At 65.5% G+C, this 112383-nt stretch carries 110 protein-coding genes and 1 tRNA gene (2 of these 111 cut by a window edge); 74 read left to right on the forward strand and 37 right to left on the reverse strand.

The genetic code is table 11. The features are described 5' to 3' along the window. The 4 genes in view from FIU94_RS12040 to FIU94_RS12055 are tightly spaced (at most 10 nt apart) and all read left to right on the forward strand, a layout consistent with a single transcriptional unit that may run on beyond the window. Positions 1–508: the 3' portion of a glutamine synthetase family protein gene (locus FIU94_RS12040; RefSeq protein WP_152466023.1), read on the forward strand. 785 nt of this gene lie to the left of the window's left edge; 508 of the gene's 1293 nt are visible here — the last part of the coding sequence; its start codon lies beyond the left edge, outside the window; it ends in the stop codon at positions 506–508. Position 509: 1 nt separating this feature from the next. Then, a complete protein-coding gene (locus tag FIU94_RS12045) occupies positions 510–1241 on the forward strand; it encodes a type 1 glutamine amidotransferase (protein ID WP_152466024.1) in 732 nt (243 codons plus the stop codon). Next, complete coding sequence (locus tag FIU94_RS12050; RefSeq protein ID WP_152466025.1) at positions 1241–2044, forward strand: IclR family transcriptional regulator; 804 nt, start codon at positions 1241–1243, stop codon at positions 2042–2044. The genes FIU94_RS12045 and FIU94_RS12050 overlap by 1 nt, the downstream gene beginning before the upstream one ends. A 10-nt stretch (positions 2045–2054) precedes the next feature. Further along, complete coding sequence (locus FIU94_RS12055; RefSeq protein ID WP_152466026.1) at positions 2055–3410, forward strand: aminotransferase class III-fold pyridoxal phosphate-dependent enzyme; 1356 nt, start codon at positions 2055–2057, stop codon at positions 3408–3410. A 5-nt stretch (positions 3411–3415) separates the two neighbouring features. Here FIU94_RS12055 and FIU94_RS12060 read toward each other — a convergent pair whose 3' ends face one another. Next, the gene (locus FIU94_RS12060; RefSeq protein WP_152466027.1) at positions 3416–3955 is read right to left on the reverse strand and encodes a histidine phosphatase family protein; all 540 of its coding nucleotides are present in this window, start codon (positions 3953–3955) and stop codon (positions 3416–3418) included. 52 nt (positions 3956–4007) lie between these two features. Beyond that, a complete protein-coding gene (locus FIU94_RS12065; protein ID WP_152466028.1) occupies positions 4008–4928 on the reverse strand; it encodes an SMP-30/gluconolactonase/LRE family protein in 921 nt (306 codons plus the stop codon). A gap of 120 nt (positions 4929–5048) precedes the next feature. Here FIU94_RS12065 and FIU94_RS12070 point away from each other — a divergent pair, with 120 nt between their 5' ends. From FIU94_RS12070 to FIU94_RS12090, 5 genes are all read left to right on the forward strand, one after another. Next, on the forward strand, positions 5049–5819 hold the full coding sequence (locus FIU94_RS12070) for an SDR family oxidoreductase (protein WP_152466029.1): 771 nt from the start codon (positions 5049–5051) through the stop codon (positions 5817–5819). A gap of 200 nt (positions 5820–6019) precedes the next feature. Further along, the gene (locus tag FIU94_RS12075) at positions 6020–7156 is read left to right on the forward strand and encodes a TAXI family TRAP transporter solute-binding subunit (RefSeq protein ID WP_152466030.1); all 1137 of its coding nucleotides are present in this window, start codon (positions 6020–6022) and stop codon (positions 7154–7156) included. Between the two features lie 82 nt (positions 7157–7238). Then, positions 7239–9230: a TRAP transporter fused permease subunit gene (locus tag FIU94_RS12080; RefSeq protein ID WP_152466031.1), complete on the forward strand. Its 1992-nt coding sequence runs from the start codon at positions 7239–7241 to the stop codon at positions 9228–9230. Further along, the gene (locus FIU94_RS12085; RefSeq protein ID WP_254702532.1) at positions 9194–10810 is read left to right on the forward strand and encodes a class I adenylate-forming enzyme family protein; all 1617 of its coding nucleotides are present in this window, start codon (positions 9194–9196) and stop codon (positions 10808–10810) included. The genes FIU94_RS12080 and FIU94_RS12085 overlap by 37 nt, the downstream gene beginning before the upstream one ends. Then, positions 10807–12366, forward strand: a complete 1560-nt coding sequence (locus tag FIU94_RS12090) for an acetolactate synthase large subunit (RefSeq protein WP_302848705.1) — start codon at positions 10807–10809, stop codon at positions 12364–12366. Before FIU94_RS12085 ends, FIU94_RS12090 begins: the two co-directional genes overlap by 4 nt. 174 nt (positions 12367–12540) lie before the next feature. Here the strand turns inward: FIU94_RS12090 and FIU94_RS12095 are convergent. Then, a tRNA-Thr gene (locus FIU94_RS12095) sits at positions 12541–12616 on the reverse strand. Between the two features lie 234 nt (positions 12617–12850). Here FIU94_RS12095 and FIU94_RS12100 point away from each other — a divergent pair. Beyond that, positions 12851–13726, forward strand: a complete 876-nt coding sequence (locus tag FIU94_RS12100; protein WP_152466032.1) for a hypothetical protein — start codon at positions 12851–12853, stop codon at positions 13724–13726. Here FIU94_RS12100 and FIU94_RS12105 read toward each other — a convergent pair. Then, positions 13723–15147 (reverse strand): pyridoxal-dependent decarboxylase, encoded by a 1425-nt coding sequence (locus FIU94_RS12105; protein WP_152466033.1) that lies wholly within the window; start codon positions 15145–15147, stop codon positions 13723–13725. The genes FIU94_RS12100 and FIU94_RS12105 overlap by 4 nt on opposite strands. A 69-nt stretch (positions 15148–15216) precedes the next feature. Beyond that, the gene (locus FIU94_RS12110) at positions 15217–16098 is read right to left on the reverse strand and encodes a 2-dehydro-3-deoxygalactonokinase (RefSeq protein ID WP_152466034.1); all 882 of its coding nucleotides are present in this window, start codon (positions 16096–16098) and stop codon (positions 15217–15219) included. A 153-nt stretch (positions 16099–16251) separates the two neighbouring features. On the opposite strand from FIU94_RS12110, the gene FIU94_RS12115 reads away from it, so the two are divergent. From FIU94_RS12115 to FIU94_RS12155, 9 genes are all read left to right on the forward strand, one after another. After that, complete coding sequence (locus FIU94_RS12115) at positions 16252–18543, forward strand: bifunctional salicylyl-CoA 5-hydroxylase/oxidoreductase (protein WP_152466035.1); 2292 nt, start codon at positions 16252–16254, stop codon at positions 18541–18543. Next, complete coding sequence (locus FIU94_RS12120; RefSeq protein WP_152466036.1) at positions 18540–19274, forward strand: SDR family NAD(P)-dependent oxidoreductase; 735 nt, start codon at positions 18540–18542, stop codon at positions 19272–19274. Before FIU94_RS12115 ends, FIU94_RS12120 begins: the two co-directional genes overlap by 4 nt. After that, positions 19271–19735 (forward strand): MarR family winged helix-turn-helix transcriptional regulator, encoded by a 465-nt coding sequence (locus tag FIU94_RS12125; protein ID WP_152466037.1) that lies wholly within the window; start codon positions 19271–19273, stop codon positions 19733–19735. The genes FIU94_RS12120 and FIU94_RS12125 overlap by 4 nt, the downstream gene beginning before the upstream one ends. Next, complete coding sequence (locus FIU94_RS12130; RefSeq protein ID WP_152466038.1) at positions 19725–20525, forward strand: enoyl-CoA hydratase family protein; 801 nt, start codon at positions 19725–19727, stop codon at positions 20523–20525. Before FIU94_RS12125 ends, FIU94_RS12130 begins: the two co-directional genes overlap by 11 nt. 58 nt (positions 20526–20583) lie before the next feature. Continuing rightward, the gene (locus FIU94_RS12135) at positions 20584–21732 is read left to right on the forward strand and encodes an acyl-CoA dehydrogenase family protein (protein WP_152466039.1); all 1149 of its coding nucleotides are present in this window, start codon (positions 20584–20586) and stop codon (positions 21730–21732) included. A 1-nt stretch (position 21733) separates the two neighbouring features. After that, complete coding sequence (locus FIU94_RS12140) at positions 21734–23353, forward strand: AMP-binding protein (protein WP_152466040.1); 1620 nt, start codon at positions 21734–21736, stop codon at positions 23351–23353. Continuing rightward, the gene (locus FIU94_RS12145; protein ID WP_152466041.1) at positions 23350–24177 is read left to right on the forward strand and encodes a tryptophan 2,3-dioxygenase; all 828 of its coding nucleotides are present in this window, start codon (positions 23350–23352) and stop codon (positions 24175–24177) included. Before FIU94_RS12140 ends, FIU94_RS12145 begins: the two co-directional genes overlap by 4 nt. Then, positions 24178–25368: a kynureninase gene (gene kynU, locus FIU94_RS12150; RefSeq protein WP_152466042.1), complete on the forward strand. Its 1191-nt coding sequence runs from the start codon at positions 24178–24180 to the stop codon at positions 25366–25368. A gap of 208 nt (positions 25369–25576) precedes the next feature. After that, entirely contained in the window at positions 25577–26806 is a 1230-nt protein-coding gene (locus tag FIU94_RS12155; RefSeq protein WP_152466043.1) for an aminopeptidase P family protein, read from the forward strand. 54 nt (positions 26807–26860) lie between these two features. Here the strand turns inward: FIU94_RS12155 and FIU94_RS12160 are convergent, their stop codons facing one another. Beyond that, positions 26861–28888: a PhoX family phosphatase gene (locus tag FIU94_RS12160; RefSeq protein ID WP_152466044.1), complete on the reverse strand. Its 2028-nt coding sequence runs from the start codon at positions 28886–28888 to the stop codon at positions 26861–26863. Positions 28889–29070: 182 nt separating this feature from the next. Here FIU94_RS12160 and FIU94_RS12165 point away from each other — a divergent pair, with 182 nt between their 5' ends. From FIU94_RS12165 to FIU94_RS12180, 4 genes are all read left to right on the forward strand, one after another. Beyond that, positions 29071–30561 carry a 5'-nucleotidase C-terminal domain-containing protein gene (locus FIU94_RS12165; protein WP_152466045.1) on the forward strand — a complete coding sequence of 497 codons (1491 nt, stop codon included), beginning with the start codon at positions 29071–29073 and terminating at the stop codon, positions 30559–30561. Positions 30562–30725: 164 nt separating this feature from the next. After that, on the forward strand, positions 30726–31370 hold the full coding sequence (locus tag FIU94_RS12170; protein ID WP_152466046.1) for an ATP-dependent Clp protease proteolytic subunit: 645 nt from the start codon (positions 30726–30728) through the stop codon (positions 31368–31370). Positions 31371–31502: 132 nt separating this feature from the next. Next, positions 31503–32768, forward strand: a complete 1266-nt coding sequence (gene clpX / locus FIU94_RS12175; RefSeq protein WP_152466047.1) for an ATP-dependent Clp protease ATP-binding subunit ClpX — start codon at positions 31503–31505, stop codon at positions 32766–32768. 98 nt (positions 32769–32866) lie between these two features. Further along, positions 32867–33223 carry a RidA family protein gene (locus FIU94_RS12180; RefSeq protein WP_152466048.1) on the forward strand — a complete coding sequence of 119 codons (357 nt, stop codon included), beginning with the start codon at positions 32867–32869 and terminating at the stop codon, positions 33221–33223. A gap of 3 nt (positions 33224–33226) precedes the next feature. Here FIU94_RS12180 and FIU94_RS12185 read toward each other — a convergent pair whose 3' ends face one another. Then, positions 33227–34993 (reverse strand): FkbM family methyltransferase, encoded by a 1767-nt coding sequence (locus FIU94_RS12185; protein ID WP_172975898.1) that lies wholly within the window; start codon positions 34991–34993, stop codon positions 33227–33229. Positions 34994–35157: 164 nt separating this feature from the next. Here FIU94_RS12185 and FIU94_RS12190 point away from each other — a divergent pair, with 164 nt between their 5' ends. Both FIU94_RS12190 and FIU94_RS12195 read left to right on the forward strand, forming a co-directional pair. After that, complete coding sequence (locus FIU94_RS12190) at positions 35158–35541, forward strand: NADH:ubiquinone oxidoreductase subunit NDUFA12 (protein WP_152466050.1); 384 nt, start codon at positions 35158–35160, stop codon at positions 35539–35541. Beyond that, the gene (locus tag FIU94_RS12195; RefSeq protein WP_368407129.1) at positions 35538–35927 is read left to right on the forward strand and encodes a DUF2155 domain-containing protein; all 390 of its coding nucleotides are present in this window, start codon (positions 35538–35540) and stop codon (positions 35925–35927) included. Before FIU94_RS12190 ends, FIU94_RS12195 begins: the two co-directional genes overlap by 4 nt. Here FIU94_RS12195 and aat read toward each other — a convergent pair. The 3 genes from aat to accB are packed head-to-tail and all read right to left on the reverse strand — an operon-like array spanning position 35891 to position 38413. Next, entirely contained in the window at positions 35891–36526 is a 636-nt protein-coding gene (gene aat / locus FIU94_RS12200; RefSeq protein WP_216643252.1) for a leucyl/phenylalanyl-tRNA--protein transferase, read from the reverse strand. The two genes, FIU94_RS12195 and aat, sit on opposite strands and share 37 nt — an antisense overlap. A 5-nt stretch (positions 36527–36531) precedes the next feature. Beyond that, positions 36532–37884, reverse strand: a complete 1353-nt coding sequence (gene accC, locus FIU94_RS12205) for an acetyl-CoA carboxylase biotin carboxylase subunit (protein WP_152466052.1) — start codon at positions 37882–37884, stop codon at positions 36532–36534. 10 nt (positions 37885–37894) lie between these two features. Further along, positions 37895–38413, reverse strand: a complete 519-nt coding sequence (gene accB, locus FIU94_RS12210; protein ID WP_152466053.1) for an acetyl-CoA carboxylase biotin carboxyl carrier protein — start codon at positions 38411–38413, stop codon at positions 37895–37897. Positions 38414–38553: 140 nt separating this feature from the next. Here accB and FIU94_RS12215 point away from each other — a divergent pair, with 140 nt between their 5' ends. Further along, positions 38554–40083, forward strand: a complete 1530-nt coding sequence (locus FIU94_RS12215) for a class I adenylate-forming enzyme family protein (protein ID WP_152466054.1) — start codon at positions 38554–38556, stop codon at positions 40081–40083. Between the two features lie 9 nt (positions 40084–40092). On the opposite strand, the gene FIU94_RS12220 is transcribed toward FIU94_RS12215, so the two are convergent. The 6 genes from FIU94_RS12220 to FIU94_RS12245 form a co-directional block, all read right to left on the reverse strand. Then, a complete protein-coding gene (locus tag FIU94_RS12220; RefSeq protein WP_152466055.1) occupies positions 40093–40638 on the reverse strand; it encodes a superoxide dismutase family protein in 546 nt (181 codons plus the stop codon). A gap of 94 nt (positions 40639–40732) precedes the next feature. Further along, positions 40733–41485, reverse strand: coding sequence for an ABC transporter ATP-binding protein (locus tag FIU94_RS12225; RefSeq protein ID WP_152466056.1), 753 nt, complete (start codon positions 41483–41485; stop codon positions 40733–40735). Between the two features lie 18 nt (positions 41486–41503). Further along, positions 41504–42268, reverse strand: a complete 765-nt coding sequence (locus FIU94_RS12230; RefSeq protein WP_152466057.1) for an ABC transporter ATP-binding protein — start codon at positions 42266–42268, stop codon at positions 41504–41506. Between the two features lie 11 nt (positions 42269–42279). Next, on the reverse strand, positions 42280–43488 hold the full coding sequence (locus tag FIU94_RS12235) for a branched-chain amino acid ABC transporter permease (protein WP_152466058.1): 1209 nt from the start codon (positions 43486–43488) through the stop codon (positions 42280–42282). Between the two features lie 4 nt (positions 43489–43492). Further along, the gene (locus FIU94_RS12240) at positions 43493–44521 is read right to left on the reverse strand and encodes a branched-chain amino acid ABC transporter permease (protein WP_152466059.1); all 1029 of its coding nucleotides are present in this window, start codon (positions 44519–44521) and stop codon (positions 43493–43495) included. Positions 44522–44611: 90 nt separating this feature from the next. Continuing rightward, entirely contained in the window at positions 44612–45955 is a 1344-nt protein-coding gene (locus tag FIU94_RS12245) for a substrate-binding protein (protein ID WP_152466060.1), read from the reverse strand. 226 nt (positions 45956–46181) lie between these two features. Between FIU94_RS12245 and FIU94_RS12250 the strand changes: the two genes are divergently transcribed. From FIU94_RS12250 to FIU94_RS12270, 5 genes are all read left to right on the forward strand, one after another. Beyond that, a complete protein-coding gene (locus tag FIU94_RS12250; protein WP_152466061.1) occupies positions 46182–47471 on the forward strand; it encodes a short-chain fatty acyl-CoA regulator family protein in 1290 nt (429 codons plus the stop codon). Between the two features lie 107 nt (positions 47472–47578). Then, positions 47579–47950, forward strand: a complete 372-nt coding sequence (locus FIU94_RS12255) for a response regulator transcription factor (RefSeq protein WP_152466062.1) — start codon at positions 47579–47581, stop codon at positions 47948–47950. A 10-nt stretch (positions 47951–47960) separates the two neighbouring features. Beyond that, positions 47961–48245 (forward strand): hypothetical protein, encoded by a 285-nt coding sequence (locus FIU94_RS12260; protein WP_152466063.1) that lies wholly within the window; start codon positions 47961–47963, stop codon positions 48243–48245. Between the two features lie 2 nt (positions 48246–48247). After that, complete coding sequence (locus tag FIU94_RS12265; RefSeq protein WP_254702533.1) at positions 48248–50956, forward strand: sensor histidine kinase; 2709 nt, start codon at positions 48248–48250, stop codon at positions 50954–50956. A gap of 151 nt (positions 50957–51107) precedes the next feature. After that, positions 51108–52175, forward strand: a complete 1068-nt coding sequence (locus FIU94_RS12270) for a FliM/FliN family flagellar motor C-terminal domain-containing protein (protein WP_172975899.1) — start codon at positions 51108–51110, stop codon at positions 52173–52175. An 18-nt stretch (positions 52176–52193) separates the two neighbouring features. On the opposite strand, the gene FIU94_RS12275 is transcribed toward FIU94_RS12270, so the two are convergent. Both FIU94_RS12275 and FIU94_RS12280 read right to left on the reverse strand, forming a co-directional pair. Beyond that, positions 52194–52616 (reverse strand): TIGR01244 family sulfur transferase, encoded by a 423-nt coding sequence (locus FIU94_RS12275; protein ID WP_152466065.1) that lies wholly within the window; start codon positions 52614–52616, stop codon positions 52194–52196. Positions 52617–52709: 93 nt separating this feature from the next. Next, positions 52710–52940, reverse strand: coding sequence for a hypothetical protein (locus FIU94_RS12280; RefSeq protein WP_152466066.1), 231 nt, complete (start codon positions 52938–52940; stop codon positions 52710–52712). 104 nt (positions 52941–53044) lie between these two features. Here FIU94_RS12280 and FIU94_RS12285 point away from each other — a divergent pair, with 104 nt between their 5' ends. From FIU94_RS12285 to FIU94_RS12300, 4 genes are all read left to right on the forward strand, one after another. Then, entirely contained in the window at positions 53045–53329 is a 285-nt protein-coding gene (locus FIU94_RS12285; protein WP_152466067.1) for a DUF2312 domain-containing protein, read from the forward strand. A gap of 81 nt (positions 53330–53410) precedes the next feature. After that, positions 53411–54340 carry a type IV pili methyl-accepting chemotaxis transducer N-terminal domain-containing protein gene (locus FIU94_RS12290; RefSeq protein ID WP_152466068.1) on the forward strand — a complete coding sequence of 310 codons (930 nt, stop codon included), beginning with the start codon at positions 53411–53413 and terminating at the stop codon, positions 54338–54340. Between the two features lie 101 nt (positions 54341–54441). Further along, positions 54442–55773, forward strand: a complete 1332-nt coding sequence (tig, locus tag FIU94_RS12295; RefSeq protein WP_152466069.1) for a trigger factor — start codon at positions 54442–54444, stop codon at positions 55771–55773. Positions 55774–55970: 197 nt separating this feature from the next. Then, the gene (locus FIU94_RS12300; RefSeq protein ID WP_152466070.1) at positions 55971–56648 is read left to right on the forward strand and encodes a nitroreductase; all 678 of its coding nucleotides are present in this window, start codon (positions 55971–55973) and stop codon (positions 56646–56648) included. Between the two features lie 3 nt (positions 56649–56651). On the opposite strand, the gene FIU94_RS12305 is transcribed toward FIU94_RS12300, so the two are convergent. Both FIU94_RS12305 and FIU94_RS12310 read right to left on the reverse strand, forming a co-directional pair. Next, positions 56652–57572 carry a calcium/sodium antiporter gene (locus tag FIU94_RS12305; protein ID WP_152466071.1) on the reverse strand — a complete coding sequence of 307 codons (921 nt, stop codon included), beginning with the start codon at positions 57570–57572 and terminating at the stop codon, positions 56652–56654. 127 nt (positions 57573–57699) lie between these two features. Further along, entirely contained in the window at positions 57700–58179 is a 480-nt protein-coding gene (locus tag FIU94_RS12310) for a transglycosylase SLT domain-containing protein (RefSeq protein WP_152466072.1), read from the reverse strand. 368 nt (positions 58180–58547) lie between these two features. On the opposite strand from FIU94_RS12310, the gene FIU94_RS12315 reads away from it, so the two are divergent. Continuing rightward, the gene (locus FIU94_RS12315) at positions 58548–60068 is read left to right on the forward strand and encodes an ABC-F family ATP-binding cassette domain-containing protein (protein WP_152466073.1); all 1521 of its coding nucleotides are present in this window, start codon (positions 58548–58550) and stop codon (positions 60066–60068) included. A 91-nt stretch (positions 60069–60159) separates the two neighbouring features. On the opposite strand, the gene rplI is transcribed toward FIU94_RS12315, so the two are convergent. The 4 genes from rplI to FIU94_RS12335 all read right to left on the reverse strand — a co-directional run bounded on the left by rplI (position 60160) and on the right by FIU94_RS12335 (position 63006). Further along, positions 60160–60834, reverse strand: coding sequence for a 50S ribosomal protein L9 (gene rplI / locus FIU94_RS12320; RefSeq protein ID WP_152466074.1), 675 nt, complete (start codon positions 60832–60834; stop codon positions 60160–60162). Positions 60835–60845: 11 nt separating this feature from the next. After that, on the reverse strand, positions 60846–61073 hold the full coding sequence (gene rpsR, locus FIU94_RS12325; RefSeq protein ID WP_005852865.1) for a 30S ribosomal protein S18: 228 nt from the start codon (positions 61071–61073) through the stop codon (positions 60846–60848). A gap of 29 nt (positions 61074–61102) precedes the next feature. Then, on the reverse strand, positions 61103–61456 hold the full coding sequence (gene rpsF / locus FIU94_RS12330) for a 30S ribosomal protein S6 (protein ID WP_152466075.1): 354 nt from the start codon (positions 61454–61456) through the stop codon (positions 61103–61105). Between the two features lie 155 nt (positions 61457–61611). Further along, positions 61612–63006 (reverse strand): MATE family efflux transporter, encoded by a 1395-nt coding sequence (locus FIU94_RS12335; RefSeq protein WP_152466076.1) that lies wholly within the window; start codon positions 63004–63006, stop codon positions 61612–61614. A gap of 309 nt (positions 63007–63315) precedes the next feature. On the opposite strand from FIU94_RS12335, the gene FIU94_RS12340 reads away from it, so the two are divergent. Together FIU94_RS12340 and FIU94_RS12345 are read left to right on the forward strand one after the other, a co-directional pair. Further along, positions 63316–63807 (forward strand): hypothetical protein, encoded by a 492-nt coding sequence (locus tag FIU94_RS12340; protein ID WP_152466077.1) that lies wholly within the window; start codon positions 63316–63318, stop codon positions 63805–63807. Between the two features lie 158 nt (positions 63808–63965). Further along, positions 63966–64544 carry a YceI family protein gene (locus tag FIU94_RS12345; RefSeq protein WP_152466078.1) on the forward strand — a complete coding sequence of 193 codons (579 nt, stop codon included), beginning with the start codon at positions 63966–63968 and terminating at the stop codon, positions 64542–64544. Positions 64545–64604: 60 nt separating this feature from the next. Here the strand turns inward: FIU94_RS12345 and FIU94_RS12350 are convergent, their stop codons facing one another. Continuing rightward, positions 64605–65816, reverse strand: a complete 1212-nt coding sequence (locus FIU94_RS12350; protein ID WP_152466079.1) for a cytochrome b/b6 domain-containing protein — start codon at positions 65814–65816, stop codon at positions 64605–64607. Positions 65817–65974: 158 nt separating this feature from the next. On the opposite strand from FIU94_RS12350, the gene fabD reads away from it, so the two are divergent. The 26 genes from fabD (at position 65975) to cysE (ending at position 87873) form a co-directional block, all read left to right on the forward strand. Beyond that, positions 65975–66907: an ACP S-malonyltransferase gene (fabD, locus tag FIU94_RS12355; protein ID WP_152466080.1), complete on the forward strand. Its 933-nt coding sequence runs from the start codon at positions 65975–65977 to the stop codon at positions 66905–66907. Beyond that, a complete protein-coding gene (locus FIU94_RS12360; protein ID WP_152466081.1) occupies positions 66907–67482 on the forward strand; it encodes an alpha/beta hydrolase in 576 nt (191 codons plus the stop codon). The genes fabD and FIU94_RS12360 overlap by 1 nt, the downstream gene beginning before the upstream one ends. A gap of 20 nt (positions 67483–67502) precedes the next feature. Then, positions 67503–68240, forward strand: a complete 738-nt coding sequence (gene fabG / locus FIU94_RS12365) for a 3-oxoacyl-[acyl-carrier-protein] reductase (RefSeq protein WP_152466082.1) — start codon at positions 67503–67505, stop codon at positions 68238–68240. Positions 68241–68450: 210 nt separating this feature from the next. Continuing rightward, positions 68451–68684, forward strand: a complete 234-nt coding sequence (locus FIU94_RS12370; protein ID WP_025048350.1) for an acyl carrier protein — start codon at positions 68451–68453, stop codon at positions 68682–68684. A gap of 165 nt (positions 68685–68849) precedes the next feature. Then, on the forward strand, positions 68850–69383 hold the full coding sequence (locus FIU94_RS12375) for a GNAT family N-acetyltransferase (RefSeq protein ID WP_152466083.1): 534 nt from the start codon (positions 68850–68852) through the stop codon (positions 69381–69383). A 100-nt stretch (positions 69384–69483) separates the two neighbouring features. Then, entirely contained in the window at positions 69484–69894 is a 411-nt protein-coding gene (locus FIU94_RS12380) for a hypothetical protein (protein ID WP_152466084.1), read from the forward strand. A gap of 106 nt (positions 69895–70000) precedes the next feature. Further along, a complete protein-coding gene (gene fabF, locus FIU94_RS12385; protein WP_152466085.1) occupies positions 70001–71257 on the forward strand; it encodes a beta-ketoacyl-ACP synthase II in 1257 nt (418 codons plus the stop codon). 3 nt (positions 71258–71260) lie between these two features. Beyond that, positions 71261–72445, forward strand: a complete 1185-nt coding sequence (gene mltG, locus FIU94_RS12390; protein WP_152466086.1) for an endolytic transglycosylase MltG — start codon at positions 71261–71263, stop codon at positions 72443–72445. 176 nt (positions 72446–72621) lie between these two features. Then, positions 72622–72963 (forward strand): hypothetical protein, encoded by a 342-nt coding sequence (locus FIU94_RS21045; RefSeq protein ID WP_152466087.1) that lies wholly within the window; start codon positions 72622–72624, stop codon positions 72961–72963. A gap of 55 nt (positions 72964–73018) precedes the next feature. After that, positions 73019–74245 carry a DNA-packaging protein gene (locus FIU94_RS12400; protein ID WP_152467041.1) on the forward strand — a complete coding sequence of 409 codons (1227 nt, stop codon included), beginning with the start codon at positions 73019–73021 and terminating at the stop codon, positions 74243–74245. 161 nt (positions 74246–74406) lie between these two features. Next, the gene (locus tag FIU94_RS12405; RefSeq protein ID WP_152466088.1) at positions 74407–75585 is read left to right on the forward strand and encodes a phage portal protein; all 1179 of its coding nucleotides are present in this window, start codon (positions 74407–74409) and stop codon (positions 75583–75585) included. Next, positions 75578–75799, forward strand: coding sequence for a hypothetical protein (locus FIU94_RS12410; RefSeq protein ID WP_152466089.1), 222 nt, complete (start codon positions 75578–75580; stop codon positions 75797–75799). Before FIU94_RS12405 ends, FIU94_RS12410 begins: the two co-directional genes overlap by 8 nt. A 76-nt stretch (positions 75800–75875) precedes the next feature. Next, the gene (locus FIU94_RS12415; protein ID WP_152467042.1) at positions 75876–76448 is read left to right on the forward strand and encodes an HK97 family phage prohead protease; all 573 of its coding nucleotides are present in this window, start codon (positions 75876–75878) and stop codon (positions 76446–76448) included. 18 nt (positions 76449–76466) lie between these two features. Beyond that, positions 76467–77630: a phage major capsid protein gene (locus tag FIU94_RS12420; protein WP_152466090.1), complete on the forward strand. Its 1164-nt coding sequence runs from the start codon at positions 76467–76469 to the stop codon at positions 77628–77630. Positions 77631–77799: 169 nt separating this feature from the next. Then, positions 77800–78393 carry a head-tail connector protein gene (locus FIU94_RS12425; RefSeq protein ID WP_152466091.1) on the forward strand — a complete coding sequence of 198 codons (594 nt, stop codon included), beginning with the start codon at positions 77800–77802 and terminating at the stop codon, positions 78391–78393. Beyond that, complete coding sequence (locus tag FIU94_RS12430) at positions 78390–78728, forward strand: head-tail adaptor protein (RefSeq protein WP_152466092.1); 339 nt, start codon at positions 78390–78392, stop codon at positions 78726–78728. Before FIU94_RS12425 ends, FIU94_RS12430 begins: the two co-directional genes overlap by 4 nt. Then, positions 78725–79135 carry a DUF3168 domain-containing protein gene (locus tag FIU94_RS12435; protein WP_152466093.1) on the forward strand — a complete coding sequence of 137 codons (411 nt, stop codon included), beginning with the start codon at positions 78725–78727 and terminating at the stop codon, positions 79133–79135. Before FIU94_RS12430 ends, FIU94_RS12435 begins: the two co-directional genes overlap by 4 nt. 34 nt (positions 79136–79169) lie before the next feature. Further along, entirely contained in the window at positions 79170–79595 is a 426-nt protein-coding gene (locus tag FIU94_RS12440) for a phage major tail protein, TP901-1 family (protein ID WP_152466094.1), read from the forward strand. A 2-nt stretch (positions 79596–79597) separates the two neighbouring features. Next, positions 79598–79912, forward strand: coding sequence for a gene transfer agent family protein (locus FIU94_RS12445; RefSeq protein ID WP_152466095.1), 315 nt, complete (start codon positions 79598–79600; stop codon positions 79910–79912). After that, the gene (locus tag FIU94_RS12450; RefSeq protein WP_254702534.1) at positions 79909–80121 is read left to right on the forward strand and encodes a rcc01693 family protein; all 213 of its coding nucleotides are present in this window, start codon (positions 79909–79911) and stop codon (positions 80119–80121) included. The genes FIU94_RS12445 and FIU94_RS12450 overlap by 4 nt, the downstream gene beginning before the upstream one ends. Then, positions 80114–80770: a phage tail tape measure protein gene (locus FIU94_RS12455; RefSeq protein ID WP_152466096.1), complete on the forward strand. Its 657-nt coding sequence runs from the start codon at positions 80114–80116 to the stop codon at positions 80768–80770. Before FIU94_RS12450 ends, FIU94_RS12455 begins: the two co-directional genes overlap by 8 nt. A 15-nt stretch (positions 80771–80785) precedes the next feature. Beyond that, on the forward strand, positions 80786–81418 hold the full coding sequence (locus FIU94_RS12460; protein WP_152466097.1) for a DUF2460 domain-containing protein: 633 nt from the start codon (positions 80786–80788) through the stop codon (positions 81416–81418). Further along, complete coding sequence (locus tag FIU94_RS12465) at positions 81418–82305, forward strand: DUF2163 domain-containing protein (RefSeq protein WP_152466098.1); 888 nt, start codon at positions 81418–81420, stop codon at positions 82303–82305. The genes FIU94_RS12460 and FIU94_RS12465 overlap by 1 nt, the downstream gene beginning before the upstream one ends. Continuing rightward, positions 82302–82736, forward strand: coding sequence for an NlpC/P60 family protein (locus FIU94_RS12470; RefSeq protein ID WP_152466099.1), 435 nt, complete (start codon positions 82302–82304; stop codon positions 82734–82736). The genes FIU94_RS12465 and FIU94_RS12470 overlap by 4 nt, the downstream gene beginning before the upstream one ends. After that, positions 82736–86665 carry a glycoside hydrolase/phage tail family protein gene (locus tag FIU94_RS12475; RefSeq protein WP_152466100.1) on the forward strand — a complete coding sequence of 1310 codons (3930 nt, stop codon included), beginning with the start codon at positions 82736–82738 and terminating at the stop codon, positions 86663–86665. Before FIU94_RS12470 ends, FIU94_RS12475 begins: the two co-directional genes overlap by 1 nt. 395 nt (positions 86666–87060) lie before the next feature. Further along, the gene (gene cysE / locus FIU94_RS12485) at positions 87061–87873 is read left to right on the forward strand and encodes a serine O-acetyltransferase (protein WP_152466102.1); all 813 of its coding nucleotides are present in this window, start codon (positions 87061–87063) and stop codon (positions 87871–87873) included. Between the two features lie 119 nt (positions 87874–87992). Here cysE and FIU94_RS12490 read toward each other — a convergent pair whose 3' ends face one another. The 8 genes from FIU94_RS12490 to pgk all read right to left on the reverse strand — a co-directional run bounded on the left by FIU94_RS12490 (position 87993) and on the right by pgk (position 97403). Beyond that, entirely contained in the window at positions 87993–88907 is a 915-nt protein-coding gene (locus FIU94_RS12490) for a LysR substrate-binding domain-containing protein (protein ID WP_152466103.1), read from the reverse strand. A gap of 601 nt (positions 88908–89508) precedes the next feature. Further along, positions 89509–90882 carry a pyruvate dehydrogenase complex dihydrolipoamide acetyltransferase gene (locus FIU94_RS12495; protein ID WP_152466104.1) on the reverse strand — a complete coding sequence of 458 codons (1374 nt, stop codon included), beginning with the start codon at positions 90880–90882 and terminating at the stop codon, positions 89509–89511. Beyond that, positions 90882–91139, reverse strand: a complete 258-nt coding sequence (locus FIU94_RS12500) for a hypothetical protein (RefSeq protein WP_152466105.1) — start codon at positions 91137–91139, stop codon at positions 90882–90884. The genes FIU94_RS12495 and FIU94_RS12500 overlap by 1 nt, the downstream gene beginning before the upstream one ends. 9 nt (positions 91140–91148) lie before the next feature. Next, positions 91149–92543, reverse strand: coding sequence for a pyruvate dehydrogenase complex E1 component subunit beta (locus FIU94_RS12505; RefSeq protein WP_152466106.1), 1395 nt, complete (start codon positions 92541–92543; stop codon positions 91149–91151). Between the two features lie 3 nt (positions 92544–92546). After that, positions 92547–93557, reverse strand: a complete 1011-nt coding sequence (pdhA, locus tag FIU94_RS12510) for a pyruvate dehydrogenase (acetyl-transferring) E1 component subunit alpha (RefSeq protein WP_152466107.1) — start codon at positions 93555–93557, stop codon at positions 92547–92549. Between the two features lie 151 nt (positions 93558–93708). Then, positions 93709–94008, reverse strand: a complete 300-nt coding sequence (locus FIU94_RS12515) for a septum formation initiator family protein (protein ID WP_152466108.1) — start codon at positions 94006–94008, stop codon at positions 93709–93711. A 148-nt stretch (positions 94009–94156) separates the two neighbouring features. After that, complete coding sequence (locus FIU94_RS12520) at positions 94157–95767, reverse strand: hypothetical protein (RefSeq protein ID WP_152466109.1); 1611 nt, start codon at positions 95765–95767, stop codon at positions 94157–94159. 445 nt (positions 95768–96212) lie between these two features. Beyond that, positions 96213–97403 (reverse strand): phosphoglycerate kinase, encoded by a 1191-nt coding sequence (gene pgk, locus FIU94_RS12525; RefSeq protein ID WP_152466110.1) that lies wholly within the window; start codon positions 97401–97403, stop codon positions 96213–96215. A gap of 129 nt (positions 97404–97532) precedes the next feature. Between pgk and FIU94_RS12530 the strand changes: the two genes are divergently transcribed. The 3 genes from FIU94_RS12530 (at position 97533) to FIU94_RS12540 (ending at position 99287) form a co-directional block, all read left to right on the forward strand. Continuing rightward, positions 97533–98039 carry a peptidylprolyl isomerase gene (locus tag FIU94_RS12530; RefSeq protein WP_152466111.1) on the forward strand — a complete coding sequence of 169 codons (507 nt, stop codon included), beginning with the start codon at positions 97533–97535 and terminating at the stop codon, positions 98037–98039. Beyond that, positions 98032–98583 (forward strand): peptidylprolyl isomerase, encoded by a 552-nt coding sequence (locus tag FIU94_RS12535; protein WP_152466112.1) that lies wholly within the window; start codon positions 98032–98034, stop codon positions 98581–98583. The genes FIU94_RS12530 and FIU94_RS12535 overlap by 8 nt, the downstream gene beginning before the upstream one ends. Before the next feature lie 248 nt (positions 98584–98831). Then, positions 98832–99287 carry an SRPBCC family protein gene (locus FIU94_RS12540; RefSeq protein ID WP_172975901.1) on the forward strand — a complete coding sequence of 152 codons (456 nt, stop codon included), beginning with the start codon at positions 98832–98834 and terminating at the stop codon, positions 99285–99287. 183 nt (positions 99288–99470) lie between these two features. On the opposite strand, the gene FIU94_RS12545 is transcribed toward FIU94_RS12540, so the two are convergent. From FIU94_RS12545 to FIU94_RS12560, 4 genes are all read right to left on the reverse strand, one after another. Next, positions 99471–99980 (reverse strand): polymer-forming cytoskeletal protein, encoded by a 510-nt coding sequence (locus FIU94_RS12545; RefSeq protein ID WP_152466114.1) that lies wholly within the window; start codon positions 99978–99980, stop codon positions 99471–99473. Further along, positions 99970–101298 carry a M23 family metallopeptidase gene (locus FIU94_RS12550; RefSeq protein WP_152466115.1) on the reverse strand — a complete coding sequence of 443 codons (1329 nt, stop codon included), beginning with the start codon at positions 101296–101298 and terminating at the stop codon, positions 99970–99972. The genes FIU94_RS12545 and FIU94_RS12550 overlap by 11 nt, the downstream gene beginning before the upstream one ends. 195 nt (positions 101299–101493) lie before the next feature. After that, positions 101494–102303, reverse strand: a complete 810-nt coding sequence (locus FIU94_RS12555; RefSeq protein WP_152466116.1) for a ferritin-like domain-containing protein — start codon at positions 102301–102303, stop codon at positions 101494–101496. Next, positions 102300–102761, reverse strand: coding sequence for a peroxiredoxin (locus tag FIU94_RS12560; RefSeq protein WP_152466117.1), 462 nt, complete (start codon positions 102759–102761; stop codon positions 102300–102302). Before FIU94_RS12560 ends, FIU94_RS12555 begins: the two co-directional genes overlap by 4 nt. Before the next feature lie 95 nt (positions 102762–102856). Here FIU94_RS12560 and FIU94_RS12565 point away from each other — a divergent pair, with 95 nt between their 5' ends. The 7 genes from FIU94_RS12565 to FIU94_RS12595 form a co-directional block, all read left to right on the forward strand. Continuing rightward, on the forward strand, positions 102857–106246 hold the full coding sequence (locus FIU94_RS12565; protein ID WP_152466118.1) for an AsmA-like C-terminal region-containing protein: 3390 nt from the start codon (positions 102857–102859) through the stop codon (positions 106244–106246). A 9-nt stretch (positions 106247–106255) separates the two neighbouring features. Beyond that, entirely contained in the window at positions 106256–107317 is a 1062-nt protein-coding gene (queA, locus tag FIU94_RS12570; RefSeq protein ID WP_152466119.1) for a tRNA preQ1(34) S-adenosylmethionine ribosyltransferase-isomerase QueA, read from the forward strand. Between the two features lie 78 nt (positions 107318–107395). Further along, a complete protein-coding gene (locus FIU94_RS12575; protein ID WP_152466120.1) occupies positions 107396–108655 on the forward strand; it encodes an MFS transporter in 1260 nt (419 codons plus the stop codon). 120 nt (positions 108656–108775) lie between these two features. Then, complete coding sequence (locus tag FIU94_RS12580) at positions 108776–109363, forward strand: DUF924 family protein (RefSeq protein WP_152466121.1); 588 nt, start codon at positions 108776–108778, stop codon at positions 109361–109363. 437 nt (positions 109364–109800) lie between these two features. After that, on the forward strand, positions 109801–111210 hold the full coding sequence (gene lpdA, locus FIU94_RS12585) for a dihydrolipoyl dehydrogenase (RefSeq protein ID WP_152466122.1): 1410 nt from the start codon (positions 109801–109803) through the stop codon (positions 111208–111210). A gap of 274 nt (positions 111211–111484) precedes the next feature. Continuing rightward, positions 111485–112045, forward strand: a complete 561-nt coding sequence (locus FIU94_RS12590) for a methyltransferase (protein ID WP_152466123.1) — start codon at positions 111485–111487, stop codon at positions 112043–112045. 9 nt (positions 112046–112054) lie between these two features. Beyond that, positions 112055–112383, forward strand: the start of a protein-coding gene (locus FIU94_RS12595) for an MFS transporter (RefSeq protein WP_152466124.1). 832 nt of this gene lie beyond the right edge of the window; the window shows 329 of its 1161 coding nt (coding positions 1–329); its start codon is at positions 112055–112057; the stop codon falls past the right edge of the window.

Genomic DNA, 112383 nt, shown 5'->3' on the forward strand with positions numbered 1-112383 from the left:
GTCGCGCGGGTGTCTCGCCGGGTTGGTCCACCACCACAGGGGGCTGGCGGGGCTGCTCGCCCCTACCGCGACATCCTATCTGCGGCTGCAACCGGGGTCCCTGTCGGGCTACTGGCAGAACTGGGGCGGCGACCACAGGGCCGTCACGACGCGTGTGTCCTGCGAGGGCGGGGCCAAGGCCCGGCTGGAGCACCGCATGGCCGACGCCAGCGCCAATCCGTATACCGCCACCGCCGCCGTGTTGCAGGCCGCGCGGCTGGGCTATGAAGGCAAGCTGGACCTGCCCCCGATCGAGACCGGCGACGGGTTCGACAAAACGGACGCGAAACAGGGTGTTGCCGCCAACCTCCGGCAGGCGGCGAAGGACCTACAGGCCGACACGGTTCTGGCAGAGGCGGTGGGCCCCGAACTGGTGGCGCATCAGGTCTTCATGAAAGAGCGCGAGTACCGCAAGACACGCGACATGGAACCCAACGCCGTTCTCGATTTCTATGTCTGGTTCATCTGATATGCGCATCGCAATCCTGGTCACGAATACCGACGACAGCACCTTTGCCCAGGCCTGGCCCGACGACGGCGAAAAATTCGCTGATCTCGTGCACCTCGCCCGCCCGGACTGGCACTGCGAGGCCTTCTGGGTCTGCCGCGACGCATTTCCGCAGGATATTCGGGCCTTTGACGGTGTGATGATCACCGGCAGCCCGGCGTCCGTGAACGACCGCGCGCCGTGGATGCTGCGCCTGCAGGACTTGATCCGTGGCATGATCGCCGCCCGCCAGCCGCTGTTCGGGGCCTGCTTTGGCCATCAGATCATCGCCGCGGCGCTGGGCGCGCCGATTGTCGGCAACCCCGAGGGCTGGGGCCACGGGCTGTTGAACGTCCGGCGCAGCGGGGCGTCGCCCTGGGCAGGGCCGGAAACCGGATTTTCGCTTTATGGCTCACATATGGAACAGGTGGGCGCGGTTCCCGAAGGCGCCGAGGTCGTGTTCGAGGGGCCGGGCTGCACCGTCGCGGGCTTTGCCTTGGGCGATCATCTGTTCACCATCCAGCATCACCCGGAAATGACCCACGATTTCATGACGGCCCTGGTGGAATTCTATGCCGATGAGGTTGGGCATGACGCGACCGAACGGGCGCGCGCCTCTCTTGCCGAGCGGGCCGACCAGCGCGCCTTTGCCGAAGAGATCGCGCGCTTCTTCGAACATGCCGCCCGTGGGGTCCTGGCGGCGGAGGCGGGCTGATGGGGACGATCACCAAGGCGCTCGAACTGCTTGACCATTTCACCAAGGCCCGGTCCGAGATCGGTCTGGGCGATTTCGTCCGGCTCACGGGCCGGGACAAGGCGACCGTGCATCGGCATCTGACCGAATTGGAACAGAACGGGTTTCTGGAACAGGACGCGATATCGCGCGCCTACCGGCTGGGGCCGGCGCTGCTGCGGCTTACCGCAGTGCGCGAGGCGGCGTTCCCGGTGCGCCGCCTGTTGCGGCCCATCGTGACCGAACTGGCAGAGGACATCGGCGAACTCGCCCATGCTTCCCTGCTGCAGGGGGACATGTTGTCTTCGGTCTTCCATTTCGACCCTCTTCGCCACGGGACGCAGGTGTCTTTCGATGCCGCCGAAATGCTGCCGCTTCATGCCACGTCCAGCGGGCTGGCCGTGCTGGCCTTTTCCGGCGCCGAGATGACGGACCGCGTGCTGGGCCAGACGCTGCCCGCGATGACGGACAAGACGATCACCGACCCCGATGTCTTGCGCGACCTGTTGGAGGAGGTGCGCGGGACCGGCATCAGCCAGCTTGACAGCGCCTTCGACACCGAAGTGACATCGCAGGGCGCGCCGCTTTTCGGGCTGCACGGGCGGGTGATCGGCGCGCTGTCCGTCGCGGTGCCACGGGTGCGCGCCACGCCGCGGATGATGGCGCATATCACCCCCCGCCTGCGCGCCGCCGCCCATGCCGCTACCCAAAGCCTTGGCGGACGCTATCCCGATTTCATCGCGACGAACGGCCCCGCGCGGGTGCCGTCCCGCGCCGAACAGTAAAGGACACCAGATGAAAGATTCGAACTTCCTGAAGGAACACAACGCCCGCAATGTCTGGCATCCGATGACGCATCCGGCCGACAGCCTTGCCAATCCGCCGCAGATCATCGTCGGCGGAGAAGGGGTGGAGATCACCGATGTGGACGGGCACCGCACGGTGGACGCCGTGGGCGGCCTGTGGAACGTGAACCTGGGCTATTCCTGCGCGCCCGTGAAGGAAGCGATCACCGCGCAGATGGACAAGCTGCCCTATTACTCGATCTTTCGCGGCACCTCCAACGACGCGGTGATCGAACTCAGCCAGATGCTCAAGGCGTTCTTCGCCCCCGACGGGCTGAGCCGGGCGTTCTTTACCTCCGGCGGGTCGGATTCGATGGAGATCGCGCTGCGCCTCGCGCGGCAGTACCACAAGATCCGGGGCGAAGCGGGGCGGGTCAAGTACCTGTCGCTGAAGAAGGGCTACCACGGCACCCATACGCTGGCCGCCAGCGTCAACGGCAACGCGAATTTCCGCACCCAGTATGAACCGCTGATGCCCGGCTGTTTCCACATCCCGGCCCCCTATACCTACCGCAACCCGTTCAACGAGACCGACCCAGAGAAGCTGGCGCAGCTCTGCCTCGCGGCGCTGGAGGACGAGATTGCCTTTCAGGGCGCGGAGACCATCGCCGCCTTCGTGATGGAGCCGGTCCTGGGCGCGGGCGGCGTGATCCCGCCGCACCACAGTTTCATGCCCGGCGTGCGCGAGATCTGCGACCGCCACGGAATCTTGCTGATTGCGGACGAGGTGATTACCGCCTTCGGCCGCACCGGCGACTGGACCGGATCGCGCCATTGGGGGGTGAAGCCCGACATGAGCTGTACCGCCAAGGCGATCACCAACGGCTATTTCCCCTTTGGTGCCGTCATGATCTCGGACGCCATCGGTGAGGTGTTCGAGAACGACAAGACCGGCAAGGGCGCCATCGCGTCGGGCTATACCTACTCCGGCCACCCGGTGGGGGCGGCGGCGGCCATCGCCTGCCTGCACGAAACCGAACGGCTTCAGGTCAAGGACAACGCCGCCGCGCGTGGCACCCAGATGTTCGAGGGGCTGACACGGCTGGCCGAAAAGTACCCGCTGATCGGCGACGTGCGTGGCGGTCACGGGCTGATGTCGGCGATCGAGCTGACCTCCGACCCCGCGACCAAGGCGGGTGTGGACAAGAAGCTGCTCGCCACCCTGCACCGGACGACCTACGAAAACGGGACGATGGTGCGGATCTCGGGGTCGAACATCATTCTGTCGCCGCCCTTGGTGGTGACGGAAGATCACGTGACCACCATCCTGAACGCGCTGGACGCGGGTCTTTCCGCCGTGTCCTGAGCGGCTCAGGGGTCGATCATGATGCTGCCTGTCACCCGGGGAGCGCCGTCGACCAGCCGAAACACCAGCACTTCGCCAGAGCGGGTGGACCGCCCGGCAAGCGCCGAGATGTTGACCTGATGCGTCACCAGCATCAGCGGGCCGTCGGCCTTTGCGACGATGTCCAGTGTCTCTTCGGTCTGGCGGTCGCGGCTGGCGCGGTCGCGAAAGAAGGAATTGAGCGGCGGTGCGTCCGAGACGGGGCCGAGGTCGAGCAGGCGGGCGGTCTCTCGGGTGCGGCACCACTGGCTGGTCAGCACCGCGTCAAAACCGATGCCACGGTCGCGAAAGGCCGCGCCGATCCGTTCGGCCTGCGCGCGGCCCCGGTCATCCAGATTGCGCTGCGTGCTGCAATCGTCCAGCGCGAAGCTGCCGGGATCGCCCACACCGGGGGCCAGCGCGTGCCGCATGATCGCCATCGCACCGGGCTGGCGCAGCGCGTCCCAGTCGTTCGCCTGCGCTGTCCCGGCAAACAGCAGACAGGCCAGTAATAATCTCTTGAACATGATGCACCTCACCGCGTCTTGGACAGAAGGTGGCCCGACAGGCGGGCGAGGCTCAGCCGTTGAAGTTCAGTCGCAACCCGGGCGTCGGCCAATGGGCGTGATAAAGGCACCCGGTTCCCGATGCCGTGATCCAGGCATCGCGCATATCCGGCCCGCCAAAACAGATGTTGGTGATGTAGGGATCGCCCGGCCCGGCGACATACCCCACCGCGCCCCCGTCGGGAGGTACGATGCTGATCCCGCCGCGCATCAGGGTGGCGACGCAGATCGCGCCATCCGCCTGCACGGCGAGACTGTCCAGCAGCTGGTAGTCGGGCAGGGTGGTCAGAAGCCGCCCCGGCATGGTGAAGGGCTGCGGCGCGATCCTGCCGGGTTCGACAAGATCGAAGCTCCACACCCGCCCGGTGCGGGTCTCGGCGACATGCACGGTCTTTTCGTCCGGTGACAGGCCGATCCCGTTGGGTGTGATCATCGGCGCATGGACCCGCGTGATCGCGCTGCCGTCCGGCTGGGCATAGTAGAAGGCGCCGTGGTGCATGTAGTCGCGCGTCGATTTCCCCAGATCGGTAAAGTAGAAGCCGCCCGACCGGTCGAAAACGATGTCGTTCGGCCCGCGCAGCGGCGTGCCGTCGCAGCTGTCATAGATCGTCTCGAAGGCGCCGGTCGCGGGATCGACGCGCTGGATCGACCCGCTGATGTAATCGCCCGGTGTGCCGATGGGGCGGGTGATCTGCTCCCCCTCGGTCCAGACGAAACCGCCGTTGTTGCAGACATAGATCATGCCGTCGGGACCTATGGCCGCGCCGTTCGGCCCCCCGCCCAGTTCCGCGATGACCTCGATCCTGCCGTCCGGTTGGACGCGCGACAGGCGCTGGCCGCGGATTTCCACCAGGATGACAGAGCCGTCCTCCATCGCGATGGGTCCTTCGGGAAAATCCAGCCCCTCACACACCTTGGTCAGTTTCACGTCCATCCGTCACCTTCTTTGTCATGTCGCTGCGCGCACAACAGCACAGGCGGTCCTGCCTGCGCAATGGACATGGGGCGGCATCTGTGCCTGTCTTGTCCCGAAACCGGAGCGAGGACGACGGACATGGGACAACTGGCAGGCAAGATCGCGTGGATCACCGGGGCAGGTGGCGGCATCGGAGAGGCCGCGGCCATGGCACTGGCGGAAAGCGGCGCCCACGTGGTGCTTTCGGGGCGGCGCAAGGCGGAACTGGACCGCGTCGCGGCGGCAATCTCGGCGGCGGGCGGCAGCGCCGAGGCGGCGGCGCTGGACGTGATGGATTCGGACGCGACCGTCGCGGTCTGTGCGGATGTCACCAAGCGGCACGGCAGCATAGACATCTTCATGGCAAACGCGGGCATCAACGTGCCCAACCGCGCGGTAGGGGCGATCACCCCTGAGGATTTCGCGCGGGTGGTCGATGTCAATCTGAACGGTGTCATGTACGGTGTGCTCGCCGTGCTGCCGCAGATGCGGGAGCGGGGGGAGGGGACGCTGATCCTGACGTCCTCCTGGGCGGGGCGGCACCCGTCGCGCGTGACCGGCCCGGCCTACAGCGCGTCAAAGCACGCGGTCGTGGCGCTAAGCCATTCGATCAACCAGGAGGAAGGGGCGAACGGGATAAGATGCACCGCCCTGATGCCGGGCGAGGTGGCCACCCCGATCATGCAAAACCGCCCGACGCCCCCGTCAGAAGAGGACATGGCCCGCATGCTTCGGTCCGAAGACCTGGGCGCGATGGTCCGCTACATCGCCGAAGCGCCGCCGCACGTCTGCATCAACGAGGTGCTGATCAGCCCGACCTGGAACCGCAGTTTTGTCGGTGTCGCGGAATTGGGTGGGGCGAAACTCTAGCTGCGGGACCTTGCGGGTCACATGCTTGTTACGCCGCGCCGCAACCGCGCTACGATGTGGTGTTGACTCCCCAAATACATGCTTCATATCTTGTTCCGTAGGGCGGAACTCGATTTCGCACTCGGGAGGAACCATCTACGAACAGGGCGTATTCGAGACCGAACAACACGCCGGACGCTATCACTTTTGGGGAGGAATACATGAACTATATCACATCAACCATTGCGGCGCTGGGCCTGACGGCCGGCATGGCCGCCGCGCAGGAGCTGGACCTGCCCAGCCAGATGAGCTGGACAGCCTACGATACCGGGTCTGCCGGGTACAACCAGGCCGTCGCCATCGGTGCCGCGTTGCAGGATGCCGCCGGGGTGAACCTGCGGGTCTTGCCGGGCAAGAACGACGTTTCGCGCACCGAACCGCTGCGTCAGGGACGGGTGGAATTCTCGGCGACTGGCGTGGGCGGCAGCTTCATGGCGCAGGAAGGTGTCTTTGACTTCGGTGCCGAAAACTGGGGCCCGCAGCCGATCCGCGTGCTGATGGCGAACAACGGTGGCGCGATCAACCTTGCCGTCGGCGTGGCCGGCGACCTGGGGATCGAGGAATTCTCCGACCTCAAGGGCAAGCGCGTGGCCTATATCGTCGGCGCGCCGGCGCTGAACGTGAATACCGAGGCCTACCTGGCCTACGGCGGGCTGACCTGGGACGATGTGGAGCGGGTCGATTTCGGCGGCTTCGGCGCCAGCTGGACCGGCCTGATCGAAGGGCAGGTGGATGCCGCCTTTGCCTCCACCAACTCGGGCAAGGCCTACGAGGCCGAAGCGGGCCCGCGCGGTCTGTTCTGGCCCCCCATCGACCCGGAAAACACCGAAGCTCTGGACCGCATGACCGCCATCGCGCCGTTCTTTACCCCCAACAAGGCCGTGGTGGGTGCGACGATTGACGGCACCGACGGGTATCAGGGCGCGGGCTATGCCTATCCGGTTCTGACCGCCATCGAATCGACCGATGCGGATCTGGTCTACAACATGACCAAGGCGATGGTGGAGCTGTTTCCGCAGTACGACGGCAAGGCCCCCGGCATCGGCGGCTGGGCGCTTGACAAGCAGGACATGGAATGGGTCGTTCCCTACCACGAAGGCGCCATCCGCTATTTCGAGGAGCAGGGCGTCTGGAACGAAGAAGCACAGGCGCACAACGATAACCTGATCGCGCGCCAGGAAGCTCTCGCCGCGGCCTGGGAAGAAACCAAGGCCGCCAGCCCCGACGACTGGGAAGCGGCATGGTCCGAAGCCCGCCGCAAGGCCCTGCAGGACGGCGGCTTCGACGTCGTCTTTTGATCCTCGCGATATCTGAAGGGACCGGCCGGCGTTTTCGTCGGCCGGTTTGCACTTTGTCGCCCTAATTGACACGAGCAGATCCATGACCCAGCAGAACAAGAACACCTCCGGCAAACAGGTCGAAGAGGTCGCCATCGACGGGGAAACCCCGGCAGAGCGCATCACCGGGCCCGCGCGCTGGGTGGTCATCATCGGCACGCTGCTGTCGCTGGTGCTGGTGGTCAATCAGCTGTTCAACACCCAGCTTTTCGGACTGGTGCTGATCGAGGGGCGCTATCTTTATCTGCTGGGCGGCATTTTCCTGGCTCTGACCTTTCTCATCTTCCAGATGCGGGGCGGCAAGGGCGGGGTGCCCTCCTTGCTGGACTGGGCATTGTTCGCCCTGTCGCTTGCCTGCACCTGGTATCTGACGCAGACCGCACAGGCCAACCTGTCGCAGGGCTGGGAATACGCCGCGCCCGAGACGGCGCAATATGTCTCGGTCGTCTTCTTCTTTCTGATCCTTGAGGCGACGCGCCGCGCGGGCGGGTTGATCCTGTTTCTGATCGTGACGCTTTTTGCGTTCTACCCCACCTTTGCGGGGCATGTGCCGGACCCGTTCTCAGGGTTTCAGAGCACCTTCATGCAAACGGTGCCCTATCACATCTATTCGGCCGAAAGCTCTTTCGGCATCCCGATGAAGGCCTTCGGCGGCGTCGTCATCGGCTTCATCCTGTTCGGGGCGGTGCTGCAACGTACCGGCGGCGGGCAGTTCTTCAACGATCTCGCGCTGGGGATGGTCGGCGGCTACCGGGGCGGTGCCGCCAAGGTGTCGATCTTTGCCAGCGGCTTCATGGGGTCGATGTCGGGCTCTGTCATCTCCAACGTGCTTACCACCGGCGCGGTGTCGATCCCGGCCATGCGCCGCACCGGTTTCTCGGCCAAGACCGCCGCCGCGACCGAAGCCTGCGCATCGACCGGCGGGGTCTTGATGCCGCCCATCATGGGCGCCACCGCTTTCGTGATGGCGTCGTTCCTGTCGCGCCCCTATGTGGAGATCGCCCTGGCCGCCGCGATCCCCAGTATCCTCTATTACTGGAGCCTGTTCGCCCAGATCGACGCCTACTCCGCCAAGCGGGGCCTGCGGGGCCTGCCCAAGCCGGACCTGCCGCGCCTCAAGGAGGTGATGAAGGAGGGCTGGCCCTACATCTTTGTCTTCGCGCTGCTGCTCTACATGATGATCGTCCTGCGTCAGGAATCTTCGGCCCCGTTCTATGCCACGGCGCTGTTGCTGGTGGTGAACCAGTTCCGCGCGCGGTTCCGGCTGAACGGTCAGCGGCTGGGGAACATGATCGTCGGCGTCGGGATGGGACTGGCAGAGCTGACGGCGATCCTGCTGGGTGTCGGCCTGATCGTCGGCTCTTTCTCGGCCACCGGGCTGGCGGGCACGCTGGTCAACGAATTGGTGTTCCTGGCCGGGGACAACACCCTTGTCCTGCTGCTGATGGGCGCGCTGACCGCCTTTGTCTTCGGCATGGGGATGACGGTGACGGCCTGCTACATCTTCCTTGCCGTGGTGCTGGCCCCCGCGCTTGAGGCGGGCGGGCTGAACCAGCTCGCCGTGCATCTCTTCATCCTCTACTGGGGCATGGTCAGCTATATCACGCCGCCCGTGGCGCTGGGGGCTTTCGCCGCCTCCACGATGGCGGGGTCCAAGGCGATTGCGACCGGGTTCGAGGCGATGCGCCTCGGTGGAGTGATCTACATCGCGCCGTTCTTCTTCGTGCTCAATCCCGCGCTGATCGGCCAGGCGCCAGCCTGGGAAGTCGCGGTGGCACTGACCTGTGCGCTGATCGGCGTCGGGCTGATCTCGGCCGCGCTGCAGGGCTATGTCAGCCTGATCGGGCCGGTGAAAGGCACGTTCGAGCTGCCGCTGCGGGTGCTTTTGTTCATCGGCGGCGTCCTGATCGCCAAACCGCACACCGACCTTCTGAACTGGGGCTACAGCCTTTCCTTTGTCGTCGGCGCAGCCTTCTGTGTGCTGCCGATCCTGTCGGCATGGCGGGCGAGGGCATCCGAAACAACACCAGCCTGATCACCATGATTGCCATAGACCCACCCTTCGGGGATACGCCCCCCACAGAGACCATCGTCGCGCGCATCCGTGCCAATGCCGCGGCCCATCCCGACCGCGAGGCGCTGGTGTGCGAGGACCGTCGGCTCAGCTGGGGGGACTTCGACGCCGACATCAACCGCGTGGCCAACCTGCTGCTGAATATCGGGCTGCAAAAAGGGGACAACGTGGCGATCCTGTCGCCGAACTCGATCCCCTACGCCACGCTTTTCATGGGCATCCTGCGGGCCGGGGGGTGCGTCACGCCGCTGTCGTCGATGGCCTCTGCCGAGGCGCTGGAGAAGATGCTGGCGGACTGCGGGGCGAGGGCAATCTTTGTCGCGGAAGCCTACCGCGACCTGCTGGACGGGTTCCTGCACCAGATGGACATCAACCGCTTCGCGCTCGACTTCGACGCCGACGGCTATGACAGCTACGACGCGGCGCTCGCATCGGCAGAAGCCGTCGACCCGATGGTGCCCATCGCGATGAAGGACGCGTTCAACCTGATCTATTCCTCGGGCACCACCGGGACGCCCAAGGGGATCCTGCACAACCACGAGATGCGGGCGGCGCAGATGGACCGCGTGTCTCCGAACGGTTACGACGCGGGGGCGCGGACGTTGCTGTCCACGCCGCTCTATTCCAATACCACCATCGTCTCTTTCGTACCGACGCTGTTCGGCGGCTCGACCGTCTTCCTGATGCCGAAGTTCGACGCCCGCGGTTATCTGGAAATTGCCGAACGCGAGCGGATCACCCATACCATGCTGGTCCCGGTGCAGTACAAGCGCATCATGGATGTGCCCGACTTCGACAGCTTCGACCTCTCGTCGATGACGATGAAATTCTCGACCTCCGCCCCGCTGCGGGCGGATGTGAAACGCGACGTGCTGGCGCGCTTTCCGGGCAAGCTGATGGAATACTACGGGCTGACCGAGGGGGGCGGCGTCACCGTGCTGGTGGCCGATGAACACCCCGACAAGCTGCACACCGTCGGCAAAGCCGCGCCGGGAAATGAAATCCGCCTGATCGACGGGCAGGGCCACGAGGTCGCGCCGGGGCAGGTGGGTGAAATCTGCGGGCGCGGCCCCACCATGATGGCAGGATACTTTGGCCGCGACGACCTGACGGCGGATACGATCTGGCGTGACGACAAGGGGCAGGTGTTCTTCCGCTCGGGCGACATGGGATACCTGGACGAAGACGGCTTTCTGGTGCTGTCCGACCGCAAGAAGGACATGATCATCTCGGGCGGGCTGAACATCTATGCCAACGACCTGGAACTGGTGCTGCTGGACGACCCGGACGTGACCGATGCCGCCGTGATCGGCGTGCCCTCGGACGCCTGGGGTGAAACGCCGCTGGGCCTCGTGGTGCTGCGCAAGGGCGCGGCGCGCGACGGCAAGGACATTCTGGCGCGGGCCAACGGCAAGCTGGGCAAGAGCCAGCGCCTGTCGGCAGTGGAATTGCGCGAGAGCCTGCCGCGCAGCACAATCGGCAAGATATTGAAGAAGGATCTACGCGCGCCCTATTGGGCGGCTGAAAGGAAAGAGACGTGAAAGACGAACAGATGAACGGCGCGGAAAGCCTGGTCCAGACCCTGCTGGCCAACGAGGTGGAGGTCTGCTTCACCAACCCCGGCACCTCGGAAATGCATTTTGTCGCGGCATTGGATCATATTGCCGGCATGCGCTCTGTCCTCGCCCTGCAGGAAGGGGTCGCGACCGGTGCTGCGGACGGCTATTTCCGAATGGCACGCAAACCCGCCTCGACCCTGCTGCACCTGGGGCCGGGGCTGGCCAACGGCCTGTCCAACCTGCACAACGCGAAAAAGGCGGGGTCGGGCGTGGTCAACATCGTCGGGGAACATGCCGCAAGCCACATCGAACTGGACGCCCCGCTGACGTCCGACATCGAAGGGATCGCTGGCCCCGTCTCGCATTGGGTGCGCACCTCGCCCTCCGCCGGTACGGTCGGCAAGGACGCCGCGGAAGCGGTTCAGGCGGCGATGACCGCACCGGGGCAGATCGCAACCCTGATCCTGCCCAGCGACACCGCCTGGGACATGGGCGGCACCCCCGGGGAGACGCTGAAGGCGCCGTCGCCCGAGGCCTACGACGCCAGTGTGCTCGACACTGCCGCCGCCGCACTGGACGGGCCCGAAACCCTGCTGCTGCTGGGCGGCACGGCACTGACCGAAGAGAACCTGGAAATCGCCGGACGCATCGCGGCCAAGACCGGATGCGCGCTGCTAGCCGAATGGGCCAATGCCCGAATGGAGCGCGGCGCAGGCCGCGTCGCCGTGGAACGGGTGCCGTACCCCATCGACATCGCGCTGAAGGTGCTGGAGCCGTTCAAGCGGATCGTGCTAGTCGGCGCGCGCGCGCCCATCGGCTTCTTCGCCTATCCCGGCAAGCCCGCCGTGCTGACCCGCGAGGGGGCCGAGATCACGGCGCTGGCCCATGCAGGTGCCGATCTGGGCACGGCGCTGACGGACCTCTGCGCGTCCATCGGCGCGCAGGACACCGATCCTGCGCAGGTGGCCGAACCGGATGTGTCCGATGCGCCCGAAGGCCGGATCGACCTCGACAAACTTGCCGTCTGCATCGCCCGCGCCATCCCGAAGGACGGGATCGTGGTGGACGAATCCGTCACCACCGGGCGGGCGTTCTCACCCGCCACCAGGGGGGCCGCGCCGCATACCTGGCTCAACAATTGCGGCGGCTCGATCGGCTATGGCTTGCCCACCGCGATCGGGGCCGCCGTCGCCTGCCCGGACCGGCGGGTGCTGGCGCTGGTCGGCGACGGGTCCGCGATGTACACAGTACAGGCGCTCTGGACCATGGCGCGCGAAGGGCTGAACGTCACGGCGCTGATCTTTGCCAACCGCAGCTACAAGATCCTGCGCGGCGAACTGACCAACGTGGGCGTCGGCAACCCAGGCCCCCGCGCCATCGACATGCTCAGCCTGGATCGCCCGGCGCTGGACTGGGTGCAGATGTCACATTCCATGGGCGTGGACGCGGTGCGCGTGACCGAATGCGAAGAGCTGGAGGCCGCGCTGGCCGACGGTCTGACCCGCGACGGCCCGAGCCTGATCGAAATCATGCTCTGAAACCGCCCAGACCTCGGGCCGGATGCTGCGCGCGGCGGATCGTTTCGCCGCGCACAATCGCGGACCTGCGCGTGCCATCCGGGTTCGAAGCTTCGCCTGTGGTCGACCGCAACGGACGACATGCCGCCATATCATACAGCGCGGCCATCAGATTTTTGTTTTTGTTTGAAAAAATGGTGCCCCCACACGGACTCGAACCGCGGACCTACTGATTACAAATCAGTTGCTCTACCAGCTGAGCTATAGGGGCCTTCGCCTGCGGCGATGGCGCTTTGGGGGGATGCCCCGTCAAGCGTGCGGGTTCTTTAGTGGATCGCGTTTGCCTATGCAAGCGCATCGGTGCGCGTGTGGCGGATTTTTCGTCGGGGGGGCTGAGGCGGCTGCTCAGGGTTCGGGCGGGGGGCCGCGCGCTCAATTGCAGTTTTACACATCTGCCGTGACGGGATAAGGAAAGGCGAATTTCAAAGAGTGCGAAGAAACCACCATGCAGCTGATCTTGCATACAGGCGCCCATTACACCGAACAGGACAGGCTGATCAAATCGCTGATGCGCAACAGCGCGCAGCTGCGCGAACGCGGGGTGCTGATTCCGCCGCCGGGCGGCTATCGCAAACTGATGCGCGACACGTTGAACGCGATGCACCGCGCGCCCGCCGGTCCCGAGGCGCGCGAGGTGCTGCTGGATGTCATGCTGCAGGACGACACGGCAGACCGGGTGATCCTGTCGGACCCGAACTTCTTCCGCACGGCGGGGACCGCGATGCGTCAGGGGATGCTCTATCCCGACGCGGCGGCGCGGATGGGCAACATGGCGGAGCTGTTCCCGGACGACGACCTGGAGATCTTTCTCGCGATCCGCAACCCCGCGGCGCTGCTGCCGGTGCTGCATGGCGTTGCGCTGGACAAGTCCGACACCGCATTCTGGGGCGGAAGGGGGCCGTTGGACGTGAAATGGTCCGATACGCTGAACGCCATTCGACAGGCGGCACCGCGCATCCCGATCACGGTCTGGTGCAACGAAGACATGCCCCTCATCTGGTCCGAGATCATCCGTGAGATGGCGGGGCTGGAGCATCACGAGAAGATTGCGGGCGGTTTCGACCTGCTCGCTGCAATCATGAGCAAAGAGGGGATGCAGCGGTTCCGCGCCTACATCGACAGCCATCCCGATATGTCCGAGATGCAAAAGCGCCGGGTGATTGCGGCCTTTCTGGACAAGTTCGCGCTGGAGGACGAGATCGAGGAAGAGCTGGACATGGAAGGCTGGACCGACGCGCTGGTCGAACAGATGACCGACCTCTACGATGAAGATGTGCTGACCATCCAGCGCATTCCCGGCGTCACCGTGGTCACGCCCTAGTCCGGGGCGGCTGTCAGCTCTGCCGCCACTTCGCTGATCACGTCAAAGGCCATGTCGACATCCTGTGCCGTCGCGGTAAAGGCCCCGGCCTGGAACCGGATCACCAGCGCGCCGTCCACCCGGGTCTGGGTCAGGTAGATACGTCCGTCGTCGTTGATCGCGTTCACGAGCCTCTGGTTCAGCGCATCGACCTGCGCAGCACCGGGTGGCGCGAAGCGGAAGGTAAAGAGCGACAGCATCGGCTGTGTCACGATCTCGAATCCCGGCAGTTTGGCCAGCCTTAGCGCCAGTCCTTCGGCCCATGCGACGTGGTTGCGGATCATGCCGCGCAGCCCGTCCAGGCCATGCGCGCGGATCAGGAACCACAGTTTCAGCGCGCGAAACCGGCGGCCCAGCGGCACGGACCATTCGGAATAGTTGATGATCCCGTCCGCGCCATGGGTTTTCAGATACTCGGGCTGGATCGCCAGCGTTTTCACCAGTGTCGCGGGGTCCCGCAGGAAATGGGTGGTGCAGTCGAATTGCGCCCCCAGCCATTTATGCGGGTTCAGCACCACCGAATCCGCGCGTTCCACCCCCGCCCAGATCGGTTGGAATTCGGGGCAGATCATAGCGGATCCCGCCCAGGCCGCATCGACGTGGGTATAAAGCCCCTCGGCCTCGGCCACATCCATCACGGCGGCGATGTCGTCGGTCGCCCCCGCGCTGGTGCCGCCGACACAGGCGATGATCCCCGCGGGCAGCAACCCTGCGGCCCGGTCGCTGGCAATGGCCGCGCGCAGGGCGTCGGTGTTCATCGCCCGGCTCTGCCCCTCGGTGGGGATACGCACAAGGTTCTGCTCGCCAATGCCGCTGATCCAGATGGCCCGGTCGATCGAGGTATGCACCTCGGCCGAGCAGTAGATGCGCAGCGCGGGCTGGCCGCTGAGGCCCTTGGTATTGCCCGACCAGTCCAGCGCACGTTCGCGCATCGCCAGCACGGCACACAGGGTCGCGGTGCTGGCGCTGTCCTGGATCACGCCGGAGAACGCGGCAGGCAGGCCGACGGATTGCCGCATCCAGTCGCACACCCTTGTTTCCAGCTCTGTCGCGGCGGGGGAGGTCTGCCAGAGCATGCATTGCGCCGCGATGGCGCTGACGTAGTACTCCGCCAGCACCGACACCGGCGCGGCATTGGCCGGAAAATAGGCGAAGAACCGGGGATGCTGCCAATGGGTCATGCCGGGCAGGATCGTCTGTTCCAGATCGGCGAGGATGTCATCGACGGGCTCCGCCGTGTCGGGGGGCGACAGGGGCAGTCGGGCCAGCACGTCGCCGGGGCTGCAGCGGGGCCGCACCGGCCGGTCGCGCAGGTCGCGGTGGTAATCCGCCGCCCATGCGGCCGCATCCGCGCCGCGTTTTCGGAAATCTTCCCAATCCACCGCCTGTCCCCTCAATCGCTTGTCATGTTAAGTAATGGCTGACCCAAGCCGCGTCAATCGCTTGCCGCATCAGCTTCGGATCAGCCGGTGGGCGGTGGTCAGGCCCGCCAGCGCCATGCGCTGCGCCTCCGCCACGGTGGCCGCCGCGCCCTGGGCTTCCAGCGCCGCCGCATAGAGCCGCGTATCCGCCGATGCGCCGATCAGGGCCAGGTTCTGACCCAGCCAATAGGGCCGGGCGGCGGCCAGTTCCGCCCCGATCAGCAGGCCGGACACCCGCGCCCTGCCAGTGCCCGGCGGGGCAGTGCCGCGCATTTCGCCCGCGCGGGCCGAACTCAGGTGGGCCGCGATCCTTTCCGGCCTGCTCAGGCTGTCCGACACCGCCGCGCCAAAGGCGGCCATGTCCATGCTGTCGGGCGTTGCGGCATCTGCCTGTGCCGATCCCGCAGCCAGCAGGCCGATCATCTCGCCACTGATGAAGCTCTGAAAGCTGACGACTTCGCCCGCGCTGACCTCGGCCCAGATGCTGGTCGGGCCGGTCAGGCAGATCACGCCGTCCCAGCCGGGGTTCAGGGCCAGAAAACCGGCGATGCGCGTCTCTGCGCCCTGGGTGATGTCCGCAGGCGTCTGGCGCGACAGGCCGGGCACCGCATGTATCGCCCAGCCCCGGTATGGCACCGGGGAAAGCGCGTCGGGCAGCGGCGGGCAGGGGACCGGGCGCAGGGCATCGACGGTGCCCTCGACCGGGCCGCAGATGACCACCACGGTTCCCTCCGTGAGGTGCCAGCCTGCAGTCAGGTCGTCGAGCGCGGCGGCCAGCCCCGTGCCATCGCCCAGCCCGCTGGTCGATTCCATCTGACCCACGGCATGGCCGCCCTGCATGGCCCAGGCCGACATGCCTTCTGCGCCGGCATCCACCGCGATCCAGTCGGGTTTGATGTTGTTCTCTGTCATGGGGGGACCTTGCCGCAATCGCAGGCAAAGGGCCACTCGAATTCCGCGCCGCATCGCTGGCCGGTATTCCCTTCAACCTTAAAATATTTTTGCTTGAAGTAAAATATGAAAGCGCATAGCCTTCCCGCAAAGCTCTAACGAGGGGATGTGACCATGCGTGCGATCTGTCTGGGCGGCGGCCCTGCCGGGCTCTATTTCGCCATCTCGATCAAGTTGAGAAACCCTGATGCGGACATCACCGTGTTGGAGCGCAACAAGCCCGACGATACCTTTGGCTGGGGGGTGGTCCTGTCGGACGAGACTCTTGCCAACCTTGAGGCGAACGATCCCGTCTCCGCCCGCGAAATCCGCAGCCATTTCGCCTACTGGGACGACATGGCGCTGATCTACAAGGGGCAAAAGACCGTCAGTTCGGGCCACGGGTTCTGCGGCATCGGGCGCAAGCAACTGCTCATCATTCTTCAGGCCCGCGCGCGCGAGCTTGGCGTGAACCTGCAGTTCGAGACCGAAGTCGAAAGCGCCTCCGCCTATATGGACGACTATGATCTCGTGGTCGCCTGCGACGGTCTGAATTCCAAGACCCGGCTGGAGTTCGAAGAGACCTTCAAGCCCGACATCGACGTGCGCAAGTGCCAGTTCCTCTGGCTGGGAACGCACCAGAAGTTCGATGATGCCTTCACCTTCATCTTCGAGAAGACCGACAAGGGCTGGCTATGGGTCCATGCCTACCAATTCGACGATGACACCGCGACCTTCATCGTGGAATGTTCGCAGCAGACCTTCGACAACTACGGGTTCGGCGAAAAGACCCAGGCCGAGACGATCGCCATCTGTGAAGAGGTGTTCAAGGACCACCTGGACGGCCACGGCCTGATGACCAATGCCAACCATATCCGCGGATCGGCCTGGATCAGGTTCCCCCGTGTGCTGTGCGAGACTTGGCATCACGACAACGTCGTGCTTCTGGGGGATGCCGCGGCGACGGCGCATTTCTCCATCGGGTCGGGGACCAAGCTGGCGCTGGAATCCGCGATTTCGCTGGCGGACCATGTGCACGAGGAACGCGACATCGCGCAGGCGTTCGAGAAATACGAAGACGCGCGCAGGCTCGAAGTGCTGCGTCTGCAATCGGCGGCGCGCAACTCGCTCGAATGGTTCGAGGATGTGGAGCGGTATCTCGATCTGGATCCGGTGCAGCTGAACTATTCGATGCTGACCCGCAGCCAGCGCATCAGCCACGAGAACCTGCGCACCCGTGATCCCAAGTGGCTGGAAGGCGCGGAAAAATGGTTCATGGAACAGGCGGGCGCGGGCAGCAACGGCCCGGTGCGCGCGCCGATGTTCGCGCCCTTCCGGCTGCGGGACATGGACCTGGCGAACCGCGTCGTCGTCTCGCCCATGGCGCAATACAAGGCGGTGGACGGCTGCCCGACCGACTGGCACCTGATCCATTACGGCGAACGGGCCAAGGGCGGCGCAGGGCTGGTCTATACCGAGATGACCTGCGTGTCGCCCGAGGGGCGGATCACGCCGGGCTGTCCCGGCCTTTATGCGCCGGAACACGAGGCCGCGTGGAAGCGGCTGACCACCTTTGTCCATCAAGAGACCGACGCGAAGATCTGCTGCCAGATCGGTCATTCGGGCCGCAAGGGGTCGACCCGGATCGGCTGGGAAGGCATGGACAAGCCCTTGAAAGAGGGCAACTGGCCGCTGATTTCCGCCTCGGCGATACCGTGGTCGGATGAAAACGCCACACCGCAGGCGGCGACCCGTGCCGATATGGACAAGGTCCGCGATGAATTTGTCGCCGCGGCGGAGATGGCGGATCGCGCGGGCTTTGACATGATCGAGCTGCACGCGGCGCACGGCTATTTCATCTCGTCCTTCATCTCTCCGCTCAGCAATACGCGGCAGGACGAATACGGTGGCAGCCTCGAAAACCGCATGCGCTATCCGCTGGAAGTGTTCAGCGCGATGCGCGCGGCCTGGCCCGAGGAGAAACCGATGGCGGTGCGCATCTCGGCCAACGACTGGTCGGGCGACGACGGCGTGACCCCCGCGGAAGCCGTCGAAATCGCGAAGATGTTCGAGGCGGCGGGCGCAGACATCATCGACGTCTCCGCCGGTCAGACCTCGACGACCGGCAAGCCGGTCTATGGCCGGATGTTCCAGACGCCGTTCAGCGACCGCATCCGCAACGAGGCGGGGATCAGGACCATGGCGGTGGGCAACATCTATGAGGCCGACCACGTCAATTCGATCCTGATGGCGGGACGGGCCGACCTCGTGTGCCTGGCGCGCCCGCATCTGTCCGATCCCTACTGGACGCTGCACGCGGGCGCTGCGATCGGCGACCGGCACGCCAGATGGCCGCAGCCCTACGAAGCGGGCCGGGATCAGGCCTGGCGGCTGGCCGACCGCGCCGCCGAAGTGGAACAGGTATGACAGAGCATGTGATCGTCACGGGGGGCGGCACCGGCGTGGGGGCCGAGATTGCCCGGGCGGTGGCGCAGACCGGTCGGGCCGTCACCATCATGGGCCGCCGCGAGGCGCCGCTGAAAGAGCAGGGGCTGCCCTATCAGCTGTGCGATGTGACGGACCCCGACGCCGTCGCGACCGCCTTTGCCGCGGCGCGCGATGCACATGGGCCGATCACCGGCGTCATCGCCAACGCGGGCGCGGCCCACTCGGCCCCGTTTCACAAGATCACCGCGCAGGAGATGGCCGACATGATGGCGGTCAACGTGACCGGTGTCTTCAACGTATGGCAGGCGGCGCTGGCCGATATGAAGGACGCGGGCAAGGGCCGGCTGATCGTCGTTGCCTCCACCGCCGGGCTCAAGGGGTACCCCTATGTCGCGGGCTATGTCGCGGCCAAACACGGCGTCGTCGGCCTGACCCGTGCCGTGGCGCTTGAGCTCGCGCGGACCGGCATCACGGTCAATGCCATCTGCCCCGGCTTCATCGACACCCCGCTGCTGGCGCGCAGCGTGGACAACATCGTCCAATCCACCGGCAAGACCGAGGATCAGGCCCGCAAGATCCTGGCCGGGGCCAGCCCCCAGAACCGCTTTGTCGAGACCGGCGAAGTCGCGGCCGCGGCGCTTTATCTGCTGTCCGACGGGGCCGGGGCGGTCAACGGACATGCGCTGTCGCTGTCGGGGGGCGAGGTATGAGCGCCGCCAAGGACCGTGTGCGCCTGTGGCTGCGGCTGCTGAAGGTGGTGCGCGGAATCGAGCAGGAGGTGCGCGAGAAGCTGCGCCGCGAGCACAACACGACCTTGCCCCGGTTCGACGTCATGTCGGCGCTTTCGCGCCACCCGGAGGGCCTGAAGATGAGCCAGCTCAGCGGTGTGCTGCGGGTGTCGAACGGCAATGTCACCGGCATCGCCGACCGGTTGAGCGAGGAAGGCCTGGTGGAGCGCACACCGGTCCCCGGCGACCGCCGCGCCACCATGCTGCGTCTGACGCCAGCCGGACAGGCGGAATTCGCACGCCAGGCCAAGGCGCATGAAACCTGGATCGACACCATGCTGGCGGATGTCACCCCCGCCGATGCACGCGCGATGGCGGCACGGCTTCAGGCCTTTGCCGCCGCCGCGGAAATCAAGGAAAAGGAGGCTGCAAATGCGCAGTGACGTGGAGCATTTCAAGTGCGAGATCGAGAACGGTATCGCCACCGTGCGGCTGGACCGCCCCGACCGCAAGAACCCGCTGACCTTTGACAGCTACGCGGAACTGCGCGACTGGTTTCGCGACCTGGTCTATGCCGACGACGTCGATGTGGTGATCTTCGGCTCGAACGGCGGTAATTTCAGTTCGGGCGGGGATGTGCACGACATCATCGGACCCCTGACCCGGATGAACATGAAAGAGCTCTTGCAGTTCACCCGGATGACCGGCGATCTGGTCAAGGCCATCGTGAACTGCGGCAAACCTGTGATCGCCGCCGTGGATGGCATCTGCGTCGGTGCCGGTGCCATCATCGCCATGGCCTCGGATTTGCGGATTGCCACGCCCGAGGCCAAGACCGCGTTTCTGTTCACCCGTGTCGGGCTGGCGGGCTGCGACATGGGGGCCTGCGCGATCCTGCCGCGTATCATCGGCCAGACCCGGGCGGCGGAGCTGCTGTACACCGGGCGGTCCATGTCGGCGGACGAAGGCGAGCGGTGGGGCTTTTTCAACCGTCTGACGGATGCCGGGGCGCTTGAGGCCGACGCGCTGAAACTGGCGCAGCAAATTCAGGCGGGTCCGAACTTTGCCCATATGATGACAAAGACCATGCTGGCACAGGAATGGGCCATGTCGATCGAACAGGCGATCGAGGCCGAGGCGCAGGCCCAGGCGATCTGCATGCAGACCGGGGATTTCGAGCGCGCCTACAAGGCGTTCGTGGCCAAGGAGCGCCCGGTTTTCGAGGGGGATTGAGTGGTGCAGGCCGGGTGTTGGAGTATTTTTGGCATAAAGAAGCGGGGGAGTGCGCATCATGTCTGACCGGAGTTTCCTGACCTGGCCGTTCTTCGAGGACCGGCATCGCGATCTGGCGGAGGCGCTGGACCAATGGGCGGGCCGGACGCTGGCCGAGGTGGATCACAGCGACACCGATGCTGCCTGCCGCGATCTGGTGGCGCGGTTGGGGGCGGGCGGCTGGCTGCGCCACTCCGGCGCCGAGGGCGAAGAGGTGCTCGACGTGCGCAGCCTTTGCCTGATCCGGGAAACGCTTGCGCGGCATGACGGTCTGGCCGATTTCGCCTTTGCCATGCAGGGGCTCGGGACGGGGGCGATCTCGCTTTTCGGCACGCCGGAACAGCAGGCGACCTGGCTGCCCAAGACACGGGCCGGAGAGGCGATTTCGGCCTTTGCACTGACCGAGCCGCAATCGGGGTCGGATGTGGCCAGTTCGACCATGACGGCGGAAACCGACGGCAACGGTTTTGTGCTGAACGGGCGCAAGACCTGGATTTCCAATGGCGGTATCGCCGATGTCTATACGGTCTTTGCACGGACCGGCGAAGCGCCCGGTGCGCGCGGGCTGTCGGCCTTTGTGGTGCCTGCGGACACGCCCGGTCTGAAGGTGGAGGAGCGGCTGGAAACCATTGCGCCGCATCCGCTGGCCACGCTGCATTTCGACAACGTGAAAATCCCCGGCTCGGCCCTGATCGGGGAACGGGGCAAGGGGTTCGGCATCGCCATGTCGGTGCTGGATGTCTTCCGCTCCACCGTGGCGGCGGCGGCGCTTGGCTTTGCCCGGCGTGCGCTGGACGAGGCGATTGCCCGCGTGACCGCCCGCAAGGTGCAGGGCGCGCCGCTGGCCGATCTGCAGATGGTGCAAGGCCATATCGCCGACATGGCAGTGGATGTGGACGCCAGCGCGCTGCTGATCTACCGCGCCGCCTGGACCAAGGATTCAGGCGCGCCGCGTGTGACCCGCGAGGCGGCGATGGCCAAGCTTTTCGCCACCGACCGCGCGCAACAGGTGATCGACAAGGCGGTGCAGCTGCATGGCGGGGACGGGGTGCGGCATGGCCAGATGGTCGAAAGCCTGTACCGCGAAATCCGCGCGTTGCGCATCTATGAAGGGGCGTCGGACGTGCAGCGGGTCGTGATCGCCCGTCAGACATTGGGAGGATCATGACATGCTTGGCACCTCGGCCCATAGCGATACCTTTACCCGGGACAACCTGCCGGATGCCTCGGACTGGCCCGATTTCCTGCTCGATGGATTCGACTATCCTGATAGGTTGAACATTGGCGCGGAACTTACTGATAAGATGGTCGAAAAAGGGTTCGGCGACCACACGGCGCTGATCGGGAACGGGCGGCGGCGGACCTACAAGGAACTGGCCGACTGGACCAACAAGCTGGCCCGTGCGCTGGTTGAAGACCTTGGCGTAAAGCCCGGAAATCGCGTGCTGATCCGGTCAGCCAACAATCCGGCGATGGTGGCCTGCTGGCTGGCGGCGACCAAGGCGGGCGCCGTGGTGGTCAACACCATGCCCATGCTGCGCGCCCGCGAGCTGGCGGCCATCGTGGACAAGGCCGAGATCAGCCATGCGCTGTGCGATACACGGTTGATGGATGAGATGACGACCTGCGCCAAGTCGTCCGATTTCCTCAGGACGGTGGTGGGGTTCGACGGCACCTCCAACCACGATGCGGAGCTGGACCGGCTGGCGTTGGAAAAACCGGTGAAGTTCGACGCGGTGCCGACGTCGGCGGACGACGTGGCGCTGCTGGGGTTCACATCCGGCACCACGGGCAGCCCCAAGGCGACGATGCATTTCCACCGCGATCTGATGATCATCGCGGACGGCTACGCCCGCGAGGTGCTGGGGGTGACGCCAGAGGATGTCTTTGTCGGCTCCCCGCCGCTGGCCTTCACCTTTGGCCTGGGCGGTTTGGCGGTCTTTCCGCTGCGGTTTGGCGCGGCGGCGACACTGCTGGAAACGGCAAGTCCACCGAATATGATTGAAATCATTGAGAAATTCAAGGCGACGGTCTGTTTCACCGCGCCCACGGCCTACCGCGCGATGCTGCAGGCGATGGAGGAAGGCGCCGACCTCAGCTCGCTCCGCGCGGCGGTCAGCGCGGGAGAAACCCTGCCTGCGCCGGTCTATCATGACTGGCAGGAAAAGACCGGCAAGCCCATGCTGGACGGGATCGGCGCGACGGAGATGCTGCATATCTTCATTTCGAACCGCTTTGACGACCACAAGGCCGCCTGTACCGGCAAGCCGGTGACAGGGTATGAAGCCAAGGTGATCGACGAGGAGGGCGCGGAGGTGCCGCGCGGCGAGGTGGGGCGTCTCGCGGTCCGTGGCCCGACCGGCTGCCGCTATCTCGCCGACGACCGGCAGCGGGTCTATGTCAAGGATGGCTGGAACATCACCGGCGACAGCTTCAGCATGGACGAAGACGGCTATCTGCATTTCGCGGCCCGCAACGATGACATGATCATCTCGGCCGGGTACAACATCGCCGGGCCGGAGGTGGAGGCGGCGCTGCTGAGCCATCCGATGGTCAGCGAATGCGCGGTTGTCGCCGCCCCGGACGAGGCGCGCGGTTCCATCGTGCAGGCGCATGTGGTGGTGGTCGACGGCACGCCGAAAGATAGTAGTACAATCAAAGTGTTGCAGGATCATGTTAAGGCTGAGATTGCGCCTTACAAATACCCGCGCGACATCCGTTTCGTCGATGAGCTGCCAAAGACGGCAACCGGGAAGATCCAGCGTTTCGCGCTGCGGGAGAAAACATGAGCGATTTCGACACAGCCTCCGAAGGGGCGAAGATGGATTTCGCCAGGGACATGTCCTATGGCGATTATCTGGGCCTTGATGCCATCCTGTCGGCCCAGCACCCGCAAAGCACGGCCCACGACGAGATGTTGTTCATCGTGCAGCACCAGACCTCGGAGCTGTGGATGCGGCTGGCGATCCACGAATTGCAGGCGGCGCGGGCGTCGCTGCAGCAGGGCAGGCTGCAGCCCGCGTTCAAGATGCTGACCCGCGTTGCGCGGATATTCGAACAGCTCAATTCCGCCTGGGACGTATTGCGCACCATGACGCCCAGCGAATACACGGCGTTTCGGCCAAGCCTTGGAAACTCAAGCGGTTTTCAATCGCATCAGTACCGGCTGATCGAATACCTGCTGGGCAACCGCATCGGCGCGCTGATGAAACTGCACCAGCACAAGGCGGAAGCCTACGAGGCGCTGAAATCGGAACTGGCCCAACCCAGCCTCTACCAGGTGGCGATTGAAACGGTCTGCGACCGGCTTGGCGTGGCGTCGCTGGCGGGCGACCCCGGCGAGGGCGACTGGCAGACGGACCCGGCGGTTCAGGACCTTTGGCAGAAGATTTATGAAGATCCCGAAACCCATTGGGACCTTTATGAGCTGGCCGAAAAACTGGTCGATCTTGAGGATTATTTCCGCCGCTGGCGGTTCAATCATGTCACCACGGTCGAGCGGATCATCGGGTTCAAGCGCGGGACCGGCGGCACCAGCGGTGTGGCCTACCTGCGCAAGATGCTCGAAGTCGAGCTGTTTCCCGAATTGTGGCACGTGAGAGGGGCGCTGTAAGTGGCTGATGTATTGAGAAAAGAGCGGTTCATCCTGCCCGAGGGCGTGATCTATCTGGATGGTAACTCTCTGGGTCCGATGCCGGTGGATGTACCGGCACGGGTGTCCGGCGTGATGAACGAGGAATGGGCGCAGATGCTGATCCGCGGCTGGAACCAGGCCGGGTGGATGGCGATGCCGTCGGAGGTGGGCAATGCGGTGGGCCGCCTGATCGGTGCGCCGGAAGGGTCGGTGGTGATGGGCGACACCCTGTCGATCAAGGTCTACCAGGCGCTGGCCTCGGCGGTGAAGATGCGCCCGGACCGCCGCGTGATCCTCAGCGATACCGGCAACTTCCCCAGTGACCTTTATATTGCCGAAGGGCTGGTGGGGCTGCTGGAGCAGGGGTACGAGCTGAAAACGGTGGAGCCTGAGGCGGTGGCAGAGGCGATTGACGATACCGTTGCCGTGGTGATGCTGACGGAGGTTGATTACCGCACGGGCCGCAAGCACGAGATGAAGCCGATGACGGAGCTTGCCCATGCGGCGGGGGCGGTCATGGTCTGGGACCTGGCGCATTCCGCGGGGGCATTGCCGGTGGACCTGGCCGGGTCGAACTGCGAATTCGCGGTGGGCTGTACGTACAAATATCTCAACGGCGGGCCGGGCGCGCCCGCGTTCATCTACGTGCGTTCCGATCTGGCCGATCAGGCGGAACCGGCGCTCAGCGGCTGGCTTGGCCATCGGGCGCCTTTTGATTTCGATCTCAACTATACGCCGGGACGGGGGATCGAGCGGATGCGCGTGGGCACGCCGCCGATCCTGCAGATGGCCGCGTTGCAAGAGGCGATGAAGGTCTGGGAGGGCGTCGACATGCACGATCTGCGGGCCGCTTCGCTTGCCCTGCAGGAGCAGTTCATCGAAGAAGTGGAACGCAATGTGCCACAGCTGACCCTGGCCAGCCCGCGCGACCCCGCCGTGCGCGGCAGCCAGGTGTCCTTTCGGTTCGAACACGGCTATGCCGCGATGCAGGCCCTGATCCACCGGGGCGTCATCGGCGATTTCCGCGCGCCGGACATCATGCGCTTCGGCTTCACGCCGCTCTACCTCGACAGCTCGGATGTGTCGGCTGCCGTGGCGATCATGCGCGATGTCATGGAGAACGAGCTGTGGGACGTGGATGCCTACAAGGTGCGCGGCGCAGTCACCTGATGCCGCGCGGTGTGTCGGGGATTGATGGAACTCCCGCGTTCGGTTAACCCTTGCGGCGGGGATGGCGATGGCGTCGCCGCCGGATCGTGCCGGGCATACCCCTTTCAGAACATCCTGAACGCCGGGATCTTGGTTTGCCGCTTTGCGGGATCGGGTCAGGCATCATATTGCAGTCCGGTTCGGCGGCGGCCCGAACAGGAGACGCGAGATGAGCGCCCAACGTCAGACAACCGGGCCGGAGCGGCCCGACTTCTACCGCTTTCACCAGGGCGAAAAGGTGCTGCCCTTCGCCGCGACCGAATACGAGACGCGGCTTGCCGGCCTGCGCGGGATCATGGCGGCACAGGGGCTGGACGCCTGTGTCCTGACCTCGATGCACAACATCGCCTATTATTCCGGCTTTCTCCACTGCGCCTTCGGGCGGCCCTACGCGCTGGTGGTCACTGAGACCGAAAGCGTGACCATCAGCGCGGGGATCGACGCGGCACAGCCCTGGCGGCGGTGTCACGGCGACAACATCACCTACACCGACTGGCAGCGAAACAACTACTGGCGCGCGATCCTGTCGGTGACTGGGGCGGGCAGGGCCATCGGCATCGAGGGCGATCACCTGACGCTTGCGCAGATGGCGCAGCTTGACGCCTTTCTCGCCCCCGCGCGCAAGGCCGATATCGCACCGGACACCATGCAACAGCGGATGCACAAGTCACCGGCGGAAATTGCACTGATCCGGGCGGGGGCTGCGGTGGCGGATGTGGGCGGCTATGCCATCCGCGACGCCATTTCCGTGGGCGCCCGCGAGATCGACATCGCCATGGCGGGCCGGGACGCGATGGAGCTTGAAATCGCGTCCCGCTTTCCGCAGGCCGAATACCGCGATACCTGGGTCTGGTTTCAGTCCGGCATCAACACCGACGGCGCGCACAACCCCGTCACCGCGCGCCGGTTGCAACGCGGCGATATCCTGTCTCTCAATACCTTTCCGATGATCTCGGGGTACTACACGGCGCTGGAGCGGACCCTTTTCCTGGGGGAGGTGGACGATGCCTCCCGCGTGATCTGGGAGACGAACGTGGCCGCCCACGAACTGGGGATGCGCCTGCTGAAGCCCGGCGTCACCTGCGCCGAGGTGACGGAGCGGATCAACGAATTCCTGGCCGGATTGGGCATGCTGCAATACCGCACCTTCGGGTACGGGCATTCCTTCGGGGTGCTCAGCCACTACTACGGCCGCGAGGCGGGGCTGGAGCTGCGCGAAGACATCGACACGGTGCTGGAGCCGGGCATGGTGATCTCGATGGAGCCGATGCTGACCATCCCGGAGGGCCAGCCGGGGGCGGGCGGCTACCGCGAGCATGATATTCTGGTCATCACGCAAGAAGGCGCCGAAAACATCACCGGCTATCCCTACGGTCCGGCGCACAACGTGGTGGGCTGACCGGCAGGCTGCAAGGCGACGCGGCCCCGCCAGGGGCGGGGCCGCAAGCCCGTATCAGACCGCGATCTTGCCGCCGCCCTTTTTCGTGACGACCACGACCGAGGGGCGCGGCGGCATGGCGGGGTCGAAGTCCGGCCAGCGGGTTGCCGGGTCTTCGAAGGTCGAGGCGCGCTCGAACCCGGCAAGGTCCTTGGTCCCGTCGGTGCCGGGATGCTGGACCGCCAGGAACAGCGTCTCGCCGTTGTCGGTGAAATAGGGGCCGCACATCTCGCCGCCCACGGGGCATCGGAAGAACAGCTTGGACGTGCCGCGCGCCTCGCCCTCGGTCTCCAGCGCATAGAGCCCGTCGGACTTGCCCGTCTTGCCCCAGTTCGACCCCTGATCGGTCGAGATCCACAGCCGCCCGTCCGCGTCGATGGCGCAGTTGTCGGGGGAGCCGAACCAGCCATTCTCCGAGGTTTCGGGGTTCCATTGTGCGCCCACGTCGGCAATCGCCGGGTCGCCGCATTTCACCAGGATCGACCAGGTGCCGCGGGTGGCCGAATGGTTGCCGCCGTCTTCCTTGATCTCGATGATATGGCCAAAGTTGTTCTCGGGGCGCGGGTTGGCGGCATTGGCGTCTTCGCGGCGCGAGTTGTTGGTCAGCATGATGTAGGCGGTGCCGTCGCCGCGCGGTTGCGCGTCTTCGGGGCGGTCCATCGGGGTCGCCCCCAGCAGATCGGCGGCGATGCGCGTGTCGATCATCACATCGCCCTGATCGTTGAACCCGTTTTCAGCCGTCAGCGGACCCTCGCCATGCACCAGCGGCAGCCATGTGACGGTGCCGTCCTCGTCAAAGCGCGCGACGTAGAGCGTGCCTTCCTCCAGCAGCTTCGTATTGGCGGCGCGGTCGTCCGACACGGTGCCGTTAGAGACATATTTGTACTGGTAATCAAAGCGGTTGTCGTCGCCCATGTAGATCACCAGCTTGCCGTCCGAGGCGACGGTGGTTTCCGCGCCCTCGTGACGGAAGCGGCCCAGAGCGGTGTGTTTGACCGGGGTGGAGGTCGGGTCCATCGGGTCCACCTCGACCACCCAGCCGAACTTGTTGGGCATGTTCGGCTCGCGGTCGATGTTCCAGCGGTCGTGGGTCTTGCCCCAGGCATACCAGGCCCCCGGCACGCCGTAGCGGCCATAAGAGGTCGCCTCGGGGTTGCCGCTGTCGATCACGGCCTTGCCGTCGGCATCGACGTTGTCGGTCCAGAAATATCCGTGGAAATTCTCCTCCGCCATCAGCCAGGTGCCCCAGGGCGTCATGCCGCCCGCGCAATTGTTGATGGTGCCGATCACCTTGGTGCCGGTGGGATCGTCATTGGTCATCAGGCGCTTGTGGCCCGCGGCGGGGCCGCTGAGGGTCATTTCGGTGTCCAGCGGCGTGATCCGGCGGTTCATCTTGCCATCCCGCACGACGGTCCATGTGCCGTCTTCGCCCTGCGCGATCTCGACCACCGTGCCGCCGTGGGCGGCCATCTCGATGTCGATCAGTTCGGCGGTCATGCCCGCGAAACCGTCCCGGTCCTGGCGGCCCAGGCCGGGGAACATCACCTCTTCGTTGGTGTATTCGTGGTTGACGCAGAGCAGCCCGCGTGTGCCGTCGTCGTTCAGCGGGACAAAGCCCACATAATCGTTGTTGTAGCCGAACTGCTTGAGCTGGGCCGCCGCCGTCTGGTTCATCACGTCGAATTCCGGCGCATCTGCCGTGATCGGATCGCCCCAGCGCAGCAGGATCTGCGCATCATAGCCGTCGGCCACATGGTGGGTCTCGTCATTGCCCGCCGTCACCTCGTCAAAGACATAGCGGCTGTCGGCATGGGCCGCCGCCTGCGCCTGTTTCGGCGCGATCAGGGCCGAGGTGCCGAAAAGCGCGGTCGTGGCCGAAACGCCCAGCATCCCGCGCAGCATGTCGCGCCGCCCGTACCGTGCGCTGATCACGTCACCGATGGTGCGGGTCAGGTTCGGGTTTGTCGGGATGTCATCGAATGCTTCAAAGGCTTCGGCCTTGTTGCCGATGCTGGGGTCGTTGACGATGTCGCTGCGCTTCATGGCGGGACTCCTCTGGCTGTGTTTCGCTGTGCCGTCTTTGACGTGGTTGTGTAATCGTTTCATGACGAATCTGGCGCAAATCCCGTGCGCTGTCGCGGGTTTTCGGCGCGGGCGCCGCGTCTTGCGGCCACCGGGGCAAGCAGGCAAGCTGGCGGTGTCACTGCAAAAGGGGAGGATGGGACATGCCGACACGCCGCGAGGTTCTGGGACAGACGATCGCCGCCTCCCTCGCGCTGGGGCTGTCCGGCGGTCGGGCGGCGGCACAGGACCGTTACGATCAGGCGGCGCTGCTGCAGTTCTACCCGCTGGGCGACATCACGCTGCTGCACTACAGCGACCTGCACGGCATGATGCATCCGCATTTCATGCGCCCCGCGGCGGTGCGCTACGGGCCCGATCGGGTGCCCAACCTGGTCGGAGAGGCGCTGCGCATCAGGTACGGCATCGGCGGGCGCACCCCCATGGACGCGGCGATGACCGCCGAAGGGTTCGACGCGCTTGGCGATGTCTATGGCCCCATGGGCGGCCTGGCCCATATGGCAGCGGTGCTGCGTGCGGTGCGCGCTGCGCGTCCCGGCGCACTGGTGCTGGACGGCGGCGGCACCGACAGCGCGCTTGCCGGGGAGGTGCTCGCGCCGGATGCGGCAACCTTCGGGGCGCGGGGCGCGGTGCCTTCGGAGGGGATCGCGCTCAACGTCGAGGGTCAGCCAGCTGAGGCGACCTTTGACCGGGGTGGGACGCAGGTGGCGGTGATCGGGCTTGCGGACCCCCACCGCCCCGGCGCCGGTGTATCGCTGGACCGTGTGCAGCGCGCTGTCGCCGACCGCCGGGCTGCGGGCGCTGCTGTCGTCGTGCTGCTGTCGCGAATGGGGTTCGAGGCGGACCGCGCGCTGGCCTCGGGGATCGAGGGGGTGGATGTGATTCTGTCGGGCCACTCCGGTTACGCCTTGCCCGAGCCGGAAGTGATCGGCGGCACCCGTATCGTTGCCTCCGGCGCGCAGGGGCGCTTCATCTCCCGCGTGGACATCGCGGTTGAGAAGGGCCGCATGTCCGAACTGCGCCATCGCCTGATCCCGGTGTTCAGTGCCCTGATCCGCCCCGACGCCAGCGCCGCGCAGCGCCTGCCTGCTGCAGAGACCGCCCAGGTGGGGGTTGCCGCCGCGATGTTGCATCACCGCGATACCTTCAGCGGCACCTGGGAGGCGCTGATCGGCGAGGCCATGCTGGCCGAAACCGGCGCGCAGGTGGCCCTGGTGCCGCCGCTGCGCGTGGCCGAGACGGTGCTGCCGGGCCAGCCGATCCTGTCACGCCAGCTTGCCGGGGTGGCAGAGGGCCGTCACCTGGCCGCGCACCGCCTGACGGGGGTCGCGATCGCCCTGCTGCTGGAGGCGGCGGCGGAGGCGGCCTTTGCCCAAGACCCCTTTGCCCGGCAGGAGACCCGGATGATGCGCGCCGCGGGCCTGACCTATACGATCGCGCCCGACGCGGACGAGGGCGCGCGCATCTCGGGGCTGTCGCTAGTGACGGATGGTACCCCCCTGGAACCCGATACCGACGTGGCCGTGGCCCTGCTGCAGGACGGCGGTGGCACACCCCTATCCGAGGCGCTGCACCGCATCGTCGCGCGGCGCGGTCAGGTGGCCGTCACCCCCGCAGCCGTCACGGTCCGCTGAGCGGGCAGGGGGTATCCGGCTTTTTATCAATTCCGACAGGCAGATCGCCCCGTGCCGACCGCCGCGCGCACCGGCCCCCCTTGAACCCCCACTTCGCCACGACTAATCTCCCGGTAACGGTTTTGCGGGTATGGTCCTGCGAACGATAATGACAGGCAGAGACGATGACCGATCCACTTGATACCTACATGAACACGCTTGTCCCCATGGTGGTCGAACAGACCAGCCGGGGCGAACGGGCCTATGACATTTTCTCGCGCCTGCTGAAGGAACGGATCATCTTCCTCTCCGGCCCCGTGCACGACGGCATGTCCTCTCTGATCGTGGCGCAGCTGCTGCACCTTGAGGCGGAAAACCCGTCCAAGGAAATCTCGATGTACATCAACAGCCCCGGCGGCGTCGTGACTTCCGGCCTGTCGATCTACGACACGATGCAGTACATCCGGCCCAAGGTCAGCACGCTGGTCATCGGGCAGGCGGCCTCCATGGGGTCGCTGCTGCTGACCGCGGGCGCACCGGGGATGCGGTTTTCCCTGCCCAACAGCCGGGTGATGGTGCACCAGCCCTCCGGCGGCTACCAGGGTCAGGCGACGGACATCATGATCCATGCCCAGGAAACCCAGAAGCTGAAGACCCGGCTGAACGAAATCTACGTCAAGCATACCGGCCAGACCCTGAAAAAGGTCGAGGACGCGCTGGAGCGTGACAATTTCATGTCCCCCGAAGAAGCCAAGGATTGGGGCCTGATCGACGAGATCGTGGAAAACCGGGGCAAAGCAGACGAGCCCGACGCGCCGAAGAAAAAATAACACAGGCAAATCCCCCCACGCGACTGTGACGATTTTGCGATTGTGGCTCGGGGGACCCTGTCCTAGGGTTGGGAAGAAGAGTGGCGCGTCCGCGTGCCGATTGAGCGAAAAAGCAGACCTGAAAGGCCTGACATGGCGAATAACTCCGGCGGTGACAGCAAGAACACCCTCTACTGCAGCTTTTGTGGAAAAAGCCAGCATGAGGTGCGCAAGCTGATTGCGGGGCCCACCGTGTTCATCTGCGATGAATGCGTCGAGCTTTGCATGGACATCATTCGTGAAGAGACCAAGGCGAGCGGGCTGAAGGCCACCGATGGTGTGCCGACACCCAAGGACATCTGCGAGGTACTGGACGATTACGTGATCGGTCAGCAGAACGCGAAGAAGGTGCTGTCGGTCGCGGTCCACAACCACTACAAGCGTCTGAACCATGCCCAGAAAGGTGGCGACATCGAACTGGCAAAGTCCAACATCCTGCTGATCGGCCCCACCGGCTGCGGCAAGACGTTGCTTGCGCAGACGCTGGCCCGCATTCTGGATGTCCCTTTCACCATGGCCGACGCGACGACGCTGACCGAAGCCGGCTACGTCGGCGAGGATGTGGAGAACATCATCCTCAAGCTGCTGCAATCCTCTGAATACAACGTGGAACGGGCGCAGCGGGGCATCGTCTATATCGACGAGGTCGACAAGATCACCCGCAAGTCGGAAAATCCGTCGATCACCCGCGATGTATCGGGCGAGGGCGTGCAGCAGGCGCTCTTGAAGCTGATGGAAGGCACCGTGGCCAGCGTGCCGCCGCAGGGCGGGCGCAAACATCCGCAGCAGGAATTCCTGCAGGTGGACACCACGAATATCCTGTTCATCTGCGGCGGCGCCTTTGCCGGGCTGGACAAGATCATCTCGGCGCGGGGCAAGGGCTCTGCCATGGGCTTTGGCGCGGACGTGCGGGACAATGACGACCGTGGCATCGGCGAGGTCTTTACCGATCTGGAGCCGGAGGATCTGCTGAAGTTCGGGCTGATCCCGGAATTCGTCGGCCGTTTGCCGGTCCTGGCAACGCTCGAAGACCTGGACGAGGATGCGCTGGTCACTATCCTGACGCAGCCGAAGAACGCGCTGGTCAAACAGTATCAGCGCCTGTTCGAACTGGAAGACACCACGCTGACCTTCACCGACGACGCGCTGTCGGCCATCGCCAAACGCGCCATCGAGCGCAAGACCGGCGCGCGGGGCCTGCGCTCCATCCTCGAAGACATCCTGCTGGACACCATGTTCGAACTGCCGGGGCTGGGGTCGGTCAACGAGGTCGTCGTCAACGAGGAGGCCGTCACGTCCGACGCCGCCCCCCTGATGATCCACAGCGAAGCCGAAAAGGAATCGGCGACCGCCGGGTGAACCTTTGATGGCGTATCCTATCGAAACGGGGCGTGCCGCTGGCGCGCCCCTTTTTTGTGGCGGGACCATGGGCCGCCCGCATGATGGAGTGATGTAAGATGCAAAGGATATCCTCGGGCGGTGCGTTCGAGCCTAAGATCGGCTATTGCCGCGCGGTGGTGGCGGGCGGTTTCGTGCATGTGGCCGGAACGGTCGGGCAGGGCGACGATGTGGTCGCACAATGCCGGTCGGCCCTTGGCATCATCGAACAGGCCCTGTCCGAGGCCGGGGTGGGGTTCGCCGATGTGGTGCGCGTCACCTACATGCTGCCGGACCGGGCGGAGTTCGAGCCGTGCTGGCCGATCCTGCAAGCGACCTTCGGGGCGCATCCCCCCGCGGCCACGATGATCGAATGCGGTCTCATCGACCCGAAATACCGGATCGAGATCGAGGTAACTGCAGTGGCGCGGGCCTAGAGCCTAAGCCACTTCCTCGAAACGGTCCCCCAGCTTTTCCTGCACCGCCTCGGGGGTCAGTGCCGCCCAGGGGTCGGCGCTGTCGCTGATGAAACCGCCATCGGCCAGCGCGGTTTGCAGGGCGGGCATGTCCAGCTCGCCCATCCACAGCCGCGGCTTTGCGGCACCCAGCGGTTTCCAGGACCGGCTCAGCTGCGTGATCGTCAGCGGGGTGATCCCGGCAAAGGATGTCAGGTGCTGCTCCAGGTTCCGCGTGGCCCCCGAAGGGCGGCGCACCACGATGGCCACCTGCGCGGCAGGGTCGGCGACCATTGCCAGCAGATGCAGCGCCGACCCTTCGGCGGCGATCACCTGGCGCGCGGCCTTGTAGGTCGCCACCTGGCTGCGCAGATCGTGTTTTTCGGGGTGATAGATCGTGTACCCCTGTTCGGCCAGATGCGCTTCAAGCTCGACCTCTCCGATCAGGTTGCCCCGCCCCGAGGGCAGGCCGCTGCGGCTGATATAAAGCTTTTCCGGCCCGTCCGCAGGCACATCCTGGCCGAAACGGGCGGCGATGGCATCGCGAAAGGCCTGTGTGCCCGTGATCATCGTGCCCAGGCCAAAGCCCTGGCCAGGCACGATCAGCTCTTCGACCCGTTCGGGCGTTGTCACGCTGACCACGGGAAGATCGCACCCCATCAGTGTCACGAAATCGGTCTGGAAGGGCTTTACCTCGTCTCCGGTCTTGGGGCGCTTCGGCACGTAAAGGATGCCGTCGATCTTCTTTTCCAGGCCCTCCAGCGCCCAGAGGCGTGCGGTGCTTTCCACCAGGAAATGTCCGAAATGGGCCCAAAGCACCCCGCCCCAGAGCCAGGTGCCCTTGCGCAGCGGCAAATCGCCCTCGGGCATCGGCGGTGCCACCGTCAGCGCCCGGCCATTGCGCCACAGCGCACCGCTGGCGACATAGCTGCCGGTGCGCTCCAGCACACCCGAAGGCTGCACGAAACCGGTGTCTGCGGGCGGCACCACGATGGCGCCCTCCAGCGTCTGCTGCGCGCAGGACCATCCCGTGTCAGGCACCGGCGGCCGCAGGGCGGGATCGAAGGTACAGGTCCAGACCTGCCGCGTGCACAACTCCGGCACCTTGGCAAAGCCGGCCCGTTCGAGCACGGACTTGCATTCGCGCATCCCCTCCTTGCCATAGGCGGCGGGATGGAATTCGATCACGATCGCGCGGATGCCCTCCAGAGAGGCATGGCGCAGAAATTCCAGTTCGCCGCCTTCGATGTCCATCAGCAGGACCGTGGGGGCAAAGTCGCGATGCACCTCGTCATAGCGCGCGGTCGGCACCTCCACCTGCGTGGTGGTGCGCTTGTCCGTGTCGATCAGGGACGACCCGAGGTAGGAGTTGCGGATGTGAAAGGACATGTGCGCCGGCGGGTTCGGCGCGCTGATCAGCACCTCGTTGCGCACCTCGATCCGGTCCTGCAGCTTGTTCAGCCGGTACAGCGCGTTGATGTGCTGGATCAGGCCCGGATTGGCTTCGAACGACAGGACCTTCTCCGGCGCGCCGTTCAGCGCGGCAATGGCGCCCACCAGGCCGATGCCCGCGCCCATTTCCAGCACCCTGTCACCGGGGCGGATCACCTCAAGCGCGCCCGCGATCTCCTGGCCCTCGTAGCGGGCGGCGTTGATCCGTGCGGCCCGCTCGGGCGTGATCATCGGGCTGTCAGGCACCTTCACGCCGTGGCATTCGGCGACATGCTTGGTGGATCCGGTCCTGCTTGCCATCATCTATCTCCGTTTTGGCAAGAATAGGCAGCATCGGTCCGCAGGCCAATATGGCAGTTCCCGTCGCGCGCAATCTGGCCGGGCGACGGAGTCTTTGCTGCAACACCCGCTGGACCCTGCGGCGGCGATGGTGCATAACGGCCCGGACAAGAGCGGAGAGTTTCATGGGCATTCTCAACACGATATTCCGGGCGCTGACATGGTGGGACGGTCAGACACTGAACACCCAGCTTTTCACCTGGCGCAAGGGGACCCGTGTGGGCGAGGATGATCAGGGGAACATCTATTACCGCAATGCCGACGATTCCAAGCGGTGGGTGATCTACAACGGCGACATGGAAGCCTCTCGGGTCAGCCCGGACTGGCACGGCTGGTTGCATCGCACCTGGGATGAACCGCCCAGCGACAAGCCGCTGGTGCACAAGCCGTGGGAAAAACCCCATGTGGAAAACCTGACAGGCACTGCGCTGGCCTATGCGCCCGCCGGGTCCATCCGCCAGAAACACCCGGCGGACCGGTCGGATTACGAGGCCTGGAGCCCGGAGTGATCCGCCCCATGCGCAAGGCGATTGGCGTGGTGAAACCCGCGGTGATGGCTGCGGTGGTGTGTCTGGCGCTGCCCGCCGCGGCCCAGGAGGTCGCGAGTGCCCCCGGCGCCGTGCTGCGCACCCTGGACAAGGTTTCGGGCCACGCCAGTGACGTGGAATTGCGGTCCGGGCAGTCGGCCCGCCTTGGCAACATAGACATTGTGCTCAATGACTGCCGGTATCCCGTGGGCGATCCTTCGGGCGACGCCTATGCGGAACTGGAAATCTCCAACGTGTCCGGGTCGGGCAGCCTGTTCTCGGGCTGGATGATCGCCTCGGCGCCCGCGCTGTCGGCGCTGGAGCATCCGCGCTATGACGTCTGGGTCATGCGCTGCATCACTTCCTGAAGCGACCGGACCGGCGGCGCGGCAAAATCCGCCTGCAGTTGGACAGCCTTGCCCAGCATGTCGTGATAGGCCGCGCGGGGTATTTCCACCGCCCCGAGCGAAGCGAGGTGCGCCGTCAGGAATTGTGCGTCGAACAGGACGAAACCGGCGCTGCGCAACCGATCCACCAGCGCAGCCAGTGCCATCTTGGACGCGTTGGTGCGGCGCGAGAACATGCTTTCGCCAAAGAATGCGCCGCCCAGCGTCACGCCATATACGCCGCCGACCAGCAGATCGTCTTCGCGTATTTCCAGCGAATGGGCGTTACCCTGTGCGTGCAAGGCGCTGTAAAGGCGGGTGATTTCGGCGTTGATCCAAGTGTCCGCGCGGTCCGCGCAGGCGGCCACGACACCGGCAAAGTCGCGATTGATGGCAACCTCAAAGCCTGTCCGGCGCATTGCCTTGGCCAGCGAGCGGCTGACGTGGAACCCGTCGAGCGGCATGATTCCCCGCATCCGCGGATCGACCCAGAAGACCTCCGGGTCGTCGCGGTGTTCGGACATGGGAAAGATACCCGCCGCATAGCCGCGCAGCACCAGTTCCGGCGTCAGTTCCGCCATCGGTGTCAGCCGTCGCCGAGGTTGGTTTCCAGCCAGTGTTCGAGCCAGTGAATGTTGTAGTCACCGGTCTGGATGTCCTGTTCGCGCAGCAGCGCGTGGAACAGCGGCACGGTGGTGTCGATGCCGTCGATGATCAGTTCACCCAGCGCGCGGCCCAGCCGGGCCAGCGCCTCGGGCCGGTCGCGGCCCTGGACGATCAGCTTGCCGATCAGGCTGTCGTAGTAGGGCGGGATCGAATAGCCGTCATAGATCGCCGAATCCATCCGCACGCCCAGACCGCCGGGGGCGTGATACTGGCTGATCCGTCCGGGAGAGGGGCGGAAGTTCGGTAGTTTTTCCGCGTTCAGCCGCACTTCGATCGCGTGACCGTTGATCTTGAGGTCTTCCTGCCGGAAAGACATCGGCATGCCGCTGGCCACCTGGATCTGTTCGCGCACCAGATCGACGCCAAAGATGCCTTCTGTCACCGGGTGTTCCACCTGCAGGCGCGTGTTCATCTCGATGAAGTAGAACTCACCGTTTTCATATAGAAACTCGATGGTGCCCGCGCCGATGTAGTTGATGTCCGCCATTGCGTCCGCGCAGGTCTTGCCGATGCGCGCGCGTTCCTCTTCGCTGATGGCGGGGCCGGGGGCTTCCTCGAACACCTTCTGGTGGCGGCGCTGCAGCGAACAGTCCCGTTCGCCCAAGTGCACCGCGCGGCCCTTGCCGTCGCCGAATACCTGGATCTCGATATGGCGCGGCGTGGTCAGGTATTTCTCGATATAGACTTCGTCGTTGCCGAAGTTGGACTTGCCCTCTGCACGCGCGGTCTGAAACGCGCGTTCCATTTCCGCGGCGGAGCCTGCCACCTTCATGCCCTTGCCGCCACCGCCGGCCGTGGCCTTGATGATGACCGGGTATCCGATTTCTTCGCCCAGACGCTTGGCGTCTTCCAGCGTCGCGACCCCCCCTTCGGAGCCGGGAACGCAGGGCACGCCAAGCTTGCGCATGGTTTCCTTGGCGGTGATCTTGTCCCCCATGATGCGGATGTGTTCCGCCGTGGGACCGATGAAGGTCAGACCGTGATCTTCGACCACCTGCACGAAACCCGCGTTCTCGCTCAGAAAGCCATAGCCGGGGTGGATCGCCTCGGCGCCGGTGATCTCGCAGGCGGCGATGATCGCCGGGATCGACAGGTAGGATTGCGCGGACGAGGGCGGGCCGATGCAGACGGATTCGTCGGCCATCCGCACATGCATTGCGTCGCTGTCGGCGGTCGAATGCACCGCGACGGACTGGATGCCCATTTCGCGCGCGGCACGGATCACGCGCAGCGCGATTTCACCCCGGTTTGCGACAAGTATCTTTTTGAACATGATCAGCGCCTTATTCGATGATCACCAGCGGCGCGCCGAATTCGACCGCGTCGCCGTCGCCCACCAGGATACGCTTGACAGTGCCGGCATGCGGGGCGGGAATGTGGTTCATCGTCTTCATCGCCTCGACGATGAGCAGGGTCTCCCCTTCGGACACCGGCTGACCCACGGTCACGAAGGCGGGCGCACCCGGTTCGGCCTGCATATAGACGGTGCCCACCATGGGCGAGACCACCGCGCCCGGATGGTTGGCGGGATCGGTCTCCTCGCCGCCGCCGCCGCCGGACGAGGACTGCTGCGGCGCGCCCATCGGCGCGGGCGCGGGCGACGCCATCTGCGGCGGGGCCGCCTGCATCTGGGTCTGGGGTGCCACGATCTGTTGCGGGGGCTTGCGGCTGACGCGGACGTTCAGGCTGTCGTCCTCGGCATAGTCGCGCTTGACCTGCAGTTCGGTCAGGTCGTTCTCGTTCAGCAGTTCCGCCAATGCCCGGATAAAGGCGACATCGGCGTCATGGGTGTTCTTGGTCATATATTCCTCGACGTTTCCCTCTGGTCGGGCACTCTGGCTGCCGCACCGTTTTGCCCGCTTATATGTCATGGGCTCAGCCATTGAAAGCCGCCAGTTGTGGTGGGCGGCGACAGTTGGCATCCTGCCCGGGGGAGGACGACATGAACCTGGCACATTGGCTGATCCGCGCGGCGGTGCGCACACCCGGCGCCCCCGCGCTTTTCACCGGCAAACAGCAGGTTGCCGATTATGCCGCCTTTGCACGGCAGGCGGGGGCCGTGGCGGCGGGGCTACGGGGGCGGGGCATTGGTCCGGGCGACCGGGTGGCCATCGTGATGAAGAACGCGCCAGCCTATCTGGTCGCGCTCTATGGCATCTGGATCGCCGGTGCTGCCGCCGTGCCGGTCAACGCCAAACTGCACCCGCGCGAGGTGGCCTTCATCCTCGGTGATGCGGATGTGGCGTTCGTGTTTGCAAGCGCGGGGCTGGTGGCGGGGGCGGAGGTGCCGGTCTGCGTCACGCCAGGTCCGGATTTCGACGCGCTGTGCAGCGTTGAAACGCTGCCTGAGCTTCAGCCTGAGCCTGCGCCGCGGGCACCGGGCGACATGGCGTGGCTCTTTTACACCTCTGGCACCACGGGGCGGCCGAAGGGGGTGATCATCACCCATGGCATGCTGATGTCCATGGCATTGTGCTACGAGGCGGATGTGGACGCGGTCCACACCTCGGATTGCGCGCTCTACGCCGCCCCGATGAGCCACGGGGCAGGTCTATACCAGCTCATGCACGTGCGGCGCGGCGCGCGCCATGTCTCCCCCGTCTCGGGTGGGTTCGATCCGGCGGAGGTGTTCGATCTGGCCGCGCACCATGGCAGCGTGCATATGTTCGCGGCCCCCACGATGGTGCGCCGCCTGACCGAAGAGGCGCGCCGGACCGGCCACACCGGGCAGGGGCTGCGCACGGTCGTCTATGCGGGCGGGCCGATGTACAACGCCGATATCATTGAAGCGGTCGAAACCTTCGGACCCGTCTTCGTGCAGATATACGGGCAGGGGGAATGCCCGATGGGCATCACCGCCCTGTCGCGCGGTGACGTCGCCGACCGCAGCGCGCCGGGCTGGCAGGGGCGGCTCGCGTCCGTGGGCCGGGCGCAGTCCGCGGTCGAGGTCCGGGTGGCGGCCCCATCCGGCGGGGCGCTGCCGCTGGGGGAAACCGGCGAGATCATGGTGCGCGGCAGCACCGTCATGCCGGGGTATTGGCGCAACCGGCAGGCAACCGATGACACCCTTCGGGACGGTTGGCTGCTGACGGGCGACATGGGTCATCTGGATCCCCTAGGATATCTGACCCTGACGGACCGCAGCAAGGACGTGATCATCACCGGCGGCTCTAACGTCTATCCGCGCGAAGTCGAAGAGGTGCTGATCGGCCACCCGAAGGTGACGGAGGCCGCTGTGATCGGCGTACCCCATACCGAGTGGGGCGAGGAGGTGGTGGCCTACGTCGTGGGGGATGCGACGGACGCGGCGCTGGACGCCTTGTGCATCGCGCAGATTGCCCGGTTCAAACGACCGAAACGGTATGTCCGTCTGACCGAATTGCCCAAGAACAACTATGGCAAGGTGCTCAAGACCGAATTGCGTGACCTCTCCCGGATCGGGGGCGATCCGGGAGAGGTGGACAGGGGCTGACCCGACCGGTTACAAGACGGGTTCAAGCACCCCGCAGGCCAGCCGTGCGCCGGTCGTGCCGCCGGGCTGGGTGAAGTGGTCATCCCCTTCGGCATGGATCATCACGCTGGCACCGTCGGAATCCAGCATACCGTCCGGCGTGCCGGTCAGGCTGACCGCACTGGTCAAGGCTTCCATCTGACCAGTGCCGTTCTCACCGACGAAAATGTTCGGCAGGTCGCCCGCGTGCGGGCCGTCAGGATGCAGCAGGCCGTGGGCGGTGTCACCGTCGTCGCCGATATGAGGCCCTGCGGACTTGAATTCGGTCGCGGCATCGCAGTCGCCGACTTGGTGCAGGTGTACCCCCTTCGGTCCGGGCTCCAGGCCTTCGACATCGAGGTGGACCAGCACGCCGTCGGTGCCCGGTGTGAACGTGGCGGTGCCCACGGACGTACCGTCCATCAGTTTCAACTGGGCCGTGGCGGCGGGTTGGGGGGCGCTGGCGTGGCTGTCGGCCAGCGCGGCACCGGCGACGAGGGCGGCTGCGGCGGCGAGGGCGGGTAATCTGCGTTTCATGGTCTGCTCCTTCAATGGAAACCGACCCGTTCCGGGCCGTTCAAGGGGCAAACGCATGGGGGCCGGATCAGTTTCACCGATCGGCCCCGCGCGGTCAGATCGCCAGATATTCGGCGCGCAATTCGGCGTTGTCCAACACCTCCTTGGCGGTGCCGTCGAACACCACCGACCCGGTGTCGAGAATCACCGCCCGGTCCGCCAGCTTGAGCGCACGCAGCGCGTTCTGCTCGACCAGGATCGTGGTGATCCCCTGATCCTTGATGACGCCAAGGGTCTTTTCGATCTCGTCCACGATCACCGGCGCCAGCCCCTCGTACGGTTCGTCCAGCAGCAGAACCTTGATGTCGCGCGCCAGGGCGCGGGCGATGGCAAGCATCTGCTGCTCGCCGCCCGACAGGGTGGTGCCCTCTTGGTTCCTGCGCTCGCCCAGGCGGGGGAACAGGTCGTAGAGCCGCTCCAGCGACCATCCGATCGGCGGGGCGATCTGGGCCAGCCGCAGGTTCTCTTCCACCGTCAGGCCGGAGATGATGCGCCTGTCCTCGGGGACAAGGCCCAGCCCCCATTGCGACGCCTCATGCGCCTTCATCTGATGCAGCGGCTTGTGGTCGAGCCAGATTTCGCCCTTGCGGACCTCGGGCGAGGCCAGCCGCGCGATGGCCCGCAGGGTGGACGTCTTGCCCGCCCCGTTGCGGCCCAGCAGCGCCAGGATCTCGCCCTCGTGGACGTTAAAGCTGACGCCCTGCACGATGTAGCTTTCGCCGTAATAGGCTTCGAGGTCCCAGACCGACAGATAGGCATGGGCCGTCGCCGCGTGGTTGGCGTTCTTGTCCAGTGTTTGCGTGTTCATGCGTCTCTCCTCCGACGGCTATGCGGCGTCCTGGGATTCGCCCAGGTAGGCTTCGCGCACCTTGGGGTGGCCCTTGATCTTTTCGGGGGTGTCTTCGACCAGCGGGGTGCCCTGCGCCAGAACGGTGATCCGTTCCGCCAGGCTGAACACCACATGCATGTCATGCTCGATGATCGCGATGGTAATGTCGCGTTCTTCCTTGATCTGCTTGAGCAGGTCGATGGTGTTGTTCGTGTCGGCGCGCGCCATGCCCGCGGTCGGTTCATCCAGCAGCAAAAGCCGCGGGTCCTGCGCGAGACACATGGCGATTTCCAGCCGCCGCTTGTCGCCGCGCGACATGGAGGCCGCGTGCATGTCCCGCTTGTCGATCAGCTTCATCTCCTCAAGCATGCCTTGGGCTTTTTCGAGGATGTCGCGCTGGCCCCGCACCGACGCGATGGCGTTCAGCTCAAAGGCCCCGTCGCGCTTGGCGAAGCAGGGGATCATCATGTTCTCCAGCACCGTCAGATCGCCAAAGATCTCGGGCGTCTGGAACACCCTTGAGATGCCCATCTGGTTGATCTCATAGGGTTTGCGCCCCAGCACGGACTGGCCGTCGAACATCACCGACCCGGTATCGGGGATCAGTTTGCCCACCAGACAGTTGAGCAGGGTGGACTTGCCCGCGCCGTTCGGTCCGATGATCGCGTGGCAGGAATTTTCCGCCACGCTGAGGTTGACGTTGCTGAGGGCCTGCAGACCGCCGAAGCGTTTGCCCACGTCCTTGACTTCGAGAATTGCCATTGTACCGGTCCTTATTCCGCAGGTGTCTTGCTGCCGTCGGGTGTCTTGTCACGGGCACGTTTGCCGCGCACCAGACGCCCGATCCGTTGCCCGCCTTCGACAAGGCCGCCGGGCAGGAAGATCACGACCAGCATGAACAGCAGCCCCAGCGTGAGGTGCCAGCCCTTCCCGACAAAGGGGTGCACGACCGTCACCAGGAAATCCTCCAGCCCGTCGGGCATGAACGCGAACCAGCCATGCAGCACGTTGTCGTTGATCTTGGCAAAGATGTTTTCGAGGTACTTGATGAAACCCGCGCCCAGAACCGGGCCGATCAGCGTGCCGACGCCCCCCAGGATGGTCATCAGCACCACCTCGCCGGACGCGGTCCATTGCATCCGCTCGGCCCCGGCCAGCGGGTCCATGCAGGCCATCAGCCCCCCCGCGAGCCCGGCGTACATCCCCGAGATCACAAAGGCCGCCAGCGTGTAAGGGCGGGTGTTCAGCCCGGTGTAGTGCATCCGCTGCTGGTTCGATTTCACCGCCCGCAGCATCATGCCGAAGGGCGAGCGGAAGATCCGGATCGCCAGGTAGAAGGCCAGCAGCATGAACACAGCGCAGAGGTAGTAGCCCACCGAGAAGGTGAAGGTCCACGGCCCCATGTAGAGCGTCGTCGAAGAGTTCATCGCGGCGCCGAAGAGATTGGGAAAATTCGGCGCGGAGGCGCTTTGCAGCACCTGCGGGTCCGAGGTGTAGATTTGCAGCCCGGTCTCGCCGTTGGTGATCGTCGTGCCCACGAACCGGCCCAGCAGGTCGGAATAGGAGATCGCGAACATCATCTGCGCGAAGGCGAGTGTCAGGATCGAGAAATAGATGCCCGAGCGCCGCAGCGAGATAAAGCCGATCAGCAGCGCGAAGAAGGCCGCGACCAGGACGCTGAGGATCAGCGCCGGGACCACGTTGAAGCTGAGCAGCTTGAACATCCACACCGCCGCGTAGCTGCCGACGCCCAGAAAGGCCGCATGCCCGAAGCTGAGGTATCCGGTCAGCCCGAACAGGATGTTGAAGCCGATCGCGAAGATGCCGAAGATCACGAACCGCTGCATCAGGTCCGGATAGCCCGCGTTGAACTGCGCCAACCCGCTGCCGCTGGGAAAGGGGTTGAGGATGAAGGGGGCGAAGAGCGCCAGTACCGCAACGACGATCAGCAGTGTCAGGTCGCGTTTTCCAAGTCCGAGCATGTCTTTAGTCCTCCATCACGCCCTTGCGGCCCATCAGGCCACGGGGACGCGTCAGCAGAATGGCAATGGCCACGAGATAAATGATGATCTGGTCGATGCCGGGCAGGTAGTATTTGACCTCGTTCATCGAGGCGAAGCTTTCCAGGATGCCCAGCAGGAAACCTGCCAGCACCGCCCCGGGCAGGGAGCCCATGCCGCCGACCACGACGACCACGAAGCTCAGCACGAGGAAATCCATTCCCATGTGGTAGTTGGGCGAGTTGATCGGCGCGTACATCACGCCCGCCAGCCCCGCGACAGCGGCAGCGATGCCGAACATGATGGTAAAGCGGCGGTCGATGTCGATGCCCAGCAGGCCCACGGTCTCGCGGTCCGCCATCCCGGCCCGCACCACCATGCCGAAGGTGGTGAACTGCAGAAAGGCAAAGACCAGCCCGATGATGAGCGCCGAGAAAGCGAAGTAGATCAGCCGCCAGTAGGGATAGGCCAGGACCGCATCCAGACCCAGCAGCGCCCCGATGTCGAGGCTGCCGGCGAATGCGTCGGGCGCGGGCGTCGGGATCGGGTTCGCCCCGTACCACGCCTTGATGATCTCCTGCAGCACGATGGCCAGGCCGAAAGTCACCAGGATCTGGTCCGCATGCGGGCGCTTGTAGAAGTGCTTGATCAGGCCGCGTTCCATGACGAAGCCGATGACCAGCATGACCGGGATGGCCAGCAGGATGGCCAGTGGCACCGACCAGTCGATGATCGCGCCGCCCAGATCGGGGCCAAACCAGTTTTCCACCACCGGCGTCTTGACCTCCAGCGGGCGGCCCAGGAAATCCTTTTGCGTCTCGTCTACGGTGACGGTGGAAATCGTCAGGATGCGTTGCAGAGTGACCGCGCAGAAGGCGCCGATCATGAACAGCGCGCCATGCGCGAAGTTCACGACCCCCAGCGTACCGAAGATCAGCGTCAGCCCCAGCGCGATCAGCGCATAGGCGGACCCTTTGTCCAGGCCGTTCAGGATTTGCAGAAGGATTGCGTCCATTGTCCCCACCTCAGGCTGCACGCCACCCGCAGGTGGCAGGATAGGGCGGGTAAGACACCCGCCCTAGGATTGTCGTTCGGATTTGCGCGATCAGGCGCCGGGGTTGCACTCGCCCAGGTCGCCACCGGCGAACAGCGGGTGATCCGGCGGATAGGTGACCTGCTCGACCGGGGTCTGCTCGACGATTTCCAGCGTGTCGTACTCGGTGGTCGGGTCCTGGGTCCCGCGCACAACCAGAACGTCCTTGAAACACTGGTGATCGTCGGCCCGGTACAGGGTCGGACCGTTGCCCATTCCGTCGAATTCGAAGCCTTCCAGGGCTTCGGCGACCGCGCAGGGGTTGAACGAACCGGCCCGTTCCACGGCATCGGCATAAAGCAGCGTCTGCACGTAGCAGGTATGCGCCGAGTTTGACGGCGGACGGCCGTATTTCTCGCCAAAGGATCTGGTAAAGGCCTTGGACCCTTCATCCTGCAACTGCCAGTTCCAGTTCATGGAGCCCAGCACGCCCTTGATGTTCTCGCCCGCACCGGCGGCCATCAGCTCGGAATAGAGCGGCACGACGATTTCCATCTTCTTGCCATTCACCTGCTTGCTCAGCAGGTCGAACTGGATCGCGTTGGTCAGTGAGTTGACCATGTTCCCGCCGTAGTGGTTCAGCACCAGAACGTCGGCGCCAGAGTTCAGCACCGGCGCGATGTAGGACGAGAAGTCCGTGGTCGCCAGCGGCGTCAGCACGTTGTTGGCCGTCTGCCAGCCCATCGCCTCGGTCGCGGCCTGGATCGACTCCTGCTGGGTCCAGCCCCAGTTGTAGTCGGCCGTCAGGTGGTAGGCTGTTCGGTCGGTGCCGTATTCGGCCTTGAGCACGGGCGCGAGCGCCGCGGCGGACATGTAGGCGTTGAAGAAGTGACGGAAACCGTTGGCCTTCTTGTCCTTGCCGGTGGTGTCGTTGGCGTGGGTCAGACCCGCCATGAAGATCACGCCGGCGGACTGGCAGAGATCCTGCACCGCCACGGCCACGCCCGAGGACGAGCCGCCGTTGATCATGATCGCGCCGTCCTTCTGGATCATCGACTGGGCCGACGCGCGTGCCGCATCGGATTTCGTCTGCGTGTCACCGGTGACGTACTGCACCTTCTTGCCCAGAATCCCGTTACCTTTCAGCGCCTTGGAGCTGAAGGTGTTCATCATGCCGCCGTCGCCTTCGCCGTTCAGGTGCTCAACGGCAAGCTCTTGGGCGCGCAGCTCGTCAAGGCCCTCTTCGGCGTAGGGGCCGGTCTGCGGCACGTTGAAGCCCAGTGTTACCGTGCTGCCCGTGGGCGCGTTGGTGAATCCGCTTTCCTGTGCGCGCAGATAGGTGGGCAGCGCAAGGCCCGCACCGGCCACGGCGCTGGTCTTGATCAGCCCACGGCGTGTCAGTTTCGAAAATGACATGAATTCCTCCCGATTTGTAAATGTCTGCCGGTTTCCTCCCACCGGCACACATCGCACTTTGTGCAAACACTTTATCGCGCGGCTTGTGAAACCCATCAATAAGTCCTTTGAACTCCGTCATAATTCTGTAAATATCTTCGCAATAAATTAGCTGGATCGGTAAATATCATGATATTGCAGCGCAGAAACACATTGAAATTTCACGTTTTTGCCGGGGCGCTTGGGCATGGCGCGTGAGGGGCTGACCGGCAGCCGCATCCGCGAGAGGCGGATCATGGCGTCGCTCAAACAGGCCGAGCTGGCGCGCGCCATCGGCATTTCGGCGAGCTATCTCAATCTCATCGAACACAACAAACGCAGAATCGGCGGAAAGCTGCTGTTGGACATCGCGGCGGCGCTGGAGGTCGAGCCGCAGACCCTGAGCGAAGGGGCGGAGGCCACGCTGATCGCGGCCCTGCGCGAAGCGGCGCACGAGGCGGGGCTGAGCGCCGCGGAATCCGGCCGGGCCGAGGAATTCGCGAGCCGTTTTCCCGGCTGGGCGGATGTGCTGTCCGGCGCCCGCCGCCGGATCGACGCGCTGGAGGCGACGGTGGAGGCGCTGACCGACAGGTTGGGCCACGATCCGTACCTCGCCGCCTCCATGCACGAACTTCTGACCACCGCCGCCGCGGTCCGCTCCACCGCGTCGATCCTGGCGGAAACCAAGACGTTGCAGCCCGAATGGCGCGACCGCTTCCATGCCAACCTGAACGAGGACAGCGACCGGCTGTCCACCAGCGCGCAGAACCTGGTGGCCTACCTGGACGCCGAGACCGGATCCGACGATGCGGTCAGTTCGCCCCAGGAAGAGGTCGAGGCCTTTCTGTCCGCCCAGGGCTTCAGCTTCGATGCGCTGGAACAGCCAGAGGCCCCGGACGGCGTGATTGAGGACCTCGTGGCTGAGGAACCGGCGCTGCGGTCGCCCGCCGCACGGTTCATCGCGCGGGCGGTGCTGCGCCAGGTGGCGCGCGATGCCGCCGGGCTGCCGCTGGGCCGCCTTCGCGACGCGGTCGAGACCTGCGGGGTAGAGCCGTTGCAGCTGGCCCGGACGCTGGACCAGCCGGTGGGCCGCATCCTGCGCAGGCTGGCCGCGCTGCCCGAGCTGGAGGCAGGGCTGATCGTCTGCGACCGCTCCGGCACCGTCACTTTCCGCAAGTCGGTGGACGGGTTTTCCGTGCCCCGTCACGGGGCGTGCTGCCCGCTGTGGCCGCTGTTCGCGGCGCTTGGCCAGCCGGGTGCGATCATCGCCTGCCGGGTGGGTCAGATGGGGCGCGCACAGGGGCTGTTCCAAAGCTATGCGCTGAGCGAACCGGTGGGGCCGCAGGACTACAACATGCCGCCGATGTTGCGGTCGAACATGCTGCTTTTGCCGGTGCCGGAGGGTGCCGCACCGGAGATGCCGGTGGGCGTGACCTGCCGGATTTGCCCGCGTGAGGAGTGTGCCGCCCGGCGGGAGCCTTCGATCCTCAGCGCCTGAGCCTCGGGCGACCGCGCCTGAATGTTGCACGGCTTTGACAGCTTGCAACTTCCGGTGCATGTTGACGTGCGGTCCGAAGAGTCCGCAAGGGGGAGGGATAATCGCGCATGAACAAGCATGTCGTGCTGGTGGAGGACGAGCTGAACATCGCCGAAGCCATCCGCTTTGTGCTGTCGAATGACGGCTGGCGGGTAGAGACTCTGGCCAACGGGCTGAACGCTGTCGAGGTGATCCGCAAGGCCAACCCCGACCTGGTGCTGCTGGACGTGATGCTGCCGGGGCGCAGCGGGTTCGAGATCTTGCATGACCTGCGCGCCGATCCGCTGTTTGCCGATCTGCCGGTGATGATGCTGACGGCCCGCGGCCAGAGCCGCGACCGCGAGATGGCGCGCAAGGCCGGGGTCAGCAGGTTCATGACCAAGCCCTTTTCCAACGCCGAGATGCTGGAGGCCGTGCGCGAACTGACGGCTTCGGCCTGAGGCGGCGGCGATGGCCCCACGCCGCATTTTCCTTGAGCGCCGCAGCTACCGGATGCGCCGGATGATGGATGCCGTCCGGCTGTGGCCGCTGGTGGGCCTGGGGCTGTGGATGGTGCCGCTACTCTGGCCGATGTCCGGCGACGGCACCGGTGCGGCCATGCCGATGTCGGCGGCGCTGCGCTATCTCTTCGGGGTCTGGGTGCTGCTGATCCTCGGCGCGCTGGCGCTGTGGTGGCGCACCGGGCGCGGCGCACGGGAAGACGTCGCAACCGACCCGGCCAACCGGCAGGGCTGAAGGTGGCGCTGAACGAGCTTGTCCTGGTCTGCCTGGCCTATGTGGCCGGGCTGTTCCTTGTTGCCTTTCTGGCCGAACGGGCGGCGTTGCGGGGGCAGGGGGCGGCGCTGCTGCGGTCTCCGCTGGTCTATACATTGTCGCTGTCGATCTACTGCACCGCCTGGACCTTCTACGGCGCCGTCGGCTATGCCGCCCGGTCGGGGCTGGAATTCGTCACCATCTACCTCGGGCCGAGCCTGGTGATGATCGGCTGGTGGTGGATCCTGCGCCGCCTCGTGCGCATCGGACGCAGCCAGCGGGTAACATCCATCGCCGACCTGATCTCAAGCCGCTATGGCAAGTCCAATAGCCTGGCGATCATCGTGACGCTGATGGCGGTGATCGGCGTCACCCCCTATATCGCGCTGCAATTGCAGTCGGTGGTGCTGTCGCTGTCGATCTTTGCGGCCAACAGCAACGGCAGCAGCTATAACCCGGTCAGCGCGGCCCTTTGGGTTGCAGGCGGGCTGGCGCTGTTCACCGTGCTTTTCGGGACCCGCAACCTGAATGTGAACGAACGCCATCACGGCGTGGTGATCGCCATCGCGGTGGAGGCCATTGTCAAGCTGGTGGCCTCGCTGGCAGTAGGTATCTTCGTGGTCTGGGGCCTGGGCGGCGGGGTGGCGCAGACGCTGGCGCGGGTCGATGCCTCGGCAATCGGTGAATGGCAGGTGCAGGGCGGCCGCTGGGCCGCGCTGACGCTGTTGTCGGCGGCGGCCTTTCTCTGTCTGCCGCGGATGTTTCAGGTCATGGTGGTCGAGAACGACGATGAGCGGCATCTTCAGATCGCCTCCTGGGCGTTTCCGCTTTACCTGCTGTTGATGAGCCTTTTCGTGGTGCCCATCGCGGTGGTCGGGCTTGACCTGATGCCGCCGGGGTCGAACCCGGATCTCTTCGTGCTCAGCCTGCCGCTGAGCCAAGGCCGGGACAGCCTGGCCATGCTGTCCTTCCTCGGGGGGTTCTCCTCGGCCACCTCGATGGTGATCGTGGCAACCCTGGCATTGTCGACCATGGTGTCGAACCACATCGTCATGCCGATCTGGCTCAGCACCCGCCAGCGCGGCGCGGTACAATCGGGCGACGTGCGGCAGGTGGTTCTGCTGGCCCGGCGGTTGTCGATCCTGCTGATCATCGCGCTGGGTGTGCTGTATTACCGGGTCTCCGGCGGCAGCGCGGCCCTTGCCGCCATCGGCACGATCTCTTTCGGAGGGGTGGCGCAGTTCCTGCCGGCGCTGCTGGGCGGCATCTTCTGGCGCGGCGCGACGCGGACCGGGGCGCTTTGCGGTCTGGGGGTCGGCTTTGCCATCTGGGTCTTTACCATGTTGCTGCCCAGCTTCGGCGCGGATGCGGCGCTTTCCGGGGAAACCTTTGCGCAGGGGCTATGGGGGCTGTCGTGGCTGCGCCCCGAGGCCCTGTTCGGTATCGAAGGGCTGGACCCGACCGTTCATGCGGTGGTCTGGTCGCTGTCGCTCAACACGCTGGCATTCCTGGCGGTGTCCATCGTCAGCTTCCCGACCCCGATCGAACGGCTGCAGGGGGCGCAGTTCGTCAACGTGCTGGAGCATTCCGGCGCCGCCCGCAGCTGGAGCGCCTCGGTCGCGGGCAGCGAGGACCTGATGATCATGGCGCAGCGCATCCTCGGCGCGCCAGAGGCGCAGGCGTTCTTCCGGGCAGAGGCTGAGGCGCAGGGACTGAGCGGCGGTCTGCCAGAGCCCACGCCCGCCTTCGTGCAGGCGCTGGAGCGGGAACTGGCAGGATCTGTCGGCGCGGCCACCGCACATGCGATGGTCAGCCAGATCGTCGGCGGCACGTCGGTGTCGGTGCAGGACCTGCTGGCGGTGGCCGACGAATCCGCGCAGATGCTGGAATATTCCAGTCAGCTGGAACAGAAATCGCGCGAATTGACCGAAACCGCGGCCAAATTGCGCAGCGCCAACGAGAAGCTGACCCAGCTGTCGCTGCAAAAGGACGGCTTTCTCAACCAGATCAGTCACGAACTGCGCACCCCCATGACCTCGATCCGGTCGTTTTCCGAGATCCTGCGCGACACGGGCAAACTGTCAGAGGCGGACAAGACCCGCTATGCGTCGATCATTCATTCCGAAACCCTGCGTCTGACGCGCCTGCTGGACGAGCTGCTGGACCTCTCGGTGCTGGAGAACGGCCAGGTGACGCTGCGCATGGGCGAGGACCGGCTGGCAGCGATCCTGGACCGCGCGGTGACGACGGCGCTGGCGGGGGCGGGGCCCGCCCTGGGCGTGACCCGCGAGATCGGCGCGCCCGATCTGGTCCTGCACACGGACATCGACCGGCTGGTGCAGGTCTTTATCAACCTGGTGTCGAACGCCCGCAAATACTGCGACGCTGAGGCCCCGCGGCTGATCATCCGCAGCCAGCGTCATGCCGAGGGGCTGTGGGTCGATTTCATCGACAACGGCAGTGGCATCGACGCCGAGGTGCAATCGGTGATCTTCGAGAAGTTCTTTCGCATCGACGGTGCCGAGGCCGAGGGCGTCGGTCTTGGTCTGGCGATCTGCCACGAGATCATGACGCGGCTGGGCGGCAACGTGCAGTATCTGCCGCAGCAAAGCGGGACCGCCTTTCGTGTCAGCCTGCCGAAAAGCGCCCTGCTGGCGGGGGGCGAAAAGGCTGGACCTGTCCCCGCCTCTTAAGGTGCTGGTAACAGGTCCGCGTTAGGTCTGGCGCAGGATTCACGAGCAATTGGATGCCATGGCGCAGGCGCAGCAGAATTCAGATAGCGGGGTTGGCTCTGCCCTGCGGCACATGACCGATCGGGGGCGTGCGTCGCATCAGGCACGGGCGATGACGTTGCCCAAGGCGCTGCGCCTTGGGCTGGCGAAGGCGGGGGATGATCTGATGGACCTCGCGCTGGCGGCCCTCGCCATCCGGGTGGAAGAGGTCCCAGGCGACGCGATCCAGGACTGTCTTGACGCGCGGAACCTGCTGATGCTGCTCGACGGTCCCGGCGGGCGCCCCGCGGCGGCGATATTGGACCCGCTGCTGGTGGGCGCTTTGCTCCAGCAGCAGACCATGGCCCGGGTGCTGCCCGACGCGGGGGGCGAGCCGCGCCAGATGACCAACACAGATGCGGCGGTGACGGCGCCGTTTGTCGACGCCCTGATCGCCCGCGCCGCCGCCTTGCCCGACAATGCGCAGGACCGGCGGCTTGTCGAAGGGTACAGCTTTGGCAGCCGGGTAGAGAGCCCGCGTTTGCTGGCGCTGGCCCTGGAAGAGCCGGAATACCGGCTGATCAGCCTGACGGTGGATATCGCGGGCGGCGTGCGGCAGGGGCAGATCCAGCTTGTCCTGCCGCTGCCGGTGGCGGAGGATGCATCCGCCCCGGCCCCTGCGCCGGGGGCCGCTGCGCCTGCGCAGGCGGCGCCGCCCGTCAGCCTGGGCGACACGGCGCTCTCGCTCGAAGTCGGCCTGCAGGTCGCGCTGACCCGCCTGCGGCTGCCGCTGGCCCACCTGGGCCGTTTGCGCGTGGGCGACGTCCTGCCGCTGGACGGGGCGCGCTTTGACCGGGCAGAGGTGCTGAACCCCGCGGGCGGCAGGCTGGCGCGGGGGGTGCTGGGCCAGATGGACGGCTGCCGCGCCCTGCGCATCGTGCCTCAGGAGGCCGGTACCGACGCGCCCAGGCGGCGGTCCACGGACCGGGCCGATCTGGCACAGGCGGAACCGGCCCCGCTGGCCAGTGAACCGGTCATTCCCGCAGGCCCGGAGACCCAGACACCGGACCCCGATCCCGCGCCGCCGCCGATGCCGGATCTGTCCGATCTGCCGGAACTGGACCTGCCGCCGCTGGACGGGCTGCCGGACCTTGACGATCTGCCTGACCTGGACGGGCTGCCGGACCTCAAGGTAGGCTGACCCAGGCGCGGGCGGGTGTCAGGTAAAGGGCGCGTCCAGTGCGGGGCGGATGTTGGTGATGTCGTAGCCGCCCGTGCGCGCGGCGGCGACGATGTCGTCCCCCGGCATCCGACCGGCCTGACCCAGCGCCCAGGCGATCGTCGACCGCGTGCCCGACGCGCAATAGGCCAGCACCACATCGTCCGTGTCCGCCCCCAGCGCACGGTTCCGGGCGATCACCTCGGGGACCATGGTCTGATGGGTCAGCGGCTGCACCTCGAAAGCGATGCCTGCCGCCTCTGCCGCGGCGCGCAGCGCCTCGGCCTGGTGGCTCGGCGGTACTTCGGCATCGGGACGGTTGCACAGAATGCGGGTGATGCCGGCGGCGCGGATGGCCTCCATATCGGACGGGTCGATCTGAGGGGCCACGAAATAGCGGGGGGTGAGTTGTCGGATATCCATGACCCGATTTACGCCGGGCCGATGCCTTCTGTCCAGCCGTGCGTTGCAGATCGGCGCGGCAGGTTTCGCCGCCTCTCGGAATCCCGTGCGATCTCAGCCCAGAAAGATGCCGACGATGACCATCATCAGGCCGATCACCGACAGAAACAGCGCCCCCAGGTTCAGCGGGATCGCCGATTTCAGCACCGCGCGCATGGCCTCGTCGTCCAGCTTGGCGCGCTTGGCCCGCGACACGCTGACGATGCACCACACAAGGCCCAGCAGACCCAGCAGCGAAATTGCCGCGCCGGTCCAGATCACGATGTCCAGTATGTTCGTTTCCATGCCGCTTCCGCTACGCCAAAGGGCGGGGCGGATCAAGTGCGTCTTGCAGGGCGCGCGGCGCGCGAGTAGTCAGTGCCGAAACACCCCAAGCGCAGGAGCACGCAATGAGTGATACAGGCACCAACCCCGACGTTGTCGAAACCGTGGGCGATGCGACCTATCGCGTGACCGCCAATGAGCTGCGCCAGTTCATCGAACGGATCGAACGGCTGGACGCCGAGAAAAAGGATCTTGCCGAACAGCAGAAGGAAATCATGGCCGAAGCCAAGGCGCGCGGCTATGACACCAAGGTCATGCGCAAGGTCATCGCGCTGCGCAAGCGCGACAAGGACGACATCGCCGAAGAGGAAGCGGTGCTGGAGATGTACAAGGAAGCCCTGGGCATGTGAACCGCACACCGGGCAAGCCCGATTAACGTGACGGAAAACCTTTGCGCCTAAGAGCAGTTCACCGGAACTGAGGGATGGCGTATGACACGGGCTGCAATCACAGGACGAAAAAGTGTGTTTCTCGGGGCCTTGCGCGGGGTCTTGGCCCTTTCATTTGTGGCTGTGACGTGCCTTGCCCCCACTGTCGGGGCGGCTGACACCGCCGCGGTGCAGGCCGCGAACGCGCAAACGCGCATCAATCTGGCGGGGCGTCAGCGTATGCTGACCCAGCGGATGACAAAGGCGGTTTGCCTCGCGCTGCCCGGAAAGGCCGATGCGCAGTGGCGCGAACAGGCGCTTGCCGCCGCCGTCACCTTCGAGGAAACGCTGCACGGGCTGCGTGCGGGGTCGCCGGAGGCCGGTCTGGCACCTGCCCAGACGGCGCAGGAACGTGCGGCGCTGGAGACTGTTCAAGAGGTGTCCGCCGCCTTCACCGCGTCGGTCAAGCAGCTGGCGTCGCGCGACCTGCATTCGGTCGCCATGCAGATCGTGATCGCGCGCAACCTGACCGTGCTGACCCGGATGAACGAGGCTGTCGGCGTCATCGAAGCCAATGCAGGGCGGGGCGACAGCGACCCGGTCGTTGCCGCCACGATCAACCAGGCGGGCCGGCAACGGATGCTGAGCCAGCGCATGGCCAAGAACCTGTGCCTGCTCGCCGTGGATCTGGACCGCGAACGCAGCCTGAAGGACCTGTCGCAAAGCGCGGCCCTGTTCTCGGACACGCTGGATGGCCTGCTGCACGGCAACGCCGCGGGCAATCTGCTGGCCCCGCCGACCCCTGGGATCGCGGCAAAGCTGGGACAGGTGAGCGATATGTGGCGTTCGCTGCACCCCGTGATCGCGCAGGTGCAGGCGCAGGGCACGATCGGGGAGGCCGAGTTGCTGGACGCTGTGGCGCAGCTGGACCGCATTCTGGTCGAGATGAATGCCGCCGTCACCCTTTGGGCGGCCTATTCCGGCTCATCCTGAAAGCCTGGCGCGACCCCCTTGCAAGCGGTCTGCAACATCCATAGAAGGGCGGAAATTTATCCGCGCCCCCCGGCGCGGCCTTTTTCTTATGGAGCACGGGAATGCAGGTCACCGAGACACTGAACGAAGGTCTGAAACGCGGCTATGCCATCAAGCTGACGGCGGACGAACTGGACGCCAAGGTCAACGAGAAGCTGGCAGAGGCACAGCCCGACGTCGAGATGAAGGGCTTTCGCAAGGGCAAGGTGCCGCTGGCGCTGCTGAAGAAGCAATTCGGTCAGCGGGTGATGGGCGAAGCGATGCAGGAAAGCATCGACGGCGCCATGAACGAGCACTTTGAAAAGTCCGGCGACCGTCCCGCGATGCAGCCCGAGGTCAAGATGACCAACGAGGACTGGAAGGAAGGCGACGATGTCGAGGTCGCGATGACCTACGAGGCGCTGCCCGAGATCCCCGAGATCGACATGTCCAAGATCAAGCTGGAAAAGCTGGTGGTGAAGGCCGACGACGCCGCCATCGACGAGGCGCTGAAGAACCTGGCCGAGACCGCGCAGGATTTCAAATCCCGCAAGAAAGGCGCCAAGGCCAAGGACGGCGACCAGGTCGTGATGGATTTCGTCGGCAAGGTGGACGGCGAAGCCTTCGAAGGCGGCTCGGCGGAAGATTATCCGCTGGTGCTGGGCTCCAACTCCTTCATCCCCGGCTTCGAAGAGCAGTTGGTCGGCGTGAAGGCGGGTGAGGAAAAGGCAGTCACCGTCAGTTTCCCCGACGACTACCAGGCCGAGCATCTCAAGGGCAAGGAAGCCGTCTTTGACTGCACCATCAAGGACGTCAAGGAACCCGTCGCGGCGGAAATCAACGACGAACTGGCGACCAAATTCGGGTCCGAGGATCTGGAAGGACTGAAAAAGCAGATCGCGGAACGTCTTGAGGCGGAATATGCCGGTGCCTCCCGCGCGGTCATGAAGCGCGGCCTGCTGGATGAGCTGGACAAGATGGTCAGCTTCGATCTGCCGCCTTCGCTGGTGGAAGCCGAGGCAGGCCAGATCGCGCATCAACTGTGGCACGAGGACAACCCGGACGTCCAGGGTCACGACCATCCCGAGATCGAGACCACGGAAGAGCACAAGAAGCTGGCGGAACGCCGGGTGCGTCTTGGCCTGCTGCTGGCCGAGATCGGTCAGAAGGCCGAGGTCGAAGTGTCGGATGCCGAGATGACTCAGGCGATCATGAACCAGGCGCGTCAGTACCCGGGTCAGGAACGCCAGTTCTTTGAATTCGTGCAGCAGAACCAGCAGATGCAGCAGCAGCTGCGCGCCCCGCTGTTCGAGGACAAGGTTGTCGACCACATCGCCGAACAGGCGAAAGTGGACGAAAAAGAAGTCTCAAAGGAAGAGCTTCAGAAGGCGGTCGAGTCGCTCGACGACGAATAATCCGCGATCCATCGCGTTTCGAGGCCGCGTCCGAAAGGGCGCGGTCTCTTGCATTTGCGGATGGGGTTTTTCCGAACAAGCCGGGCGCGGCTTTTTCGGAACCGCCGGTCGCGTGCCGCCACGTTACCGCCGACGCCGATTGTCCCCGGACCGGCCAGCGTGCATTCTGCGCGCAAAGGGGCAGGAGGAACATCGCTATGGAACTGGATCAGGCCATGCTGGAGCGGCGCAGCGTCCGGGGGTTCACCAGGGACCCGGTTCCGCGCGCGCTGCTGGAAGAGATCATCGCGCTTGCCCTGCGCGCGCCGTCGTCGATGAACACGCAGCCTTGGCATTTGCACGTGCTGACGGGAGAACCGCTGGAAAAGGTGCGCGAGGGCAATTCCACCCGGATGCTGGACGGTGTGCCGCCCCAGCGCGAGATCAGCGACCACGGCAGCTACGAGGGGGTCCATCGTGACCGGCAGGTCGAGATCGCCAAGCAGCTCTTCGGCGCCATGGGCATCGCGCGCGAGGACAAGGAGCGGCGGCAGGACTGGGTGATGCGCGGATTTCGGCAGTTCGATGCGCCGGTGTCCATCGTGGTCTGTTTCGACAAGAGCCTGACGGAGCGGGGGACGATCGCCCATTTCGATCTGGGCGCCGTGACCTATGGTCTGGTCCTCGCCGCCTGGAGCAGGGGGCTGGGCACGGTCATCAACGGGCAGGGGATCATGCAATCGCCCGTGGTGCGCGAACATGCGCAGATCCCCGAAGATCAGGTGATCCTGACCTGCGTCGCGATGGGCTGGCCCGACGACAGCTTTTCCGCCAATGCGGTGCGGTCGACCCGGCGGGAGGTGGCAGAGGTCGCGCGGTTTGTCGGTTTCGACTGACCCTCAACCGAGGATCAGCAGCCCGGTGTAGGCGGCATAGCCTGCCAGCAGGGCGGCACCTTCGCCCCGGCTGATCCGCCGCCCGGTGGCCCCCATGATCAGGACCGCCACCGCGGCGGCCGCCATGACCCAGACGTCCAGCGTGATGAATTGCGCCGGCACCTGCATCGGCCGGACCAGTGCGGTGACGCCGAGGATGCCCAGCACGTTGAAGATATTGCTGCCGATGACGTTCCCGAAGGCCATGTCGGCCTGTCCCTTGCGCGCCGCGACAAGGGACGTCACCAGTTCGGGCAGGGACGTGCCGACGGCCACGATGGTCACGCCGATCAGTGCTTCGGTCACCCCCCAGGCGGCGGCCAGAGAGACCGCGCCGCTCACCAAAGCCCGCGCGGCGAGGATCGTCACGATGAGACCGGCCAGCACCCCGAGCGCGGCACGCCAGAGCGGCGGGGCGGGTGCGGCCTCGAATTCGGCAGAGGGGTCATTGCGGCGCAGGGCCGTGAACAGGTACAGCGCCAGACCGGCGACCAGCAGCAGCCCCAGCGGGCGGTCGATGCTGCCCCAGAGCACCAGCGCCAGGGTCGCCAGTGTCGCGCCCAGCATCACCATGCCGTCGCGTGTCAGTGTGCCCCGTGCCACCGCCATCGGGCTGAGCGCACAGGTCAGCCCGAGAATCAGCAGGATGTTGGCGATGTTGCTGCCGATCACGTTGCCCATCGCGATACCGGGAGATCCGGCCAGCGCCGCCTGGACCGAGGTGACAAGCTCGGGCATGGATGTGCCGAACCCCACCAGCGTCAGCCCGATCACGAGGGGGGAGACCCCCCAGCGGGTGGCCAGACCCACCGCGCCGTCCACAAGCCAGTTGCCGCCCAGAAGAAGCCCCGCAAAGCCGGTGGCGATAAGCAGAAGGTCAATCATGTCGAGGGTCCGAACAGGCCGGGAACAACGCAGGGCCAATCACCACGCCGTCCGGTAGCGCCAAGATCATGGCGCTCCGGTCATGCTTCAAGGGGCGGTGAAAAATATTGGCCCTCAGTGGCGCGGATCAGCCGTCGCGCAGACCGGTTTCCACCAGCATGCCCCGGCGCTTGGCTTCGTAGTAGTAGCCGCGTGCGTACCATTTGATCGCGGTCGCGTGGTCGCCGTCCGACAGCAGCCAGGCCCCGCGCAGGTATTTCAGCGCATACTCAAGATTGGTATCGGCATCCAGCAGATCGGAAGGTGCGCCCCTGAACCCCATCGACCGGGCGGTGGCGGGCAGGATCTGCAACAGGCCGTAGTAAGGGCCATTGCGCGCCTTGGGGTTGTGGGTGCTTTCGCGGATCGCCAGCCGGTGGACCAGCGGGCGCGGCAGGTCGTAATGGTCTGCCCAGAAGTTGATTTTCTGCCGCAGTTCGGGCGTTTCGTTGGCATGCAGCGGAATGGCCGGGCGGGGGGGCTCCTGCACCTGCGGGGCCGCGGAACAGGCAGAGACAGCAGCGGCACAGAGCACGGCCAGTGCGGCACGACGGGCTTTATAAAGCATGGTTGGATTCGCGATTGTGGAAACTTCGCCGAAGATACCGGCAGAGCGGGCCTGGGCAAGGTTGCAGCCGGACCATGCGCGGGAAGTCGCAAAACGATGCGCGGGAAATGGCGCAACGCCCGGCCGGGGGCCTTTCCTTGGGGCCATTTTCCGAACCCTTGCGCCTGATACCGAAGTTTTCTAAGCTTTTGGAATGGAACACACGCACAAGGGAGGGCACGAGCTGAGCATGCGCATCATCCGCCGACTTCAGCATGGTCCCCGTTTCGCCCTGTAAATCCGTTTGCAGGGCTGGTCAGAGAGACATGATTTCGATCTGCCTGCCCAAGGCCGCGTTGCGGCATCCTTTCGTCTGATCCGAGAGTCCCATGTCACTCATCACCATCAACGCTTTGGGCGTCACCCTTGGCGCACCCCTTTTCTCTGACCTTTCTTTCACATTGTCCAAGGGCGACCGGCTGGGCCTGGTCGCCGCCAACGGGCGGGGCAAGACCACGTTGCTGCACTGCCTCGCCGGTCTGGCGGACCCAACCACCGGCGACATCACGCGCGCGCGGGGCCTGCGGGTCGGCGTTGTGGCGCAGGACCTGCCGCAGGACGCGCTGGACCAGACGCTGTACGACCGGGTTCTGGCGGCGCTACCGGCGGAACAGGCCGACTACGACGGCTGGCGGGTGGACATGGTTCTGGCCGATCTGCAAGTGCCCCATGACCTGCAGCAAAGGCCCCTGCGGGACCTGAGCGGCGGCTGGCGGCGCACGGCGATGCTGGCCGCGGCCTGGATCACCGAGCCGGACGTGCTGTTGCTGGATGAGCCGACCAACCATCTGGACCTGCGCCGCATCGGATTGCTGCAGGATTGGCTGGCCGCCCTGCCGCGCGATGTGGCGGTCGTGGTCACATCGCATGATCGGGCGTTTCTGGATGCGGCGACCAGCCGGACCCTGTTCCTGCGCGCGGAACGGTCCCGCATGTTCCAGCTGTCCTTCACGGCGGCGCGGGCGGCGCTGGAGGCGGCGGATGCAGCCGATGAACGCCGCTTTGCCAATGATCTGAACAAGGCGCAGCAGCTGCGCAGGCAGGCCGCCAAGCTGAAGAACATCGGCATCAACTCCGGGTCGGACCTGTTGGTGGTCAAGACCAGGCAGTTGAACGAACGTGCCGCGCGGATGGAGGCCACCGCACGGCCCGCGCATCAGGACCGCGGCGCCGGGGATATCAGGCTGGCCAACAGCGGGACACATGCCAAGGCGCTGATTACATTGGACGATGTCGAGGTCGAGACCCCGGATCGCGTGCCTTTGTACCGCACCGGTCGGAAATGGATCCTGCCGGGGGATCGGGTTGTCCTGCTGGGCGCGAACGGCACCGGCAAGACACGGCTGATGCAGATGATCCAGCGCGCGCTGGACGGGTCGGACAGCCCGGTGAAATGCGCGCCTTCGGTCGTTGCGGCCGTGTCAGATCAGCATCTGGCCCAGCTGCGGGACGGAGATACGCCGATCGCCGCCGTCACCCGCGGCTTCGACATCGGGGATCAGCGGGCCCGCGACGTGCTGGCGGGCGCCGGGGTGGAGATCGGGATGCAGAACAGGAAGATCGGCGCGCTGTCGGGCGGGCAGAAGGCGCGGCTGGCCATGCTGATCCTGCGGCTGAAGAACCCCAACTTCTACCTGCTGGATGAACCCACGAACCACCTGGACATCGAGGGGCAGGAGGCGCTGGAAGATGAACTGATCGCCCATGAGGCGTCCTGCCTGCTGGTCAGCCACGACCGCAGTTTCCTGCGCCGGGTCGGAACGCGGTTCTGGTGGATACGGGGCAGGAAGCTGGAAGAGGTCGACAGCCCGGAGCCGTTCCTGGCCACGCAGATGGCCACAGGCGGGTAGGGCGGTTTGCCCAAGCGCCTTGCCGTGGCGCCAAAAGAAAACGCCGCGCGGATGTCTCCGCGCGGCGCTTCGATGTGTTTTGCCGGAAGGATCAGCCGCGGCCTGCGGTGTCTTCCTGATCGCCGGACAGTTTCGCGTCCAGCTCGTCCTTTTCCTGCACGGCAGGCTGGTCGGTCTGTTGCTCGACTTCGGTTTCCAGCTCGTCCAGCTGTGCTGCGCCGATGTCGTCGAACAGCTCCTGGATTTCGAACTCGGCTGCCGCTTCTTCCTCGGCGGCGAGTTCCTGAATGGACTTGCCGGAGGCCTGAAGCTCGGCCTCTTCGGGCGAGCGGGCGACGTTCAGCTGCACGGTCGCGTCGACCTCGGGGTGCAGGACGATCTGCACGTCGTGCAGGCCCAGCTCCTTGATCGGTGCGCTCAGCACGACCTGGCGGCGGTCGATGGTGAAACCGCCTTCGGTGATGGTGTCCGACGCGTCACGGGTGGTGACGGAGCCGTAGAGCGCGCCCGCGTCCGAGGCGGAGCGAATCACGACGAACTGCTGACCGTTCAACTGGTCGGCCAGCTTTTCGGCTTCTTTCTTGGTCTCCAGGTTCTCGGCCTCAAGCTGCGACTTGCGCGCTTCGAAGGCTTCGACGTTGGCCTTGGAGGCCGACAGCGCCTTGCCCTGGGGCAGCAGGAAGTTGCGTGCGAAGCCGGGCTTCACCTCGACAACTTCGCCCATCTGACCCAGTTTGGCGACACGTTCCAGAAGGATGACTTGCATGTGCTCTCTCCTTACTTGACGGCGTAGGGCAGCAGGGCGAGGAAGCGGGCGCGTTTGATGGCACGGGCCAGTTCACGCTGCTTTTTCGCAGAAACTGCGGTGATGCGGGACGGGACGATCTTGCCACGCTCGGAAATGTAGCGTTGCAGCAGACGGGTGTCCTTGTAGTCGATCGCAGGGGCATTGTCGCCCGAGAAGGGGCAGACCTTGCGACGGCGGAAAAATGGTTTTGCAGCCATGGGTTATGTCCTTTTGTTCAAGCTGATGATCAACGGCGTTCGCGGCGGTCGGAACGCTCGTCCCGCTTTTGCATCTGCACCGACGGCAGTTCGGCGTGTTCGTCGACCTTGATGGTCAGGACGCGCATGACGTCGTCGTGCAGGCGCATCAGGCGCTCCATCTCCTGAACGGCCGGTGCGGGTGCATCCGAGCGCAGGAAGGCGTAGTGGCCCTTGCGGTTCTTGTTGATCTTGTAGGCCATCGTCTTGACGCCCCAGTACTCGCTGTCGACGAGTTTCCCGCCGTTGTCGGACAGGACGGTGCCAAAATGTTCGATCAGGCCTTCGGCTTGCGTGTTGGACAGATCCTGACGCGCGATCATGACATGCTCATATAGCGGCATGCGGTCTCCTATTTGTATCAAGGCGCATTTCAAAGGCGGGGCGATCTTCCCTTGCGGCCCCACCACGAGAGACTGCGCGGTTCAACGTCTTGCAAGGGAATGGCCGATATACACGGTTTGCGGCGCAGGGCAAGGACCCTGCGCGGTTTTTCCGGTCAGGCCGGAGGCGCGCCGCGCGGCGCCGCGAACAGGCCCCAGCGCAGGCCGCGTACCGCCACCGTGCGGTGCAGCACCGCCATTGTCAGCAGCGCCATCAGCCCCTCCGCCAGCGGCCCGGCCAGCCAGATGCCGCGCTCGCCCAGCAGGGCGGGCAGGCAGAGCAGCAGGGGCAGGCCGAACGCGTAGCTTTTGGTCAGGCCCAGCAGTGCCGCGCGGGTGGCGTCACCCACCGCCTGGAAATAGGCCGCGATCACGATCAACGGGCCACTCAGCCACAGCATCGCGGTATTGACCGGCAGGATGCGGGCGAATTCCGCGATGACCTGCGCGTCGGACACGAACAGCCGGGCGATGGTGTCGGGCATGGTCAGGAAGGCCGCCTGCATCGTCATGCAATAGCCCAGGGCCGCGCCCAGACCGATGCGAAGCCCCTGATCGGACCGCGCCAGGGCACCCGCGCCATAGTTGTTGCCCACGATCGTCTGCAGCGCGTGGGTCAGCCCCAGCAGCGGCAGAAAGGCGAATGTCATCACACGGGTCATGATCCCGAAGGCTGCGACGGTGGTTTCATAGGTCGGGGTGTCGACCAGTTGCAGCGCCACGATCACCGCGGCCGAGCTGAGCGAGATGCCGATGAAGTTCAGGCTTTGCGGCGCACCCAGCGCCAGGATGCGCCCCCAGTCGGCGGTCGGCGGGTGGCGCAGCAGCAGGCCGGGCCGCAGGTCGGTGCGGCCCGTCACGCGAAAACCGGCGATGATGCACAGCGCCAGCAACTGCGCCAGCGCCGTGCCGATGGCCGACCCCGCGACCCCCCATCCCAACTGTGCGATCAGCAGGTAGTTGAAGCCGATGTTGGACAGGGCGACCAGGACGCTCATCGCCGCCATCAACCCCACGCGGCCCTCGTTGCGCAGCGCGTCGGAGTTGACCGAAAGCAGGAAGATCAGCGGCGACATGAAAACCGTGATGCCGAGGTAGGTCCGGCCCATGTCTGCCAGCGCCACCGAGCCGGACGCCAGCGCCAGCGTCAGGCTGCGCCCTGCCAGCAGATACCCCGCGATGAGCAGCACGCTGATCAACACAGAAAGCCCGTGCGCCCCGACAAAGACGCGGGCGGCGCCGGTCTTGTCCCCGGCGCCGATCCGGCGTGCCAGAATGCTGGACATGCCGCTGGAAACCAGTGTCGCAAGCGCCACGATCACCATATAGAGCGGAAAGGTCAGCATGACGGCAGAGAGCGCGTCCGCGCCCACGAACCGCCCGAGAAAGACGGCATCCGCGACAGCCAGCAGGCCGTTCATGCCCATCACCAGGATGATCGGCAGGGCGGTGCGGGCAAAGATCGGGCCAAGCAGCCCATGAGTAAAGGAATTTCGGGCAGAGTTCGACATCGTGCGGTCCTCGCAAGCTGCTTCACGTGTGGGAGGGGGCTCGCTTTGCCGACCTGTGAAGTGCGTGAGAGGTCAGGAGTGTTGCGCGACCTTCACCGTGACTTTCGTCTGCGAGCGGCAGGTGGGCGGACCTGACACCGGGTTTAGCCATGCCCGCGTCCTTTCGCAAGCGCGGACCCGATAGCCGCGCAAACCGTTCGGCAAAGCGTCCCGACATGGTCCCACCCGCGCCGCGAGGCTGCCCAGTTGTCGCCTCAATGACCGGGCAGGGTTCCGGGAACTGGCAAGGCTCGGCTACGGGAGGGGACGATGACGGCGACAGCGGATTTCATGAACAAAGATGCCATGACGGCGGAACGGTCCTTGATGCTGGACGGCGGGCGGATGCTGGTCCGAACCCTGCAGCGGATTTTCGGCGCGGGCCTCTTCCTTGCTGCTTTCGTGATCTGGCTGGCCCCGGTGAGCGCCCAGGCCGAAATGATGCTGTTGCGCCTGTTCCTGTCGGCAGCCGCGGCATTGGCCGGGATTGGCATGATGCTGGCCAGCGGCAGGCCCAGGTCGCCGGAGGTGCGCATCGACACGATCCGCCGGACGGTCAGCCTGGTGCGTCCGGATGTCGCCGGGCGGCAGGCGGTGCTGTCCCATTGCGGTTTCCGCGATCTGGGCGCGGCCGAAGTGGAAGGCCATGTGGTGCGCCTGTGGGATGCGGAAGGTCAGCTGCTGGCGGTTGTCACGCTGACCGACAGGACGGTCCTGGAAAGTCTGACAAACGGGCTGCGCGACGCCGGCAAGATCGCCTGACCCCGCGCATCGTCCGTTTCCGCGCAGGAGAATTTTCGCTGAGTGGCGGCGAGTGTTTGCTGACGCGCAGCACCTGTGGGGACATGCCGAGTTGAACCGCAGACGGTGAGGCGCACATTCAGCGCCGGAACGTCACTTTATCCAATTCGGAGTACTTCATGAAGAACCTTATGTTCGCCACCGCACTTGTCCTTGGCGCAACCGGCACGACAGCTGCGCTGGCCGCCGAGAAATACACGCTCGACCCCAGCCACTCGCAGGTCATGTTCAACTATGAACACCTGGGCTTTTCGACCACCTACGGCATCTTTTCCGGTTTCGAGGGAGAGATCATGTTCGATCAGGAAGACCCTGCGGCGTCTTCCGTCACGGTGTCCATGCCGGTGATGTCGATGTTCACCGGCTGGGAGCAGCGCAAGGACCACTTCATGTCCGATGAATTCTTCGGCGCGCAGGAGGGGGACATGATCACCTTTACCTCCACCGGGATCGAGGTCACGGGCGAGGATACGGCACTGATCACCGGTGACTTGACCATGAACGACGTGACGAAGTCGGTCGTGCTGGACGCGAAGCTGAACCAGATGGGCGATCACCCGCAGGAGGGCAAGCCCTGGGCCGGGTTCGACGCGACCACCACCATCGTGCGCTCGGACTTCGACCTGGGGGCCTTTGCGCCTTACGTCGGCGACGAGGTGCAGGTGAATATCTCTGTCGAGGCGATGAAGGCCGAGTGATCGGGTTTCGGGACCGAACTGCGAAAGGCCGGGGATGTTCCCCGGCCTTTTTGCGTGAGCCTATGGCTCGTCGTCCGCGCCTGCGCGCCGGGCCGTCAGCCTGATCGCGACATCCACGGCAAAGGCCAGGCTGTCTTCCTTGGGCATGTTGTCCCCGATGCCGAAATCGCGCCGGTCCAGCGTCAGATCGGACCGCATCTCGGCGGTGTCGCCGTCGAGCGACAGCAGGAACGGCATGGTCAGCGGCACCGCGTTGCCCTTGATCGTCAGGGTGCCCGCCGCCTCGTAGCCGTCGCTCGCGTGGCGGATGTCGCCGGTGAATGTGGCGGTGGGGTGGGTTTCTGCGTCGAAGAAGTCCGCGCCCATGGCCTGCTTGGTCACGGACCCCAGCGACAGCGAGGGGATGGAGATGGTCGCTGTGACCTCTCCCACGACACCGGTGTCGTCGGTTTCATCGAAGCTGATGTCGGCGGTCCAGTCGGCAAAGCCACCCTCGACCACCGAGCCGAACTGCGTCACGGCGATGGCGATGCTGCCCTCCTGGACCTGCCATTCCGACGCCACCTGCCCGAGGGCTGGCGCGGACGTGTCCGGCGTCTCGTCCGATGGTGCGGTGGTCAGGGCAAGCGCCAGGGCGGCGCCCCAGATCACGACGGCGGTGACGGCGGGGGCACGGCCCGTGTCCTGCTGCGGCAGGGGGCCAAGCGCGGCTTCGCCCGGCAGCATCCGCCGCAGGGTGCCGTCGCGGTCGACAAGGTGATGTTTCAGCGCGCCCGCGACATGCAGCAGGATCGCACCGATCAGCAGACGCCCCGCGACGTAATGGACCGCGGCGGCGGCATGTTCGACGGCCGTGGATTTCGGCACCAGCGGCAGGGACTGGCCGAAGGGCCACCAGATCGGGGCAAAGCCCGACGCGGCGGCATGGGCGATCCAGCCCGACAGCGGCACGATGACCAGCGACCCGTAGAGCAGCCAATGGACCAGGTCGGCGAGAAAGCTCTCGGCCTTGCGGTCCGCGTTCAGCAGCCCCGGTTTCGGCTGGCTCAGCGCCCAGATGATGCGGGCGAGGGCCACGAAGAACACCAGCACCCCCAGTGTCTTGTGCAGCGAGAACATCCAGGCCTTGCGCGCCAGTTCGGCGTCGGTGGCATAGGGCAGGTCCTCGGCGACAAGGCCGAGCACGATCAATGTGAGGATCAGCAGCGCGGTCAGCCAGTGAAAGGTCTTGCTGACGGCGCCGTATCGTATCTGCGTGTTGGTCAGGGGCATGTGAGTCTCCGGTCTGGCGTGCGGGGACAGATAAAGGGTGCGGGCGCAGGGGCAATGCCCATCTGCGCAGGCTGATTGTGCAGAAGTGCGCGGGTGTCGCCGGTCTTGTTCCGCCCGCCCGCCCGCGATAGACCCGTTCCAATCAATTGGAGGGCTGCATGAGTATCGCATTCGTATTTCCGGGCCAGGGCGCCCAGGCCGTCGGGATGGGCAAGGCGCTGGCGGACAGCTATCCGCAGGCGCGGGCGATCTTTGATGCCGTGGACGAGGCGCTGGGGGAGAAGCTGTCGACGCTGATCTGGGAAGGCGATGCCGAGGCGCTGACCCTCACCGAGAATGCGCAGCCCGCGCTTATGGCGACGTCGATGGCGGCGCTGGCGGCGATGCAGGTCGAGGGGATCGACCTGGGCCGCGCGTCGTTTGTCGCGGGGCATTCGCTGGGGGAATATTCGGCGCTTTGTGCCGCGGGCACCCTGTCGCTGGCCGATACCGCGCGGCTGCTGCGCATCAGGGGGCGCGCGATGCAGGCCGCCGTGCCGGTGGGCCAGGGCGCGATGGCCGCGGTGCTGGGGCTGGACGCCGAAGCTGCCGCGAAAGTGGCGGCGGAGGCCGCGCAGGGCGATGTCTGCCAGCTGGCGAACGAGAACGACCCCAGTCAGAATGTGCTGTCGGGCAGCAAGGCGGCGATCGACCGCGCGGTGGTGCTGGCCAAGGAGGCGGGCGCCAAGCGCGCGCTGCCGCTGCCGGTGTCGGCACCGTTCCACTGCGCCCTGATGCAGCCCGCGGCCGACGAGATGGCCCGCGCCCTGGCCGAGGTCGAGATGAAGGACCCCTCGGTGCCGCTGGTCGCCAATGTTCTGGCCGAGAGCGTGACCGACGCGGCCCGGATCCGCGACCTGCTGGTCGAACAGGTGACGGGGCGGGTGCGCTGGCGGACCTCTGTGGAATGGATGGCGGCGCAGGGTGTGACCGAGTTCTGGGAAATCGGCGCGGGCAAGGCCCTGTCGGGCATGATCCGGCGCATCGCCAAGGACAGCACCTGCCGGGCGGTGGGGACGCCGGAGGATGTGGCGGCGCTGAAAGACACCTGATGATCCGCGCCTTCGCCCTTGCCCTGCTGCTTGCGCTGGCCTCCTGCGCGACGATCGAGAATGCCTCTGACGGCACGACGATGCAGGTGGAGGGTGACAGGCTGTATCTGTCGGGCACGATCACCAGCCGCACGCCTGCGAATTTTGAACGCATCCTGGCGCGGAACCCGCAGGTCAGGACGATCGTGCAGACCCGTGTGGACGGGTCCATCGACGGGGCGGCGACGATCCGGATGGGCCGGATGGTGCGGGCGCGGGGGATGGACACCCATTTGCCGCCCGGCAGCATCGTGGACAGCGGCGGCGTGGATCTGTTCCTGGCGGGCAACCGGCGGACCATGGCGCCGGGCGCGTCGCTCGGCGTGCACAGCTGGCGCAACGGCTACCGCGAAGGCAGCAGCTATCCGCGCAGCTCGCCCGAGCACGAGATGACGCGCCGCTATGTGGTCGAGATGCTGGGCAGCGATGCCTTCTACTGGTTCACGCTTGCGGCGGCCCCGTCGGACGGGCTGCATGAATTGACGCGGGCGGAGATTGCCCGCTATGGCCTGTTGACGGAACGGGCCGCAAACTGATCACGAAAAAAGGAAGAGACATGTTCGATCTGACAGGCAAAAACGCGCTGATCACCGGCGCATCGGGCGGTATCGGTGCGGATATCGCACGGCACCTTCATGGGCAGGGCGCCACGGTGGGCCTGTCCGGCACCCGGACGGAGCCGCTGGAGGCGTTGAAGGCCGAACTTGGCGACCGCGCGCATGTGCTGCCCTGCAACCTGAGTGACATGGCGGCGGTCGATGCGCTGCCCAAGCAGGCGGCGGAGGCGATGGGGTCGGTCGATATTCTGGTCAACAATGCGGGCATCACCCGTGACAACCTGTTCATGCGCATGTCGGACGACGAATGGCAGTCGGTGCTGGATGTGAACCTCACCGCGACCTTCAAATTGTGCAAGGGCGTGATGCGCGGCATGATGAAGGCGCGCTGGGGCCGGATCGTGAACATCTCTTCTGTCGTGGGCGCGACGGGCAATCCGGGACAGGCGAATTACGCGGCGTCCAAGGCGGGCATGGTCGGCATGTCCAAATCGCTGGCCTACGAGGTGGCCAGCCGCGGGATCACCGTGAACGCGGTTGCGCCCGGTTTCATCACCACCGCGATGACCGATAAGCTGACCGATGACCAAAAGTCGGGAATCATGGGGCAAATTCCTGCCGGACGAATGGGAACGGCGGCGGAAATCGCCAGTGCCGTGGTGTATCTGAGCAGCGAGGAAGCAGCTTATGTGACCGGCACGACCTTGCATGTGAATGGCGGAATGGCGATGGTGTAGGACCGCGTCTTATAACATTTGCGTGTCATGCATCATGTGCTAAAGGGGGCGCAGAATCGCAGACGAGGGTGCTTGCGCGCCCCATGGGCCTTGTGCGAACAAGGATCAGAGCCGCTTCGGAAACGGGGCATTCGCCAACCGCTGAGGATCAGCACGAGGCTAGTATAATAGGGGGGTCATGACGATCCCCGGAAGACATGAGGACTTATTATGAGCGACGTCGCAGACCGCGTGAAAAAGATCGTTGTGGAACACCTTGGTGTTGAAGAGGACAAAGTGACCGAAAACGCGTCGTTCATCGACGATCTGGGCGCAGACAGCCTCGACACCGTCGAGCTGGTCATGGCGTTCGAAGAAGAATTCGGGATCGAGATCCCCGACGATGCGGCCGAGAACATCCAGACCTTCGGCGACGCGGTGAAGTTCATCAAGGAAGCTTCCTAAGTCCATCTGCCTGCGGCCTTGCCGCGGTTTAAGAATACGAAACGGCGTCATCCTTTGCGGATTGACGCCGTTTTTTTTGCGTGGATGCCGGCGGGGCTTGCGCCGCGAGGTGGGCATTTGCCATTGTGAGGTCAGGCAGTTTCCAAGAGTGAAAGAATTCACCGCATGTCCCGAACGATTCCGACCATCAACACCAGTCGATTGACCCTGCGCGCCATGCGGCGCGAGGATTTTCCGCGGTTCGCGGAAATCTGGGCAACACCTGCGGTCGTCACTCATATCTCGGGCAAGCCCTGGCCCAAGGCGCGGTCCTGGGATGCCTTCCTGCGGAACGCGGGGCACTGGCAAATCGCGGGATTCGGTCAGTGGGCGATTCAGATCCACCGCCAGCCCGAGATGTCCGGGCAGACCGGTTTTTTCTTCGGTTCCAGAGGTTTGGGGGATGATTTTGATCCTTATCCCGAAGCGGGATGGGTGTTGGAGCCGGACGCGCAGGGGCGGGGTCTGGGGTTAGAGGCGGCGCAGGCAGCCCACGACTGGTTCGATCGCGTGGTGGCGGGACGGACCGTCTGCCTGATCACCCCCGACAACGAGGGATCGCTGCGGATCGCCGAAACGCTGGGATACAGCACGTTGCGAGAGGCCGAACTGGACGGGGACGCCGTTGTACTAATGACGCGCAAGGGTCCGCCGGTCTGACAGCCGCCGGCGAAAATTCGCTCATTAGTTGTGCCTGAGGTGTTGTATTGGACCTCGGACGACGCATACTGCCACCTGTAACGATCCGATAGGTCCAAGCATGCTCTCATTTGCCGATTTCCTGCGCCACAAGCAGTATGTGATCATTTCCATTGCGGCATCGTACATAACACTGGTCATGGTGGCCCAGCTTTCGATGGCGGCTCCTCACATCTGGCTGACGGCCGCCGCTTTCTCGATCTTCGTCAACCTGTCCTACCTGACGGAAACCAGCGGCCACCGCGACCCGCTGGGGATGGAAACATGTATCGCGCTGATCCTGATCAGCGGGGCGGTCATCGGTCTTGCCACATCGCCGGTGGTGCTGGTCGGGACGATCTTTGCACAAGGGATCTGGCACCTGCTGCGCCGGTTGCAGAACGGGCTGCCGCTGAAGTCGCTGGATACGCTGGGCTGCTTTGTGGCGGACATGAGCTATGGGCTTGTCCTGCTGGTGCTTTTTCTGCGCTGAGCGCCGCCTCCCGACGCCAGCCTGATCGCGCCGAGCGATGTCTCGGCTCTTGAATACGGATAGCGGGCCAAGGTATAGGCCTCCGAAAGAGATGAGGGGGCACAAGATGCGCAGAGTGGTTGTGACGGGACTGGGTTTGGTGACGCCATTGGCCGACGGGGTCGAGGCGAGCTGGTCGCGGATCCTGGAGGGGAAATCCGGGGCCGGGCCGATCACCGTGTTCGACGCCAGCAAGCTGGTCACGCAGTACGCCTGCGAGGTGCCGCTGGGCGACGGGTCGGACGGGACCTTTAATGCCGATGCCTACATGGAGCCCAAGGAGCAGCGCAAGGTCGACACGTTCATCCTGTATGGCATGGCCGCCGCGCAGCAGGCTGTCGAGGATGCGGGCTGGATGCCCGAGGACCGCGAGAGCCTGGAGCGGACCGGGGTGCTGATCGGGTCCGGGATCGGGGGGCTGAACTCCATCGCCAATACTGCCGTGATGATGCAGGAAAAGGGACCGCGCCGGGTCAGCCCGTTCTTTGTGCCGGGGGCGCTGATCAACTTGATCTCGGGGCAGGTCTCCATCCGTTACGGTTTCCGGGGCCCGAACCATTCGGTGGTCACCGCCTGTTCCACCGGCGCGCATGCCATCGGTGACGCCTCGCGGCTGATCCAGCACGGCGACGCGGATGTGATGATCGCGGGCGGCGCCGAGGCGGCGATCTGCGAGATCGGTATCGCGGGTTTCAACGCCTGCAAGGCGCTGAGCACCAAGCGGGGCGACGACCCCACCAAGGCCAGCCGCCCGTATGACGCGGACCGCGACGGGTTCGTCATGGGCGAAGGTGCCGGGATCGTGGTGCTGGAGGAATACGAGCACGCCAAAGCGCGCAGCGCCAAGATCTATGCCGAGGTGCTGGGCTATGGCCTGTCGGGCGACGCCTATCACATCACCGCGCCTGCAGAAGACGGCGACGGCGCGGAACGGTCCATGCGCAACGCGCTGCGCGGTGCGGGACTGGAACCGTCGGACATCGACTACATCAACGCGCACGGCACGTCGACGATGGCCGACACCATCGAACTGGGCGCGGTGGAGCGGATGCTGGGCGAAGCCGCGGGCAAGGTGACGATGTCGTCGACCAAATCCGCCACCGGCCACCTGCTGGGTGCTGCGGGTGCGATCGAGGCGATCTTCTCGATCCTCGCGATTCGGGACCAGGTGGCGCCGCCGACCATCAATTTGGACAACCCGGCGGTGGAAACGGCCATCGACCTGGCCCCCAACAAGAAGGTTGAGCGCGAGATCAAGGTGGCGCTGAGCAATTCTTTCGGATTCGGCGGGACGAATGCGTCGGTCCTGTTCGGGAAGGTCTGAGGGATGTGGCGACATATCGCGTCCAACGCGGTGACGTTCCTGATCATGGGGTTGTTCCTGCTGGGCGGGGTCATCATCTGGGGCAAGTCCGAGTATCAGGCTGAGGGGCCGCTGAGCGACGCGATCTGCCTGCAGGTCGAGCGTGGCTCGAACATGCGGCGGGTCAGCCAGAAGCTGGCCGATCAGGGTGCGATTTCTTCCGCGGCGATCTTTCGGATCGGGGCGGATTACGAGGAAAAGACCGCGCAGTTGAAAGCGGGCAGCTTTCTCGTGCAGCCGGGCACCTCCATGGCGCAGATCGTGGATGTCGTGACCAGGGGCGGGGCCAGCACCTGCGGGACCGAGGTGGTCTATCGGGTCGGTGTGAACCGGGTGTCCGTGCAGGTGCGCGAGCTGGATCCGGCCACCAACCGTTTCGTGGAACGGGCCGAGTTCACCCCCGGCGAAGACGACGTGCCCGAGATTTTCGAGACCATGAAGGAAAAGGCCGACACCCGGTTCCGCGTGGCGCTGGCCGAAGGCGTGACGAGCTGGCAGGTCACTGAGGCGCTGAAGGGCATCGACCTTCTGGAAGGCAGCATTTCCGAAGTCCCGCCGGAGGGTGCGCTGGCGCCTGACAGCTACGAGGTCCGTCCCGGCGACGACCGGGCGGCGATCATCGCGCAGATGGCGGCGGCACAGGAGGTGCTGGTCGCCGAAGCCTGGGAGGCCCGCGATCCGGATCTGCCCATCGGCAACCCCGAAGAACTGGTGATCCTGGCCTCGATCATCGAGAAGGAGACCGGGGTGCCGGAGGAGCGGGGTCAGGTGGCGTCGGTCTTTGTCAACCGGTTGAACCAGAACATGCGGCTGCAGACCGATCCCACGGTGATCTATGGCATCACGGAGGGGCAGGGCGTGCTGGGCCGGGGCCTGCGCCGGTCGGAGCTGCGGGCGGAGACGCCCTGGAACACCTATGTCATAGACGGCCTGCCGCCCACGCCGATTGCCAATCCGGGCCGTGCGAGTCTGATGGCGGCGGCGCAGCCGGACGACAGCGATTTCGTCTTCTTCGTTGCGGACGGTACCGGCGGTCATGCCTTTGCCACAACGCTGGAAGAGCACAACCGCAACGTCGCGCGCTGGCGCCAGATCGAGGCGGAGCGCGGCGCGGCGGCGGCGGGCAACGCGTCGACCGGGGGGAACTGAGGCGCTGCGCGCGGTGGTGTAAGGTGTTGTTAATGCTAAATAACTTGACTTTGCGCGCGGTCTGAAGTACATATTTAGCCATGCTGGGACAGGTGTCAGGCGGCCTCGGGGCGACCCGAGTGCCGCCTTTTTCATGCCTGTTTGGTCAGGGCCCCCAACAGAAGGTTCGAGTCCGCATGGAAGTCAAAAACCTGCAGGAAGAAGTAGCATACAACACCGAGGTCCTTGAGGCCCTGCAATCGGCGATCCGGGATTTGCGGCGCCGGATCGAGGAGATCACGCGTCAGGCGCGGTCTCTTGAAGATATCGACCCCAAGGCGGTGAGCCAGGGCCTGAAGGACATTCAGGCGCTGATCCCGCAATGTGCAAAGGCGGAGAACACTCTCAATGAAAGCAGAAACAAGCAAGCCGGTATCGCCCGAGGGCACCACGCCCTCGATCTGGACAGAGCCCGGGCTGAAATCGGGTGCAAGCTGGATCGCCTGCGCCGATGCGGGCCTCCAACAACGGTTTCTTGACTCCCTGGCGCCGGAGGAAGTGCTGGCGCTGCCCTTTCTCTTCGAGTTCTGGGCGATGGACCATCAATTGCCGCCGGAGGGCGCGTGGCGGACCTGGGTGGTGCTGGGGGGCCGGGGTGCGGGCAAGACGCGGGCGGGGGCGGAATGGGTCCGCGCCCAGGTGGAGGGGGCGCGGCCGATGGATGCGGGCCGCTGCCGCCGGGTGGCGCTGGTGGGCGAGACCATCGAGCAGGTGCGGGAGGTGATGATCTTTGGCGACAGTGGCATCCTGGCCTGTTCGCCCGACGACCGGCGACCGGAATGGGAAGCGGGGCGCAAGCGGCTGGTCTGGCCGAACGGGGCGGTGGCGACGGTGCATACCGCGCATGACCCCGAAGGCTTGCGTGGCCCCCAGTTCGATGCGGCCTGGGTGGATGAGCTGGCCAAATGGAAGAAGGCGCAGGACACTTGGGACCAGTTGCAATTCGCGTTGCGGCTGGGGGACAATCCGCAGGTCTGCGTCACGACCACACCGCGAAATGTGCCGGTGCTGAAGCGTTTGTTGGCGTCGCCCTCCACGGTGACGACCCATGCGCCCACGCAGGCGAATGCGGCGCATCTGGCGCAGTCCTTTCTGGAAGAGGTGATGGCGCGTTACGCGGGAACGCGGCTGGGGCGGCAGGAACTGGACGGGGTGTTGCTGGCGGATGCCGAAGGGGCGTTGTGGACGTCGGAACTGCTGGAGGTGGCGCGGGTCGAGGGGGTGCCTGAGCTGGACCGGATCGTCGTGGGGCTGGACCCGGCGGCGTCATCGGGGGCGGGATCGGACGCCTGCGGGATCGTGGTGGCGGGGGCGCAGACCCGCGGTCCGGTGCAGGACTGGCGTGCCTATGTGCTGGCCGATGCGACGGTGCAGGGGGCCACGCCCACGGGCTGGGCGCGGGCCGCGATTTCGGCCATGGAGCGGTTTGGCGCGGACCGGCTGGTGGCGGAGGTCAACCAGGGCGGTCAGATGGTGGGCGAGGTACTGCGCGGGGTCGATCCGCTGGTGCCGTTGAAGACGGTACACGCCCGTCGGGGCAAGGTGGCGCGGGCAGAGCCGGTCGCCGCGCTTTACGAGCAGGGGCGGGTGCATCACGTGCGGGGGCTGGACCCGTTGGAGGACGAGATGTGCCGGATGACCGCACGCGGCTACGAGGGCGACGGGTCGCCAGACCGGGTGGATGCGCTGGTCTGGGCGCTGCACGACCTGATGATCGCTCCGGCGGCGAAGTGGCGGGCGCCGGGCGTGCGGAGCCTGTAGGCGCCGGGCGGGACGCCCCACCGCGGCTCTCGCAGGAAAATGGCGTGTTGCGCCCCCCATCGGGCGGTGGGGTTTCGGGACCTTAACGCATTTGAGTCAAAGTGTTCCTGTGTCGGTTGTTGAGGCGGACACTGGCGGCAGGCGAGATGAGGAGCGACGGAATGGCATTTGATTTTCTGCGGCGCGGATCGGCGGCGCCCCAGGCGGAGCGGAAGGCTTCGGCGACGGGGCCGGTGGTGGCCTATCAGACCTCGGGCCGCGTGGCCTGGAGCCCGCGCGACACGGCGAGCCTGACCCGCACCGGGTTCTGCGGGAACCCGGTCGGCTTCCGGTCGGTCAAGCTGATCGCGGAAGCTGCGGCGGCGCTGCCGCTGGTGGTGCAGGACAGCGCGCGGCGTTACGACACACATCCGCTGGCGGACCTGCTGGCCCGGCCCAACGGGGCGCAGGGCCGGGCGGAGCTGCTGGAGGCGCTTTATGCGCAGCTGCTGTTGAGCGGAAACGGTTATGTGGAGGCTGTCGGCGGGGCCGCGGGCCTGCCGGTGGAGTTGCATGTGTTGCGCTCTGACCGGATGTCGGTGGTGCCGGGCGGGGATGGCTGGCCGGTGGCCTATGAATATGCGGTTGGCGGTGCAAAGCATCGTTTCGCGGTGGCGGAAGGCGCACGCCCCATCTGTCACATCCGCAATTTCCACCCGCAGGACGACCACTATGGGTTTTCGCCGATGCAGGCGGCGGCGATGGCGATGGATGTGCATACTGCGGCCTCGCGCTGGTCGAAGGCGCTGCTGGACAATGCCGCGCGGCCGTCGGGGGCGATCGTGTACAAGGGGGCGGAAGGCCAGGGCAAGCTGAGCGAGGATCAGTACGAGCGGCTGGTGAGCGAGATGGAGAGCCACCATCAGGGCGCGCGCAACGCGGGCCGGCCGATGCTGCTGGAGGGCGGGCTGGACTGGAAGCCGATGGGGTTCTCGCCGAGCGACATGGAATTCCAGAAGACCAAGGAGGCCGCGGCGCGCGAGATTGCGCTGGCGTATGGCGTGCCGCCGATGCTGCTGGGCATCCAGGGCGATGCCACCTATGCCAATTATCAAGAGGCGCACCGGGCGTTCTATCGCCTGACGGTGCTGCCATTGGCCACGCGCGTTGCGGCGGCTTTGGCGAACTGGCTGGCCGGTTTCAGCGGCGAGGCGCTGGAGCTGAAGCCCGATCTGGATCAGGTTCCCGCGCTGGCGGCGGAGCGCGATGCGCAATGGGCGCGGGTGGCGCAGGCGGATTTTCTGACCCAGGCCGAAAAGCGCAGTCTGCTGGGTCTGCCTGCGGTGGCTGACGATGCGTGAACCCGGTTTCGAGCGGTTCGACTGTGCGCCGGGGTTGCGGTTGCAGGCCCACGAGGAAGTCAGCCGGGTTCATCGCGAAAACCTGCTGCGCAGGCTCGATCAGCTGGAAGCCATGATGGCGCGGATGGAAAGAAGGTTGTGGCTGACCGTGTACGGGGTGGCTGCGGTGATTTTGGCGCAGGCGGTTCAGTCGTTCCTGGCGGTGACGCCCTAAGCAACTGAAAATTACAGGAGTTGTCATGGATCATGATCAAGGCGACCTCGGGGTGGTTCCGGGGAACGGGAAAGATATGTCCGGCGGCCTGCCGGGGCTGGAGCGCAAGTTCGCGCGGTTCGGCGCGGCGGTCGAGGTCGAGGGCGGAACCGAGATCAGCGGATATGCCAGCCTGTTCGGGGATGCCGACCAGGGCGGCGATGTGGTGCAGGCGGGTGCCTATGCCGCCAGCCTGAAGGCGGTGAAAGCCGCGGGGCGCAGCATCAAGATGCTGTGGCAGCACGACCCGGCCCAACCGATCGGCGTCTGGGAGGAGGTGCGCGAGGACGGTCGCGGCCTGTGGGTCAAGGGGCGCATCCTGTCGAGCGTGTCGAAGGGCCGTGAGGCGGCGGCGCTGATCGCGGCGGGGGCGATTGACGGGCTGTCGATCGGCTATCGCACGGTGCGGGCGAGCAAGAACAACAGGGGCCAGCGGCTCTTGTCGGAACTGGAGCTGTGGGAGGTGTCCTTGGTGACATTTCCGATGCTTCCCAGTGCGCGGGTCGGCGCGAAGGGGGATTTGCAGCCCCTGGGCGACGCCCTGCGGGAGATGGCGGCGGCCTTTGACGGGGCGCGTGCCGAACTGGCGCGCGGGGCACCCCGCGGCTGAACCAAGCGAGGACAAGCGATGAGCGAGACCGGATCAGGGGACAGTGCAGCGTCCCCGGCAGAGGAAGTGCGCCGCGCGGTGACGGGGTTTGTCACCGATTTCAAGGGCTTCCAGGGCGAAATTGAGATGAAACTTAAACAAACGGAAGAGCGTATGATGATGTTGGACCGCAAGATGACGAAACGGACCCCGTTGGCGGCGGGCATTGAGGCCGACGCGCCGCATCAGAAGGCCTTTGGCGCCTATCTGCGCAACGGGGATGACGACGGGCTGCGGGGGTTGGAACTGGAGGGCAAGTCGCTTTCCACGACTGTCAATTCGGACGGGGGCTATCTGGTCGATCCGCAGACCTCGGTAGCGGTGCAGTCGGTGCTGAACGCGACGGCGTCGATCCGGGCAATCGCCAGTGTCGTGCGGGTCGAGGCGACCTCTTACGATGTGCTGGTGGATCATACTGAGGTGGGTGCGGGCTGGGCCACGGAAACGGGTCCGCAGGCGGAAACCGATACGCCGCAGATCGACCGCATCACCATTCCGCTGCACGAGCTTTCGGCCCTGCCGAAGGCGTCGCAGCGGCTGCTGGACGACAGTGCGTTCGACATCGAGGGATGGCTGGCCGGGCGGATTGCGAACAAGTTCGCACGGGCCGAGGCGCAGGCGTTTATTAGCGGGGACGGGATCGACAAACCTGTGGGTTTTCTGACCCATACGGCGGTGGACAACGACGTCTGGGACTGGGGCAATCTGGGCTATGTGCCCAGCGGCGTGGACGGAGAAGTGACCGCAGATGCGATCATCGAGCTGGTTTATGCGCTTGGGGCGCAATACCGGGCGAATGGGTCTTTCGTGATGAATTCCAAGACCACGGCGCTGGTGCGCAAGCTCAAGGACGCGGATGGCCGGTTCCTGTGGTCGGACGGGCTGGCGGCGGGCGAGCCGGCGCAGCTGATGGGCTATCCTGTGCTGGTGGCCGAGGACATGCCTGATCCGGGATCGGATTCCATGTCCATCGCATTTGGCGATTTCCGGGCCGGTTACACGGTGGCCGAGCGGCCCGACCTGCGCATTCTGCGCGATCCGTTCAGTGCGAAACCGCATGTGCTGTTCTACGCGACCAAGCGCGTGGGCGGCGACGTGAGCGATTTCGCCGCGATCAAGCTGATGAAATTCGGCACGTCCTGACGGGCGTGACGGATGCCGGGGCCGGGGCGACCTGACCCCGGTTCGGGCGCGCACCTGACGAGGCCCCCGCATTGCCCAGCTGCTCCCCTCTGACCGAGCGGTGCGGGTGGGTGCGCGCCCGGCACGATGACGGACCACCGCCCGGAGGGGGCGATATTTGGAGATGTGCATGATGTTGATCGAAGAAACTCCCGTCCCTGACGGTGTGCTGCCAGTGGATGCGTTCAAGGCACATCTGCGGCTGGGAACCGGCTTTGGCCTGGAGAGCGTGCAGGACGGCGTGATCCTGTCGTTCCTGCGGGCCGCGCTGGCGGCGATAGAGGGCCGCACGGGCAAGGCGGTCCTGCGGCGGGAGTTCAGCCTGAGCCTGTCCGGCTGGCGGGATGCGGCGGGTCAGCCGCTGCCGCTGTCGCCGGTGCAGGCGGTCAGCCGGGTCACGCTGGTCGCGCGAGACGGGACGGAGACCGAGGTGCCGCCCGCGCAATACTGGCTGGCGCCGGACATGCAGGCACCGCAGCTGCGGCCGGTGGGCAGCCTGCTGCCGTCCGTGCCCCCGCAGGGCAGCGTCAGCATCGTCTTCGAGGCCGGTTTTGCGACCGGGTGGGACGGTGTTCCGGGCGATCTGCGGCAGGCGGTGCTGATGCTCGCGGCGCATTATTACGAATACCGCAACGATACCGGGCTGAGCGGGGGCTGCATGCCCTTCGGCGTGAGCAGTCTGATTGAACGCTACCGCCCCGTTCGTCTGGGGATGGGCGCATGAGCCTGCCGCGGTTGAGCCACGCGCTGGTGCTGGAGACGCCGGAGCGGCTGCCGGACGGGGCGGGCGGCTTTGTCGAGGGGTGGCTGGCGGTGGGCACGCTTTGGGCGGAGATCAACGCGCGCACCGGTCGGGAAACCGGGTCGGCGGGGGCTTTGGTGAGCCGTGCCGGATTTCGCATCGTCGTGCGCGGCGCGCCCTTTGGCAGCCCCGAGCGACCGCGCGCCCAGCAGCGGCTGCGTGACGGGCAGCGCATTTTCAATATCACGGCAGTGACGGAACGCGACCCGGAGGGGCGATACCTGATCTGCCATGCGGAAGAGGAGCGGGTGGCATGAGTTACGCGGGGTCGGGGCCGTTGCAGGCGGCAGTATTTGACGCATTGAGCGCGGATGGACCGCTTGGTGCTCTGGTGGGGACGGCGATCTACGACGCGGTGCCGTCTGGCAGTCTGCCGGACATCTACGTTCGGTTGGGCAGCGAGACGGTGCGCGACGCATCGGACGGGACGGGGCCGGGGGCACTGCACCGGTTCACGGTGTCGGTGATCACGGTGCAGCCGGGGTTTGCCAGCGCGAAGCAGGCGGCGTCGGCCATCAGCGACGTGCTGCAGGACGCGGACCTGGTGCTGAGCCGGGGGCGGCTGGTGTCGCTGCGGTTCGAGCGGGCACAGGCGCGGCGCATCGACAACGGCGCGGCGCGGCAGATCGACCTGCGCTTTGCCGCGCGGGTGCAGGACGCGTGAGACACGGAATTTAGGATCAAGCAGGAGACGAAAAATGGCTGTTCAAGCAGGCAAGGACCTTTTGGTGAAGGTGGACATGACGGGAGACGGGCAGTTCGAGACGATTGCCGGTCTGCGCGCCACGCGGGTGAGTTTCAACGCCGAGACGGTGGATGTGACATCTCTCGACAGTGCGGGGGGATGGCGCGAGCTGCTGGTGGGCGCGGGGGTGCGGTCCGCCGCGATCAGCGGATCGGGTGTGTTCCGCGATGCGGGAACGGACGAACGCGCGCGGCAGCTGTTCTTTGACGGGCTGACGCCGGATTTTCAGGTCATCATTCCCGATTTCGGGGTGGTGCAGGGGCCGTTCCAGGTGACGGCGCTGGAGTATGCGGGAACATTGAACGGTGAGGCGACATTCGAGGTCAGTCTGATGTCGGCGGGAGAGCTGACATTCACGCCCGACGTGCCGGAGGTCTGAGCATGGCCAATCGTTGGAGGGGGGATGTCGCGGTGGTCATCGACGGGCAACGCCATCTGGCGCGGCTGACGCTGGGGGCGCTGGCCGAGCTGGAAGAAACGCTTGAGGCGGGGTCGCTGGTGGCCCTGGTGGAGCGGTTCGAGAGCAACAGTTTTGCCAGCCGCGACGTCGTGGCCCTGTTGGGGGCGGGGCTGCGGGGCGGCGGCGCGCGCATCACCGACGCCGCATTGGCACAGGCCGAGATCGCAGGCGGCCCGATGGCGGCGGCGCGGGCTGCGGCGGAGCTGCTGGCGCGGGCCTTTGTGGTGCCGGAATGACGGGGCCACGCGGAATGGACTGGGGGGCGTTGATGCGGGCGGGGCTGCACGGGCTGCGTCTGCCGCCCGACAGCTTCTGGGCACTGACCCCGGCGGAGTTGCAGATCATGCTGGGGCGCGCCGCCGCGCAGGCCCCGATGCTGAGCGACAGGTTGGCCGCGCTGATGGCCGCCTATCCCAACCAGAAAGAGGAAACCGGCGATGGCTGATTTTGAAGACATGGATGACCTGGAGGACAATGCCCGGGCGCTGAACGGGACCTTGGCCACGACCAGCGGGCTGGTTGCAGCCTTCGATGGCGAGCTGGGCCGCATGCGCAGCGCGCTGTCGGCGACGGGCAAGGATGTGGCCACGCTGGAGCGGGGGTTGAGCCGCGGCTTGCGCAAGGCTTTCGACGGCGTGGTCTTTGACGGGATGAAGCTGTCGGATGCGCTGAGCACGGTGGCGGAGGCGTTGATGCGGACGACCTACAATGCCGCGATGCGACCGGTCACGGATCACTTTGGCGGGCTGATCTCGCAGGGGGTTGGCAACCTGATGCAGAACATCCTGCCCTTTGCCGACGGTGCCGCCTTTAGCCAGGGGCGGGTTATGCCCTTTGCCAATGGGGGCGTGGTGCAATCGGCGACGGTGTTCCCGATGCGGGGCGGGACCGGCCTGATGGGCGAGGCTGGCCCCGAGGCGATCATGCCGCTGGCCCGGGGCAGCGACGGAAAGCTGGGGGTGCGTGGCACAGGGGGCGGCGCGACGGTCGTGATGAACATCACCACACCGGATGTGCAGGGCTTCCGCCGCAGCCAGTCGCAGATCGCCGCGCAGATGAGCCGCGCGTTGAGCGCGGGCAATCGCAACAGGTAAGACAGGAGCAGCGATATGGCTTTTCACGAGGTACGGTTTCCCGAGAGCCTGAGTTTCGGCGCCATGGGGGGGCCGCAGCGGCGTACGGATGTGGTGACGCTGGCCAACGGGTTCGAAGAGCGCAACACCCCCTGGGCGCATTCGCGTCGGGTGTTCGACGCCGGGCTGGGCATGCGGTCGATCGACGACCTGCAGCGGCTGGTCGGTTTCTTTGAGGCGCGCATGGGACAGTTGCACGGCTTTCGCTGGAAGGACTGGTCGGACTACAAGTCCTGTCCCGCGTCGCTGGAACCCGCGTTTGACGACCAGACCATCGGCTATGGCGATGGTGAGACGGCATCGTTTCAACTGGTCAAGAACTACCGGTCGGGTGAACAGGTCTATCGCCGTCCGATCCTGAAACCGGTCGCCGGGACCCTGCGGATCGGGCTGGATCAGGACGAACTGCGCGGAGGGGTGGATTTTGAGGTGGATGTGACGACGGGTGTTGTCCGGTTCGACCATCCGCCTGATCCGCAGATCGAAATCCGCGCGGGCTATGAGTTCGATGTGCCGGTGCGTTTCGATACGGACCGCATCCTGACATCGGTTGCCAGTTTCCAGGCGGGGCAGGTGCCGGACGTGCCGGTGATCGAGGTGAGGCTGTGATGGCGGGGGCCGAAGCGGCGCTTCAGGCGCATCTGGAGAGCGGGCATACGACGCTGTGCCATGCCTGGCGGATCACGCGGGACGATGGCGCGCGCTTTGCCTTTACCGATCACGACATGCCGCTGGCGTTCGACGGCGACGTCTTCCGCGCGGACACGGGGCTGAGCGCGCGGGCCATCACGCAGTCCACGGGCCTTGCGGTCGACAATACCGAGGCGCTGGGCGCGTTGAGCGACGTGACCCTGCGCGAAGACGAGATCGAGCAGGGGCGGTTCGACGGGGCCGAGGTGATGTGCTGGCTGGTGAACTGGACCGATCCGGCGCAGCGCAGGATCCTGTTCCGCGGCACCATCGGAGAGATCCGCCGGGCGGGCGGTGCCTTTCGCGCCGAACTCAGAGGATTGACGGAGGCGCTGAACCAGCCGCAGGGCCGGGTTTATCAGAAACCCTGTACCGCCGTACTGGGCGATGCCGCCTGCCGATTTGCGCTGGACACGCCCGGCTATGTGGAAACACGCGGAGTGCAGAGCATCGAAGAGAGCCGCGTCTTTTCCTGGGACAGTTTCCAGGGCTTCGAGGAAGGCTGGTTCACGCGGGGTCGGCTTGAGGTTCTGGACGGTCCGGCGCAGGGGCTGTGGGGCATTGTGAAACACGATCGTTTCGATGGCGCGCAGCGGGTGATCGAGCTGTGGGAGCCGCTGCGCGGACCGGTAGCACCGGGAGCGCAGGTCAGGCTGGTCGCGGGCTGTGACAAGCGGATGGAGACCTGTCGGCTGAAGTTCAACAATCTCGTGAACTTCCAGGGCTTTCCCGACCTGCCGGGCGAGGATTGGGTGGTGGCGGTGCCGCGATCCTCTGCGCCGAACACGGGCGGGTCGTTGCGATGAGCCGGGTTGTCGAAGCGGCGCGCGGCTGGATCGGCACGCCTTATGTGCACCAGCAGGCGACAAAGGCGGCGGGCTGCGATTGCCTTGGCCTGCTGCGCGGGGTCTGGCGCGAGGTACTGGGCGAGGAACCCGAGGCGGTGCCGGCCTATTCGATGGACTGGTCGGAACCGCAGGGCGAAGAACGGTTGTGGCGCGCGGCGGGTCGCCACCTGAGGGCCAAGGCGCGCGATCGGGCCGCGCCGGGCGATGTGCTGCTGTTCCGGATGCGCAGTGGCGCTGTGGCCAAGCATCTTGGCATTCAGACATGCGCGGGTGACGCCGCGCGTTTCATTCATGCCTACGCGGGGCGCGGGGTGGTGGAAAGCCCGCTGAGCGCCCCCTGGGCGCGGCGCGTGGTGGCGCGGTTCGAATTTCCTTTGGGAGACGGTTGATGGCAACGGTAATTTTTTCGGCCGCGGGTGCGGCGCTGGGCGGGTCGATCGGGGGAACTCTGGCGGGTTTGTCGTCGGTCGCCATAGGACGTGCGGTCGGCGCGACGCTGGGCCGGGTCGTGGATCAGCGCCTGCTGGGCCAGGGCGGGCAGGCGGTCGAGACCGGCAAGGTGGACCGTTTCCGCCTGACCCGCGCGGGCGAGGGCGAGCCGCTGGCGCAGGTTTACGGACGGATGCGCCTGGGCGGGCATGTGATCTGGGTGTCGGATTTTCAGGAGACGGTCAATGTCTCGGGCGGCGGCAAGGGGGCAAGACCCACGCCGCAAACGACCGAGTACAGCTATTCGGTCAGTCTGGCCATCGCGCTGTGCGAGGGCGAGATCACGGGCATTGGCCGGGTCTGGGCCGATGGCGAAGAGGTCGCCACGGACGACCTGAACATGCGGGTTTACGCCGGTACCGCCGACCAGCTGCCGGACCCCGTGATGGAGGCGATCGAAGGCGCGGGCAGGGTACCGGCCTATCGGGGCACCGCCTATGTGGTGATGGAGGATTTGCAGCTGGCGCCCTTTGGCAACCGGGTGCCGCAGTTCTCCTTCGAGGTGCTGCGCCCGGAACAGCCCTGTGCGCCGGGATGGGCGCATGTGCCGACCTATGGGGTTCGGGGGGTCGCGTTGATCCCCGGCACGGGGGAATATGGGCTGGCGACGACCGAGGTATCCTACATCGACGCGGCGCAGGCGCGCTGGAGCGCAAATGTGAACACGCCGCAGGGAAAAGCAGATTTTGCCCTCTCGCTGGAGACGCTGGAGGAGGAACTGCCGAACCTGGAGGCGGCTTCGCTCGTGGTATCCTGGTTCGGGGACGACCTGCGCTGCGCCAGTTGCACCATCCGGCCCAAGGTCGAGGACCCGGTGATCGAGGGTGAGAACATGCCGTGGCAGGTGGCGGGGCTGACCCGCAGCGCCGCCGAGGTGATCGTGGAGCAGGACGGCAGGCCGATCTACGGCGGCACGCCGACGGATCAGTCGGTGGTCGAGGCGATCCGGGCGATGAACGCGGCAGGAAAGGCGGTGATGTTCTACCCCTTCATCCTGATGGATCAGGTGGCGGGCAACACGCTGCCCGACCCCTACAGCGATGCCGACACCCAGCCGCCCTTGCCCTGGCGCGGGCGGATCACCCTGTCGCAGGCGCCCGGACGGCCCGGCAGCCCGGACGGCACGGCGCAGGCGGCGGCGGAGGTCGACGCGTTTTTCGGCAGCGTGACGGCGGGCGACTTTACCATCGGCGACGGCAGCGTGGTCTACACCGGACCGGAGGAATGGTCCCTGTCGCGGTTCATTCTGCATTACGCGGCGCTGTGTGCCGCTGCCGGTGGGGTCGATGCCTTTTGCATCAGTTCGGAGATGCGCGGGCTGACCTGGATCCGGGCCGAGGGCGACAGCTTTCCGGCTGTCGCGCGGCTGCGGGCGCTGGCGGCCGAGGCGCGCGCCCTGCTGGGGCCGGAGGTCAAGATCAGCTATGCGGCGGATTGGTCGGAGTACTTTGGCTATCAGCCGGCGGATGGCAGCGGCGACGTCTACTTTCACCTCGATCCATTCTGGGCCGATGAGAATGTCGATTTCATCGGCATCGACAACTACATGCCCCTGGCCGACTGGCGCGAGGGGAGCGATCATCTGGACGCGCAAACCTATGACGCGATCTACGATCTCGATTATCTGCGCGCCAACATAGAAGGCGGGGAGGGCTATGACTGGTACTATCATTCCCCCGAAGCGCGCGACGCGCAGATCCGAACGCCGATCACCGATGGCGCCTTTGAAGAGCCTTGGGTGTTTCGTTACAAGGACATCCGCAACTGGTGGGGCATGGCGCATCACGAGCGCCTGGGCGGGGTCCGGAAGGAGGAACCGACGGACTGGGTGCCCGGGTCCAAACCGATCTGGTTCACGGAATACGGCTGTGCCGCCGTGGACAAGGGGGCGAACGAGCCGAACAAGTTCCTGGACCGGAAAAGTTCCGAAAGCGCGTTGCCGCGGTATTCTGACGGGACGCGCGACGACCTGATGCAGATGCAGTATCTGCGGGCGATCTCGTCCTATTGGGACGATCCGGCGCGCAATCCCGTGGCGACCGAATACGCCGGTCGGATGCTGGAGATGCGCCGCGCCTTTGTCTGGGCCTGGGATGTGCGGCCTTTTCCGTTCTTTCCCAACAACCGCGGTCTGTGGAGCGACGGTGAGAACTATGCGCGGGGCCACTGGATCAACGGGCGCACCTCTGCGCGGACACTGGCGTCGGTCGTGACGGAGATCTGCGCGCGGGCGGGGGTGGCGGCGTTCAGCACGGAGGGGCTGCACGGCTATGTGCGCGGCTACGCGGTCGAACAGGTGAGCGACGCGCGCACGGCGCTGCAACCGCTGATGGTGCGCCACGGGTTCGACGCGGTGGAGCGGGACGGTGTATTGTCCTTCCGGCGGCGCGACGGGCTGGGGGCGCGGGCGTTGTCGCGGGACCAGCTTGCGGTCAGCGACGAGCTGGACGGCGTGATCGAGCAACTGCGCGAGGCGGAGGCCGAGGTTTCGGGCCGGGTGCGGCTGCGCTTCGTGCAGGCCGAAGGCGATTTCGACGTGATCGCCGAAGAGGCGGTGCTGCCCGACGAGGCCACCCACGGCATCGCGGCATCCGAGCTGAACATGGCGCTGACCCGGACGGAGGGACGGCAGGTGGCGGAACGCTGGCTGACCGAGGCGCGGGTGGCGCGTGAACAGGTGCGCCTGGCGCTGCCGCCGTCACTTTGGGCGCTGGGCGCGGGGGATGTGGTGGAGCTGGCCGGAGAGGGGCAGGAAGGTCCGGGGCTATACCGGATCGACCGGGCCGAGCGCATGGACGTGCAATTGGTGGATGCGGTGCGGATCGAGCCGGAGGTCTACGAGGCGTCGCCCTTTGACGATGCGGCGGTGCCGCTGCGGCCCTTCGTGGCGCCGGTTCCGGTGACGGCACAGTTCATGGACCTGCCGCTGCTGCGCGGCGACGAGGTGCCGCATGCGCCGCATGTGGCCGCGACGGCGCAGCCCTGGCCGGGGGCGGTCGCGGTTTATCGCTCTGGTTCGGACGCGGATTACCGGCTCGACACGCTGTTGCCTGCGCGCAGCACCATGGGTGTCACCCTGAACGACCTGCCCGCCGCGGCCCCCGGTTTGCTGGATCGGGGTGGGGTGCTGGAGGTGCGGCTGACCGCCGGGATGCTGGAATCGGTGGGCCGGGAGGCGCTGCTGGGAGGCGCGAACCTGGCTGCGATCGGGGACGGAACCCCCGAAAACTGGGAGGTGTTCCAGTTCGAAACGGCGCAACTGGTGGCGCCGGGGACCTATTGGCTGTCCGGACGCTTGCGCGGTCAGGCGGGCACCGATGCGCTGATGCCGCCGGTCTGGCCTGCCGGGTCCCGTTTTGTGCTGCTGGACGGCAGGCCGCGGCAGATCGACATCTCGCCGAACCTGCGCCGGGTGGCGCAGCATTACCGCATCGGACCGGCGCGGCGTGGCTACGACGATCCGTCCTACCGGCATGTCGTGGCAGCCTTTGACGGAAACGGTCTGCGCCCCCTCAGCCCCTGTCACCTGACGGCGGTCAGGCGGGCGGATGAGGGCTTTGAGTTCGGATGGATCCGCCGGACCCGGCTGGGCGGAGATCCCTGGGATCCGCCTGAGGTGCCGCTGGGCGAGGAGAGCGAACGCTACCTCGTGCAGATCAGCGTGGACGGCACGGTGCTGCGCACCCAGGAGGTGACGGCACCGGGCTGGACCTATACCGAGGCCGACCAGCAGGCCGACGGTCTGACGCTGCCTTTCGAGGTATCGGTGGCGCAGGTATCGGCGGTCTATGGACCCGGTCTGGCAGAGGTTCGGGTGGTCGGCGGCTGATGCGGGCGGTGCTGTTGAGCGATCTGCTGGCTGCGGCACGGGCGTTGCGGGCGGCCCCCTGCGACCGCCGCGCAGTGCTGTGCGCACGGCTGCTGAGGGAGGCAGACTGGGCCGACAGGTATGTCGGGCGCCTGGGGCGGTTGCATCCATTGTGGGGTAACGGAACCTTGAAGGCGGCAGCGGAAGCGCGCGGCAGGGGGCAGGCTGCCGGGCTGGACGATCCCGAATTTCGCTTGTGTCTGCAAATGGTTCTGGCGGCGCTGGGCGAAAAATGCGCGGCGCACTCTTGCAAGCGGAGCTTACATGCACACATGGGAATTTAGTTGCATCACGGGTTTGCCATTGGTTTTCTGATGCGGCATGAGGTAGCTTTACGGCAGCAAAGGACGTGATCTATGGCCGAACCCAGCAGAAACATCTCCAGTGTCGATCCGGTCTGGGAACAGATCCAGCACGAGGCACAGCAGGCTGTGAAGGACGAACCGCTGATCGGCGGCTTCGTGCATGCCTGTATTCTGCATCACAAGTCGATCGAGAAGGCGCTGTCCTATCGCGTTGCGGCGAAGCTGGCGTCGAACGAGATGTCGATGATGGTGGTCCGCGAGATCGTGGACGAGGCCATTGCCGAGGACCCCGGTCTGGTGGAAGCGGCACGCGCGGATCTGGTGGCGATCTACGAGCGTGACCCGGCCTGCCACAGGCTGGTGCAGCCCATCCTCTACTTCAAGGGCTACCAGGCGGTGCAGGCCTACCGGGTGGGCCATCACCTGTGGAAGAAGGGCAAGCGCGACCTGGCCTATTTCGTCCAGATGCGGGTGAGCGAGATCTTTGGTGTGGACATCCACCCGGCGGCGCGGATCGGCAAGGGGATCATGATCGACCATGCCCATTCGATTGTCATCGGCGAGACAGCCGTGGTGGGCGACAACGTGTCGATGCTGCATTCCGTGACCCTTGGCGGTACCGGCAAAGAGGAAGAGGACCGTCACCCCAAGATCGAGGATGGTGTGCTGATCGGGGCCGGGGCCAAGGTGCTGGGCAACATCAGGGTGGGCCATTGCAGCCGCATCGCAGCCGGTTCCGTCGTGCTGGAGGAGGTGCCGCCCTGCAAGACCGTGGCAGGCATCCCGGCGAAGATCGTGGGCGAGGCGGGGTGCGATCAGCCGTCGGTGCTGATGGACCATATGTTCGGCCCCAAGACCGCCTGAACCGGCAACCGCAGATGTCGAACTGGAAAAGCCGGGGACAGGCCCCGGCTTTTTGCCGCGAATGTCCGTTACAAGCCCGGATTGACGGATGCTGCGCCGGTCTCGAATGTCGGTTTCAATCACGAACTTTGCGCTTGGCGTGCTTCCTGCGCGGCGGTTTCTGACGCCCATGTTCTGAAGGCTTCGATCTTGGGTTCGTGCCACCGGTCGTGGGACCCAAGCAATGAAACAGCACCAAATGGCCCATCGCAGACCAGTTCAGGGAAAGGCGCGACCAGTGCGCCGCTTTCAAGTTCCTCGCGGCACAGCACAAGATCGGCCATGACCACTCCGGCTCCCAGCACGGCCGCACGGGTGGCCATATCCAGGTTCGGAAAATTCAGCCCGGACCGCGCGTCCAGTTTCCCCGGGCAGCAAACGTCAATCCATTTCGCCCAATCCTGATGCTTGGGCGTCTCGTGCAACAGCTCAAACCGGGCCAATTCACTCACATCATTCAGCGGTTGTTCCGCACGCAACAATTTCGGAGAGCAAGCGGGCGTCAGGCGCACCGGGAAAAGCGGCAGCATTTCAGTTGAGTCTGGTCGATTCGGCCATTTTTCAACAGAAAAGCCGACATCGAAATCCGTACTTTCATAGCCGGTGTCTCCGTGAAAGTCGGTCGTCAGGAGCACGCGAATTTCCGGATGTTTCCTGCGGAAGTCTTCAAGTCTGGGGAGCAGCCAGCGGATTGAGTTCGCGGGCGGGCAGATGATGCGAAGGTCATTTGCGTCGGTTTTCATGCGCTCGATCTCTGACGCGATGCTGTTCAGAGCCTCGGCAATGACAGGTTGTAATTGCCTGCCCGCGTTGGTCAATCGCACACCCTGCGCCTGCCGGACAAACAGAGGGACACCTATGTGCTCTTCGAGGTTCTTGATGTGTCGGCTGACAGCCCCTCGCGTCACGTTCAGCTCATCCGAAGCCGGGATGTACCCTTCATGGCGGGCGGCTGCTTCGAAGGCTCGGAGCGCATTGAGCGGTGGAAGTCGCATGGCACCTCAAGGGTTAATAAATCTGATCCTTTGTAGGAGAAAGCTTGGTTTGCGCACAAGGGTCAAGCTTTCCTAATCTGGCTGCATGACCAATCTCATGCCGAAAATCAGCCTTCGTTTTCCGGAAAGAGCGGTTTCCTTCGCAAGATGGATATCAGGTTTGCCTTCCACGGTCAGTAAAGTTCACCCAATGGCAAATCGGTGCCCCGAAGACGTCATGCTCGCCCAAGAGATCAGGCGCCTCGCATTGCTGTCTCCCCACCTTCTCTCCGACATTGGTCTGACGGCGGAATACCAGCCCGAAGGTTTGGCTGTTCCCTTGGAGGCCCGAACCGATGGACAAGTGTCGGTCAAGGTCGAGGGCAGGCATTGCTCGGTCCTCATATCCAGCAGCCGTGTCATGCTCTGGACCCGCTAATTCCATATGCTCAGCGGCGAATTCATGTCATCTCAACGGCTTGGGTCGTGTGCAAACAGAGCCGCTATTGGTTGCACGCCCCGAACCATTGAAAAAGGCCGGGGCTTTGCCCCGGCCTTTTGCGTGATGCGGGCCCTCGCGCCCCTTGCGGTTGAGTGCGTTCCCGACAGGGGAAACGCGCCCTCAGGCGAGCATGGTCATGGGCGCTTCGAGGTTGGCCTTGATCGCGGCGAGCAGCTGGGCCCCGAGGGCGCCGTCGATCACCCGGTGGTCCACCGAGAGGGTGACGGACATCACGGTTGCCACCGTGATCTGCCCGTCGCTGTCCACCACCGGTTTCTGAACGCCCGCGCCGACGGCAAGGATCGCACCGTGCGGCGGATTGATCACCGCGTCGAAATTGTCGATCCCGAACATCCCGAGGTTGGAGATGGCAAAGCTGCCGCCCTGGTATTCATGGGGGGCCAGTTTGCGGTCGCGGGCGCGCGCGGCCAGATCCTTCATTTCGGCTGAAAGGGCCGAGAGGGATTTCATTTCCGCGTCTTTCAGGACCGGGGTGAACAACCCGCCCTCGATGGCGACGGCGACCGCCACGTCGGAGGGTTTGAGCTTGAACACCTTGTCACCGGCCCAGACGGCATTGGCATCCGGCACCTCCTGCAGCGCCAGCGCGCAGGCCTTGATGATGAAGTCGTTCACGCTGAGCTTCACGCCGCGCGGTTCGAGCTGTTTGTTGAGCTGGGCGCGGAAGGCCATCAGCGCATCGAGATGGATGTCGCGGCGCAGGTAGAAATGCGGCACGGTCTGCTTGGCCTCGGTCAGGCGGGCGGCGATGGTGCGGCGCATGCCGTCGAGCTTGATCTCTTCGTACTCGCGGCCTTCGTACATCTTGGCCACGGCATCGGCAGAGGGGCCTGCCGGGGCTGTCGGGGCGGCAGCCTTCGATGTCTCGGCCTTGGGCGCGTCGGCCTTGGGCGCGTCGGATTTCGACAGGCCCTCGACATCGGCCTTGACGATCCGGCCCTTGGGGCCCGACCCCTTGACCTGCGACAGATCCAGCCCCTTGTCCGCGGCAATGCGCCGGGCGAGGGGGGAGGCGAAGATGCGTTCGCCCTTGTCGTTCTCCCCCGCCGGGGGGGCGGTTCCGGCGTCCTTGCCGCCGTCTTCCGATTTCTTCGCGTTGGCGTCCGTCGCGCCGCGCCCATAGCCGCCTTCGGGGGCGGTATCGGAGGACGCCGCCGCCGGGGCTGCATGGCTCGACTTGTCCGCGTCGGGTTCGGCGGCAGAGGGCTCGCCGATATCGTCCGCGCTTTCGCCCTCTTCCAGCAGGACGGCGATCGGCGTGTTGACCTTGACCCCTTCGGTGCCGTCGGCGATCAGGATCTTGCCGATGGTACCTTCGTCCACCGCTTCGAATTCCATCGTCGCCTTGTCGGTCTCGATCTCGCACATGATGTCGCCGGAGGCGACGGTGTCGCCTTCCTTGACCAGCCATTTGGCCAATGTGCCCTCTTCCATGGTGGGCGAGAGGGCGGGCATGAGGATTTCAGTGGGCATCAGTCGATCTCCTCTACCATGATACGGTTGTAGGGCGCCTTGAGCCAGCCGCCGTCCTCGCGCGCGCCGATGGCCGACACGATGCCGGGCAGATGTTCCCGGACCCAGGCGGTGCGGGTGGCCTCGTCGGCGTCGATGCCGCATTCGTCGTTCAGCATGTCCTCAGGCGCGGTAAGACGATACTGGCGACCGTCCACCTGCATCATCAGGACCAGTTCCTTGCCGCTGTTGCGGCTTTCGATTTGATTGGGTTCCATGATGCGGCCTTACCTGTAGGTGACTTTTTTCACGGCTTCGATGACCTCGTCGGTCGTCACCAGCGCGAGCTTTTCGAGATTGGCGGCATAGGGCATCGGCACGTCCTTGCCGGTGCAGTTGATCACCGGGGCGTCGAGATAATCGAAGGCCTCCTGCATGATGACGCTGGAGATGTAGCTGCCCACCGAAGGCTGCGGCCAGCCTTCCTCGACGGTGACGCAGCGGTTGGTCTTTTTCACCGACTTCAGGATCGCGGCGGTATCCATCGGGCGCAGGGTGCGCAGGTCGAGGACCTCGGCCTTGATGCCATCCTCGGCCAGCTTGTCGGCGGCCTCCAGCGCGTAGCTCATCCCGATGCCGAAGCTGACAATGGTCACGTCGTCGCCCTCGCGCCAGATGCGGGCCTTGCCGAAGGGGACGGTGTAATCCTCGATCTCGGGCACGTCGAAGCTGCGGCCATAGAGAATTTCGTTTTCCAGAAAGATCACCGGGTTCGGGTCGCGGATCGCGGTTTTCATCAGGCCTTTGTAGTCCGATGCCGAATAGGGCATCGCCACCTTGAGGCCGGGGATCTGCATGTACCAGGCGGCGTAGTCCTGGCTGTGCTGCGCGCCGACGCGGGCGGCGGCACCGTTGGGGCCACGGAAGACCATGGGCGCGCCCATCTGGCCGCCGGACATGTAGAGCGTCTTTGCCGCGGAGTTGATGATCTGGTCGATGGCCTGCATCCCGAAGTTCCAGGTCATGAACTCCACGATGGGGCGCAGCCCGCCAAAGGCGGCACCGACGCCGATCCCGGCAAAGCCGTGTTCGGTGATCGGTGTGTCGATCACCCGCTTGGCACCGAATTCGTCCAGCAGCCCCTGGCTGATCTTGTAAGCGCCCTGATATTCGGCCACTTCCTCGCCCATCAGGAACACGTTTTCATCGCGGCGCATTTCCTCGGCCATGGCGTCGCGCAAGGCTTCGCGTACCGTCTGCTGTTTCAGCTTGGTGTCCTCGGGCCAGTCGGGGGTCACATCCGCCTGCGGCTCGGGCGGTGCCTTGGCTTCGGTGGGGGCGGATTTGGCATCGTCCTTCTTGTCATCCCCCGCATCGTCGTCATCGTCCTGCGCGGGCGCGGAGGACTCGGACGCGGTGTCGATGTCGTCGGCGCTCTCGCCCTCTTCCAGCAGGACGGCGATGGGGGTGTTCACCTTGACGCCCTCGGTGCCTTCGGCGATCAGGATCTTGCCGATGGTGCCTTCATCGACCGCCTCGAATTCCATCGTGGCCTTGTCGGTCTCGATTTCGGCCATGATGTCGCCGGAGGACACGGTGTCGCCCTCCTTGACCAGCCATTTGGCCAATGTGCCCTCTTCCATGGTCGGGCTCAGCGCGGGCATGAGAATTTCGGTTGCCATTTCTTATGCCTCCTGCGGAACTTCGGTTGCGTAGACATCGGTCCACAGTTCTTCGACGGCGGGTTCGGGGCTTTCCTTGGCGAATTCCGCGCTGTCGTTGATGATTTTCTTGATGTCCTTGTCGATGGCTTTCAGATCGTCCTCCGTCGCGTGTTTGCCGGTCAGCAGCAGATTGCGCACCGCTTCGATCGGGTCGCGTTCGTCGCGCATCTTCTGAACTTCCTCGCGGGTGCGGTACTTGGCCGGGTCGGACATGGAGTGTCCGCGATAGCGGTAGGTCTTGATCTCCAGGATATAGGGGCCGTCGCCGGCGCGGCAGTGCTTGACCGCCTTTTCACCGGCATCCTTGACGGCCAGCACATCCATGCCGTCGACCGCCTCGCCGGGGATGCCGAAGGCCTTGCCGCGTTCCCAGATCTCGGCCGAGGAGGTGGACCGCTGTTGCGCGGTGCCCATCGCGTACTGGTTGTTCTCGATCACGAAGATCACCGGCAGTTTCCACAGCGCGGCCATGTTGAACGTCTCGTAGACCTGGCCCTGGTTCGCCGCCCCATCGCCGAAATAGGTAAAGGTCACGTTGTCGTTGCCCTTGTACTTGTCGGCAAAGGCAAGGCCCGCGCCCAGCGGCACGTTGGCGCCCACGATGCCGTGGCCGCCGTAGAACTTCTTCTCTTTCGAGAACATGTGCATCGAGCCGCCCTTGCCGCGCGAATAGCCGCCCTCGCGGCCGGTGAGTTCGGCCATGACGCCGTTCGGGTCCATGCCGCAGGCCAGCATGTGGCCGTGGTCGCGATAGGTGGTGATCCGGCTGTCGCCTTCCTTGGCGGTGGCTTCCAGCCCGACGACGACCGCCTCCTGTCCGATGTAGAGGTGGCAGAAGCCGCCGATCAGGCCCATGCCATAGAGTTGACCGGCTTTTTCCTCGAACCGGCGGATCATCAGCATGTCCTTGTAATAGGCTTTTAATTCGTCCGCTGACACATTGGGTTTCTTGGTGGCATTTCTGGCGGCCATGAGCATCTCCTCGGTGCGCGGGGCAGGGGGTGGCGCAATTAGTTTAGCGTTAAACTATTCAGTACCGGATTCGCACGAGGAAGTGTAGGGGACATTTGCCCGCCGCTGCAAACAGGAACCAAACAGGCCCCTGCATCGGCGAATTGCGCCCTTATCTGATCACGATTTCATCGGGCCGGACCAGGCCAAGCACCTTGCGCGCCTGTTCGTCCACCAGATCCAGGTCGAGATAATCGTCCGACATGCGTTTGGTCAGGTTTTCCATGCGCGCGACATCCGTGCGCACCTCTGCCAGGCGGCTGCGCAGAACCTGGCTTTCCGCCACGATCTCGGCCCGGCGGAACAGGCCGAAATCGCCCTGGACCGCGGCAAAGGTGAAATAGAGGCTGAGCGCGAAAGCGATCGCGAAGAACAGCAATGTGCCGAAGGCCGGGCGTGCGGTGCGTGTCATCTGGTCTGCCTCATGTCGTCTCTTGCCGGACGTGACATCAGTATGACACAGGCGATTCGCCATTGGAATCCCCTGTCTGTCGCGCGGTGCGTTTTTCGCCATGAGGGGCGCGCAAGCGCCGCGAGCCGTTGCCGCGGCGCTGCCGGTCTCAGTCGGTCCTGAACCGGTCGGCCAGTCCCTGGTTCAGCCAGGCTTCGAGCGCCTGCGTCTGAATCTCGCGCGACAGATCGGTCCAGACCTGTTGAACGGCGGGGCCACGGGCGCCGAACCGGGCCTCGATCTCCTGCCGGAGGGAGGTCGCGCCGATGTCGCCGGCGGCCTCGGCCAGCAGGGCAAAGTAATAGGCCCGCGCATAGGAACGCGCCGCCCCCGCGCCGGTCAGATGCCGCAGCGCCTGCGCGCGCAGCAGGCGCGGATCGTCCGCGCCGCCCAGCACCTGGATTTCGTCCGGGGTGGTGCGTGCCGCGATGGCGTCGGCCTGCGCCGCCAGGACCTGCTGCGTCGTCATCCGGGCCTCAAGCCGGTCCAGCGTGGCGGTGGCCCCCTCGGCGTCATCCGCGGCGGCGGTCAGCGCATAGCGGTAGGCGGTCGCCGGGGCGGTGTCCTGCAGCGCGCGGGCGATGAGCGCCGCGGCCTGCGGCGCCGTCGCCGGGTCGCCGACCAGCGGTTCCAGCAGGTCGGGCACCAGCGCGGGCGCCTGCGGCACGCCGCGGCCCTCCAGCAGGGCGGCGCCCAGGTCCAGCCGCTGGGCCGGTGTGGCGCTGCCCGGGGCCTCCAGCACGGCGAGTTCGGCTGTGCTCAGGATGCGGCTGCGGGCCAGCGGGGCGGATCGCGCCTCAAGCGCCAGCGCCGTGACCAGCGCCTGCGGTTCGTCCTGGTAGAGTTCGGGTTCCACGACGATGCCGGTGGGGGGCACATCGGCCTCCACCGTGATTTCGCCCCCCGTGGCGATGAAATCCTCCACCCGCGCCATCAGGTCGGCGATGAAGTTCCGCTCGACCGCCGTGACATTGCGCTGACCATTGTCGGACATGGCCTGTGTCAGCTCTTCGGTTCCGATGGCCTTGATCGTGGCCGGATCGCGGAAGTTCGGCGGCAGCAGGGTCGAGATTTTGGCCCAGCCACCCTGGTCCTTGAGGCTGACCAGCGCGCGCGTCACGCGGATCGCGGGGTCGCCCGCCCCATGGCGGCCCATGCGCGGCAGGATCATGCCGCTGGCCGTGGCGTCCAGCGCGGCGATGCCGTTTGCGACCAGGCTCAGATCGGCAGAGGTTTCGCCCGTCGCGTACGTATAGGCGACACTCAGCTTGGCCTGGTCGAGGTCCAGCGCGTTGATCCCGGCGCCGCGCAACGCCATCGCCACGTCGCGGGGCACGCAGGCGCTGCTGACGCGCGCGCCGACGAGGTTCAGCACCGCCTCAGAGGCGACGGAAAAGGGCTTGCTCAGATCGGTCTGCAGCACCGCCCGGTCGACCGAAACGACGCATTGGCGGGCCTGATCGTAAGGCAACTGGGGGCGCGCCACCACGCCCGAAATCGACACCGTGCCGCGCATGATGTCGGTGGACAGGTGCTGGTATTCCAGCTCCATCTGCGTGCGCAGGGCGGCGATGGCCGTATTGGCAAAGAAGGTACCGATGCGATTCAGCCCGAAATAGTCGAGAAAGCCGGGTTCGGGATCGACCTGCTGCGCGGCAAGCGGGGTGGCGAGAGCGGCGGCCAGAACGGCGGCACGGGACAGGCGGAAAATCGGCGGCATCGGGGATCCTTTCTTTACGTCCTTCCGGAACGGGGAAAGGACCCGTCGATCTTAGGCTCTGGAGCCATTAATTCTATATACTCAGCGGCGATTTCACAAAATTTCAATGGTTTGGGGCGTGCGGCCAATCCCCTCTCGGGACATTGCTGCGCAATGCCCTGCCGGGCAGTGGTAGGTTCTATTTGCAAGCGACCCAAGACGTTGAAATGAAGTGAAATCGCCGCCCGTCGCTCCGAAGGAGCGCCGAGTCATGCTGGCACGCCTTCGGCGTGACGGGTTTGACGGATTTTCCCGCAGCTTGCGGCGCATCTGTTTGAAATAGAACCACTATTCCAGCACAGATGCTTCTTGTCTGCGGGAAAATCTGTCAAACTGAGCATATAGAGTTAATGGATCCAGAGCCTTGACGGGGTCCGGCAAAACGCAAGGTAGGGAATACGTGACCTCAGCGGTCGTCAAGCGCGACGACGCCCGGCAGGTCCTTTCCTTCCATCCATTCCAGGAACGCGCCCCCGGCGGTGGAGATATAGGTGAAATCCTCGGCGGCACCTGCCTGGTTCAGCGCCGCCACCGTATCGCCGCCGCCCGCAACCGAGGTCAGCGTGCCGTCGCGGGTCTGGCGCGCGGCGGCCCGTGCGGCGGCGACGGTGGCGGTGTCGAAGGGGGCGATCTCGAAGGCGCCCATGGGGCCGTTCCAGATCAGCGTCCTGAGCCCGTCAAAGGCTGCTTCGATCAGGGCGATGCTGTCGGGGCCCGCATCCAGCACCATCTGGTCCGACCCCAGCTTTGCATCCGGTCCCAGGGCGATCACCTCATGCGCGGCGCCTGCGGCGAATTCGCGTGCCACCAGGCCGTCGACCGGCAGGATCACACGGCATCCGGCCTTGTCGGCCTGCGCCAGGATGTCCTTGGCGGTGCCATAGAAATCCGGCTCTTTCAGAGAGGCACCCATGTCGGCGCCGAGCGCCGCGAGAAAGGTGTTGGCCATGCCGCCGCCGATCACCAGCACGTCGAGCCGGTTCACCAGGTTTTCCAGCAGTTCGATCTTGGTCGATACCTTGGCCCCGCCGACCACGGCCCCCACGGGGCGTTCGGGCTTGGAAAGGGCGGCCTCCAGCGCGCTCAGCTCGGCCTGCATCAGACGGCCCGCGCAGGCGGGCAGCCGCCGCGCCAGCGCCTCGGTCGACGCATGGGCGCGGTGCGCGGCGGAAAAGGCGTCGTTGCAATAGATGTCTCCCAGCGCGGCGAGCCGGCCTGCCAGGTCTGCGTCGTTGGCTTCTTCGCCGGGGTGAAACCGGATGTTTTCCATCAGCAACACGTCGGCATCCCAGCTCAGGCCGTTCTCCGCGTCCTCAAGGCTGTCGATCAGCGCGACAGACCGTCCCAGCGCGTCTTGCAGGGCAGGCACCAGCGGCTTCAGCGACAGGTCGGGCACGACCTTGCCCTTGGGCCGTCCGAAGTGCGCCAGCAGCACCGGCTTGCCACCCGCGGCGAGGATATCGGTGATCGTCGGCACGATCCGCTCGATCCGGGTGGCATCGGTCACACGGCCATCTTCCACCGGCACGTTGATGTCGACGCGCACCAGCACGGTCCTGCCGCCCAGTTCCATGTCATCCAGTGTCTTCCAGCCCATGCCGTCCCTCCGGTTTGCGATCTGCTGGCCGTCTTTTGCCACATCGGGCGCGGGGGTCAATGCATCTGCTTGGCAATCCGGGCAATCGACCTTAGGTATCGCCCAACCCATTTTGCGAAGGAGACCCGCATGGCCGAAATCAAAGACCCCGAGAACACGATCCTGATGGAGCTGAAAGGCGGCACTGTGACCATCCAGCTGTTGCCCGACGTCGCACCCAAGCATGTCGAGCGGATGAAAGAGCTGGCGCGCGCCGGAAAATACGACAACGTGGCATTTCACCGGGTGATCGAGGGTTTCATGGCCCAGACCGGCGATGTGGAGCACGGCAATATGGAAGACGGCTTCAACCTGCGGATGGCAGGCACCGGCGGGTCCGACCTGGGCAATGTGCCGGCGGAATTCTCCAAGGTGCCGCATGCGCGCGGATCGCTGGGCGCGGCACGGTCGGCCAATCCCGACAGCGCCAACAGCCAGTTCTTCATCAACTTCAAGGACAACGATTTCCTGAACGGCCAGTACACCGTCTACGGTCAGGTCATCAGCGGCATGGAGCACGTGGATGCCATCACGCGGGGCGAGCCGCCTGCCGAACCCGACCGTATGATCAGCGTCAAGGTGGCGGCCGATGCGTAAGTTCCTGATCGCAACCGCTGCCATCCTCACGGCCGGTGCCGCAGGCGCGACCGGCCTTGAGATCGAGGTCGAAGGCGAAGCCAACGGCACCGTGACCATCGACCTGCTGGAAGACGTGGCACCCCAGCACGTGGAGCGGATCACCACGCTGGCAGAGCAGGGGGCCTATGACGGCGTCGTGTTCCACCGCGTGATCGACGGCTTCATGGCGCAGACCGGCGATGTGCAGTTCGGCAAGGAAGGCGGCGACCTGTCCCGCGCGGGCATGGGCGGCTCCGACATGGCCGATGTCCCGGCGGAGTTCTCCGACCTTCCCTTTGACAAGGGTGTCGTGGGCATGGCCCGGTCGCAGAACCCGGATTCCGCCAACAGCCAGTTCTTCATCATGTTCGACGAAGGGCATTTCCTGAACGGTCAGTACACCGTGGTCGGTCGCGTGACCGGCGGGCAGGACGTGGTCGACGCGATCAAGCGCGGCACCGGCGGCAACGGCGCGGTCGAAGGCACGCCGGACGTGATGCGCAAGGTCACTGTCACCGAGTGATCGCGCTCCAGGTGGACAGACGGAATGGGCGGCCCTGCGGGGCCGCCCTTTTCAATTGGTGGTGCAGGATGCAGCTGCAAGCCGCCCAGGGCCACCATGCGCAGCATCACGGGCGTTCGGACAGATCTGAGGAAACCGGTCCCGCAGACCGTCAGCTCTGCGGGGCCAAGCGCGCGTTGCATTGGTTGCGCGAATGCCCGGCTTGGTGTCTACCGATGGATGAACTGTCGGGATTGAAGAGAGATGGCATGAAGACCGTGACACTGGAGCATGAATACGCGGCGACGGCACAGGAGGTCTGGGCGCTGGCGACGGACCTCGATGCGCTGAAGGAGATCATGGAAGGTGTCGTCGAATTCGAGGGCATGCCAGGCGACCGTGTATATCAAGGGCAGAAGATCAACGTCCTTGTGTCCTTGTTCGGCAAACTGCCGGCGCAACCCTACTATATGGAAGTCCTGGAATGTGACGACGATGCGATGATCCTGAGGTCTTTGGAACAGGGCGCGGGCGTCAGATCATGGCGCCATACATTGTCGGTAGAGCCGCGGGGCACGGGATGTCTGCTGCGCGATGTCATCGAGATCGACGCAGGTTGGATGACCTGGGCCTTCGCGCTCTGGGCACGGTATCTCTATCGCAAGCGCCATGAACCACGGGTCCGGATTCTTGCCGCCCGTCGGGAAGGCATCTCTGCAGGTTGAGAGCCGCGCCCGCCCGTCGTGCGAAAGGGGTGTCAGAAGCTATCAGGCAGGTTTCTCGCGGCGCGATCGGGGGGGTGTGGGCACCGGCGGCTTCGTCCCGCACCGCCGGGACCACATCACCCCCGCAAAGCAAAAGGGCGCCGCAAACCCTGCGACGCCCTTTGAAAACTGACTGCCGATGCCTCAGGAGGCGGGGTTCGGCTTCTGGGTCGGTGCGTTCTTGGCGCCGGGGTTCAGCGGATCGTCCTGACGCTGGACGGAGCCTTCGAAATGCGCGCCTGACTCGATCGCGATGGTCTTGTGGATGATGTCGCCCTCGACCCGCGCGGTGGAGGTCAGGCGGACCTTCAGGCCACGCACGCGGCCCACGATGCGCCCGTTGATCACCACGTCGTCGGCCACCACTTCGCCCTTGATCGTCGCCGTCTCGCCGATGGTCAGCAGGTGCGCGCGGATGTCGCCCTCGACAGTGCCTTCGACGTTGATGTCGCCGGTCGTCTTCATGTTGCCGGTCACATGCAGATCGGCCGACAGGACCGAGGCGGGCGGCTTGGCCTTGGGCGCCGATGCCTTGAACTCGCTGGGCTTGGGCTGGGACGATGTGGACTGCGCCGGGGCCTGGGGGGTCGCCGGGCGTTGGCTTTCTGCGTCCTTGTTCGGGGCGGGATCGTTGATTTTGCTCTTAGAAAACATCGTTTGCAGCCTTGATATAGATCATGGGGTTTACAGCTTTGCCGCCGACACGGACTTCGTAATGGAGATGAACGCCGGTGACACGTCCGGATGCTCCCATATCACCAATATGCTGCCCGCGCGAGACCCTTTGTCCGACCTTCACGCGAATGCGCGACTGGTGGGCATAGCGCGTTTCGATCCCGAATTCATGCTGGATCTTGACCAGGCGGCCATAGCCTGACTGCCAGCCCGCGTGCGTGACCACACCGTCCGCCGTGGCATAAAGCGGCGTGCCGATCCCGGCGGCGAAATCAACGCCCGAATGCATCCGCCGCCCGCCCGTCTTGGGGTCGCGGCGATAGCCGAACTGGCTGGTAAAGCGGAACGCGGATTTCACCGGATTGGCGAAGGGCGCCTTTTGCGCGGCGATCCGGTAGAGGTTCAGCCGGTCCATCTGGTTCAGCAGGCGGTTGGCGCGCAGCGTGTCGGGGGAAGGCTCCTCTCCGCGGGTGGTAAAGGACAGCGGTGTCATCGGGCCGCCCTGGCCGGAATAGCCGCGCTTGACGGTGGCCAGGATGCTGTCGGTCGACATGCCCGCGCTGCGGAACATCTTGTCCAGGGGGGCGACGGAAACGGTCATCGCCTCTTCGAGCTGGCGGAAGATGGCGTCGTTCTGATCCTTCATCAGGGCGATCTGCTGGGCCATTTCGTCGGCCTGCAACAGCGCGTCCTGGGCATCAACGATCACCTGGTCGCGTTCCTTGGCGGTTTCCGCCAGCGCCTCGGCCAGGAATTCGATCGGTGCGTTGGACGCGGCGGTCTGCACGGCGCCGGCACCGCCCTCGGCAATGGACCCCTGCAGCGCGGCCAGCTGATTGCGGGCGGCCTGCCGGTCCTTCATCGTGTCGCGCAGCGTGGTCTGGATCACGTCGATTCCAGTTTCCAATTCACGGCGGCGGGTTTCGGATTCCAGCAGTTCGGACTGCATCGTGGAAATCTGCTTGAGCGCGGCGTTGAACCGTTCCTGAGCCGCCAGCGCCTCTTCGGCGCGGCTGTCGCGCTGTGCGGACAGGTCGTTGAGCCGGGCCTGGTAGGTGCGCTGGTCACGCTTGGCCTGTTCGCGGAAATTGCCCGACCCGATGCTGTCCATGAGAATGACGGCGGTGGCGACGATGGCCCAGGCGACGAGGGTGGCGCATCCGGCGAAGGCGATGATCTGGGTGCCGGGTCGCAGACGGATAAAGCGGGTATCGTTGTCGGATTTCAGAAAAACACGGCGTTCGGGAAAGTACTTCTCCAGCAACGCGTGGGTCTTGATGGCAAGCGTAGAGCGCAAGTTGTATTCCTTTTTCCGTCCCCAAACGGGCGCGAAAATCGCCATACGCGCCCGAATTCAGATTTTCTTAGCCACCATGTGTCGTCGGGGCAACCCTGTTGGTCGCTCCTGCGGCGGCTTTCCCCCCGTTTGCGGCAAACTGGCAAAAATCCGCCGATACCAAGAACTTGACGATTTCTGTTCAGGTTGCGGCCTTCAGCCGGTCTCGGTGAGGGGCCAGTAGAAATCCGGCGGGATGCCCGCCTCGGCGCGTTTTTCCTCGTTGAAGGGCGGCTTCAGATGGCCGTGGAAATAGGTCCGGACGAGGGTGTGAAACCGCTCTTTGGGATCCTCGTCGAAGCGCCCGCACAGGAAATGGAACCACTTCGATCCATAGGCCACGTGGGCGACTTCCTCGGCATAGATGGTTTCCAGCGCGGCCACGGCGCTGTCGGCCTTCGCCTTGCGGAAGATGTCGATCATGCCCGGCGTCACATCCAGTCCGCGCGCCTCAAGCACCATGGGCACAACCGCCAGTCGCCCCATCAGGTCGTCCACCGTATCCTCGGCGGCGCGCCACATCCCCGCATGGGCGGGCAGCGCGCCGTAGTGACTGCCCAGTTCCTCAAGACAATCGCACATCAGATTGAAATGCTTCGATTCCTCATCCGCGGCCTTGACCCAGTCGTCGTAAAAGCCCATCGGCAGCCGGGTGTCGGTGAACCGCGCGACGATGTCCCAGTGCAGGTCCACCGCGTTCAGCTCGATATGCGCCACCGCGTGCAGCAGCGCGATGCGCCCCTCGGGCGTGCCGGGTCGGCGGCGCGGCACGTCGCGCGGGCTGAGCAGTTCGGGTGCCGCGGGCCGGGCGGGATGCAGCGGCGGATCGGCATGGCCGATGTCGGGGCTCTTGCCCGCCGCACGCGCGCCCTGCCATTCGGCGGCGTAGCGACGCGACAGCGCGGTCTTTTCCCGTCCGTCCGCGCAGCGCAGCACGGCCTCGGCCATCTGTGCCAGCGCGATCACAGTGCGCGCACCGCCTCAAGCACCGCATCCACATGACCCGGCACCTTTACCTTGCGCCAGACCTGCGCGATCTTGCCGTCGGCGTCGATCAGGAAGGTGCTGCGCTCGATCCCCATGGATTTCTTGCCGTACATGTTCTTTTCGACCCAGACGCCGTAGGCCTCTGTCACCTCGCCCTGCGCGTCCGACAGCAGCGGCACGGTCAGCTCGTGCTTGGCCACGAACTTGTCATGCTTGGCCATCGTGTCGCGCGAGATGCCGTAGACCTGCGCGCCCGCGTCTTCGAAATCGGACAGGCTGGCGGAAAAGCCGATGCTTTCCTTGGTGCACCCCGGCGTGTCGTCGCGGGGGTAGAAGAACAGCACCACCGGGCTGCCCCGGAGGGCTGACAGGGTGACGTCGCCGCCGCCGGTGACGGGCAGGGTAAAGTCTGGTGCGGGCTCGGAAATCTCGGGCATGGATCACGTCTCTTTCACTTGGATGCGGGTGGTCGGCCTGTCATACTAGGCCAATTGCCGCGCGTGCCAAGAGGGCCCGCCGAATTGGGACGACGATGACCGAACCAGCCACACCGCGCCCCAGGCGCAAGGTCCACCAGCACGCGGCGCGCTTCGGCCTGTGGTCGGTGCTGTTGCTGACGCTGGCCGCGGGCGCGCTGGTCGGCGCGCTGTGGCTGTCGATGGGTCAGCCCCTGCGCGCACCGGGCTGGCTGCAGGACCGGATCGAGGCGCGCATCGCCCGCGAACTGCCGGAGGTCCGGGTCAGCCTGGGCGAGGCGGAACTGGTGGTCGAGGAAGGCTGGTTCCCGCGCGTGCGCCTGCGCAACGTCGTGATCGGCACGCCCGACGGGGCCGAGATCCTGCGGCTGACGGAATTCAAGACCGGCTTTGCGCTGCGCCCGCTGCTGGACGGAATCGTGCAGCCGCAGTCGATCTCGATCTCGGGGGTTGTGGTCACTCTGCGGCGTGATGCGCAGGGGCGCGTGGCACTCAGCGCGGGGTTGGGGCCTGCCAGCTTCAGCCGCGAGGCCGCGACCCTGCCGCAGCTGATCGCCCAGCTTGACGGGGTGCTGCAGCGCCCCGCGCTGGAGGCGTTGACCGAGGCGGAGCTGCGCGCGGTCACTCTGCAGTTCGACGACCTGCGCGCGGGGCGCAGCTGGACGATCGACGGGGGTCGGCTGCTGGTGTCGCGCGAGGACGGGATGCTGCGGCTGACGGCGGATCTCGCCTTGCTCAGCGGCGGGTCGGGGGCGGCGACGCTGTCGGCCAACTACGCCAGCCGCATCGGGCAGACCGCCGCCGAATTCGGCGTCAGCTTCGAAGAGGTCCCGGCAGAGGACATCGCCACGCAGGGTCCGGCCTTTGCCTGGCTGGGGGTCCTGCGCGCGCCGATATCCGGCGCAGTGCGCAGCGGGCTGAACGAAGCGGGCCGGTTCGTCCCGCTGAACGCGACGCTGCAGATCGGGGCAGGGGTGGTGCAGCCCAACCCGCAGACCCGCCCGATCCCCTTTGAAGGCGCGCGCAGCTATTTCAGTTACGACCCGGCAGAGGCGCTGCTGCGGTTTGCCGACGTGCGCCTGCGCAGCAAATGGGTCAGCGCGGAAAGTTCGGGCAGTGCCACGCTGGGGCTGACGCCCGAGGGCAAGCTGGGCGATCTGGTGGGGCAGTTCACCATCAGGGACCTGCGCGCCAACCCGGATGACATCTATGACGCACCCGTGGGTCTGGCCGAGACGGACGTCGACTTTCGCCTGCGGCTGAACCCCTTCCGGCTGCAACTGGGGCGGATGCAGATCAACGACCGGGGCCGCACGCTGCTGCTGGACGGAAACCTGTCGGCACGCCCCGACGGCTGGCGGGTGGCGCTGGACGGGCGGATGGACGGTCTGTCGCCCGACCGGCTGCTCGAACTCTGGCCCGAGGGGGTCAAGACCAAGACCCGCGACTGGCTGGTCGAGAACATCCGCGCGGCCGAGGTCAGCAACCTCGACCTGGCGTTTCGGCTGGCGCCGGACAAGGCGCCGCAGACCTACCTCGCCTTCGACTATGACAAGGCGGAGGTGCGGTTTCTCAGGACCATGCCGCCGATGACCGGGGGCAGGGGGCATTTCAGCCTGCTGGACAACCGGCTGGTGGTGGCCGTGGACGCGGCGACGGTGGCGGCGGACGCGGGCGGCGCGGTGCGCATCGGCAACTCCGCTTTCATCATCCCCGATGTCAGCGTGCGCGACGGCCCCCCTGCGGTCATCCGGCTGAACACCGACTCGACCGTCACGGCGGCGCTGTCGCTGCTGAACCGCGCCCCGCTGAGCGTGATGGACAAGGCGAACCTGCCGGTGGACCTTGCAGGGGGACGCGCGTCGCTCAATGGGCAGATCGCCCTGCCGCTCAAGAAGGGAACGCAGGATCAGGTCGTCTTTGACGTCACCGGCACCCTGCGGGACCTCGACAGCGAGTTGCTGATCCGGGACCGCGTGCTGCGCGCGCCCGAACTGGACCTGACGGTGGACAACGACCGCGTGATCCTGACCGGCGCGGGCACGCTGGATGGTGTCGGATTTGACGGCAGTTTCGTGCAACCCATCGGGCCGGGGGCCGGGGCCAGCGGCGTGCGGGCGGACATCACGCTGGACCGGCCCGCACTCGATACCTTTGGCATCGCCCTGCCGCCGGGGACCGTGGCGGGCGAGACCCGCGCGCGGCTGGAGGTCGATCTGCCCAAAGGGCGCGCGCCGCAGTTCGACCTGCAATCCGACCTTGCCGGGCTGCGCCTGTCGGTGCCGCAACTGGGCTGGGCCAAGGCGGCGGGCACCACCGGCAGCTTGCAGGTCAGCGGTCAACTGGGCGCCACCCCGTCGGTTGACCGGCTGGCGCTGTCGGCGGCGGGGCTGACGGCCGAAGGGGCGGTCAGCCTGCGCGAAGGCGGCGCGCTGGAGCGGGTCCGGTTCGACACGCTGCGCGCCGGGGGCTGGCTGGATGCGGCGGTGGATGTGGTCGGGCAGGGGCCGGGCAACCCGGTGCAACTGGTGATCCGGGGCGGCGTGCTGGACCTGCGCAGCGCGGAACTGGGCGGCGGCGCAGATGGCGGTGGCCAGGGCGGCGGCGGCAGGGCACCGCCGATGCAGGTACAACTGGACCGGCTGCAGATCACCGACACCATCGCGCTGACCGATATGCGGGGGAACTTTGCCACCGCCGGGGGGCTGGACGGGTCGTTTCAGGCGCGGCTGAACGGGCAGACCCCGGTTCAGGGCCGGGTCCTGCCCCAGAACGGGCGGTCCGCGGTGCGGATCGTGTCGGCGGACGCGGGCGGTGTGCTGCACTCTGCCGGGTTGCTGCGGCAGGTGGTCGGCGGGCAGCTGTCGCTGACGCTGCTGCCGGTGGGCAGCGGCGGGGCCTTCGATGGCGCGCTCGACGTGACAGACGTGCGGATCAAGGACGCGCCGGGCATCGCGGCCCTGCTCAACGCCGTGTCGGTCGTGGGGCTGATCAACGAACTGAATGGCGACGGTATCTATTTCGACGAGGTGGAGGGAAAGTTCCGGCTGACCCCGAACCGCCTGACCCTGACCGAAGCCAGCGCCGTGGGCGCGTCCATGGGCCTGTCGATGGACGGGATCTATGCGCTCGACAGCGGCACGATCGACATGCAGGGCGTCATCACGCCGGTCTACCTGCTGAACGGCATCGGGTCGGTCCTGACCCGCAAGGGCGAGGGGCTGATCGGGTTCAACTACACCTTGAAAGGCCCCGCACGACAGCCCAGCGTCGGGGTCAATCCGCTGTCGGCGCTGACGCCCGGCATGTTCCGCGACATCTTTCGCAGACCGCCGCCCAAGGTACCGCCTGCGCCGGATGCCCCTTCCGCGCCGCAGCCCGCCCCTGCGCCTGCGCCCGCGCCTGCGCCGCAGAATCCCATTGTCCGGAGCACACCCGGACGCTAAAGCGCGGCCATGAAACTGTCCGATTTCGATTTCGACCTGCCCGAAGAACTGATCGCGACGCGGCCCGCCGTGCCGCGCTCGTCCGCGCGGCTGCTGGTGGCCGACGGCGCGGCACTGCATGACGGGCGGGTGACGGACCTGACCGACTGGCTGCGGCCGGGCGACCGGCTGGTCCTGAACGACACGCGGGTGATCCCCGCGCGGCTGACCGGCACGCGCAGCCGCCAGTCCGCGCAGGGCGAGGTCTCCGCCCGGATCGAGGTCACATTGCTGGAGCCGCGCGCCGACGGCACCTGGGCCGCGCTGATCAAACCCCTGCGCAAGCTGAAGCAGGGCGAGCGCGTCGTCTTCAGCGCCGACCTCAGCGCAACGCTCGAAGCGGTGGCGGAGGGGCAGGGCCACCTGCGCTTCAACTGTAGCGGAGCGGATTTCGACGCGGCGCTGAACGCGGCGGGCGCGATGCCGCTGCCGCCCTACATCGCCGCGAAACGCCCCGCCGATGCCCGTGACAAGACGGATTACCAGACCGTCTGGGCCCGCCATGCCGGGGCGGTCGCGGCACCGACGGCGTCGCTGCATTTCGACGCGCCGCTGCTGGCCGCGCTTGAGGCGAAGGGCGTGACATTCTCGCATGTGACGCTGCACGTGGGCGCGGGGACCTTCCTGCCGGTCAAGGTGGACGACATCACCCAGCACAGGATGCACGCGGAATGGGGCAAGGTAAGCCAGGGCGCCGCCGCCGAGATCGCGGCGACACGGGCGGCGGGCGGTCGGGTGATCCCGGTGGGCACCACCGCGCTGCGCCTGATCGAAACCGCGGCGCGGGACGGCGATATCGCAGCCTGGGAAGGCGACACGGACATCTTCATCACGCCGGGATTCCGGTTCAACGTGACCGATGCGCTGATGACGAACTTTCACCTGCCGCGCTCGACGCTCATGATGCTGGTCTCGGCGCTGATGGGCCGTCAGGCGATCCGGGATATTTATGCCCACGCAATCGACGGAAAATACAGGTTTTTTTCCTACGGCGACGCGTCCCTGCTGATCCCCAAATACGAAAAAAGTTGATCGAATGTCGTCTAACGGGGTGACGTCGCAGCCCAAGAGGTTCAGGGATGGACAGGGCTACGGAATGGATTCGCGACGATGATACAGGTTCTTTCAAGCGCATGGGCGCTCCTTCTGGGCATGTGCCTTCTGATGGTCGGCAACGGCATGCAGGGGACCCTTCTGGGTATTCGGGGCGCGCTCGAAGGGTTCTCGACCTTCGAGATGTCGATCGTCATGTCGGCGTATTTCGTGGGGTTCCTGGGGGGCTCGCGGTTGGCGCCGCACATGATCCGCCGGGTGGGGCATGTGCGTGTGTTCGCGGCGCTTGCCTCGCTGATCTCGGCGGTGATGATCCTGTACCCGACCTTTCCGGCGGTGCCGCTCTGGGCGATCGGGCGGGTGCTGATCGGCTTTTGCTTTTCCGCGGTCTATGTCACGGCGGAAAGCTGGCTGAACAACGCCGCCGACAATTCCAACCGGGGGCAGGCGCTGTCGCTCTACATGATCGTGCAGACCCTCGGCGTCGTGGTGGCACAGGCGCTGCTGCTGGCGGCGGACCCGTCGGGCTATGTACTGTTCGTGATCCCATCGGTGCTGGTGAGCGTGGCGGTCACGCCGATCCTGCTGACGATCAGCCCGACACCGGCCTTTGACACCACCAAGCCGATGAGCCTGCGCGAACTGCTGGGCTATTCGCCACTGGGCTGCATCGGCATGTTCCTGCTGGGCGGCGTCTTCTCGGCGCAGTTCGGCATGGCGCCGGTCTATGGCGCCGAAGCCGGGCTGAGCGTGGCGCAGATCTCGACCTTCGTGGCGACCTTTTTTGTCGGCGCGGTCGTGCTGCAATATCCGATCGGCTGGGTGTCGGACCGGATGGACCGGCGCGCGCTGGTGGTCATCGTGTCGGCCATCGGGGCGGCGGGGTCCGTCCTGGGGATGACGCTGGGGGGCGTGTTCTGGCTGTTGCTGGTCTCTGCCTTCATCGTGGGGGGCATGTCGAACCCGCTGTATTCGCTGCTGATCGCCCACACCAACGACTTTCTGCAGCACGAGGACATGGCGGCCGCGTCGGGCGGGCTGATCTTCATCAACGGGCTGGGGGCGATCCTGGGGCCTGTGATCACCGGTTGGATGATGGGCACGGCACTCGGGCCGGGCGGGTTCTACCTGTTCACCACGATCCTGTTTGCGATCCTGGCCGCCTATGCCGCCTACCGTGCCACCCGCCGCCCCGCCGTGCCGGTGGACGAGACCGGCAGCTACGTGGCGATCTATCCCACGGCCACATCCGTGGCGGTGGAATATGCGCAGGAATATGCCATCGAAAGCGAGCAGGACGGCGAAAATGCACGCTGAAGACCGCAAACGTGTCGCAAATGATACAATTCGTGTGTCGCCGCTCTTGTTAGGATGGTCCTAAGGTGACAATTGCCTGTCCACAGGCAAAGACGGTGTGACGACTGAGGAGTGTGATCCATGCAAGGCCCCGAGCAGATACTGGCATTCTGGCTGGACGAGGTTGGCCCCCAGGGCTGGTACGAGGCCAGCGACACCCTGGATGACACCATCCGCGAGCGGTTTCTGGAAACCTGGGAGGCCGCCTGCGAGGGACGGTTTTCGCTTTGGCTGACCTATCCGTCGGGGGCGCTGGCCTATATCACGCTGATGGACCAGTTTCCGCGCAACATGTTCCGGGGCCGGGGCAAGGCCTTTGCCAGCGACCGCGCGGCGCTTGCCGCGGCCAAGTCCGCGATCGAGCGGGGATGGGATCTGAAGATCGACGAACCGGCGCGGCAGTTCTTCTATCTGCCGCTGATGCATTCCGAAAACCTGTGCGATCAGGAACGCTGCGTGCGGCTGATGTGCGAAAGGATGCCGAAGGCCGGTGAAAGCAACCTACTGCATGCCCGCGCCCACCGCGAGGTCATCCGCCGCTTTGGCCGGTTCCCCTACCGCAACGAGGCGCTGTCGCGGTGCGACACCTCGGGCGAAAAAGCCTATGTCGAGGGGGGCGGCTATGGCCAGACGCTGCGCGAATTGCAGGCGGAAACCGCCGTCGCCTGAGCCTAGGCTCTGGACCCATTAATTCTATACGCTCAGTTTGACAGATTTTTTCGCAGACAAGAAGCATCTGCGCTGGAATAGTGGTTCTATTTCAAACAGATGCGCCGCAGGCTGCGGGAAAATCCGTCAAACCCGTCACGCCGAAGGCGTGCCAGCATGAATCGGCGCTCCTTTGGAGCGACGGGCGGCGATTTCACTTCATTTCAATGTCTTGGGTCGCTTGCAAATAGAACCTACCACTGCCCGGCAGTGCATTGCGCAGCAATGTCCCGAGAGGGGATTGGCTGCACGCCCCAAACCATTGAAATTTCGCGAAATCGCCGCTGAGCATATAGAGTTAATGGGTCCAGAGCCTAGGTCGCTGTCGCGGTTGTGACGGACAGGAAAGTGGTTTAACGGTAAACCACTTCTGACTGTCACATGCGAGGACCCCTGGAATGGCTGCGAAAACCTATGATCTGATCGTGATCGGTGCGGGGCCGGGCGGCTATGTCGCGGCCATCCGTGGCGCGCAACTGGGCCTCTCCGTCGCCATTGTGGAGCGTGAGCACCTGGGCGGCATCTGTCTGAACTGGGGCTGCATCCCGACCAAGGCGCTGCTGCGGTCCTCGGAGGTGTTTCACCTGATGCACCGGGCCAAGGAATTCGGGCTCAAGGCCGAGGGCGTGGATTTCGACCTCGACGCGGTGGTCAAACGGTCGCGCAAGGTGGCGGGGCAGCTGACCAGCGGCATCGGGCACCTGATGAAGAAGAACAAGATCACCGTGGTCATGGGCGAGGCGACGCTGCCCGCGAAGGGCAAGGTCAGCGTCAAGACCGACAAGGGGACCGAAGACCTGACCGCGAAGAACATCGTGCTGGCCACCGGCGCCCGGGCGCGCGAACTGCCGGGGCTGGAAGCGGACGGCGATCTGGTCTGGACCTACAAGCACGCGTTGCAGCCCAAGCGGATGCCGAAAAAGCTGCTGGTCATCGGATCGGGCGCCATCGGCATCGAATTCGCCAGCTTCTACAACACGCTGGGCGCGGACACGACCGTGGTCGAGGTGATGGACCGCGTGTTGCCGGTGGAGGACGCGGAGATTTCCGCCTTTGCCAAGAAGGCCTTCGAGAAACAGGGCATGAAGATCATGCAGAAGGCGATGGTCAAGCAGCTGGACCGCGATGCGAAAGCCAAGGGTGGGGGCAAGGTCACGGCCCATATCGAGGCGGGCGGCAAGGTCGAGAAGCACGAGTTCGACACCGTGATCTCGGCTGTGGGGATCGTCGGCAATGTCGAGAACCTGGGTCTGGAGGACCTGGGCGTGAAGATCGACCGCACCCATGTCATCACCGATGAATATTGTCGCACCGGGGTCGAGGGGCTGTATGCCATCGGCGACATCGCGGGCGCGCCCTGGCTGGCGCACAAGGCCAGCCACGAAGGCGTGATGGTGGCCGAGCTGATCGCGGGCGGGCATCCGCACCCGGTGAAGCCCGAGAGCATCGCGGGATGTACCTATTGCCATCCGCAGGTCGCCTCCGTCGGCTATACCGAGGCGAAGGCCAAGGAGTTGGGATATGAGGTGAAGGTGGGGCGTTTCCCCTTCATCGGCAACGGCAAGGCGATTGCCCTGGGCGAGGAAGGCGGCATGATCAAGACCGTCTTCGACGCCAAGACAGGCGAGCTTCTGGGGGCGCATATGGTGGGCGCGGAAGTGACCGAGCTGATCCAGGGCTACGTGGTGGGCCGTCAGCTGGAGACCACAGAGGAAGATCTGATGAACACCGTCTTCCCGCATCCGACGCTGAGCGAGATGATGCATGAAAGCGTGCTCGACGCCTATGGGCGCGTGATCCACATGTGATTGACCGGGGCGGCGGACGCGCCTTTGGCGCGACGCTACTCTACGGGCGCCTGTTGCGGGCCTGAGCCCATGAGGGCGGGGGCGGCGCGGTCTTGGCGGTGTCCTATCCTGCTGAGAAGGTGTTCAGGGCGCATTGCGTCCTGAACGACCTTTGCTCAGGGTATTGCCCGTGTCAGCCGCGTCAAGGACAGGCCGCTGCGCGGGGCCTTCGGCCTCCTTGACCCGGCAGCCACGCGCGCTGGACGGCATCCGCAGCCGGTGGCATAAGGCAATCATGGTAAGTCTCAATCGTGTCGTCATGCAGCCGGCCAGCCGCCGGATGATCAATGCGCTGGGTCCGGCGGATCTGCATTGCGCAGAGATATCGGGCAAATGGGGCACGCGTTTCGCGTTCAAGTCCTACAGCCAGTTCCGCTATCCCGACTATGACGTCTGCGGCGACCCGTTCACCGACGCGCAGGGCAATCCGCTGAGGTTCGATCTGATCCTTGCCAATCAGGTCTGGGAACATCTGGACCGGCCCTATGCGGCGACGCGCAATGTCCACGCCATGCTGCGCCCGGGCGGGTATTTCTGGGTTGCGGTGCCGTTCTTCGTGCCGCTGCATGCGGCGCCGCAGGACAATTCCCGCTGGAGCGCCCGGGGTCTGAAGAACCTGCTGATCGAGGGGGGCTTTGACGAAGACGCCATTCATGCGGAGCAATGGGGCAATCGCCACGTGGCGCGGCGCAACCTGGAGGATACCTGGCCGCCGGTCTATGATGCCGAGACCGACGACATCAGGAACGACCCGAACATGCCGGTCTGTTCCTGGGCGCTGGCCCAGAAGGTCTGAAGGCGCAGGATGCCGACGCGGCAGACCTCCTTTGCGCTGGTGCTGGCGCTCTGGGCCGCCGGGCTGGGGGCGGCGGCGCAATATGGCAAGGTTTCGGTGATCTTCGACATGTTGCCGTCGGTCTACCCGGGCGCGGGCGCGACGCTGGGTTTCGCCGTGTCGCTGGTGGGCTTTGTCGGCATCCTGCTGGGGGTCGTGGCGGGGCTGGTGGTGGCGCGCGTGCGGTACCGGCGCGCGCTGCTGGCGGCGCTCTGGCTGGGGGCGGTAATGTCGCTGGTACAGGCGCTGCTGCCGCCGCTGCCGCTGTTACTGGTCACGCGGGTGGTCGAGGGGGCCTC

The organism is Sulfitobacter sp. THAF37 (assembly GCF_009363555.1).
Lineage (GTDB): Bacteria > Pseudomonadota > Alphaproteobacteria > Rhodobacterales > Rhodobacteraceae > Sulfitobacter.

What these genes read in the sequence shown, in the direction of transcription:
- FIU94_RS12335 (WP_152466076.1), bottom strand. Translation starts at nt 63,006, where the DNA reads ATGTCGAACTCTGCCCGAAATTCCTTTACTCATGGGCTGCTTGGCCCG.
- FIU94_RS12280 (WP_152466066.1), bottom strand. Translation starts at nt 52,940, where the DNA reads ATGGAAACGAACATACTGGACATCGTGATCTGGACCGGCGCGGCAATT.
- fabG (WP_152466082.1), top strand. Translation starts at nt 67,503, where the DNA reads ATGTTCGATCTGACAGGCAAAAACGCGCTGATCACCGGCGCATCGGGC.
- FIU94_RS12380 (WP_152466084.1), top strand. Translation starts at nt 69,484, where the DNA reads ATGCTCTCATTTGCCGATTTCCTGCGCCACAAGCAGTATGTGATCATT.
- FIU94_RS12190 (WP_152466050.1), top strand. Translation starts at nt 35,158, where the DNA reads ATGGGCATTCTCAACACGATATTCCGGGCGCTGACATGGTGGGACGGT.
- FIU94_RS12050 (WP_152466025.1), top strand. Translation starts at nt 1,241, where the DNA reads ATGGGGACGATCACCAAGGCGCTCGAACTGCTTGACCATTTCACCAAG.
- FIU94_RS21045 (WP_152466087.1), top strand. Translation starts at nt 72,622, where the DNA reads ATGGAAGTCAAAAACCTGCAGGAAGAAGTAGCATACAACACCGAGGTC.
- pdhA (WP_152466107.1), bottom strand. Translation starts at nt 93,557, where the DNA reads ATGGCCGCCAGAAATGCCACCAAGAAACCCAATGTGTCAGCGGACGAA.
- FIU94_RS12145 (WP_152466041.1), top strand. Translation starts at nt 23,350, where the DNA reads ATGAGCGATTTCGACACAGCCTCCGAAGGGGCGAAGATGGATTTCGCC.
- FIU94_RS12560 (WP_152466117.1), bottom strand. Translation starts at nt 102,761, where the DNA reads ATGCCCGAGATTTCCGAGCCCGCACCAGACTTTACCCTGCCCGTCACC.
- FIU94_RS12305 (WP_152466071.1), bottom strand. Translation starts at nt 57,572, where the DNA reads ATGATTGACCTTCTGCTTATCGCCACCGGCTTTGCGGGGCTTCTTCTG.
- FIU94_RS12565 (WP_152466118.1), top strand. Translation starts at nt 102,857, where the DNA reads ATGACCGAACCAGCCACACCGCGCCCCAGGCGCAAGGTCCACCAGCAC.
- rplI (WP_152466074.1), bottom strand. Translation starts at nt 60,834, where the DNA reads ATGCAAGTCATCCTTCTGGAACGTGTCGCCAAACTGGGTCAGATGGGC.
- FIU94_RS12490 (WP_152466103.1), bottom strand. Translation starts at nt 88,907, where the DNA reads ATGCGACTTCCACCGCTCAATGCGCTCCGAGCCTTCGAAGCAGCCGCC.
- FIU94_RS12505 (WP_152466106.1), bottom strand. Translation starts at nt 92,543, where the DNA reads ATGGCAACCGAAATTCTCATGCCCGCGCTGAGCCCGACCATGGAAGAG.
- rpsR (WP_005852865.1), bottom strand. Translation starts at nt 61,073, where the DNA reads ATGGCTGCAAAACCATTTTTCCGCCGTCGCAAGGTCTGCCCCTTCTCG.
- FIU94_RS12410 (WP_152466089.1), top strand. Translation starts at nt 75,578, where the DNA reads ATGCGTGAACCCGGTTTCGAGCGGTTCGACTGTGCGCCGGGGTTGCGG.
- FIU94_RS12180 (WP_152466048.1), top strand. Translation starts at nt 32,867, where the DNA reads ATGCAAAGGATATCCTCGGGCGGTGCGTTCGAGCCTAAGATCGGCTAT.
- accB (WP_152466053.1), bottom strand. Translation starts at nt 38,413, where the DNA reads ATGACCAAGAACACCCATGACGCCGATGTCGCCTTTATCCGGGCATTG.
- FIU94_RS12130 (WP_152466038.1), top strand. Translation starts at nt 19,725, where the DNA reads ATGCGCAGTGACGTGGAGCATTTCAAGTGCGAGATCGAGAACGGTATC.
- FIU94_RS12340 (WP_152466077.1), top strand. Translation starts at nt 63,316, where the DNA reads ATGACGGCGACAGCGGATTTCATGAACAAAGATGCCATGACGGCGGAA.
- aat (WP_216643252.1), bottom strand. Translation starts at nt 36,526, where the DNA reads ATGGCGGAACTGACGCCGGAACTGGTGCTGCGCGGCTATGCGGCGGGT.
- fabF (WP_152466085.1), top strand. Translation starts at nt 70,001, where the DNA reads ATGCGCAGAGTGGTTGTGACGGGACTGGGTTTGGTGACGCCATTGGCC.
- FIU94_RS12535 (WP_152466112.1), top strand. Translation starts at nt 98,032, where the DNA reads ATGCGTAAGTTCCTGATCGCAACCGCTGCCATCCTCACGGCCGGTGCC.
- FIU94_RS12055 (WP_152466026.1), top strand. Translation starts at nt 2,055, where the DNA reads ATGAAAGATTCGAACTTCCTGAAGGAACACAACGCCCGCAATGTCTGG.
- FIU94_RS12160 (WP_152466044.1), bottom strand. Translation starts at nt 28,888, where the DNA reads ATGAAGCGCAGCGACATCGTCAACGACCCCAGCATCGGCAACAAGGCC.
- FIU94_RS12475 (WP_152466100.1), top strand. Translation starts at nt 82,736, where the DNA reads ATGGCAACGGTAATTTTTTCGGCCGCGGGTGCGGCGCTGGGCGGGTCG.
- FIU94_RS12215 (WP_152466054.1), top strand. Translation starts at nt 38,554, where the DNA reads ATGAACCTGGCACATTGGCTGATCCGCGCGGCGGTGCGCACACCCGGC.
- FIU94_RS12155 (WP_152466043.1), top strand. Translation starts at nt 25,577, where the DNA reads ATGAGCGCCCAACGTCAGACAACCGGGCCGGAGCGGCCCGACTTCTAC.
- FIU94_RS12575 (WP_152466120.1), top strand. Translation starts at nt 107,396, where the DNA reads ATGATACAGGTTCTTTCAAGCGCATGGGCGCTCCTTCTGGGCATGTGC.
- fabD (WP_152466080.1), top strand. Translation starts at nt 65,975, where the DNA reads ATGAGTATCGCATTCGTATTTCCGGGCCAGGGCGCCCAGGCCGTCGGG.
- FIU94_RS12375 (WP_152466083.1), top strand. Translation starts at nt 68,850, where the DNA reads ATGTCCCGAACGATTCCGACCATCAACACCAGTCGATTGACCCTGCGC.
- FIU94_RS12350 (WP_152466079.1), bottom strand. Translation starts at nt 65,816, where the DNA reads ATGCCCCTGACCAACACGCAGATACGATACGGCGCCGTCAGCAAGACC.
- FIU94_RS12070 (WP_152466029.1), top strand. Translation starts at nt 5,049, where the DNA reads ATGGGACAACTGGCAGGCAAGATCGCGTGGATCACCGGGGCAGGTGGC.
- FIU94_RS12230 (WP_152466057.1), bottom strand. Translation starts at nt 42,268, where the DNA reads ATGGCAATTCTCGAAGTCAAGGACGTGGGCAAACGCTTCGGCGGTCTG.
- FIU94_RS12425 (WP_152466091.1), top strand. Translation starts at nt 77,800, where the DNA reads ATGATGTTGATCGAAGAAACTCCCGTCCCTGACGGTGTGCTGCCAGTG.
- FIU94_RS12235 (WP_152466058.1), bottom strand. Translation starts at nt 43,488, where the DNA reads ATGCTCGGACTTGGAAAACGCGACCTGACACTGCTGATCGTCGTTGCG.
- FIU94_RS12225 (WP_152466056.1), bottom strand. Translation starts at nt 41,485, where the DNA reads ATGAACACGCAAACACTGGACAAGAACGCCAACCACGCGGCGACGGCC.
- FIU94_RS12080 (WP_152466031.1), top strand. Translation starts at nt 7,239, where the DNA reads ATGACCCAGCAGAACAAGAACACCTCCGGCAAACAGGTCGAAGAGGTC.
- FIU94_RS12065 (WP_152466028.1), bottom strand. Translation starts at nt 4,928, where the DNA reads ATGGACGTGAAACTGACCAAGGTGTGTGAGGGGCTGGATTTTCCCGAA.
- FIU94_RS12515 (WP_152466108.1), bottom strand. Translation starts at nt 94,008, where the DNA reads ATGACACGCACCGCACGCCCGGCCTTCGGCACATTGCTGTTCTTCGCG.
- FIU94_RS12470 (WP_152466099.1), top strand. Translation starts at nt 82,302, where the DNA reads ATGAGCCGGGTTGTCGAAGCGGCGCGCGGCTGGATCGGCACGCCTTAT.
- FIU94_RS12540 (WP_172975901.1), top strand. Translation starts at nt 98,832, where the DNA reads ATGAAGACCGTGACACTGGAGCATGAATACGCGGCGACGGCACAGGAG.
- cysE (WP_152466102.1), top strand. Translation starts at nt 87,061, where the DNA reads ATGGCCGAACCCAGCAGAAACATCTCCAGTGTCGATCCGGTCTGGGAA.
- FIU94_RS12495 (WP_152466104.1), bottom strand. Translation starts at nt 90,882, where the DNA reads ATGCCCACTGAAATCCTCATGCCCGCCCTCTCGCCCACCATGGAAGAG.
- queA (WP_152466119.1), top strand. Translation starts at nt 106,256, where the DNA reads ATGAAACTGTCCGATTTCGATTTCGACCTGCCCGAAGAACTGATCGCG.
- FIU94_RS12520 (WP_152466109.1), bottom strand. Translation starts at nt 95,767, where the DNA reads ATGCCGCCGATTTTCCGCCTGTCCCGTGCCGCCGTTCTGGCCGCCGCT.
- FIU94_RS12170 (WP_152466046.1), top strand. Translation starts at nt 30,726, where the DNA reads ATGACCGATCCACTTGATACCTACATGAACACGCTTGTCCCCATGGTG.
- FIU94_RS12075 (WP_152466030.1), top strand. Translation starts at nt 6,020, where the DNA reads ATGAACTATATCACATCAACCATTGCGGCGCTGGGCCTGACGGCCGGC.
- FIU94_RS12100 (WP_152466032.1), top strand. Translation starts at nt 12,851, where the DNA reads ATGCAGCTGATCTTGCATACAGGCGCCCATTACACCGAACAGGACAGG.
- FIU94_RS12300 (WP_152466070.1), top strand. Translation starts at nt 55,971, where the DNA reads ATGGAACTGGATCAGGCCATGCTGGAGCGGCGCAGCGTCCGGGGGTTC.
- FIU94_RS12420 (WP_152466090.1), top strand. Translation starts at nt 76,467, where the DNA reads ATGAGCGAGACCGGATCAGGGGACAGTGCAGCGTCCCCGGCAGAGGAA.
- FIU94_RS12270 (WP_172975899.1), top strand. Translation starts at nt 51,108, where the DNA reads ATGACGTTGCCCAAGGCGCTGCGCCTTGGGCTGGCGAAGGCGGGGGAT.
- lpdA (WP_152466122.1), top strand. Translation starts at nt 109,801, where the DNA reads ATGGCTGCGAAAACCTATGATCTGATCGTGATCGGTGCGGGGCCGGGC.
- FIU94_RS12240 (WP_152466059.1), bottom strand. Translation starts at nt 44,521, where the DNA reads ATGGACGCAATCCTTCTGCAAATCCTGAACGGCCTGGACAAAGGGTCC.
- FIU94_RS12250 (WP_152466061.1), top strand. Translation starts at nt 46,182, where the DNA reads ATGGCGCGTGAGGGGCTGACCGGCAGCCGCATCCGCGAGAGGCGGATC.
- FIU94_RS12085 (WP_254702532.1), top strand. Translation starts at nt 9,194, where the DNA reads ATGGCGGGCGAGGGCATCCGAAACAACACCAGCCTGATCACCATGATT.
- FIU94_RS12545 (WP_152466114.1), bottom strand. Translation starts at nt 99,980, where the DNA reads ATGTTTTCTAAGAGCAAAATCAACGATCCCGCCCCGAACAAGGACGCA.
- tig (WP_152466069.1), top strand. Translation starts at nt 54,442, where the DNA reads ATGCAGGTCACCGAGACACTGAACGAAGGTCTGAAACGCGGCTATGCC.
- FIU94_RS12450 (WP_254702534.1), top strand. Translation starts at nt 79,909, where the DNA reads ATGACGGGGCCACGCGGAATGGACTGGGGGGCGTTGATGCGGGCGGGG.
- FIU94_RS12465 (WP_152466098.1), top strand. Translation starts at nt 81,418, where the DNA reads ATGGCGGGGGCCGAAGCGGCGCTTCAGGCGCATCTGGAGAGCGGGCAT.
- FIU94_RS12115 (WP_152466035.1), top strand. Translation starts at nt 16,252, where the DNA reads ATGCGTGCGATCTGTCTGGGCGGCGGCCCTGCCGGGCTCTATTTCGCC.
- FIU94_RS12530 (WP_152466111.1), top strand. Translation starts at nt 97,533, where the DNA reads ATGGCCGAAATCAAAGACCCCGAGAACACGATCCTGATGGAGCTGAAA.
- FIU94_RS12440 (WP_152466094.1), top strand. Translation starts at nt 79,170, where the DNA reads ATGGCTGTTCAAGCAGGCAAGGACCTTTTGGTGAAGGTGGACATGACG.
- FIU94_RS12135 (WP_152466039.1), top strand. Translation starts at nt 20,584, where the DNA reads ATGTCTGACCGGAGTTTCCTGACCTGGCCGTTCTTCGAGGACCGGCAT.
- FIU94_RS12060 (WP_152466027.1), bottom strand. Translation starts at nt 3,955, where the DNA reads ATGTTCAAGAGATTATTACTGGCCTGTCTGCTGTTTGCCGGGACAGCG.
- FIU94_RS12360 (WP_152466081.1), top strand. Translation starts at nt 66,907, where the DNA reads ATGATCCGCGCCTTCGCCCTTGCCCTGCTGCTTGCGCTGGCCTCCTGC.
- rpsF (WP_152466075.1), bottom strand. Translation starts at nt 61,456, where the DNA reads ATGCCGCTATATGAGCATGTCATGATCGCGCGTCAGGATCTGTCCAAC.
- clpX (WP_152466047.1), top strand. Translation starts at nt 31,503, where the DNA reads ATGGCGAATAACTCCGGCGGTGACAGCAAGAACACCCTCTACTGCAGC.
- FIU94_RS12255 (WP_152466062.1), top strand. Translation starts at nt 47,579, where the DNA reads ATGAACAAGCATGTCGTGCTGGTGGAGGACGAGCTGAACATCGCCGAA.
- FIU94_RS12370 (WP_025048350.1), top strand. Translation starts at nt 68,451, where the DNA reads ATGAGCGACGTCGCAGACCGCGTGAAAAAGATCGTTGTGGAACACCTT.
- FIU94_RS12245 (WP_152466060.1), bottom strand. Translation starts at nt 45,955, where the DNA reads ATGTCATTTTCGAAACTGACACGCCGTGGGCTGATCAAGACCAGCGCC.
- FIU94_RS12415 (WP_152467042.1), top strand. Translation starts at nt 75,876, where the DNA reads ATGTCCGGCGGCCTGCCGGGGCTGGAGCGCAAGTTCGCGCGGTTCGGC.
- FIU94_RS12310 (WP_152466072.1), bottom strand. Translation starts at nt 58,179, where the DNA reads ATGCTTTATAAAGCCCGTCGTGCCGCACTGGCCGTGCTCTGTGCCGCT.
- FIU94_RS12345 (WP_152466078.1), top strand. Translation starts at nt 63,966, where the DNA reads ATGAAGAACCTTATGTTCGCCACCGCACTTGTCCTTGGCGCAACCGGC.
- FIU94_RS12430 (WP_152466092.1), top strand. Translation starts at nt 78,390, where the DNA reads ATGAGCCTGCCGCGGTTGAGCCACGCGCTGGTGCTGGAGACGCCGGAG.
- FIU94_RS12045 (WP_152466024.1), top strand. Translation starts at nt 510, where the DNA reads ATGCGCATCGCAATCCTGGTCACGAATACCGACGACAGCACCTTTGCC.
- FIU94_RS12125 (WP_152466037.1), top strand. Translation starts at nt 19,271, where the DNA reads ATGAGCGCCGCCAAGGACCGTGTGCGCCTGTGGCTGCGGCTGCTGAAG.
- mltG (WP_152466086.1), top strand. Translation starts at nt 71,261, where the DNA reads ATGTGGCGACATATCGCGTCCAACGCGGTGACGTTCCTGATCATGGGG.
- FIU94_RS12290 (WP_152466068.1), top strand. Translation starts at nt 53,411, where the DNA reads ATGACACGGGCTGCAATCACAGGACGAAAAAGTGTGTTTCTCGGGGCC.
- FIU94_RS12140 (WP_152466040.1), top strand. Translation starts at nt 21,734, where the DNA reads ATGCTTGGCACCTCGGCCCATAGCGATACCTTTACCCGGGACAACCTG.
- FIU94_RS12500 (WP_152466105.1), bottom strand. Translation starts at nt 91,139, where the DNA reads ATGGAACCCAATCAAATCGAAAGCCGCAACAGCGGCAAGGAACTGGTC.
- FIU94_RS12165 (WP_152466045.1), top strand. Translation starts at nt 29,071, where the DNA reads ATGCCGACACGCCGCGAGGTTCTGGGACAGACGATCGCCGCCTCCCTC.
- FIU94_RS12275 (WP_152466065.1), bottom strand. Translation starts at nt 52,616, where the DNA reads ATGGATATCCGACAACTCACCCCCCGCTATTTCGTGGCCCCTCAGATC.
- pgk (WP_152466110.1), bottom strand. Translation starts at nt 97,403, where the DNA reads ATGGGCTGGAAGACACTGGATGACATGGAACTGGGCGGCAGGACCGTG.
- FIU94_RS12460 (WP_152466097.1), top strand. Translation starts at nt 80,786, where the DNA reads ATGGCTTTTCACGAGGTACGGTTTCCCGAGAGCCTGAGTTTCGGCGCC.
- FIU94_RS12435 (WP_152466093.1), top strand. Translation starts at nt 78,725, where the DNA reads ATGAGTTACGCGGGGTCGGGGCCGTTGCAGGCGGCAGTATTTGACGCA.
- FIU94_RS12220 (WP_152466055.1), bottom strand. Translation starts at nt 40,638, where the DNA reads ATGAAACGCAGATTACCCGCCCTCGCCGCCGCAGCCGCCCTCGTCGCC.
- accC (WP_152466052.1), bottom strand. Translation starts at nt 37,884, where the DNA reads ATGTTCAAAAAGATACTTGTCGCAAACCGGGGTGAAATCGCGCTGCGC.
- FIU94_RS12405 (WP_152466088.1), top strand. Translation starts at nt 74,407, where the DNA reads ATGGCATTTGATTTTCTGCGGCGCGGATCGGCGGCGCCCCAGGCGGAG.
- FIU94_RS12315 (WP_152466073.1), top strand. Translation starts at nt 58,548, where the DNA reads ATGTCACTCATCACCATCAACGCTTTGGGCGTCACCCTTGGCGCACCC.
- FIU94_RS12120 (WP_152466036.1), top strand. Translation starts at nt 18,540, where the DNA reads ATGACAGAGCATGTGATCGTCACGGGGGGCGGCACCGGCGTGGGGGCC.
- FIU94_RS12185 (WP_172975898.1), bottom strand. Translation starts at nt 34,993, where the DNA reads ATGGCAAGCAGGACCGGATCCACCAAGCATGTCGCCGAATGCCACGGC.
- FIU94_RS12590 (WP_152466123.1), top strand. Translation starts at nt 111,485, where the DNA reads ATGGTAAGTCTCAATCGTGTCGTCATGCAGCCGGCCAGCCGCCGGATG.
- FIU94_RS12285 (WP_152466067.1), top strand. Translation starts at nt 53,045, where the DNA reads ATGAGTGATACAGGCACCAACCCCGACGTTGTCGAAACCGTGGGCGAT.
- FIU94_RS12400 (WP_152467041.1), top strand. Translation starts at nt 73,019, where the DNA reads ATGGACCATCAATTGCCGCCGGAGGGCGCGTGGCGGACCTGGGTGGTG.
- FIU94_RS12260 (WP_152466063.1), top strand. Translation starts at nt 47,961, where the DNA reads ATGGCCCCACGCCGCATTTTCCTTGAGCGCCGCAGCTACCGGATGCGC.
- FIU94_RS12445 (WP_152466095.1), top strand. Translation starts at nt 79,598, where the DNA reads ATGGCCAATCGTTGGAGGGGGGATGTCGCGGTGGTCATCGACGGGCAA.
- FIU94_RS12580 (WP_152466121.1), top strand. Translation starts at nt 108,776, where the DNA reads ATGCAAGGCCCCGAGCAGATACTGGCATTCTGGCTGGACGAGGTTGGC.
- FIU94_RS12455 (WP_152466096.1), top strand. Translation starts at nt 80,114, where the DNA reads ATGGCTGATTTTGAAGACATGGATGACCTGGAGGACAATGCCCGGGCG.
- FIU94_RS12110 (WP_152466034.1), bottom strand. Translation starts at nt 16,098, where the DNA reads ATGACAGAGAACAACATCAAACCCGACTGGATCGCGGTGGATGCCGGC.